The following is a 91,113-nucleotide window of genomic DNA, read 5'->3' on the forward strand; positions in this document are numbered from 1 at the left end:
TGCAGTCCCGCAATGATTCCGGGAGTTACCTTTGCTTTCTTTTTAAAGAAGTCCATTATTAATTTCGCAGCCTCATCTGATAAAAGAGGTGAGAGAAAATGACACCAACTGAAGTTCCATTTTGGATAACTCTAATCGGAAATTTTGGATTTCCTATAGCTTTAACCATTTATCTGTTTCTCAGGTTCGAAAAGAAACTTGAAAAATTAGCCGAAGTTATAATGCAGTTGGCCGAGGTCATTAACACTACAAAAAAGTAATGTTAATGGATGTTGGAAAATAGAAGGCTAACAAAAGCAGCTGCGCCATCAGGTTTTTAGGCTGCTACAATTCCGATATGAAGCGTTCATGTAACATTGGAATAAATTTTTTATTCTCAGAAGTTAGTTCAAAAAATAGCGAAATTCAACACCCTTTAGCTGTTAAAGCACGCAAACCACCCTTAAGGGTGGTTTTTTATCTTTAGATTAGATAGCTTCTTAAGATGAAAAAGCACATTATGCGTTGTTAACAACACACTTTATATGTTAGTATAAGTATACACAATAAAATTTCGGCATATACTAAAGAAAGAAGAAGAAAGTGAGTGTGAACTTTATGGATATTGAAAATAATTTTAAATCCTCTGTCTCCTTGAGTACTTTGGATTTTTTAAAAAGCAATGTTTATAATATTACGGACATTACGCGGAAGAATAAACTTACTGAAATTCTTGATAAATTTTCTAAAGAAACAACTGACGAAGTTTTTATAATCCAAAATTCTAAAAATAAAGATGCAAAAGGGGTCTTCCTGGATCTGGAGTTTTTTCAAGAGTTGCTTATGTATAAAGAGGTACTTGATCAAGCTTTAGATAATGCAGTTATAAAAGAAGCATCTCTTCGTAAAGATGAAAAGGCAACATTATCCCTAACAGACGTTTTTGAAGATGATGATATTGATTTTGATCAGTTGCTAAAAGAGATCGGTGAGTAATATTGAAAGTGAAAAATTTAGAAGAACTTAGTCAGTATCTTTTGGAAAATTATAATGTTGAATTAAAATTTATACCCGAAGTTGTTCAAGACATCAAAGCCATTAATAAAGGACATCGAACAACTGTTTTAGCATTGATCGTAAAAAGAGCTAAACAGGGCCCTCTTTTTGTTCCGGATGGTGTGGCGGAAACATTACATGGTAACCTTCATGGATTTGCGAAAATCAAATCAAATTCTTTAAAAATAAGAATAATTTATAGGCCTGTTGAAGATAATGTCATTCGAATGGAAATTGTAGCAATAGGTCCCAGGGATAAAGATAAAGCATATAGATTAGCTGCCAAACGCTTAGAAAGATTCTTCCGTTATATGGATGAAAAAAGTTAATCGGAAAACTCCATCTTTATAAATTATATCCTGACTTTTGCAATTGAAATGAATAAAAACAGCCAAAAACCCAGCAGTCATGAGGGTTTTTGGCTGTTTTTATTTGTCAGAAAGTGTAGGGTAATTCAACCTTTAAACGCAATGAGGTTTCACTTTATAAATTACGGGTCAATTCATTTGATTTAAACAGCAATTAGAAAAGTTAATCTTTTTGTTTTTGTTTCATGATGTTTTCGAGTGTATCCTCCGCATTGCTTTTTATATACCTATACACATCTTGTGGTAAGTCTGCTCGCATATGTCTAAGTGCATCAAGCATAGCCCGCATTGTCTTCACAAGAAAACAGCTTTTAATCCCAAGATCCTGCTTTATTCAAACATATCGCACCGGCAATGGCTAAATCGAACGCTTCAGTTTTCGAATATAGCCCATTCGGATGAACAGGAAGTAAATGACCTGGATGACAAAAAAGCTGCCTAATACAAGCATCGATTCTTTTACAAGGGAAAAATCAAACATATGCTGCAGTGCCGTCAGTGCAACGGCTCCATGAATCACAGCAACAAGTATGGGAGCGAAGAACAAAATACCAAGCTGAATGGTAACGATGTTGGAAAGCTCCTTGTCTGTCAGACCGAGTTTCCCAATCGCCGCAAACTTGCGTTTTTCATCGTCCAAATCCGTATAAATGCGGAAATATAAAAAGCTTCCGGCAGCAACGAAAAACACCGCCCCAATAAATAAGCCAATAAATAACGTCGCGCCAAACGCCTGATTCAAAAAATTCCACGTAGCGGGAAGTGAAAAGAATTGATATTGTCCGGCAATTGCTTCGGGTTCAATGGCACTGGTAAGCTTTTTACTTGGCCCAATCGTTTTCTTCCAATCTTTTACATAAAACGCATAATAATCACGTTGCTTTTCGAATTGCGTTAACTGTTCAAACATTCCGTCATCTACGACAATATAATCGACAAAATTCGGGAATATGTTGGCTGCAAGCGAACTTCTTTGTTCCAAATTCACTTGATTTTCCTTCAAGACAATGGTCTTATTGCGTTCCTGTTCAATATTCCTCTTCCCGCTATTCACTGTGCTTTCAGGATAAACAACCATCGCTTCGTTCCCGTTAAGATCTGCCTTTGCAAACTCAAATTCACCGCTTTGAATAAGATCGTTATAATCCGATTCCTTGACAATATGGATGGACTGATCATCACTGTCCCCTTTGGCAAGCAGTTCTTTCACCATTACTTTCGTTTCTTTAAAAGGAATCCCTTCCTTATCCAGTTCATTGCGGATAAGGGAAACATGGTCCATTTCATTATTGTTTCCTTCCTCTGACACATATTCAAACGCGAAGGGATTTTCAGCTGCCAACGAAGTAAATATCATCGACCGAAAGCCTACCAGTGAGCCGATGGCGGTAAAAGCGACTGTTGAAACAATGGCAACAAAAAAGAAAGTGCGTGCATTATCCTTCATGCGGTAGGCAAGGTCGGAAAAAAGCACCAGATTTGTTTTTTTCCAAAAGAAAGATTGCCGTTTCTTTAAAGCACGGATAAGAAAGACACTGAGCTGTGTAAACAAAAAATACGTCCCGATGATGACGGCCGTCGTTACAGGGATCATCGCTGCTGCTACACCCACACCTTTCACAAGCAATGCGACGACATAACCGCCTGCTAGCAAAACTGCAGCCAAAAACGAAAGCAGCAGCGATGCTTTTGGTTCAGCCTTCGGTACTGCATTTCCTTTCATTAGATCAACCAGCTTGCTCCCTTTCAAAATCACAACTGTTGCAAAAGAAATCATCACAAACAGGAACAAAAAAGCGACAAACGTTAAAACGAGCGCTTTTACAGGAAAGTAGAAATATAATGTTTCCTCCAATTCCAGGATATTTTCTGCTGCCATGAGCAATATCTTCGCAAAAATGAGCCCGAGGCTGATCCCCAAAATCGTTGAAAAAAAACCGATTAAAACATTTTCGAGAAACACCATTTTGCGGAGCTGCATATTGGTCATGCCATGCATCACGAGTAAACCGAACTCTTTCTTTCGCGTTTTTAAAAAAGAGCTCATTGAAAATAGCACAAAAATGAACGAAAAGACATAAATGATCGATTCCGCAAAATGCAACCCAAGCGAAACACTTGAATGAATCGTTTCTTGATGAAAAGCGGGGTGAAAGGCAAACATGGCATAAACGAAAAACACCATCACCGCAAACGTACTGCTGAGAAAATAGGCGGCATACGTCCGCTTGTTTCGCATGACATTGTTAAACGCGAACTGTGGAAAGGTCATGCGAATCCCCTCCTAACAGTGATAACACATCAATGATTTTTTGGAAAAAAGCCTGGCGGTTGTCACCGCGGTGAATTTCATTAAAAAGTTTGCCGTCTTTTATAAAAATCACACGATGACAATAACTTGCAGCAATAGGATCATGTGTGACCATCATCATCGTTGTTTGATCGTTTTCATTAATCTCTTCCAACGTTTCCATTACATCTTTTGACGATTTTGAATCAAGATTTCCTGTTGGTTCATCCGCCAGCAGCATATCCGGCGAATGAATGATCGCACGCGCAATGGCCGTCCGTTGGGCCTGGCCGCCCGAAATCTCATAGATGCGCTTTTTTAACAATTCGCTGATCCCAAGCTTATCAGCGACAATTTCCAGTTTTTCCTTCATGAGTTTTACTTTTTTACCGTCAAGTGTCAGCGGCAGCACAATATTTTCTTCAACGGTTAATGTATGGAGCAAATTAAAATCTTGAAAAACAAACCCAAGCTGCCTGCGGCGAAAAAGAGCCAGCTTTTCGTTTGTCAGCAGAAATGGATTGTTTCCATTCATCAAAATTTCTCCTGTTGTCGGCTGATCAATCGTGGCAACCATGTTCAGCAACGTCGTTTTTCCGCTTCCCGATGGTCCCATAATGCCGACAAATTCACCTTTATCAATGGATAAATGAATATTGTCAAGTGCTTTGTAAGGCACTTTTCCATCATATATCTTGCTGAGCTGCTTTACGTTTAACATTTCCATGTAAATAACCCCTTTCTTAACCATCTACACATACAAGCTTAATCGTTAAGCGGGGCCTTTATCTATCGGTTCACCTTTCATTTTCCTTACAATGATGTAAGGTTGTCGAAAACGTAATGTGTACGGTTGTCCCAACCCCAACTTCTGACTGAATATCAATATGATGGCCAAGGCGTTCACACACTTCCTTGACCAGGTATAAACCCATTCCTGTTGATTCCCGGTAAATCCGTCCATTTTCTCCCGTATAAAAAGGATGAAACACACGTTTTATATCCGTTTTCGGGATGCCGATTCCTTGGTCGCGTATTTCAAGGAAAACTCCCCTGCCGCGGTAAAAAGCGGCCATCGTTACTTTTTTATTTTTTCCCCCTGAATATTTCACGGCGTTGGTAATCAGCTGATTCAGTATGAATGTCATCCATTTTTCATCCGACTCAACTACTACATCATCATCCATTTTCACCTCGGGGTAAACATGGCTGTTGATAAAAAGCCGTTTATTTTCATGAATGGCTTGTAAGGCCAGTTTTTTTAATGAAACACGTTCCACTTTGAAGTCATGTTCAAATGTTTCAAGCCGGGCTGCATATAACACCATTTCAAGCCCTTTTCCAAGTTTGTCTGCCTCTTCGCGAATGCTGGAAAAATGCGGATTTTCTTCTTCCTGAACCGTTAATTCAATAACGGACAGCGGTGTTTTCATCTGATGAACCCATTGATTGATAAAGGTTGCGTGCATATTTCGCTGCTCCTCATAGCTGTTCAGCCGGTTGATGTAATAAATATATTGGGATTTCAACAGATGTCCAAGAGCAGCCGCAAGAGGAGCATCTCCGTATGTTTGATTGGCTTCTTCCAAATATTGAAACCTGGAAGATAATCGTTCATAAAAAGCCCTATGGCTGATAAAGCGATAACATAAATAACAAACGAAAATAAACAGCCCGATAAACAACGCATATAAGGCTACCGAAAAATGGCGGTAACCATCAAGCCAAAAAATGAACAAAACAGCCAAAAGCTGAACAATGACTGTAACCATTATAGGGGTGTGATCCCGAATAAAAAGTTTCATTTACGCATCTCCCTCTCCCCAGGCTGGAACGATCCGGTAGCCTTCTCCCCGTATGGTCTCTATCGCATTGTTAATCCCAAGCTCATGAAGTTTTTTTCGCACGCGGGTGATATTCACATTTAACGTATTATCGTCTACAAAAGATTGATCATCCCACAGCTTTTCCAATAACATTTCCCGGCTGACGACGCGCGGACACCGCTTGAGGAGCATTTCCAGTAAAACGGCTTCTTTTTTCGTGACAGAGACGATAGAATCGTTAAAATGAATTTCCAGCCTTTCGATGTAGAGGGAGAGTCCCTTTTTCTTGACGATTCGTTCTTCTATTTTCGGGGCATATTCTCCATATGCCCTGCGCAGGCTGCTGCGAATTTTTGCTGTTACGACATCATAATGGAACGGCTTCGTGATGTAATCATCCGCACCATTTTCCAATGCCATTACTTGATCCATCTCACCCGAGCGTGCTGATATGAATAAAATCGGGCATGTTGATACATTGCGAATTTGCCTGCACCAATAAAAGCCGTCAAAGTTTGGTAAATTCACATCGAGCAGAACCAGATCAGGTTCTTCTTCCATAAAGCTTTTCAAAATTTCATCGAAATGGCTGATCAATACAACAGCATAACCATATTTTTCAAGATGTGCGCGCAGAAGATCAGCAAGTTTCGGATCGTCCTCGACAATCATGATTTTTGACATCGTCCATCTTCCTTTGTTTTTTCTTTCTCCCATTCATTGTAATGCATTGCTTTCCATTATAAATATTAAATTTTATAATCGGCGGCCGGAACATAAAATATGACTTTCAAATCATCTGATTGCAAGAAATTTCTTGCACAACCTGGTATTTTCTGACAGGCTCATAATTAACCCTTTTACGAAAAAACTTATAATACAAGAACTTGCTCTTCTTTTGAAATATTCTTACAAATGCTCATTCCTTGAATTGGCTTGCCATCATTGTTAAGGTAAAACATGTTGAAAGCAGTCCGAAGCATCTCCATAAAAGGAAGGAGAGAAACAGTTTTGTGGAGTAAATTTTCTGGTGTATTCTGGATATCGGCTGCCATACTATTGGTTGCAGTTCTTTTTGGGGTAGTTGCCCCCAGTCAATTTGAAGCAGCTACCTCTCATATAGAATCAACGATCACCTCTAGTTTTGGCTGGTATTATTTAATCTTGGTTACTGTCATTGTCGCGTTTTGTCTTTTTCTCATTTTTAGCCCCGTAGGTGCCATTAAGCTGGGAAAAGAGGGAGAAAAGCCCGAATACTCCAAGCCAACATGGTTTGCCATGCTTTTTTCCGCAGGAATGGGAATCGGCCTCGTTTTTTGGGGAACTGCCGAACCAATATCCCACTACGCAATTGCCCCGCCGATGTCTGAGCCCGGAACAGACGCCGCCATTAAGGAATCGATGAGATTTACCTTCTTTCATTGGGGAATTCATGCATGGTCCGTATACGCCTTGGTCGGCCTTTGCCTTGCCTATTTTAATTTTCGCAAAGGAAGGCCCGGCTTAATTAGTGCAACGCTCAGTCCCATTTTGGGGAAATATTCCCAAGGGCGTCTTGCCATGTTGATAGACATTATTGCCGTAACGGCTACCGTTGTGGGAGTTGCGACGACACTCGGTTTTGGTGCTGCACAAATAAATGGAGGACTTGCATACCTGCTGGGCATTCCAAACAACTTTTTCATACAGCTGATCATTATTGTCATCGTAACCGCATTATTTTTAATGTCTGCCTGGTCCGGTTTAAGCAAAGGGATCAAGTATTTAAGCAATACGAACATGATACTGGCAGCTGTGTTGTTAGCTCTCATATTTATCCTTGGGCCGAGCCTGTTTATTTTAAACATGTTTACGGATACGGTCGGAACGTATATCCAAAACATTATTCAAATGAGTTTGAGAATTGCTCCGCTTGATACCGGTCATCGCGAGTGGATTAACAGCTGGACCATTTTTTATTGGGCATGGTGGATATCGTGGTCACCATTCGTCGGCATTTTTATTGCCCGCGTATCAAAGGGCCGAACAATCCGGGAGTTCATGATTGGCGTGTTGATTCTTCCTGTGATTGTCAGCTTTATTTGGTTCGCGGTCTTCGGGTCGACCGCTATTGATCTGCAGCAGTCAGGTGCTGTTGACTTAACGGAATTTGCCACGGAGGAAGTTTTGTTTGCCGTGTTCAATCAAATGCCTTTTTCTACCATCCTATCAATCGTCGGTGTCATTTTGATCGCAATCTTTTTCATCACATCTGCAGATTCGGCGACTTTCGTACTTGGAATGCAGGCATCCTATGGTTCTTTAACGCCGCCAAACCGCATAAAGGTTGTATGGGGAATCATCCTTGCGGCCATGGCTGCCATTCTCCTGTACAGCGGCGGCCTGCAGGCGCTGCAAAATTCTCTTATCATTGCGGCTTTTCCTTTTTCAGTGATCATGATTTTAATGATGTACTCCATTTACAAAGCACTGCGGAAAGAACGTGCCCAGTTGGGCTTAACCCGAAGACGAAAAATACACCAATCGTAGTCCGCTGCATGAATTTAAGATTAGAGAGTATCCGCTAAAAAGCAAGAAAAGACATTCAAAAAGCTGATTTCCATTCAAAGGGAAATCAGCTTTTGAATTTCATTTTTTATTTAACGATTAATACCGGTGCCTTCACTCTTTTGGCAACTTTATGGCTGACGCTGCCAAGCACCATCTCTTGGAGCGCATTGAGTCCCCGGCTGCCGACGATCACCATGTCACAGGAACTTTTATTGGCATATTCAACAATTGCGGGACCTGGATCACCGTTAAGCATGGTTAGTTTATGAGGAATGCTCGCTTTGGCAAAAACCTCTTCAACGGGAATCAATCGTTTTCTGCGCTCTGCCTCCAACGTTTCAAGATTCTGGCTCTGAAGCACTTCACTTTTCGATTTTGAAAAGTCCATCACATAAATGATTTCTACTTCAGCACCTTCGGACAGCTGCCCGAGTCTTGCCGCTTCCTTCGCTGCTCGAATTGAATTTTCGGAACCATCAGCAGCAACTAGTAATCTTTTTAACATGTAGATCTCCTGCCTTTTTTGTACATGGCTATCCTTCTGTTTTTCCATGAACAGCCATACGATTTACCGGGTTGGAGCTCGGTGTTGTTCAGACCACCCAACCTTAATAATTACCATTTTCTTCAATATTAGTATAACTTAATGAATTCATGCAAGTCATCCCAGTGGATTTGGGAAAATTTTCATTCTGATTTTTTCTTCAATGTTAACAATCATAACATACAGAGTCGCTTTTCCTTTAGTCACCAAAGCGAGTTTCGTTATTTGTTCACATATTTTCAAAAAAAAAACGCAAGAGCCGGGCAGCAATCAAATTTTCAATCTATCATGCAAAGGCTTGCCCAGTTTCGTATTTATCATCTTCCAATACGAGGATTCCTTTCTTTTCGGGAGCATTTGGAAGACCCAGCTCACGCGCAGAGCAAATCATCCCGCTGGATGCAATTCCTCTCAGTTCCGCATCCTTGATGACCATGCCGTTCGGCATGACAGCTCCTGCTTTGGCGACGACAACCTTTTGGCCTGCTTGCACGTTGGGAGCACCGCATACGATTTGCAGCTCTTCCGAACCGATATCAACCTGACAGACACTCAGCTTATCTGCATTGGGATGCTTTTCTTTATGTTTAACGAATCCGACAACAAACTTCGGTGAGAGATCCGCTTCTAATTTCTCTTCTATTCCGTTTTCAGCAAGCGCACGCCCAATTTTTTCCACCAACTGGCCGGACAGCTCCACATTTCCTTTTGCATCAATGGCTATATATTTGGAGGCGTGAAAAAGATTGAAGCCGCCTGTTGTATTCGTTTCTTTATCAAAGATCCGGACTGCATCCCCTTTTCGTTCAAACGTAAGGTTCTCCCTGTCCAATTCTTTCAACACGATGATCAATGTATCGCCGATTCCTTCACGATTATAAAATACATTCATGTTTTTTTCCCCTTTCCATCGTCCATTCTCTTATTTTTCCCCATGATAAATATCGGCTCAAGCTTGCCATTTTCATACATAAAAGAGAGTGCCGTGATCGGCACAAGGCCATTTGTAAAAAAGCTCATTGTCATTTGGGCCAGTACATCGTAGCCGACTTCATTCCGCAAATCGGCAATGATGAGAACGTCTTGATGGGGTACAGCCACAGCCATATCCCCTTTTATATTCTTTGACGTTTCCTCTAGAAATTTTTCGTTTAATATCCGGCTCGCGTCGTATCCGTCATTCGTATTCAGGAAGTAAAAATCGTTTCCAGCCACCTCGTCTTTTTTCATGGACGTCGGAAGTGAACGAACATTAAAACGTGCCATTTCCCTAATCTCGCCCGGATCAAGGCCCTCTTTTTGAATAAACTGCTCATCAATCAGACGATATGTTTTTCCGAGATCAAGCGCATAATATATTCTTGTCTCGGCAGTATGCTCATCAGTCAAGAATTTGTTTCCGTCTTCGGATTCCACTGGAAACGAAGTCGATCGAATAACTGGAAAAATATTTTTTTCACTTCCGGCAACAGATTGTTCCCGATTCATGACCACCAATGCTTCTTCCGCATAATAAACGACTTCATCTATCGCTTTGTCTTTTTGGTCATGCCATTTGGCAACGATCCCGGGCAAAGAAATATCGATTCCCTTTCCACTTGCCGTATTTTCTATGCGCAGCACTTCCTTGTTTCGATCATATGTAAATGTTCGGCCTTCTTTTTTCAGCCGCTTCTCAAGCTCGTCTTTCAGCTTCCGTTCATTCATTTTCATCTCAGAATCCTCCTCGGCAATATGGCTACACCCCATATTACACGAAAACGCCAATTGCCAAAAGGAAGAGGCTTATCCGTCAAATGACAGAAAGCCTCCTCGACACTCTACCTGCTTATAGATTCCTTTAATTGTATTACCTCATCCAAACTTAATTTGGTCAGCTTTGCCACCTGTTCATTTGCAAAGTTCTCCTTAAGGAGTTCAATGGCCAATCTCTTTCTTTCCGACACTCTGCCTTCTTCTCTACCTTCTTCTCTGCCTTCTTCTCTGCCTTCTTCCCTGCCTTGTTTCCTGCCCTCCTCAAGCCCTTCCTTTTTCCACTTCTCCCAAGTCTCGGCCAAAGTTGGCAGTTTCATGAATTCTTCTGAACGCAACATCTGTGCCGCCTCCTTCGTAATGATTGGTTGGATGTCATCCCTGAGCTTTTGTTCGAACTCTTTTGGAAGATGAAGGATCAACTCAATGAAATAAAACAAAGCCGATATATATTGAGATTTTTCTTCCGCTTGTCCCTCCTCCTTTTTCAGGATATTTCTTAAAAGTTCCCGTTTAAAGCGATAACGTTTTTGATCATCATTCTTCGTCTCATTTGCATAAATGCCGGCCAGCACCGCCATGGCAAAAGGGTTTTCGGAACGCACAAGGGCCTTTGTATCCTGATTTGCCAGTGCATATACATTGTACTTATACTGCAATTCCGTCCCAAAAAAGGAATAATAGAATGTGCCTGCTGGCTGGCTTGTTATATCTGAAGTAATGAAGGCGATGGCGCAAACTTCCCTATCATATTTATCATAGATGCGATAGAAGTATTGGAACATTCTTCGCTGAAAATCTTTCAAGCCGTCCCCCTGAACTTCAACATGTATCAATATCCATTGTTCTTCCCCGTCTTTTAAAAATACCTTGACAATCTGGTCTGCAACGCGTTTTCCTTTCTTTTCACGAATCACTCTCTTAAACAGCTCTTGCTGCAAAAACTCAGGCTCCTTCGAAAAATCAATGGCTTCATATAATTGGGGGGTGACAAATAAAATGAATTCCTCAAACAATTGGGTAATCAGTTTTTTCCAAAGTCCGTCATAATCAGGTGATGCAGCATCATACCTTTCCACTGGTTCACATACTGCGGCATTCAACATTATTTTACCACACCCTTTCACGGCAATTGAATCTGAATATTACATTAAATATACCACGAGCGAACATATGTTTCAATAAAAAGCACAAAAAGAAAAGAATGGAGTCGAATTTTCTCCATTCTCATTCTTCTTTATCAGTTTGGTAGGCTGTTGATAAAATCTTCAATCTCCTCCAGCGTCTTGCGGTCTTTGCTGACGAATCTTCCCGCCTCTTTGCCATCATGGAAAGCGACAAAGCTTGGAATGCCAAAGATATCCAGCTCTTGGCAAAGTTCAAGAAATTCATCGCGGTCCACGTGAATAAAATGATATTCCGGATAATCTGCTTCTAACCTCGGCAATACGGGCTCAAGCACCTTGCAGTCCGGGCACCAGTCCGCAGAAAACATAAAGATTGTCCGCTCTTCATTCTTCCATTGTTCAAACTGTTCTTTTGACTGTAATTTTTCCATATTAACCTCCAGTATTGATGAGCATTTGGCCGGATTTGATCCAGCCGCGTTTTCTCATATATTCCGATATAATTAAGCTTATCACAGCCGGACCGATAAAATGGAGTACAATGACTTGGATGAGAACACTAACTGAAAACCCCATCGTCGTAAATGTCATGATTTGCCCGACAAGCCCGCTTGTTCCCATACCTGCTCCTGCTGCATTGCTCGTCATTCTCCAGACGGTTGCTCCAATTGGAGCCAGAAGGATGCCTGCAGCCGTTGGAGGAATTAATATGAGCGGATACCTGATAATGTTTGGCACCTGGAGCATGGATGTTCCTAGCCCAATGGCGAGCAATCCGCCCACTTTATTTTCCCTGTAGCTTGCCACAGCAAAGCCGATCATTTGGGCACTGCAGCCAATCGTGGCGACACCGGCTGCAAGTCCATTCAAATCAAGCATTAAAGCGATCGCCGCACTTGAAATCGGGGCCGTAAGAGCAAGCCCCATTAATGTTGCCACAACAATTCCCATGATGATCGGACGCTGGTCGGTTGCCCACATGATCCAGCCGCCGAAAACCGTCATAAATTTTGAAATAGGTGCGCCAACAAACTTTGCTACAGCAAACCCGGTAAAAATGGTTACAAATGGAGTGACAATAATATCAACTTTTGTCTCCTTGCTCACCATTTTGCCAATTTCCGTTGAAATCAATGCAGCCACGTAACTGCCTGCAGGACCGCCAAATGCAGCACCGGCTGCCCCCGTTGCCACTGCTGCAAAGATGACCAAAGGCGGTGCGCCAAGCCCAAAAGCGATGGCTGCCCCAATCGCCGGTCCCATCAGCCCCATGGCCATATCGCCCATTTCAACCAAAAATGGCCAGACGAGTTGTTCACCAGCCGTTTTGATAATCAATCCTATAATCAATGAAGAAAAAAGGCCGAGCGCCATATAGCTTAAAGCATCAATTAAATAGGCTTTTGCCGTTAAATGGACACCTTTCCTATTGAGAAATTGTTTCACGAAAAATCCCCCTGTAAAAGATAAATATCAGTCCACTTAACTAGTGTAAAGACAACTGTATGTTTTGTCTATTATTTATTTTATATTTTTCCCTTAACGAATGAAAACACCCCCATAAAACTGGAGGTGCCAATACAAGATTCTTATTCAACGAGATTGATAAACAGCTTCTCCGCAGGAGAAGCTTCTTCAATATAATTTGTATCTTCAAGCCAGCGGATGACTTCTTCCCATAGTTCTTCCGACTGGCTTCCAAATGGTTCTTTTTCAGCTTCCATTTTCGGAAGCAAAATGTTCAGGCTTGCCTTTTCTACTTCTTCGCTCAGCGGAAAGTTTTCTTTATCCTGATTATCCAATAGAATTCCCAATGCTTCTTCCGGGTTTTCCTTCATAAACTCATACCCTTTGGCAGCTGCCCGCCAAAAAGCACGGATTGAATCTTCTTTTTCGTTCCACGTACCATCATTAGTAACAAACACCAGCTCATAATAACTTGGAACGCCGAAATCTACAGGGTTAAAATGTTCCGTTTCTATCCCCTGCTGCTGCAGCATAGGGACTTCATGGTTAATAAAAGCACCGCTTACCGCATCAACCCGCTTTGTCGCAATCGCCGCATTCAGTTCAAAGCCGATATCGGTCATCTTTACTTTGCTCATGTCTCCGCCGTCGGACTCTACGATCGTCTGTACGAGCGGTTCATTGAGCGGGATACCCGGCCAGCCGACTGTTTTTCCTTCCAAATCTTTCGGCCTCTTTATATCACTGTCTTTCAAATAAATTATATGATTGAGCGGGCTTCTGACAATCGCCGCAACAGATTTTACCGGTACCCCGTCTGCCCTGGCCGTGATTACATCTGACTGATAGGTGATGCCGAGTTCAATATCCCCCGTTGCAGCCAGGTTAATAGGATCCGTTGGATTGGCCGGGAAACGAATATTGACATCCAGGCCTTCCTCTTCAAAATAACCTTTCTCCTTTGCAGCATACAAATAACTATGTACGGCGTTGGGATACCAGTCCAGCATGATGTCAAAAGATTCTTTGTCCGTTTTATTTTTTTTATCTGCATTCGCAGCCGTTTCCTTGTTTTCTCCTCCACAGCCAGCTAGCAGCAAACTTGAAGATAGCACACTGGCCAATGCCCATTTCTTTATCATTTTACATTTCTCCATTTCAACGTTATTTTTTCCAGCCAACCCACAAGTAAAAACAGTGTAATTCCCAAAACCGACAGAATGACGATCGGCGCAAACACCCCGGCTCCATCAAACTGTGTCATCATTCTTCTACTAAAGTATCCCAGCCCCTTGTCAGCACCCAGCCATTCCCCGATTGCCGCGCCGATGACACTCAGCGTAACGGCTACTTTTAATCCCGAATAGAATTGGGGCAATGCGGACGGAAGTTCCACCTTAAAGAAAATCTGGCGTTTCGTGGCCCTCATCGTTTGAAGCGTTTCTTTTAAATGAGGATCTGCGGACCGCAGCCCGTCAAACGTATTGACCGTAATCGGAAAGAAAGTGATCAGTACTGTCACGACGACTTTGCTCCAGATGGAATAGCCAAACCAAAGGACGAATATCGGAGCAAGCGCAATGATGGGTATCGTTTGCGAAGCAATGAGCAATGGAAAAAACGCCTTCCTTACAATATCGCTCTTATGCATCCAGATGGACAAGCCGACACCACATATAAGCGACAACAAAAGTCCGATAAGCATAATCAGCGTCGTTGGCAGCAAATGTCCGATAAAAAGGACTGCCCTGAGCTCCCAAAGCCTTTCTGCAATTTGTATAGGTGATGGCAGTATAAAGGGTTTTCCATACAGGCGGGCGCCGCTCTCCCATCCAATTAAAAGCAGCAACAGGAGCAAAATTGATAATCCGTATTTTTTCAATAAGGTCATAATGTCACCAATTTTCTTAAATCAAGCAATATCTTCTCTTTTAATTCTGTAAAAGCAGGATCTTTTAAGTTCTCCACCGTCCGCGGTCTGCCGAGCGGCACCGGAATTTCTTCGAGACGGGACACCGGCTTTTGGCTGAACAACAGTACCCGATCGGATAGGAACAGCGCCTCCTCTACATCGTGAGTAATAAAGAGGATTGTTCTACCCGAATCAGCCCATTGTTCAAGCAGCCATTCATGCATGACTGTTTTCGTAACGGCATCCAGTGCGCTGAACGGCTCATCCAGGAGCAATAAGCAACTACCGCCCAACAAGGCACGCAAAAACGAAACACGCTGACGCATCCCTCCGGATAATTCATGGGGATAGCGGTGTTCAACATCTTTTAAACCAAATACTTCCAGCTTATCAATGACTTCGGGCCATACATCTTTTTTGTTTAACCTTTTTAACATGAGCGGCAAGGCGGCATTATCGACGACCGAAAGCCAAGGCAGCAGTCCGTCCTTTTGGGACATATATCCAACATGTCCCTGCCTGTTGGAAGGCTCCTCACCATTCACAAAAATACAGCCGCTGTTTTGCTTTTCAAGCCCTGAAATAAGTCGGAACAATGTACTTTTCCCGGAACCGCTTGGGCCGACAACGCTCACAAACTCGCCTTTTTTTACTGAAAAACTTAAATCTTGCAGTACAGGATCCTGTACATCCGAGTCATAAGCAAAAGATACGTGCTGAAAAACCAGAGCTTCATTCATCATAAGGCCCCCTTTCCTGAAATGGATTGCTCGTTTGTCCCCCTTTCTGTGGTGAGAAATGCTAAGGCACCATACATGAAAAAAGAGCACTTCCCAAAAAGAAGTGGCTCTGACCCATTTAACAGAATGCATGCGTATACAGATTATATGAATACGCGTTCTTTCCACTTCCCTGCGCTAGCATTATCTAGATCAGGTTAAAAGGGTTGAGGAAGTCCTCTCTCAGCTTTTGGCACCCCTAGTGTTTCCCATATTTTATTAACAATCCTTCCCTTTAATATATATATCATTTAACCTAAAAAATCAAATAGAGTTTGAAATTCCTTTCAAGGGGAAAATAGGTGCGGTTGATGGTATGATGAATGTATATGCAAAGGAGGAGGTAATATCGTGAGATTAACCGTATACTTGGCAGGAGAAATCCACAGCAGTTGGCGTGAGGAAATTAAAGAAAAAGCACAGGCACTCAAACTTCCGGTCGATTTTGTCGGGCCAATGGAAGACCATGACCGCTCCGACGCCATCGGCGAAGAAATCCTTGGCGAGCAGCCGAATGCCATTTACAGGGACGCGGCAGCTTCCAGCTTTAACAACTTGAGAACACAAGTCCTCATGCAAAAATCAGACCTTGTTATTGCGTTGTTTGGAGAGAAGTACAGGCAATGGAATACAGCCATGGATGCAAGTGCGGCCGTTACATCGGGAAAACCGCTCATCTTAATCCGCCCGGAAGAACTGCATCATCCCTTGAAAGAGTTGTCCCGGAAAGCAAACGCAACGGTGGAAACAGTGAATCAGGCCATAAAAGCGCTCTCATATATTTTAGAATAGGCCCTTATTAAAATAAAAAGCACAGAAAGCTGTTTGTGAACTGCTTTCTGTGCTTTTTAATAATTATCCCCGTCTTTTCTTTTCCCTCTGTCCGATCAGCAGTGTTACGATATGGCCGAACATTTCGGAACGGTCAATGCGTCCATTGGTGAAAACGCCAATGGCTCCTTCTTCGGAACTGATTCCGGTCCTTTGACAGTAATCATCCATGACCGGTCCAAGTTCTTCACCTGACCGAAGGCTGCCGGCGATTTCCTCCGGCAGCAGAATACGCGCACCGCCTGCCAGCACCGTCTTTCTCCCCCTTTCGGCCAATGCTCCCCAATTGCACAAAAAGAGGCCAAAAGGCGTTTCCGCAACGCCGCCTTCCAAGCCGATCGCCAACTTCGCTTTACTGTGATCCAAGCAATATTCAGCCCGATGGATGGCGCCATGTATCGTTTCCTCATCGGAGAAAGGCATGGCACTTACATTTGATGGGGCATCTATCGGGACAATCTCAGTCTCCATGCCCAAACCAAGAAGGGTATTTTGCACAGCTTTTAACTTTGCTCTGTTTTTTGAACCAACGGCAATAATCATAATGCCACTCCCATCCAGCAAACACTCATTTTATCTTTACCCAATTTCAATCCTGCTTATTGATTTCGAATAGACTTTACTGTAGACCAGTCGCTGGCTTTTACCAGCCTGGTTAACAGCTCTTTTGCCGCCGCATAGTCATCGACATGGACGATTGAAGCATGTGTATGGATATAGCGTGCGCAAATTCCAATCACCGCACTTGGCACCCCTTCGTTGGCAGTATGTACACGGCCTGCATCCGTTCCTCCCGGAGAAACAAAGTATTGGTAAGGAATATCATGTGTTTTTGCCATGTCCAGAATAAATTCGCGCATCCCTTTATGCGTGACCATCGTTCTGTCAAAGATTCTAAGCAAAGCCCCTTTTCCGATATGGCCGAATTCTTTCTCGTCTCCGGTCATGTCGTTGGCTGGGCTGGCATCAAGTGCAAAGAAGAGGTCGGGCTGGATCATATTGGCACTTGATGCCGCTCCCCGCAGCCCCACTTCTTCCTGTACGGTGGCGCCGGAATAGACGATGTTTGGCAGTTTTTCATTTTGTATTTCTTTTAGCAGCTCAATTGCAAGCCCGCATCCGTAACGGTTATCCCATGCCTTGGCCATAATTTTTTTCGGATTGGCCAATGGCGTAAACGGACAGACCGGAACAACTTGCTGTCCCGGTTTAATTCCTGCCTTCACGGCATCCCCTCGGTCATCTGCCCCGATGTCAATCATCATATTTTTGATTTCCATCGGCTTTTTTCTTTGTTCCTCCGTAAGCAGATGCGGCGGAATCGAGCCGATGACTCCTGTTACAGGCCCGGTGTCAGTGATGATCTGGACCCGCTGTGCAAGCATCACCTGATTCCACCAGCCGCCCAAAGGCTGAAAGCGGATCATCCCGTTTTTCGTAATTTGGGTGACCATAAACCCGACTTCATCCATGTGGCCTGCCACCATGATTTTAGGACCTGAAGGGTCACCTGATTTTACGCCAAAAATACTGCCCAATCTATCCTGTATTACCTGATCTGCATATTTTTCAAGCTGTTCGCGCATAAACTCTCTAACTTGGTGCTCATTTCCCGGAGCGCCCGGAAGCTCCGTCAGCGTTTGAAAAAGAACAAGCGTATCTTTGTCCAAATCCTCAACCCCTCTTCAGTGTATTTATTTGTATTTTAACATGAAACTGTTTTTGTCAAAAATAGGAATCCTTATATTCAAGGTCGAACTGCTTGCCTTCTTCCTGTATACTTAACTTATGTTATATTTTGGAGGTGCTCAATTGTGAACTGGAAAACATTTCTACTGGGAGCAGGCGCCGGCCTCATTACCGGCTATTTCGCAAGTGAAGCCATAAGAAAAAATTGTCTCATATCAGAAGAAAAAGTATTGGCGGATGTGAAAAACGCTTTTAAACAAACGGGTGAAGTTGACGGATCCTGGATTAAATTCAAACCCGAAGAGTTTGAAAAACACGGAGTTAAAACAAAAGTGTACCGCGGCGGCATTTCCCGCAAGCAAGACGGGGAATCCCAGCAATATGAGTTTATTGCCGATGCGTACACCGGAAGCGTTTTAGACGTATTTCCGGTATCACAGTAAAAAAACTACATAATTGGGATATGATAAGGATGGATTAGCAAAATGAAATTTTGTTAATCCATCCTTTTTATTTAGGTAAATATGTAAAACATTAACTTGGAAAAAGGGTGAATGAAAAAATGAAAAAAGATCAAAGCGGGGCCGCCCCTTTAGAGTATTCCCCGCAAAATATATGGGCTGGTTTCCTCTTTGGAGTAGGACTGATTACTTTTACCGACGAATTTGTATTCCATCAACTTTTGCAATGGCACCATTTTTACGATAATTCAACTACAAAGATCGGGATTGTTTCTGACGGTTTTTTTCATGCTTTTAGCTGGTTTGCCACAATCGGCGGGCTGTTTATGTTTGCAGATCTGCGCAGGCGGCATGCTCTCCGGCGAAAAAAATGGTGGGGAGGAGTGCTTCTTGGTGCGGGAGCCTTTCAATTGTATGACGGCATTGTTCAACATAAGCTCATGCGCATTCATCAAATCAGATATGTGGACAGCTTATTCGGCTACGATTTCGTTTGGAATGCCGCGGCTGTTGTCCTTCTTATAGGAGGAGCTTCACTTGTTTTTCGGGCCCGAAAGGAATCATCGGAAAAGAGGCGGGATTCCAGATGAACAGCGGGATACTGCTGTACGCACTTTTTTTAGCGGCTCTTTTTCTCTATTTATTTGCTGCCTTAAAGTCCAACACCCGAAAACATTTGAAACAATGGCCTGTAAAGCGATCTATTTTTTGGGCTTTGGGTATTATCAGTGTTTTATCAGCGGTTGCAGGCCCGCTTGCTGAAAGAGCCCATTCCGATTTTACCTTTCATATGATCGGCCATTTATTGCTTGGAATGCTGGGCCCGCTCCTTATGGTGCTGGCAGCCCCAATGACTCTTTTACTCAGAACACTCCCCGTTCAGGCAGCACGGCAACTGGCAAAGCTCCTTAAGAGCCGATACGCCGGATTCATCACTCATCCCATAACGGCTTCCCTGCTCAATATCGGGGGGTTATGGGTGCTTTATGCAACCGATTTGTATCATCTAATGCTTCATAACCATACCGTGCATACTCTTGTACACTTGCATGTTTTTCTTGCCGGATATGTTTTTACCGCCGCTTTTATTTATATCGATCCTGTTGTCCATCGCTTTGGGTATTTATACCGGTCTGCCGTATTTATCATTGCCTTGGCCGGACATGCCATCTTGTCCAAATACATTTACGTCCACCCCCCTGCAGGCATCCCGCCCGGCCAGGCAAAGATGGCCGGCATGATCATGTATTACGGCGGCGATGTGATTGATGCCATCATTATTTTCATTCTTTGCAAGCAGTGGTACAAGGCCCGGAGACCGAGATTTACTCCAGGTGAACCATCATATTCCGTTCATCGTTTTTCAGAATAATGGGCGGCTTCTTCCGGTTATTTGGAAGCAGCCGCCTTTTTCTTCTCTGTAATTGAAATGTACTGAAGCAGCAATTTTGGGGAGAAAACGGGTAAAACATGAATAACTCGCACTATATGTAGTTGCATCAAAATAATTACTTTTCTAAAATAATTTATTTTTTATCATTTACATAATCTTCGTTATAATCATTGTGTGGTAATTTTAAATTGCTATTTTAATAAAACAATGGAGGGTATAGGATGTCTACGATTGATAAGCAGGATATTGTATCAAGTGTTCCTCAAAAGGGTTTTTTCGGACACCCTAAAGGACTCTTTACTCTATTCTTTACGGAATTTTGGGAGCGCTTTTCTTATTATGGGATGAGGGCCATCCTTGTTTATTATATGTACTATGAGGTATCAAAAGGCGGGCTGGGCATTGATGAACAAACAGCCCTTGCGATCATGTCCATTTATGGCGCGCTCGTATATATGTCGGGAGTCATAGGTGGATGGCTGGCCGATCGAATATTCGGCACTTCCCAAGCCGTCTTTTATGGTGGAGTATTGATAATGTTCGGCCATATTGCCCTGGCGATACCCGGAAATTTAACGATGTTTTTCATTTCCATGGCCCTCATTGTCATCGGTACCGGATTGCTCAAGCCGAATGTATCCGCAATGGTCGGTGATATTTATAGTGAAAAGGATGATCGCCGTGATGCCGGATTCAGTATTTTTTACATGGGGATTAACCTGGGAGGATTCCTGTCGCCACTTATTGTCGGTTCTGTGATGGACTATAGTTTTCACCTTGGATTTGGATTCGCTGCCATCGGAATGTTTATTGGACTCGTAATGTTTATGTTGACGAAAAAAACAAACCTGGGGCTTGCAGGTACGTACATTGCTAACCCGTTAGCGCCTGCTGAGAAGAGAAAAGTCTATATGGTCATTGGAGGGGCTGCAGTTCTATTGGGGATTGTGTTAGCGGTTACGATCCCAACAGGCTTGCTGACGATTAAATCATTTATTGCTCTCGTTGGTATTTTAGGATTTCTCATTCCAACCATCTACTTTGTCGTCATGTATCGCAGCCCAAAAACAACCGAAGTAGAACGTTCGCGCGTTCTGGCTTATATCCCGTTATTTCTTGCTTCTGTCATGTTTTGGTCCATTCAAGAACAAGGATCAACCATTCTTGCCAACTTTGCTGATAAACGGACACAATTGGACGTTGCGGGGATCCATCTATCCCCTGCATGGTTTCAGTCATTGAATCCATTATTCATCATCGTGTTGGCGCCGGTATTCGCCTGGCTATGGGTAAAATTAGGAAAACGCCAGCCTTCCATTCCACAAAAGTTCTCTTTGGGATTATTGTTTGCGGGTCTTTCTTTCCTTGTCATTCTGCTGCCGGCACAATTCGGCGGTGAAGATTCATTGGTTCATCCCATCTGGCTCGTCCTCAGTTACTTGATCGTTGTAATCGGTGAATTGTGCTTATCACCTGTTGGCTTGTCGGCTACAACAAAATTGGCGCCCGCTGCATTCTCAGCCCAAACAATGAGCTTATGGTTCCTTTCCAATGCGGCCGCCCAAGGACTGAACGCACAGATTGTAAAATTCTACCGGCCCGAAACCGAAATGTTGTATTTTGGATCCATTGGCGGAATCGCGATCCTGCTAGGTATTATTCTATTGATCGTTACTCCTTTGATTCAAAAATATATGAAAGGTGTACGTTAATTTACGGGAAATTAGATTTTTCAAAATTTAATCCGGAGTCATGTATCGAAATACTGTACTCTAAAACCTTTTAACAAATTTTATTCAGTGTAGTTTTTATGGCACGAGGTACAACTGCCCGTCGCATACAGCTAGGGGCTGTCCAAAAAAGGATGTTGCTATATCAACATTCCTGAATAGAAAAAGGGGCGTCCAAAAGTCGAAAGACCGGCTTTTCGGACAGCCCTTTTCTTATTGTTAAAGTATAAGTTTTTTTATGAAAATCAGGCGAAAAAACATCTGCTTTGTCCGGCTTCAGCGCCTCCTCCTGCAATAAGTCAGCATCGGCGTACAAGTTGCCGTATGTCCTCTATCCCTTCGGAGTCAATCCAGTTTGTACGGCGATAAACAGGTGCTCGCGCTTTTCTTGGCTCCAACAAATCCCTGCAATTATTTTGAAACGGCAGCGGTGCGGTTTCTTTTAACCGAATCGATGATGTTGCCATCTTCATCCCATTTTAGTGCACGGTAATGGGCATCGTGGTAAAAAGTGAACCAGCTTCCCGAGTGGATCGCTTCCGGAATCCATTTTTGCTTCGCATAAATAGAGTCCATTGGATAATCATCATAGGCCAGGACCCATAATACATTCCGATGGGCGTGAGTCGGCATAATGTCGGCCATGTGGACAGCCCTCTCATCGCCGCTTTCAATCGTCACAATGCTGTGTCCGGCGCTGTGGCCTCCGGTATGGAACATTTTGATAGCGCCTTCAATCCCAATTTCTTTTGAAAACGTTTGAACTTGTTCTTGAATTGGTTCCCAGTTTTCTTTCCAGTATGTATTCCGGGAACGAATATTCGGATTCCGCATTTCATCCCATTCAATATCGGATGTGTAAATTACTGCATCCGGAAAAACGGAGGCGTATCCATCCCCGTCCTTTTTTGTCAATCCGCTTGCATGGTCGAAATGCATGTGAGTCATGCAAACAATATCAACGTCAGAAGGTGTCAGGCCCAATTTGGCAAGCGATTCATCTATTTTAGACTGCTCTGTAACACCATAATTCCTTATTTGCTTCTCGGTCATTTTACCGCGTCCAAGCCCGGATTCAATGAGTATGTTTTTTCCGTTCACTTGCAAAAAGATGGGGTCGGACCTTAATTCAACTTGATTTTTTTCGTTTACCGGATATTTTTTTTCCCATAACGGCTTTGGTACAACACCGAACATGGCTCCTCCGTCAAGGTACGTATCCCCGCCATTCAGCCATGTTAACGTCAATTCCCCAAGTTTCAACGTTTCCATTTTCTCAACCTCCCGAACTTTTCGAAATCATTGTACCATATTTCTGGAATATTCAGCCATCCCCAAGCCGTAAAGCAAAAAAATCCGCCACCTTCAATGAGGGGAAACTCTCGTAGCGGCCGGCCAATCCGACGGTTCAAACCTCATTTGCCCGTGGGCAATTCGACAAAGCCATGTATTAATCATATGTTTCAGCCTCATCCGATTTGGTAAAATCAATTGCCTGCCAGGAAAGCCCGATTGGTTCAACTAACAATCAGTGGGGGATAGAGGGCCACATTGTGTGGCAACGCCTGTATGACCCACACCTGTGGCCTAAATCCCCACTGACTGAAGTTTACTTTATCTGGATGGATTTGACTGATGGACGAATACCGTTAGATAAACTGCTCCAAATAACCCATCGAGGAATCCATTTCTTGGATGCGGTTTTTATTTTTATGCCTACCTGCGGAAAGAATCGTATGGGCAATCACATACCACTTCATTCTAAGCAGCAGGTTGTCTGTCATCTGGATTCCATATTGTTCCAGCCAATTCTCCCAATCAGGTCGCGGAATATAAAAATGTAAAAGAGGGCCAATGTCAAAAGCGGGATCTGCGATGGCAGCTTCATCCCAATCTATTAAGTAGAGTTCTCCTTCGTCAGAAAGAAGCCAGTTATTGTGATTTACATCGCCGTGGCAAACCGTCCATGTTTTGCACTGGACGTTGGCTATTTCCGATTCCAGAAATTGAAGGGACGTTTGAACGATCTTTCTCGATAGTAAATCCCCGTCCATTACGGCATCCACATCTGACAGCATCATTTCCGGTTTGTAAGGCGTTTTCCCGAGACGCGAAAGCATCGTTAACAGCGGGCGGGATTCATGTATTTTCTTCAACAGCTTTGCAACGCGGGATTGAGTCATATCTTGGGGTTTGAATTCCCTGCCGATTAAACATTCCTGGGCCGTAATGACATCGCCGTTTTCCATTCTTTTTGTCCAAATCAATTTCGGAACGATGCCCTCTGCAGATAAAACGGCAAGAAATGGAGAGGAATTGCGTTTCAGGAAAAGTTTTTCACGTTCATTTGATGCGAAAAAAGCTTCCCCTGTCGCCCCGCCAGCAGGAATGATTTCCCAATTATGCTCGAATAAATGTTTCACTGTCATTCACCTTCAATATTCACGGAAAGGGACATTCCTCTCCATTTATCTTCAGAAAGAAAAAAGACAGCTATTGGAGTAAAAAAATACAATAGCCATCTTTCTATAAATTTTAACGCGAAATAACAATTTTCGTCAAGTACGCAATCCTGTCAATGGATGTTACTTTTGTCGTGAACGGGGGTTCGATCTGTTTTCCGGGATCGTTGGAAACTTGAGGGAAAAAACAGCTTCATTTCGTTCTTTTAATGGAACGCGTTAAGGAGCTTTCCAGCAAAGCCTTCGCTCCCCGCATTTGCATGCTTTTCACAGGTGACCGCAGTTTCGCTAAGTTGCGACGCCAGCTTTCATAATTCCGCTTATCGATGAAAAGGATGTCGTGCGGTCCATTAGGATAATCCATGTAACTATTTTCTGCAATAACGGCCCGTTGGATCGGCAATTCCACCCCATTTTCACGAAAAATCCGGCTCACTACTTTGAAAATGCGATTGGCTGAAATCAATGGATTTAATACTTTGTCGCCCGTATCGGCGGCATTCATCCAAAAATGTGCGGACGATCCAAAATAAACCGCCCCCTCTGCCCCGTTTAAAAAAGCGAGGCAGAAAATCGTAGAAGGAGTCAGGAGCAGTGCCTCCAATTCCACCTCTGTTTTTTCAAACCGCAGAACCGGCTTATACATGACAAAAAAAGAATCCGGAAACCGCTGCAAGAGATCCCGCAAACGTTTATCCGTGTAATAGGTTGACTGGACGAACGATCTCTCTGTAATGGTCGTACTTGCCCATTGAATTTGGGATAAATATAACTTATCCAGAAATGACTGTTTCAAGCCGGTTTCAGCCTTGGCCAATCCGGTGTTTGTTCCTACCCTCTGCCCCATAGAATTTACGATAGCCTGCCATCTCCGTTTTTTGAGGCGGACAAACTTGGAAGAGTATTCCGAAAGGTCCTTTTCATAGCGGGATACATAATCTTGCAATTTGATCAGTTGCGCCATTCGTTTGTAAAACTACCTTTCATATCAATTTAAACGACTCCATCATTTCATATTTGGGAATATGATCCAATCGGGTGCGGTAAAGCACCACCTCCGTTGCCTCATAGGCAGCCCCCGGCAAACCGGGTAATCCTGTATAAATAAGGTCCCGAAGCTTTTGCGGCGAGAATGAATCCTCGCCCGCCCATTTGCGGGCAATGGTAATATGCGGCTTGAACGGCCTCGTTTCAAGCTCAAAACCTGCCTGATGGCACGCTGAATACACGTTTTTCCTTAATGCGGCCAATTGGTCCGTGCCTGTTGTGCCGATCCATAATATCCGCGGGCTTTTTGTTTGTCCGAACGTTCCCGCTTGATCGGGACGAAGCGATATGCGCTCCGTCCCCCGAACGGAATCTGCAACGAATTCAGCTGATTGGGCCAATCTATCTTTTTCAGCCTTCCCGAGAAAAGTAAGCGTAATATGGTAATCTTCTGGATGTACCCAGTTTTTAAAAGGGAATCTTCCCTTGATCCGCTCGCTGATTGAATGTAAATACGATTTCATTTCATCGGGCAGTGCAAGGGCAAAGAAATAGTGGTCAGAATGCATCAATGACTCCCCCTGATTGACTTATTTACTCATTTCTTCTTGAAAAAGCGCCTGAAGCCTGCGGGTTACAGATCCCGGCTTTCCGTCGCCAACCTGGATTCCATCCACTTTAACGACCGGCATAATCTCGGATGTTGTGCTCGTGATGAATATCTCATCTGCCTGGAGCAACTCTTCCACACGGTATTCTTCTTCTGCAAACAAAATGTTGTTTTCGGCACACAGCTTCAGTACGACCTGCCTCGTAATGCCGTTTAAAATCAAATTGGTTGCAGGATGAGTGATCACTTTTTCATCCTTTACAATATAAACGTTTGATGAGGATCCTTCCGTGACCGTTCCGGACCGGTGCAAAATAGCCTCATAGCATCCTTGATCGGCCGCTTCCTGCTTTGCCAGCACGTTCGGCAGCAGATTCAAGCTTTTGATATCGCAGCGGAGCCATCTGATATCATCTGCGGTAATCGCAGCAACACCATTCTCAAGCGCTTTTTCCGGCCGCGGCACTTCCGTTGAATAGGCGGTGAAAACCCCTTTTGTTCTGCTTGGATCCGGGAAGATGTGGCTTCTGGAAGCTGTTCCCCTCGTTACTTGCATATATACAGACCCAAGCTTTACACCGTTTTCCCTTATCAATTCACGGGTAAGAGAAAGGACTTCCTCCCTGGAAAAAGGAATTTCCAATTTTATTTTCCCCGCACTTGCAAAAAGCCGTTCAACATGTTCTTCCCCTGTGAAAAGCTTGCCGTCATAAACGCGGATGACTTCGTAAACGCCATCTCCAAACTGATATCCCCGATCTTCCAGATCGACCACCGCTTCGGATCTTTCCAAAATTTCGCCGTTAAAAATAACTTTTTCCATTTGTTATCATTCTCCTCTTCTCATCGTTATGAACGTGCCAATTCATAAAATGCCTGGGCATAAATCGCTGTCGCCTTGATGAGGTCATCGATTACCATGTATTCATCCTTTTGGTGGGCAACGTCATCCCGTCCCGGAAACAGTGCACCAAATGCCACTCCGGCCGTTAATGACCGGGCATACGTCCCGCCGCTGATCGATAACAGCTCCGCTTTTTCGTTTGTCTGCTCCTCATACACTTTCATCAGTTTTTGAATCAACACATGATCCTTCGGAACGTAATGGGGGTGTAAATTTCTCAGTTTAATCAAATCAAAATTGGCCCCTGAAGCAACATTTGCCAATTCCTTTATGCCTTTATCAAAAGGGAAAGTGGCAGGATACCGCATATTCAGCCCGAAACGTCCGCCATCTTCTTCATTATACGTCATGATTCCGACGTTGATCGTCAGTTCACCTGTAACCTCATCCTTATGCCGGACACCCAATGCTCTTCCTCGTGAATCACCGAAAAAGAAACGGACGGCCGCTTTTACAAACTCCATTCCTTTACGGTCAAGTTTTAATGTGGACAAAAAGCTTGCCAAAAGCAGCCCGGCATTTTTTCCATTATCCGGTTCCATCCCGTGGGCTGAAATTCCTTCCAGCTCCATTACCAAATATCCGCTATCTATATAATAAGACCCTGATACATTTTCCGCCTTTTTAAAATGATTAAAATGCTGAAGGAGTTCCGTGTGGTCACATTGAATATCAAGCACAGCCCGCGCATGGTCCGGTACCATGTTATAACGGCGGCCCGCCGAAAATGAGATTAACGTGTTTTGGGCGCCATATTCCTTTTCGGAATGTTTGTTTTGCACCAAATCGAAATCACAAATGCCTTTTTCGGCATTAATAATCGGAAAATCGGCATCCGGGGCAAATCCCATATCCGGCATTTCTTCATGCTGGAAATAATGGTGTACACAGCGCCAATCACTTTCCTCATCTGTTCCAATGATCATCCGAATGCGCTTTTCAATAGGCAGTCCAAGCTCCTTTACAATCTTCATGCCATAATAGGCGGCCATCGTCGGCCCTTTATCATCAATGGCACCACGGGCAAAAATTTTGCCGTCTTTCACTTCGCCCCCATACGGGTCTTTCGTCCAGCCATCTCCTTCTGGGACGACATCCACATGGCATAATGCAGCAACAAGCCCGGTACCTGAGCCCATCTCCAAATGTCCGGCTACATTTCCGACGTTTTTGGCGGTAAAACCATCGTTCTCCCCAAGCTGAAGCATATAATCCAATGCTTTTCTTACTTCTTTTCCAAACGGGGCATCTTCTGTTTTTTCCTTTTCATTCAAGACACTCTTAATTTGCAGGAGTCCCTGTAAATCTCTTATCATCCCGGCTTTTCTTTTTTCCGCTTCAGCCATCCAATCGATATTTGCCATAGACATAGCTCCTTTGAAGTACTTGCTGCCTACTATTGTACAACTTTTCAGCCCTGCAAAAAAAGGGTTAAAACTTGTTGAATGTATGGCATGACAAAGAGGTAAACAAGGCACATCCCTGTATAAGGCACTGCGAGGACTGCAGTCACTGCCTTTTTGCCTTTAAAATACCCTTCTTTCCCCGAATATTGCTTTGTAAAAGGATGGCTGCCGACTACTTTATGCCACACGGACCCGCTCCACACAATGACAGCAAAAAAACCGCAAACAGCGATCCCCAGCTTCATCCAAAGCGGCGGAATCATGACCAATGCAGCCGCTGTTACCCCGAGAATTCTTATATAACCCAAAAAATGTTCTATATTTCTTGTCGCAGCTTTAATAAACAATTCCAAGTAACCGGCTGTTTCGGTCCGTTTTTGAAATATTCGGTTTGATTTGGCATACAGGCGCGGACTTTTTCGAAGCGGTCTTGGCTTCGGCAATTTTTCCATGTCCATGGACAGCCCCAACAGGAACTCGGTCTGCTTTCGTTTTTCCCGTTCATCAATAGCAAGATCCTGTTCAAAAGTATGTATGCTCGTAAAGCGGGGATAATTCAACACGATCGAGCAAACCGTATTAAGCAGGGAGATCAGTATAATGAATATAACATGTCCATGCTCAAATGCCTGAAAACTGACATACCATATGACTCCGGCCCCGAGCCAGAGCGGAATATTCCTCAATAAACTGCGCCAGCCGCGCAAATGAACGTCCAAACGGCCCGTTGCAGCCATGATGAGCCATTTCAATGTCATCCACAAGCTAAAAAAGGACAAGAGCTGGAGACCGTTAAGATCGTAGTATTGATACCAGAACGGAGCAATCAGCAATGCAAGGAGGCATGTCTTCGGAATTTCAAATATGTATGAAAGCAGTATGCCGCCTTTTTTTAAGCCGATAAAAAGATGTTCTTTTTTCAATAAAAAAATACTGTCCGCTGCCCTGACATACGTTTTGAAATAACCGCCCCATAACAGAAAAAAGGAAGCCAAAAACACGAAAGAAAAAGGAATGTAATGAATCCAGCCGGGCACTTCCACCCACCATGATCGGTAAATAAAAAAGCCAATGACAATGCCTGGAATAACGAGATAAACGATTACAGTCCAATCCATCACCGACCGCATCGATTTTATTTTATACTCCCCATTTTCCAACAACCTGTTCCAGAGCAGGCGCCTGCTATTCATCGTCTCCATCCTCCAATGAAATGCACGAATACAGGCTGCCATCTTCGGAGCCGCATTGATGCAGCACCTCATCGAGTGTTCCAGACGACTTGATCGTTCCTTTTTCCACAATAAGGAAAGAGTCGCAAATACGCTGTGCCGTATCCAAAATATGTGTACACATTAATATTCCGGTTCCACGTGCCCTCTCTTGATCAAGCATGTCGAGCAACAGCCTTGTGGAACTCGGGTCAAGCCCCATAAAAGGCTCATCAATGATGAGCAAATCAGGTTTTGTAAACATGGCAAGGGCAATCATCCCTTTTTGCTGCATTCCCTTTGAAAATGTTCCCGGGAACTCATGAATTTTGTCAGTCAAACGAAAGGCTTTTAAAAGCTCCTTGGCATATGCAAGATTCTCTTCCCTCAGCTGCTCTACAGCACATACAAACTCAAAATGCTCCCAAAGAGTCAATTCATCGTAATAAATCGGTCTTTCCGGAATATAAGAATAAGAAGTGCCTTCCTTCTTTTCAATTTCCCCTTCCACAAACGGCAATTCGCCAAGCACCGCCTTGATTGTCGTGCTCTTGCCGGCTCCGTTTGCACCGATCATTCCGGCCAGTTCCCCTTTATTGATGGAAAAATGGATATTGGAAATGATGGATTCATTCGGTTTGTATCCGGCCTGGCTTATGTTTGCTTTTAAAAGCGGCAAATTCCTCACCTCTTCTTAAGTTCGCTTATATTAAAATACGATTTCCCGCAAAAATAGTTTCATTGCAAAGATTAAATGTGACAAATTACGACCTTTTTCTGCCAATTCATATAAATCCCTTTTAAACCAGGCAAAATTGCGGTAAAATGGAACTATCTGATATTTTAGTTTTAATCAAAAGATGTTAATCAAAGAGAAAAGGAGTTGTCCGCAAGGAATTACGACGAAGACTGCACTTCTCATATGCAGATGTCCGCACCTTCTGCCAAGGAATTCAAGATGAGGGAGTGGTTTTTTGAAACCTTCTACGAACAGAATGCTCACCAGGATCAAGGATGTATATTTGTACATTAAAGAAAACGGAACCGTGACGACACGGGAACTGGCTGATGCATTCGGCAGTACACCTCGCACCATTCAAAGAGATTTGAATGTGTTAGAATACAATGACCTAATCAGCAGCCCGCGCCGCGGGAAGTGGACAACAACAGAGAAAAAAGTCAAATTAACATCTTAGATTAAGAAAAGCGCAAGTGCCTTTCACATTGACGTACAGACTTTAGGCTGTCTTATCAGGGAGATGGTCCCTAGGCGCTGGAGCTCGACAAAATTTCGGACCGAAATTTCAAAGAAAGGTTTTACTTTCTTTTTAAAACAAAAAGCCGCCTTCTTTTTAAAAGGGAGGCGTATTTTTTTTATGTATATCTTACCTTTTTTTATTTCTTCCGGCTCCTGCAGCCCGAACCAGCCAATAGAAAACCGCTGCCCGTCTTTCTTGCAGTAAGAAGCGAGAGGTTGGCCGGATAGATTTGGATCGTATGTCGGGGTTCCCCGATCGTATTTGGGCAATACTCGATCGTATTTCGAAGTTCCCCGATCGTATTTGTGTAAAACCGGATTGTATATTCTTAAAAATACCACAGTCCAATGACCATGGCAGACCCCCAAATTATGCTTTCTTTACTAACAGGGAAATCACCCATTCTGCCTAACAAGAAAAATATCATGGAAATAGGCCATCGTCTATACTTTTCTGGCATATGAACATAGGCTGATGGTGCAGGATACAAATGATGAGGAGTGTATACCATGTTTATAGATTATCGACAGCAAATGCCCGGAATGCAGCAAATGCCGATGGGCATGCAAGGATTTCCACCCATGGGTATGCCGATGGGCCAGCCCATGGAGATGCAGCAGCCCATGGAAATGCAGCAGCCCATGGAAATGCAGCAGCCGACAGGATTCCAGCCGCAGTTTGCGGAACAACAGAGTGCCCCGCAATTTTTTCCGGGCGGCGGGCAAGGCGGGGGCGGATTCGAAAGAAGGCTGGAGCGCATTGAAAGGCAAATTGAACGGATCAACAGGCAAGTTAACCGTCTTGACAACCGTGTCTTAAGAATCGAAAGGCAGCTCGGGTTCGGAAGACCCGAAGACCTTGAAGCGCATGACTATTCCGGAGGATATTACTAAAAGAGGCAACCGCAAGGATCCCTCTTGCCTTTATCACTTTATTCCGCATATACCGGCAGAAAAGATTCCCGCCCCATGAGATTAGGCGAGATATCCGATAGATTCAACTCCAATCAGCGGGGGATGAAAGCCCCCGCTGATTGGAGTTTATGATGAAATGTGAAGGCGCTGCTTCAGCCTTTGCAGCCGTGCGCCAAACAATCTGTCCGCCAGGCCGGATTTCAGACCCAAATAACCGTAGATGGCAGCACCAAGACCCGCACACAGCACGATGATCAAAATGGATTGAATGATCGATTCCGGGGAAAGAACAAGCAGCAATAAACGGTATAGCCCGTAGACGGGAACGGCCATTACGATATTGAATATAACGATTAAAAGCGACCTTCGGTAAACAAGTCTAATGGGATAAGCTGCAAATTTTTTGATGACAAACAAATTGATAACGATTGCTACACCATATCCCAGAGCTGTAGCGTATACGGCACCTTCTGTTGAATAAGCCTGGATGAACGGCATATTAAACGAAAGTTTTACAAGCAGCCCGGTGAGCAAACTGAGTATCGTAAACCGCTGTTCATCAATCCCCTGCAAAATGGCTGCCGTTACAGAGTATAACGCAAATAAAATAGCTACCGGAGCATATGTGCGGAGCACTTGCGCCCCGTATTGATCATACCCGAAAAACATTGTGTACATCGGGTCTGCCAAAAGGGCAAGCCCGATCGCAGCAGGAATTGTTATAAAAAGAAGGACCTGAAACGTTTGATCCAGCTGGCGGAACATTTGCTTTCGATTATCGTTCACAAATGATTCGGTTATTAGCGGAACAAGAGTCAATGCAAATGCCGTAGCCAGGGAAACGGGAATAATGACAAGCTTGTGGGTGGTCATATTCAAGATGCCGAGTGAATCCATTGCCTCTGCAGCCCGGCCCGCTTCCGCCATTGCCCTGTTAAATGTCAGTTGATCGATAAACTGAAAAAGCGGATTCGCAATTCCAACCATAACGAACGGAAAAGCATAAACGACAATTTCCTTATACATTTCCGGAAGCGATACTGCCAATGTTCCCCGATCATGCCGAAGCAGTTGGTCCAAACCGGGTTTTCTTTTTTTCCAATACCAAAACAGAACAATGAGGCTTGCAATCCCGCCAATAAAGGCAGCGAAAGTGGCTACACTAATGGCGGTGACAATATCTTTTTTGAGCACATACAGGACAAAAAAGGTACCGGCCAACAGAAAAATAATGCGCGCCAGCTGCTCTACAACCGTTGAAACAGCAGACGGACCCATGGATTGATGCCCTTGGAAGAAACCCCTGATTAAACTCATCACCGGGATAATCAAGAGCGCAAAACTGACAGCCCTTATCACCGTGGCCACATCGGCCGTTGTGTAGTTATGTTTTGTTTCCGCACCTTTTAAAACCAGTTCTGCCAGCTGCGGGGCAAGTCCATACATGGCCAAAAAGGATATTATACCTGTAGCCAGCATGACGAAAATGCCCGAGCGAAACAGCTTTCGGCCCACTGCATACTCTTCAAGCGCATTGTACTTTGCGATATATTTGGAAACAGCCAACGGCACGCCTGCCGTTGCAATACTGATGAAAATGGTATAAGGAACATAGCCAAACTGATACAAAGCGGAAGGCTCATTGCCGCCGATGATCCTATAGAAAGGAATTACATAAAGCAGTCCAAGCACTTTCGATAATATGGTCCCGAGCGTTAATATAAATGTACCCCGAATTAATTTAGAAGACATGCAATCTCGTACTCTCCATTGATTTATTTAAAAGGCAGCCTGATTTCTGTTTGTCTAGATTAGACGCAGCCAGGCGATTGAAATTATTTTTAACCGGCATCTACCGAGTTGGTCTGTTTCTACCACAGATGGGCCACCCGCCACACGGATGCCAACTTTCATTGTCTCCATGTCTTGATAAAAAATCATTATCATTCTCTACTGTTATAGTGTACAGTGATCGACGGCATTTGACAATGAACAGTATAGTGACATTTGCTTTTGCCATATTCGGCAGTTTACAATATAATAACCGAAAAATCGACAAGGTGTTGAAACAAAATGAATGCTGACGTGATTGTTATAGGCGGCGGCCCGTCTGGTCTGATGGCTGCCATCGCCGCTGCAGAACGAAAAGCGAAGGTTCTGTTGTTGGACAAAGGAAGCAAGCTTGGACGAAAGCTGGCTATTTCGGGCGGCGGCCGCTGCAATGTAACGAACAGGCTCCCGATCGATGAAATCATCCGCCATATACCCGGAAACGGCCGATTTCTGTACGGAGCTTTTTCCATCTTTAACAATGAGGATATTATCCGTTTCTTTGAAAATCTCGGTATTCGGTTAAAAGAAGAAGATCATGGCCGGATGTTTCCGGTTACCGATAAAGCCCAGTCAGTCGTTGATGCCTTATTATCCTATTTGAAAGATTTGGGTGTCTCGATTCGAACGAACACCCCTGTTAAAGATATTTTATACGGCAAGAATACAGTGGAAGGGGTGTTGCTGGAAAATGGCGAAGCATTATCCTGCCGGTCTGTTGTGGTAGCGGTCGGCGGAAAATCCGTTCCCCACACCGGCTCTACCGGGGACGGTTTCCCGTGGGCAGAAAAAGCGGGGCATACCATTGCCGAACTTTTTCCTACAGAAGTTCCCGTTACTTCAGATGAAGCTTTTATCAGAGACAAAACGCTGCAGGGCTTGTCACTCAGAGATGTGGGAGTCAGCGTCCTCAATCCGAAAGGAAAGCCGATCATCACACACCGAATGGACATGATCTTTACCCACTTCGGCATTTCCGGACCCGCCGTCCTCCGCTGCAGCCAATTTGTTGTAAAGGCAAAGAAAAAGTGGCATGCAGAAGAAGTGACGATGCGGATTGACGCTTTGCCCGAGAAACACCAGGAGGAATTATTTCAGGAAATTAAAAACATGTTGAAGGATGAACCGAAAAAAACGGTAAAAAACACGCTAAAAGGATTGCTTCCGGAACGTTACCTGCTTTTTTTGCTGGAAAAAAGCGGAATTGAACCGTCAATGCAAGGGGCAACCATATCAGCAGATAAAATCAGGGCATTTGCTGCTCATTGCAAGCATTTCGAGTTTACCGTAAATGGCACGCTCCCCTTGGAAAAAGCATTCGTTACGGGCGGAGGCGTCTCTGTCAAGGAAATTGATCCGAAATCGATGGAATCAAAGTTGATGAAAGGATTGTTTTTTTGCGGAGAAGTATTGGATATATACGGATATACCGGCGGCTACAATATTACGGCAGCGTTTGTCACAGGACGGCTCGCCGGGGAAAATGCGGCCAAACAATAAAAGAGGAATACCCTGCGGTGTGGATTTCCTCCCTCATTGCACATACATCACCATGGCACTGAAGCAATACACTTGTTCATCTCCTGCTTCACCGAGCATCGCAATGTTGTATTTAATGTCAACGACGTCTTTTCTGTCCAGTCCGCTTAAAAAGTCGTTTATTTCTTCTTCAAGATCCTCCTCGTGCTCGCAATCAAACAGCTTTACCTGAAGCACAGTCTCCACCTCTCCGTTTTTTTAAGCATTATTTCCAAAATAATCAGACTTCATGCTTGGAAATAAATAAATATTAACGCTTCGGCTTCAACTCTCCGGTCCACTTGAGCATGCCGCCGGCCATGTTGACTATATGTTCATATCCTTGGGCCCAAAGATATTTACAAACTTGTCCGCTTCGGCCTCCGGATCGGCAAATAATAATATATTCATGTTTCGGATCGAGTTTGTCGAGATAATCCGGAATATCGCCCATCCGGATATGAACCGCTTCCGGAATCATCCCTTCAGCCACTTCCTCATCTTCCCGGACGTCAATTAAATGCAGCGTTTCCCCTTTTTCAAGCCGTTCTTTTACCTCATCAGGCGTAATTGTTTTTATATTCATTTTGACACCTTCCCCTATAAGAAATCTTTATGCTTATAACAAGTAAGAAAAGCCTCGGGCAGTTGAGGCTTTTCTTCATCAATTCGCAACGATATTCACCAATTTGCCTGGCACTGCAATCACTTTCCTGATGGTCTTTCCTTCAATGAGCGATTTTATTTTCCCATCGTTTTTTGCCGCTTCTTCAAGCTCTTCCTTGCTTGCCTCACGGGAAACGACCAATTTGGACCTTACTTTCCCGTTAATTTGGACGACAATTTCCACTTCATCGGAAACAAGTTTCGCTTCGTCGTATTGAGGCCAAGGCTCATAGGAAATCGACTCTTCATGGCCGAGCTTTTGCCATAATTCCTCCGCAATATGCGGAGCAATTGGAGATAACAGCTTCACGAAGCCTTCGATATATTCTTTTGGAAGAGTTTCTGCTTTATATGCTTCATTAATGAACACCATCAATTGCGAAATGGCAGTGTTAAAATGCATCGCTTCAAAGTCTTCCGTCACTTTTTTGACCGTTTGATGATATACTTCCTCAAGCTGTCGGCCCGTTTGAACACTTACTTTATCCGTAAGCTTTCCATCTTCGGCAACGAGCAGGCGCCAAATTCGGTCCAAGAAACGGCGGGCTCCGTCGAGGCCGGTCGTTGACCATGCAGCCGACGCTTCAGGGGGCCCCATGAACATTTCATATAGTCGGAGAGTGTCTGCTCCGTGGCTTTCAATAATATCATCCGGGTTGACGACATTTCCTTTTGATTTACTCATTTTTTCATTGTTTTCCCCAAGAATCATCCCTTGGTTAAACAATTTTTGGAACGGCTCTTTTGTCGGGACAACACCAAGATCGTATAAGAATTTATGCCAAAAACGGGCGTACAGCAAATGGAGTACGGCATGCTCGGCTCCGCCGATATACACATCAACGGGCAGCCAGCTTTGCAACAACTTCTTATCAGCCAGCTCCTTGTCATTATTCGGGTCGATAAACCTCAAGTAATACCAGCAGCTTCCAGCCCATTGCGGCATCGTATTCGTTTCCCTGCGGCCCTTTTTCCCTGTCGCCGGGTCTTCCACGTGAAGCCAGTCAGTCATATTGGCAAGCGGGGACTCACCGGTTCCCGATGGTTTAATTTCATCTGTTTCAGGCAATAAAACCGGGAGCTGGTCTTCTGGAACGGCTGTCATCGTACCATCTTCCCAATGGATGATCGGGATCGGCTCTCCCCAGTAGCGCTGGCGGCTGAACAGCCAATCGCGCAAACGGTAAGTGACTTTTCTTTTGCCATGCCCTTCCTTTTCAAGCCAATTGATCATCTTTTCGATCGCTTCTTCAAGCCCCAAGCCGTCCAGGAATCCGGAATTTACGTGCGGGCCGTCGCCGACATACGCTTCTTCTTCAATATTGCCGCCGGAAACGACTTCTTTAATGTCCAACCCGAATTTTTGGGCAAATTCATAGTCTCTTTCATCGTGCGCGGGAACAGCCATAATGGCACCAGTGCCATAGGAAGCCAACACATAATCCGCTATCCAAATCGGCATTTTTTCGCGGTTTGCCGGGTTGATGGCATAAGCCCCTGTAAAAACACCTGTTTTTTCTTTGGAAAGATCGGTTCTTTCCAGGTCGCTTTTGGATTTAATGTTGTCAATATAAGCTTCCACTTCCGATTTTTGTTCAGCAGTCGTAATTTTGGCAACGAGTTCATGCTCGGGAGCAAGTACCGCGTATGTCGCTCCAAACAAAGTATCCGGCCGGGTTGTAAAAGCCGTAAATGTTTCGTTGTGGCCGTCGATGGAAAAAGTGATTTCCGCTCCTTCGGAACGGCCAATCCAGTTGCGCTGCATATCTTTAATGCTTTCCGGCCAATCGAGCTCATCCAAATCTTCAATCAGGCGGTCCGCATATTTTGTAATTCTTAGAATCCATTGTTTCATCGGACGGCGTTCAACAGGATGGCCGCCGCGTTCACTTTTTCCGTCAATCACTTCCTCATTGGCAAGTACGGTGCCGAGTGCCGGGCACCAGTTGACCGGCACTTCATCAACATAGGCAAGCCCGTGCTCAAACAGTTTCAGAAAAATCCACTGTGTCCACTTGTAATAGGCAGGATCCGTCGTGTTAATTTCCCGGTCCCAATCATAGGAAAAACCGAGCGACTTGATTTGTTTTCGAAACGTATTGATATTATGCTCGGTAAATTCGGCCGGGTCATTTCCCGTATCAATTGCGTATTGTTCGGCCGGAAGACCGAACGCATCCCACCCCATCGGGTGGAGGACGTTATACCCTTGCATCCGCTTCATGCGGGCAAGAATGTCCGATGCCGTATAGCCCTTCGGATGCCCGACATGAAGTCCTGCCCCTGAAGGATACGGAAACATATCAAGTGCATAAAATTTCTTTTTCCCTTCATTTTTAGTTGTTCTAAACGTTTTGTTTTCTTCCCAAAAGCGCTGCCATTTTTGCTCGATCTCTTTATGGTCGTAACTCATTAAGATGATGCCTCCTACCTTATACTAAATAGAAAAACCCCTCATCCCGGTAATAATCCTGGGACGAGAGGTGTGTTTTCTCCCGCGGTACCACCCATGTTAGCGTATAGCCCGCTCACTTCATAGATCCTTAACGCAGAGAACGGCAAGCATTACCGGAAAAGGCGGGATAAACCGTTTTCTTTCACACCTGCAACCCGAAAGGGGAGTTCCTGATGGTCCCGGTTGGCTTCCACCTGCCGCCAACTCTCTGAAAACAGGGTGACATCAATACTGGTCCTTCGTTACCGTTTTAAAATATTATATTATCTTTATACCCCATTGTAGACAATTTTAGACAGGTTTTCAAGCCCATCCCGATGCTAATGATGAATCATTTTATTTATGCTAATTTGAGCGGTGCCCCGACTCGCATTCTACAATGGGGGGCACCGCTCAAATCACTTCTTAATGCCACGTGCTGTATACTGTACGGTCATGGTTCAGGAGAATCATTTTGTTTTGCAGCTGCTGAATTTTCAGGCGGACCCTGTACAGCCGTTCGCGCTGACCGGGGTTGGCGCTTTCAGATATTTTTCGAAGCTGGACGAGCATGGCTTCAAGTTCCTGCAGCGCATCGCTGTATTCCACATCATGGTAATGCTCCTGTCTGCTTCCTTCATCATATTGCTCTTCCGCAAACATAATGGCCGATTCACAGCGGTTGATAAATTGTTCAATCGTCTGCCTCGTCGCCATTCCATAACCCTCCTCTTTTTTCGACGGGCTTTCAGGCTCGTCTTCCTGTAGTTTGTACTCAAATCTTGACGGTTATGTTACAATTTTGTATGAATTCTTGAGGAGGAGCTAAACCATGAATCTGGAAGGGGTACTTTCTTTTACAAGGACCGTCATGCAGAGGGTTGTGCGGCCCGGCGGTTTTGTTGTAGATGCAACTGTCGGAAATGGCCATGACACACTGTTTTTGGCACAGCTTGTCGGGGAAAAAGGCCAGGTGTTTGGATACGATATTCAACAAGAAGCGATTGCCCATACGAAAAAACAATTGCGGGAACGCGGACTGCTTGAACGCGTTACTTTATTTCAAACTGGCCATGAACATATTTCTGAAACGATTCCCGAACAAATTCACGGGAGTCTAAGCGGAGCCATGTTTAACCTTGGTTATTTGCCTGGCGGGGATAAATCTATTGTTACCAAGGCGGAAACGACAATCATGGCGGTCAATCAGTTGTTGAAAATGATGGCTTCAGGCGGCATTATCGTTCTCGTTGTATACCATGGCCACAAAGAGGGGGAGAAAGAACGTGACCAGCTTATCGAATTTTCCCGGAGCCTGGACCAAGATGTCGTACAAGTCCTCCAATATGCTTTCATCAACCAAAGAAACAATGCACCCTTCGTTCTTGCTTTTGAAAAAAAATAAATAGAAAAATTTTATCCAGTTGCAGCTGGTCCCTGGGAAACATGGCTGACATACTCACCCTTTAAAAGTACTCCAAATGTTCTCCATTCGGAGCAATTGCTTCATTGAACGGATCACCCCCTTTTCACAGGCATGAGGCCTGTCTTTTTTTCGCTTTTTTGTCTGCGTCTTTTCCTGTCGTATAATGTTTAGCTTTTCCCCTACAGGGTATTACCGTTATTGACACTTTTTGCAAACGGAAAGGGGATAGCAGATGATTAAAAGGGCACTATTTATATCCGATCATGGCGGATATAGCAAGCAGAAAATTCCAATGGGATTCATTAATAAAAGATGTGATGGGGATTTATAAGGAGGTCGTTAATGCCCATGGTGCACTTGTTGGCCACGGACTTGGATGGCACCCTGGTTGGCGACAGGACAGGGTTGAAAAAACTGCTCGCCTATTTGGATAGCAAACCTTATGAAGTCAAGCTGGTTTATGTTACAGGGAGACATCTTCATTCCGCCCTGACTCTAATCAGCAAGGAACAATTGCCGCACCCGGATGCTCTTATTACAGACATCGGCACTTCCATTTATACAGGGGCCGCTTTGATCATGGACGAAAGTTGGGATCTACAAATGAAGCTTCATTGGAAACCGGAAAAAATCAAAAAAATCGCGGGAACTTGTGAAGGCTTAATCCCCCAGCTTTTGCCGGATGACCGCCGGCTTTCATATGTTGTTTCCTCCGATGCCCCAGTGAAAGAGTTTCAGATCAAATTGAAGGAAGCAGACATTTCCCATAAATTTGTTTTTAGCGCCAACCGGTATATAGACATTCTTCCCAAAAAGAGCGGGAAAGGGAATGCTTTAAAATATGTGCTCAAACAGTATTTTTCTGATCAGGTCCGAGTGTTGATTGCCGGTGATACCGGAAATGACGAAGACATGCTGGCGCTCGGGCACCCGGCTGTCATTGTCGGCAATGGCCATAGCGAATTATACAGGCTTGAAGAATATCCTTTCATCTACCGGGCTGAACAGCATTATGCCGGAGGAATCCAGGAAGCTTGGGAATATTTTTATGCATCTGAGAACTTGGCAGCAAATTCTGAAGTGGAGCAATGAATAGCCTTCGAAGAGAAGGTTTTACCTTTTGCGGTCATGTCTTTCAGCTTTTCCTTGGACCAGGGGCATCGCCTTCGCTTCTATTTTTGACACTCCCCGCCAAGATGGCAAGAGGGGCTGTAAAAAAAAAGCGCCCCTTAGTCCCTTCCTGGGAATAGCGGAGTGAAGCAGGCAATGATACAGCCCCAATTGATGATGTACATCCACCAATCTTTTTTCGATGGGAAAATACATCAGCCCCCTCTTTATTTAACGGAAGAGGACAACTCTTTTGAAGTCCCCATCAGTATTCTTTGGACAGCCCTGTAGGCCCGTCCGTTCCAATAAAAAAAGTAGCTGATGAAGCCGCCCCGTTTCATGATTTTTCTAGCCATCGATTTAACGCTTTCCTGCTGATGAACTTTATGGTCGGACAAATAAATGCCGAGCAGGCCCCTGTTGATCAAACGATGGAATTTCCTGTCAGGCAGATTTTTCGTATGCTTGTCAGCTTCATCCAAAAAATGGATAAATCTGTTTAACATTTCTTCATTATTTTTATAGTAAAAGCAAAAATTCAAATCTCCGCCTTCTCTATCCTCATCCTGGTCGATGAAGTAATCGAGCAAAATATGCAGGCCCTGTATATAGGGAAAATACCCATCTCGAATCATGTGGGCATGTTCTTCCAGAAAATTGTACCTCATGGCGTAAGATACGAGACAGAAAATCCCCAAAGTGGAGCCCGAACAAGCGGAAAATTCATGCCATCCCATCTTTGGCAATCCCCGTTCATATTTGGCAAACCAATTTTTCAAACGGGCCTCCCGCTCTTCCGTTCGAACATGCTTATGTATTTGCAAATCACAATAATATGTGCACAGTTCAAATAAATGGGGTTTGATCGTTTCGTAATGGGGAACATTTTCAAGAACGGATTGGCACGTCTTCATTAAATCAGCCAGGTAGCCGCCATCATCCCGGTCCTCCCGATAACGGTAATAATCCCGCTGCGGTGCACCGATTGTCAACGCGTCTTCCATTGCTTCATGAAGCGCGGCGAAATCTTTCGGATCAAGAGAAGTGCTCCGGTCGCATAGATTATCCAGGTAGTCGCTGATCGTTTGATAGGCGACGATAAATTTGATCGCGTCCCTCTTTTTTTCCAGCGCGGCCAGCGCCATGATCGCTCCGCCCTCACAATGAAACATTTTTTGTTCAATGCTGGCCAAAGCCTGCTGTCTCAGTTCGTTGTTTGGTATTGCCTCCGCACGCTGTTTCCAGTAACCGAGTTCTGTATGAACAGCTGGCATAATTTTGCGGTATACTTTATTCATTAATGTAATCGGATGAGTTGGCAGCATATTGGACATCACCTCATTTAGTTACCATTATACTCTATCAGAAGCAGCTCGTTGTGAATAAAATTCTTTGCATATTCAAATATGAGCTCTCTTTCAGGCTCATTGAAAATTTCATGATAACACTTCGGCCATTCTTTATAAAGCTTTTCGGTGATCGTGAGCCGATTAAACCAATCGGCCACGTCCTCTTTGTCTACAATTTTATCATCTCCGCCCTGCATGACCAAAAGAGGAACATCCGGAAAGGTTGAAATGTTTGTGAAAGCTGCCTTCATCGCTTTTAAAAGTTCTCTGTACCAGCGGACAGATACTTTTGTAACAAATAAACTGTCGTTTAAAGCCCGGTCCTTTACATCCTCGTTCCTTGTAACCAAGTCAACATTTAAATTGCTTTTTACCTTGATCTCCGGAGCGATCCAGTTCAAGCCGACAGATAAGGCGTTGACCGGCAGCGGCGGATACTCCGCAAGCCCCAGGCAAGGAGATGAAAGAATGACGCCTGCAGGCTTTATTTTTCTTTCCTGAAGAAGCCTGATGACTGTCAGACCGCCCATGCTGTGGCCAAGAAGAAATACGGGCAGTGCATACTTTTCGGCTTCCTCAATCCAGTTTTCCACTTCGATAATGTATTCGTTAAAAGAGTCGATATGGCCCCTTTGCGAGCGGGTTGTCAGCCCCTGTCCCGGCAAATCTCCCGTTACAATATGAAAATGGTTCACACGCCACATTTCTATGAGCCATCCGTAACGCCGATGGTGTTCCATGGCACCGTGAACAAGGACGATAACCGCGCGGGCTTTCCCTTCAGCTTCCCATTTTCTCATGTTGAAAAACTCCTCGCCTAATATTTTTTAAGAACATCAATGAAATGATTGAGTCTCCTTCTTTTTATGATACGTATACATTCCCCTTTTTCTCCTTGAAGAATCTCGCAACACTTTTTCCACTATTTTCGTTAAGATAGAGATAGATCAATGGTTAGGAAAAACGCTGGTGCGTCTTTCCCAGACGCCGGAGGTCAGAAGCCGGATTGGTACCAATTTGCAAAAGAGCAAATTTATACAATCTTAACTTTCAAGAAAGGATGTTTCATTATGGCTATTTACCCTTACAACGGAAAAACACCGAAAATTGCACCATCCGTGTTTATTGCGGATTATGCGACCATCACCGGTGATGTCATCATCGGGGAGGATTCGAGCGTTTGGTTTAATTGTGCCATTCGCGGGGATGTTGCCCCAACAATCATCGGTAAAAAAGTAAACATTCAAGACAATTCTGTTCTGCACCAAAGCCCCGGGAACCCGCTTATTATCGAGGATGAAGTGACAGTGGGGCATCAAGTGATCCTCCATAGTTGTATTATAAGAGAAAAAGCCCTAATTGGCATGGGATCCATCATTTTGGATCAGGCGGAAATCGGGGAGGGTGCCTTCATAGGAGCCGGCAGCCTCATTCCCCAAGGAAAAGTGATCCCTGCAAACACGGTTGCCTTTGGCCGGCCGGCAAAAGTGATCCGCAAAGTGACAGATGCCGACAGGGCAGAAATGAAGAGAATTTCAAGAGAATACGCTGAAAAAGGCGCTTATTATAAATCATTGCAAAAATAGTGGAACGTTCACATAATTGTCAGTACATGAGCGTTAAAGCTTTCCTTATTTTTGCCGATTAAAACAATAAGCAGTAAATGATTTGTTATAAACCAGGTGATGATAATGGATGGAACGGCCCTGTACTATATGATGATCCCTTTACTCCTGCTCGTGTTGCTGTTTCTTTATTATAAGCGGGATTCATTGGGCTACACGATTGCTGTCTTGGTTTCAGGAGCAACTTTTATTTTTGTTTTATTTAACACTGTTTATTCCCCGAAAAACAATCATGCGGTTGCTTTCCAGGGAGCAGCAAGGAATGGGGATCTCGAAATCATCCCCATTAAAGATCAGGTATTACTGGACGCCCCGGTTATCAAACAGCTTCCTGAGCTGCCGCGGGGCTGCGAGGTGACGGCCCTCGCCATGCTTTTGGAAAGCGCGGGCGTCCATGCCGACAAAATGAAACTCGCAAAAGAAGTAAAGAAGGACCCCACTCCCCGCATCGTAAAAAACGGAAAAGTACATTTCGGAAATCCTCACGAAGGCTTTGTAGGGAATATGTATACGTTCAGCGAACCGGGGCTTGGCGTTTATCACGAACCGATCATGGAACTGGGGGAAAAATATTTGCCCGGACAGATGGTCAATTTGACAGGAGAGTCGTTCGAAGAATTAAAGATTCCCCTTTCGAGCGGCAGGCCGGTCTGGGTCATCATCAATGCCGAATACCGGGAACTGGATGACTCGTATTTTGAAACGTGGGAAACAACATCAGGCCCGATCAAAGTTACGATGAAGGAACATTCAGTGCTTATAACGGGCTATGATGGGCAATACGTCTATTTCAACGACCCTTTGACAGGAAAGAAAAACAAAAAAGCACCCATTCAGGATTTCGAAAAATCATGGGTGCAAATGGGCAGCCAGGCCCTTACTTACTCAGGAGATTAAGAGCCTGAAGCGGCTGCCTCGGGTTCTTTTTGAAAATCGTATTTTTCTTCCACAAAAACGGCATGCCATATCATGAAGACAAGCACCGTCCAAATTTTACGGCTGTGATCCAATTTTCCACGGCAATGTTCATCCAGCAAATCAAGTACATATTGCTTGTTGATGAATTGGCTCGTTTCACTTTGTTTAATGGTGTTAACCGCCCAATCATGCATTTCCGCCTTCAGCCAATGCCGGATCGGAACCGGGAATCCAAGCTTTTTCCGGTTAAGTACATGATCCGGAACAATTCCTTCCGCTGCTTTTCTCAAAATGTACTTGGTTGTACCGTTTGCCGTTTTCAACGATGTCGGAATTTTCGATGCGACTTCAAACACTTTTTTATCAAGGAACGGAACGCGCAATTCAAGCGAGTGGGCCATCGTCATCCGGTCCGCCTTGAGTAAAATATCCCCGCGCATCCACGTGTGGATGTCAATATACTGCATCCGGTCTACCGGGTCATACCCGGTTGTTTCGGCGTACAAAGGCCTTGTCACATCCCGGAAATCGACATTTCTGTTATATTTTCCAAGTAACGCCTGCTTTTCTTCCTCGGAGAACATTTTCGCATTTCCGATATATCTTTCCTCCATTGGCGTAACCCCGCGTTCAATGAAGCTTTTTCCCCTTACGCCTTCCGGCAGGGTACTGGCCAGAGACCTTAGCAAAGCTTTTCCGACATCGGGAATTTTATTGAACATCTCCAACGATTGCGGCTCCCTGTATATGTTGTAACCGCCGAACAGCTCATCGGCTCCTTCCCCTGATAAAACAACCGTTACATGTTTTCTCGCTTCGCGTGCCACAAAATATAAAGGAACGCAAGCAGGATCTGCAAGTGGGTCATCCATATGCCACATAATTTTTGGCAGTTCATTTATATATTCTTCCGGAGAAATGACATAGCTGATATTTTCCACTCCGAGGCGGTCAGCCGTTTCTTTTGCTACGTCAATTTCACTGAATCCCTCTCTCTCAAAACCGACGGAGAACGTTTTAATATTCGGATGAAATTGCTTGGCAATCGATACGATCAGTGACGAGTCAATTCCTCCGGACAGGAAAGATCCGACAGGCACATCGCTTCTCATATGAAGGTTAACCGAGTCAAACAGGACATCCCGGATCTCTTTTATAAAATCTTCCTCCGTGCGGTGGCCGGCGGGGGCAAAGCTTGCTTTCCAATAACGGGATATTTTCATCGGCTCTCCCGGTTTTTTTGTAAAATAATGGCCAGGCTCCAATTTTTTAATATCTTTCGTCATTGTGTCCGGTTCTGGAACGAACTGGAAAGTCATGTAATGCTGCAAGGAATCCGCATTTAACTCGCTGGCTTCCATCGCAAGCAAAATGCTCTTTTTCTCGGAAGCAAAAAAGGTTTCCCCCTCTCTTTCCAAATAGAAAAATGGCTTGATCCCAAACGGGTCACGCGCGCCAAACAGCTCCTGCTTTTCTTTGTCCCAGATGGCAAAAGCAAACATGCCGCGCAAATGCTCGACCGCTTTTTCCCTTAACTCGCTGAACAAGGCTAGGATAACTTCCGTATCAGATTCTGTTTCAAAGGACACCCCTTTTTTTACGAGTTCCTCACGCAATTCCACAAAATTGTATATTTCACCATTAAAGATGATCCAGTAACGTTCATTTTCAAATGAAAGGGGCTGGCCTCCACTTTCTATATCGATAATGCTCAACCGCCTGAATCCAAACCGGATATGGTCATCGGAATAATAACCTTCGTCATCCGGACCGCGGTGGATAATCAAGTCGTTCATCCGCTTTAATACTTGTTGCTCTGATTCGTTTTGTTCTTTTGCATGTTCATGGATGCAACCGATAAAACCGCACATTTTGTGTCACCTACTCCAATTAAATTCAAGCCATACCTTACTTATATTAACATTATTTTCTCTTTATTGGCAGAAAAAACATATCAAAATTTGTATCAAAAAGTCAAAAAGAAAGAGGATGACCAAATGCGGACCGCTCCAGCATAATTGCATTCGTCCGGTGTTTAGCCCATTTCAGTTCGAAAACGGTTTTGCAACAAGCCAGCTCTTCCTTTCTCATATTCTTTCAACAGTGTTTGCACAATTTCTTTCGTTGTTTCCATTTTCTTGACATTGGTGACCCCCTGGCCTGCGGACCAAATTTCACGCCATGCCTTTACATTAACCAAATGTGACAAATCCACTTCGTCTTTCGACGTTAACGATGCTGGGTCAATTCCTTCTTTGATCAGGCTGGGAATGAGAACATTCGCATGAACGCCGCTGAAAGCATCTGTATAAAGAATGTCTTCTATCGTGGATTGCAGTACCATGTTTTTATATTCATCATTCGCATTGCTTTCTTTCGCTGCCAAAAAACGTGTTCCCATGTAGGCATAGTCTGCCCCCATCACTTGTGCCGCCAACACATCTTTGCCTGTGGAAATCGATCCCGACAAAATAATCGTTCCGCCAAAAAATTCTTTTACCGCTGCGATGAACGCAAATGGGTTGAGTCTTCCCCCATGTCCCCCAGCCCCGGCACACACTAAAATCAAGCCATCGATTCCTGTTTTGGCTGCTTTTTTGGCATGGTCAATATTGGCTACATCCGAATAAATAAGTCCGCCGTATCCGTGCACAATATCCTTTACTTCTCCGGGATGTCCAAGGGATGTAATGACGATCGGCGGTTGATACGTCCGGATGAGTTCAATATCCTCATCATATCTTTTATTTGCTTTTCTGTGACAAATAAAATTCACTGCCCAAGGCATGCCTTCCAAATTTTTATGTACTTCTTCCAGCCATTGTGCACACACGTCAGCAGGACGGGCATTTAAAAGCGGAAAAGATCCAATGACGCCGGCTTTCCCTGCTTCAATAACCATTTTGGGTGTGGACACTAAAAACATCGGCGCCACGATGACAGGAAGTTTAAGCATCTTCCATCACCTCCGGAGTCCCGTTGCCCTCAGTTTCATAAAATAAACATTCCATCAATTCAGCGAAGATGTGTTCCCTTTTCATCCTGATTCCCCCTCGTAGAATTTTCCTATAAATCATTCTCCCACAACAAGAGCCAGCGTCAACCCATGCAGGTTTTTCCGGCTCCTTTTTGACTGCAAAAAACGAAGCCGCATATTCGCAGCTCCGCTATTTTTAAAACAATCCTTTTAATGAAGCGAAACGGGCAATCGCTTCAGCTTTATCTGTTCTTTCCCAAGGCAAATCGATATCCGTCCGTCCAAAGTGCCCGTAAGCAGCCGTTTGTCTGTAAATGGGACGGCGCAAATCAAGCATTTTAATAATGCCTGCGGGGCGGAGATCAAAGTTTTCCCGAATCGCTTTTACCAATATTTCTTCATCCACTTTTCCGGTTCCAAAGGTATCCACCGAAATCGAAACGGGCTGCGCAACACCAATTGCATACGCAAGCTGAACTTCACATTTATCGGCAACCCCTGAAGCCACAATATTTTTGGCAACATATCTTGCCGCGTACGCTGCAGAACGGTCTACCTTCGTCGGATCCTTCCCGGAAAAGGCGCCGCCTCCGTGACGGGCATATCCTCCATACGTATCGACGATAATCTTTCTTCCGGTTAATCCTGCATCCCCCTGTGGACCTCCAATGACAAATCGTCCTGTCGGGTTGATAAAATATTTTGTCTGATCATCAATCAATCCGGAAGGAACGACTGGCTGAATGACATGTTCTTTTATGTCATCCTGAATTTGTTCAAGTGTCACTTCGGGATGGTGCTGGGCCGAAATGACAATCGTGTCCACACGTACCGGCTTTCCGTCCTCATTGTATTCAATGGTTACTTGTGTTTTTCCGTCGGGACGCAAGTATGCTACCTCTTCATTCTTGCGAACTTCTGCCAGCCTCCTTGAAAGCTTGTGAGCCAATGAGATCGGAAGCGGCATCAGTTCTTTCGTCTCGTTGCATGCATAGCCGAACATGAGGCCTTGGTCCCCTGCTCCGATCGCTTCAATTTCTTCATCGCTCATCTCGCCTTCCCTTGCCTCAAGGGCAACGTTGACTCCCGCGGCAATATCGGGAGATTGCTCATCAATCGAAGTAATGACCGCACATGTTTCGGCATCAAAGCCGTATTTTGCCCGCGTATAACCAATGTCTTTCAAAGTATCGCGAACGATTTTTGGAATATCCACATAAGTAGATGTTGTAATTTCCCCTGCCACCAAAACAAGTCCGGTTGTTACGGACGTTTCACATGCCACACGGGCATTTGCATCCTCGGCAAGGATGGCATCCAATATGGCATCAGAAATCTGATCACAAATTTTATCCGGATGTCCCTCAGTAACGGACTCAGATGTAAATAATCGCCGGTTTTTGGACATCAAAGCTCCTCCTTTAAACAATAAATGATGAATTAAACTGAACATTCTCCTATCCATTTGAAACACTTTAATACGAACATGCCAAAAAAGCAAAAAACCTTTCCCGCAGCAAATGTTGAGGAAAGGTTTTTTTCGTATTCCGAGCCTTTCACTCTTATCGTCCAAGGCTTTTGGCCTTGCTACAGGTAAGCACCTTTCTATTCGCCAAGCACAGTTGCTTGCTCATAGCAGGTTGCCGGGCTTCAACGGACCTGTTTCCTCCACCATCTCAGGATAAGAGTATCCATTCATTATAAAATCATAACTTAAATGATAAAATGATGTCAACGGGGAACCCTTAATGATTATAGAAAGTTGCTGAAATGGACAGAAAGCACTTTATATATTTTTTTCATCCAAAAGCGCCCTTCATGGCTTTTTTGTAAAAAAGCTCAAGGCGCCTGTATCGGCAGAAAATATAAGGCAAATGGCCGAGGAAGACTTGACTTGAATTAGTGATTAGCCAACTGTCAATATTATCCACTAAAAAAGCAAAAATTTCATAAATAATAGACGCCCCGCCCCGCTATCAGGAGGGAAAGTCCTATCCACTGGGTCGTATGACCATCTAAGCGACCTGTTTTACAAAACCATCAAATTCGGGCTCTTTTTAACGCGTCTAAGTGACTGGATTGTCGATTTTAACTTTTTCGGGCTCCAGGAAACACTCCACGTGGCCGAAGCGACGGATTTTCAACCTTTACGGTCACTTAGAACCTCTCTACGTGACCCAAATGACGGACTTTCACCCTTTACGGTCACTTAGAAACTTTCTACGTGACCCAAATGACGGACTTTCAACCCTTACGGTCACTTAGAGCCATTCTACGTGACCCAAATGACGGACTTTCAACCCTTACGGTCACTTAGAGCCATTCTACGTGACCCAAATGATCGATTTTCACCCTTTACGGTCACTTAGAAACTTAATTTACAGGAAAAGCGCCTTGCTAAACGCAGACAAACAAGACGATTTCCAATAAGGCAGCTCGCAAGCGACGAATAAGGAAGCAGCTTGGGAAAACGAGGGGCTAGGTGCTGGCGCATTAAGTCGCCACGTCCTGTGACGCCGGCGGGACCAGGACGTCCTGTCCATCGAGCCAGACACAGAAAAGCTTCTTTTGAACCCAAAATTTTCTGAGCAAGTTATACTTTACTTATCAAAAAAGGGTATACAACAAGAAACGCCCCATCATGTTCATGAAATATTCAAAATTAGTATAGACTATTCATTTAAATGTGTTATACTAATTCTCAAGTGGCTAAAACTTAAAAATCATAAATAAAGGAAGGGTAAGGAATGAGTTCAATAGGCATCAAAAGCGAATTAACTCAATTAATAAATGGGCAAAACGTTCATTTGCAATTATCAGTGCCTCAACTGGTCGAAAAAGTATTGAACCGCAACGAGGGAATTCTTACTGCATCCGGTGCTGTCCGTGCTGAAACTGGAAAGTATACGGGCCGTTCCCCAAAAGATAAATTTATTGTCGAGGAGCCTTCTGTAAAGGACAAAATTGATTGGGGCACTGTCAACCAGCCCATTTCTTCTGATGTATTTGAAAAGCTCTATACAAAGGTAATCCAATATTTACAATCAAGAGATGAAATTTTTGTATTTAAAGGATTTGCCGGGGCTGATGAAAAATACCGTTTGCCGATTCAAGTCATAAATGAATATGCCTGGCACAACCTGTTTGCCCATCAGCTGTTTATACGCCCTTCCGCGGAAGAACTTGCAAAACATCAAACTGAATTTACTGTTGTTTCAGCTCCAGGCTTCAAAGCGAACCCTGAAGTTGACGGCACAAAATCAGAAACATTTATCATCGTGTCATTCGAACGCAAAATTGTTTTGATCGGCGGAACAGAATATGCAGGAGAAATGAAAAAATCCATCTTCTCTGTGATGAACTATGTTCTCCCGGAGGCGGACATTTTATCGATGCATTGCTCGGCCAACGTTGGGATCGAGGGCGATGTAGCGCTTTTCTTCGGACTTTCCGGAACAGGAAAAACGACGTTATCTGCGGATCCAAATCGCCGGCTCATCGGGGATGACGAGCACGGCTGGTCTCCAAACGGAGTCTTTAATGTGGAAGGCGGCTGCTATGCTAAAACGGCAGGTTTATCGGCAAAAAAAGAGCCGCAAATTTATAATGCCATTACATTTGGGTCGGTTTTGGAAAATGTAATCGTTGATCCGGATACCCGTGAACCGCAATATGCTGATACAACATTAACGGAAAACACAAGAGCGGCTTATCCCATCCAGGCAATCGACAACATCGTTGAACCAAGCATTGCCGGCCATCCTTCCGTTATCGTATTTTTAACTGCTGATGCTTTTGGCGTGCTGCCTCCAATCAGCAAATTAACGAAAGAGCAGGCCATGTACCATTTCTTGAGCGGGTACACGTCCAAGCTCGCCGGAACAGAAAGAGGCGTCACTTCCCCTGAAGCGACATTCTCAACATGTTTCGGGGCGCCGTTCCTGCCGCTCCCGGCTGCACGGTATGCTGAAATGCTCGGAAAGAAAATTGATGAGCACGGCGTGCAGGTCTACCTTGTCAATACAGGTTGGACCGGCGGAGAATACGGTGTCGGCAGCAGAATGAACTTAAGTTATACCCGTGCCATGGTTCAAGCTGCATTAAACGGAGAATTGGAAAACGTGGAAACCATTAAAGATGGAGTTTTTGGACTGTCCATTCCACTCCATGTGCCCGGTGTTCCGGATGAAGTACTGCAGCCGAACAAAACTTGGGCGAATGAGAGTGCTTATTTTGAAAAAGCAAAAGAGCTTGCTGCCAAGTTTAGTCAAAACTTCGCCAAGTTTTCACATATTGACAAATCCATCCAGCAATTGGGCGGGCCAATTGTAAAATAATGAAAAAAAGCTTGCAAAGAACATTCCTCTTTGCAAGCTTTTTTTATTTTTGGCAAGGATCAGGCAATCGCCTGTGCCTGATTGGCAAAAAGCACGCTCTACATTCAACCGCAGCGTGCTTTTATGGTGCGTTCGGCATGGGCGCGAGTCTATAGGGTGCAAGTCCCGCAGAAATAACAGTTCGCTTAACGCAAGGGGGTCCGCTATGACGCGGAATCTGAAGGAAGCGGACGGCAAACCTCCGGTCCGAGGAACACGAATTTCATATAAGGCTAAATATGGTTGGATGAATTTTCCAAACAAAACTAAATTTTTATAAAGAAATTATGCGATTAAACTATCATAAATGTACTTGCCGACTTTGCTAATTACCTGTCTGCCCGAATAGGAATCCTCAAGCTGGTCCATTAAAACGGCCACATACGCCGTTTTATTACCCCATTTGAAAACCGCACAATCATTCTCCACCTGCGGCAGGCTGCCGGTTTTGCCGGCGACAAAGATTGCTTCCGGGTCAATCATGGCCGAGAGCTTATCATGAAACTGCTGGGCGTGCATGATTTCCAGTGCCAGTTTTCGGCTTTCCTCCGTCAAAAAATCCCCCTGATCCAAGACTTTTAAACTAGTGATGATATCAGCGGGGCTTGTCAGATTATTGATGCCTCGCTCAATAGCCGCAAAGTCCATCATTTTTCGTTGAAGCACCGTCTTCTGCATTCCCATGCTTTCAATCGATGTATTGATTGCGTCCATTCCCAACAGATCAATCATCATGTTCGTCGCAGTATTATCTGACACGGTAATCATCAGTGTCATGAGATCTTTTACCGTCACGACAACTTGATCTGATAGGGCCTGCAGTACCCCGGATCCACCGACACGATGGCGGATTTGCACGCTTTCATTTATATTTATGCTGCCGCTCTCCGCCTGCCTCAGCGCTTCCATTAAAATCGGAACCTTGATGACACTTGCTGAGGGGAATACCTCCTCATAATTGAAATAAAAACAATCGTTGTCTATTTCAATCGCGAGCCCAGCCCTCCCTTTTAAATCTTCCAACACCTGTTTTAATTCTCCTGAAAAAGGTAACATGTCTACCTCGAAACGGCAGTCCCGGAGAAAGATTGACCGTTTGTTTTCTGATGATCATATAAATGACAGGCCACATAATGATGATGATGGACTTCCTGCCATTTCGGTTTTTCCAGCGCACAAACATCCATTGCCATTGGGCAGCGGGTTCTAAAGACACAGCCGCTCGGAGGATTAATCGGGCTGGGAAGCTCCCCCTCTAAAATAATCCGTTCCCGTTTGTCTTCCACATCCGGGTCGGGAATGGGAATCGCCGAAAGCAGGGCCCGGGTATATGGGTGCAGCGGATTCTTGTATAATTTGTCGCTCTCCGTCAATTCGGCCATATGACCTAAATACATGACGCCGATTTTATCGCTGATTTGTTTCACCATGGAAAGATCGTGGGCGATAAAAAGATAGGTCAACCCTTTTTCCTTTTGCAGCCGTTTCAACAAATTGACAACCTGTGCCTGAACGGACACATCCAAAGCCGAAATGGGTTCATCCGCGATAATAAATTCCGGATCAAGGGCCAGTGCTCTGGCAATGCCTATCCTTTGCCGCTGACCGCCGCTGAATTCGTGGGGATATCGATTGGCATGATCTTTGTGCAGGCCGACATCTTCCAATAATTGATACACACGTTTTAATTGTTCTTGTTTATTCGCAAACATTCCATGGACTTCCATCGGTTCCGAAATAATTTCGCTGACAGTTGACCTTGGATTTAACGATGCATACGGATCCTGGAAAATCATTTGCATTTGCCGATGAAAAGCGTATCGCTCTTTTTGATTCATGGTATGGACATTTTTACCTTTAAAAATGACCTCGCCTTCCGTCCGGTCATAAAGACCGATGATCGTTCTGCCGACGGTCGATTTCCCGCAGCCCGATTCACCGACAATTCCGAACGTCTCCCCTTTATTGATGTGAAAGGAAATTCCATCAACAGCCTTTAAAATTTCGCTCTTGCCGAGATAAAAATGTTTTTTCAAATTGTTTACTTGCAGTAATGCCTGCTTTCCCATTTTAAGCCTCCGTCTCCAGCCAATAGCGTCTCGCTGCACAAAGTTCTTTTTCATAGATTGTCCCTGCTAACGGAATGATTTCAATCGTTTTTCCGGTATTTGGCGAATGAAGCAATTTTCCATCGCCGTAATAAATACCAACATGGTGGATTTTTCCTTTCCCTTCTTCATAGGCAAAAAACACTAAATCCCCCGGTTGTAAATCGGAAGCAATATCAACCTCTTTTCCGGATTTCGCCTGGTCATGGGCATCCCGGGGAATGATATAACCATTGGCCTTGCACATCGAATAGCTGAAACCCGAGCAATCATAGCCATAACTGCTCATTCCGCCCCACAAATAGGGCAATCCGATAAATTGCTCACCGCAGGACACGATGTCCAGCCCTGTCCCTTTATGGCGGGAGTCCAAAGATTCACTGATCACAACATCTTTCCGATCCAATCTTCCTTGGCTGCCGTCCGGTGTTTTTATCATTACATTCTGACCGTCTTCTCCTGCAAGCGGCAGGATGGTTTGATAGGATAGCTCCATATCCACATTCGTATGCAGTGCCGCTTTCGGCTTCGCAACGACAGCCACCGGGCCATCGTGGATATTCCATTCATTAGGGCATTGGGTTAATTGGACCATCGGAATCCAGCCGGGATAGCCGAGAGGATTTTTGGAAGAAGGCTGTTCCGGGACAATCACATGGGCCCATCCCTTTGCCTCTTCGGTCACAATGACCTCCTGGCCATACAATACTTGACTTTGTACCAAATGATCATGACAGAGCCCCAGCCTTGTTTCATAGGTGAGGCGATGGAGCCATGCAGGAATATCCACAGGATTTGTTACCGCATCCCAATCTATTTCCCGCGGTGAATCGTGAGATGTCCAGACAGTTGCAACCGCCACATTGACAAGCCTTCTATCCATGCGGAATTCCCCCTTCAACATGCACCTTTTTTATTCCAAGCCCCGGTTCATCCGGGAGTGTAATATACCGCTTCCGATATTGAATGCCCCCATCGATGATGTTCTTCTCGAGCATGAGCGGGGCATCAAAGTCAAAACGGGTAATATTTTTCTTGCTGGCGGCAAAATGGGCCGCGGCGGTAATGCCAAGATGGGTTTCAATCATGCTGCCAACCATGCACTCAACACCGCAAGTTTCCGCCAGCTGATTGATGATTTGCGCCTGATAAATCCCGCCGGATTTCATGATCTTAATATTAATTAAATCGGCACTTCTTGTTTTCAAGACTTGAAATGCCTGCTTCGGTGTGAACACGGATTCGTCTGCCATAATCAGCGTGTCAACGTGATCGGTCACTTGTTTCAGGCCTTCCAAATCATCCGCCTTTACCGGCTGCTCCACCAGCTCAATATTTAATCCCCTGTCTTCCAGTTTGCGGATTGCTCTGATGGCATCCTTTGCCGTCCATGCCTGGTTGGCATCCAGCCGGATTTTAATCTTATTCCCGACACGCTTTCGAATTTCCCGAATCCGTTCCACGTCGGTTTCGACATCATCTTTGCCAACCTTGACCTTTAAAACATTGAACCCCTGGTTGATATAAGAAACCGCGTCATCGCCCATCTCCTCCGGTCCGTTGACACTCACGGTAAAATCAGTTTCCAGTTCCTTTTTATAGCCGCCGAGAAATTGGTATAACGGCAGCTTGCAATATTGCGCCAGACAATCATACAGTGCCATATCCACCGCAGCTTTGGCGCTGGAATTGCCAACCATTCCTGTTTTCAGTCCTTGAAAAATAAGTTCATAGTTCAACAGACTTTTATTTTTCAAAAAAGGCGCAATCTCCAGATGAACGGCGGATTCGATGCTCTGCAGGCTCTCGCCTGTTATGATAACAGTCGGCGGTGCTTCCCCCCAGCCGGTAATTCCGTTATCGCACGTTATTTTCACCAAAACAGATTCGGCCACCTTTACGGTTCTTAAGGCTGTTTTAAAAGGATTAAGAAGCGGGACCGCCACTTTATACGTTTCTATTTGCTCAATCTTCATCTTTACCATCCTTTACATGATGCCGGAATCTGCCGATAGCTTTTTCTCCGTTGTGTCAAGCGTCGCCTGAACGCCCAACGGTACCGCGATATGCGGATTGCAATGACCCATTTGGAAACCCTTGATGGCCGGTTTATTGGCCAGCTTTACGTAGTGGTCAATCACTTCATGAAGCGAAAGCGATAAATCACATTTCGGGATGCAGTCGGCAAAGTCGCCAATTACTATACCGCTCGCGTCATCGAGTTTTCCGGCCATGTAAAGCTGATTCAGCATTCGGTCGACAGCGCGCGGTTCCTCATTGACATCTTCAATCAATAAAAGTTTATCCTTTGTGTCGATTTCAAACTTTGTTCCAAGTGTACTTACCAGCAATGATAAGTTTCCGCCGACTAACGGCCCGTCCGCTTTCCCTTCCACTACCGCTTCAAGCGGCGAAATGTCTTCCGTATAGGCCCATTCCGCCGGCTGAAATAATTGCTGAAAGCATTTTTTCGATAATGGGTGTGTATCTTCCTTGCCTATATCCGACCCAAGCATTGGACCATGGAAGGTCACGAGGCCGGTCTCCTGCCTGATGGCTGTATGTAAAAAAGTAATATCGCTATAACCCCAGAAAATTTTCGGGTGGTGACGAATCATTTCATAATCGATCTTGGCGGCAATCCGGCCAGTGCCGTATCCGCCGCAGGCACAGATAACGCCCTTCACCTCAGGATCCAGAAATGCTTCATGTAAATCTTGCAGCCGTTCCTCATCTGTTCCTGCCAAATAACCGTTTATGTTGGTGAGGCTTTTTCCTCTTATCACGTTTAATCCAAGTCCTTGTAAGAACTCAATTCCCCGTTCAAGATTGTCAAGGTTCGGCGGACTTGCCGGTGCAACCACCGCAACGGCATCCCCTTCCTGCAAACGAAATGGTTTGATAAACGGCAACATCATGACCCCCTTTCTTCTACTTTATGATAGGCGGGCAAAAGGGATGCTCCAATCGAACACCCCTTTTAGAGGTTGTTCAAAAAGTCGCCAAATGATAAGCGGCGAATCTCTTCGTTGGCTCGTTTCTGCGCTGCTCATGTATTTAAAAGCATACATTCCGCTGCTCGAAACTTCGCCGCCTCGATCTTCTTGCTTCTGATTTGTCAACTTTTTGAACACGTACTTTTAGCAGATTATTTCTTATCAGCCCATTTTAATTCTAAATAGCCCACAGGGTGGCGGACAATGCCGGTAACATCTTTATTTTGTAAATAAGGCTGGTTGTAGAAATGAATGGGAACAATGGGTGCTTCATCCAGCAAGATTTTTTCCGCTTTATACATCATTTCATAACGTTTTTCTTCATTTTTTTCATGTTTGGCTGCTTTAATTATTTGATCAAATTCCTTATTGCTCCAGCCTGTACGGTTCATTGGGGAACCGGTAATAAAGTTCTCCAGGAAGTTGATGGGATCGGCATAGTCAGCAAGGAATGAACTGCGTGAAAATTGGAATTTCAGTGCTTTTTGATCTTCTACAAATACGCTGCTTTCCAAGTTGGCCAGCTTTACATCAACGTCCAGGTTCTCTTTAAACATTTGCTGCAAAGCCTCGGCAATCTTCTTATGATCGTCAAGTGTGTTATAAGTCAAAGTGACTTCCGGCAGCTTCGAATATCCTTCTTCTTTCATTCCTTTTTCCAATAATTCTTTTGCTTTTGCTGGATCGGTTTTAATCAGATCGCCATTCTTTTCACGGAAATCATTGCCTTGTGAATCTTTAAATCCATAGGAAACAAAGCCATAAGCAGGTTTCTCCTGGTTCTTCGTTACAAGTTCAACCATTTGCTTTTGGTCAACTGCTAACGCGAAGGCCTTACGGATATTTTTATTTTGGAATGGTTCTTTTGTTACATTAAAGCGGTAGAAATAGAGTCCTGCCTGATCCTCTATCTCGACATTCTCCTCTTTAAACAGCTTGTCGGCCAGTTCCGCCGGAATATCGGTTGTATCGAGTTCACCTGTCGTAAACATTTGATATTCCGTATTTGGATCATCGACCATTGCCCAATGAACTTTATCCAGTTTCACATTGTTGACATCCCAGTATTGGTCATTCTTTACCATTGTAAAATCACTGTCATGATTCCATTCAGCCAACTTGAACGGTCCATTGCTGACAAATGTGCCGGCCTCGTTAAACCAGTTTGGATTGTCTTTTGCGACTTTTTCATTGATTGGGAAAAAACAAGGGTTGGCAATGACACTTAGGAAATAAGCCTGCGGGCTCATCAGTGTTACTTCCAACGTTTTTTTGTCAATCGCTTTCACCTTGACATCGTCAGCAGAGCCTTTTCCATCGTTATACTCTTCGCCGCCTTCAATAAAGTAGCCTAAAAAAGCAGCAGCAGAACCGGTATTCGGATCCAACAGGCGTTTCCAGGCATAAACGAAATCATCGGCCGTTACATCATCACCGTTTGACCATTTGGCATTTTCACGAATATGGAATGTGTAGGTTTTACCGTCTTGGGAAATGTCCCATTTTTCTGCCGTTGCAGGCTGCGGCTCATGGCTTTCATCCAACCGCGTAAGCCCTTCCATAATATTGTTTAAAGCATTGTAAGACACGGCATCAAAGCCAATCGGCGGGTCAAATGATGTGGGCTCTTGTCCATTATTTAAATAAAGAACCTTTTCTCCCTTATCCGCGGTCTTTTCTTTCCCATTGTCTTTTGGTTCACTGCCGGCATCCTTGTTGGCTGTACATGCCGACAAAGAAATTAGAAGCATGATGGCAGCCAACATTATCATCAACTTTTTCATGTTCCTCCCCCTTATAAATTAGTATTATGTTAAAATGTTGAAACCAATTTTCTCGCCCGTTCATCCTGCAGCCAACAATCGACTTGATGCTGGTCGCTTACATGGTATTGAAACGGATAGACGCGGCTGCACACTTCCATCGCAAACGGACAGCGGGCACTAAAGGCACAGCCAACCGGCGGTGCAAATAAATCCGGTGGTGTTCCCGGAATCGGAATCAAGTCACCCTTGACCATATCCAAGCGCGGTACGGATTGAAGCAATCCCTTTGTATAGGGGTGCTGCGGCTGATAAAATATCTCCCGCCTTGACCCGAGTTCGACAATCTTGCCGGCGTACATGACAGCAATTCTATCGGCAACCTGTGCAACAACCCCCAAATCATGCGTGATTAAAATAATCGAAACACCGATTTTCTTTTGAATATCCCGGAATAGTTCGAGAATTTGTGCTTGAATGGTGACATCAAGTGCCGTTGTCGGTTCATCCGCTATCAGTACATCAGGTTCACAAACGAGTGCCATCGCAATCACAATCCTCTGGCGCATCCCGCCGCTAAACTGATGCGGATATTGTTTCAAGCGGATTTCCGGGTTAGGAATGCCGACGAGCGCCAGCATCTCAATCGCCTTCTGCTTGGCTTTATTCCGGGAAATGGGCTCATGCTCGCGAATTCCTTCCATAATTTGGTCACCGATTGTAATGGTCGGATTTAAAGCCGTCATCGGATCTTGAAATATCATTGAAATTTGAGCGCCGCGGATTTTTCTCAGTTCAGGCTCCTTCAGCTTGATTAAATCTTTATTTTTAAATAGTATCTCCCCGCCTGCAATCCTGCCTGGCGGTTCCGGGATCAGCCTCATAATACTCTGCGAGGTCACGCTTTTCCCGCAGCCGGATTCCCCGACGATCGCCAATGTTTCACCTTTATGCAAATCAAAGCTGACACCGCGTACGGCTTTGACTTCCCCGCCATAGGTTTTGAATGATACATGCAGATCTTTCACCTGCAGGATTTTTTCCATGATGCTACCTCCTTAGTTTCGGATCAAGGGCATCCTGTAACCCGTCGCCCAAAACATTAAATGCAAACATTGTTAATGAAATAAACAAAGTTGGGAAGAACAAGCGCCACCAGTAACCTGACAGAATCGTCGATAAACCGTCATTCGCCATTACTCCCCAGCTGGCATGCGGCGCCTGGATGCCAAGGCCGATAAAGCTTAAGAAAGCTTCCGCAAAAATCGCCGATGGAATCGTCAGCGTCATTTGCACGATGATCGGGCCCATCGTGTTTGGCAAAAGATGTTTGCGGATAATCCGCGAGGTTTTCGTCCCAAACGTTTGGGAGGCGAGCACAAATTCATAGTTTTTAATTTGCAGAACCTGCCCTCTGACAATCCGCGCCATTCCGACCCAGCCGGTAATCGAAAGAGCGAGAATAATCGTGGTTAGACCAGGGCCAATCACGACCATGACAAGAATGACAACCAGTAAATAAGGCAGGCCATACAAGATTTCAACAAACCGCATCATCCAATGATCAATCCGTCCGCCTTTATAACCGGCAATCCCCCCATAGGTGACCCCGATCAGAAAGTCAATGATGGCTGCCATAAACCCGACAAATAAGGAAATTCGCGCCCCATAGCATGTTCTGGTGAACACATCTCTGCCCAAGTCATCTGTTCCAAACCAATACTTGCTCGATGGAGGAAGATTTTGCTGCGTTAATTTTTGCGTTTCAACAGAATGGGGTGAAAACATCGGGCCGAAAATAGCCAGCAAAGCAAGAAGCAGGAGGAAAATCAAACCGGCCATGGCCAATTTGTTTTTCACCAGGCGATGCCATGAGTCCTTCCAATAAGATAAGCTCGGTCTTACGACTGCTTCTGCTTGCTTTTCATCACGGACTTTCGGCACAAACCATTCATCAGGTATTTCAGGCGAAATATTCCGCTCTTCCTGTCTGCGCAGTTCCATCATTTCGCCTCCTTTTTATGGAGCTTTATGCGGGGATCCAAGAACCCATAGGCTAAATCTACTAAAAACAACATGAAAATTAACAGGGCACTATAAAAAACAGTGGTACCCATAATGACCGGGTAATCCCGGTTATTGATGCTGTCGACAAAATATTTTCCCATGCCGGGAATCGCAAATATTTTTTCAATGACAAATGTTCCGGTTAAAATGCTTGCCGCCAAAGAACCAAGAACCGTCACGACCGGCAGGAGGGCATTTCGCAACGCATGTTTCATGACGATTTTCACTGGCGACAATCCCTTTGCTTTTGCCATTTTTATATAATCCTGGGTTAACACTTCGAGCATGCTTGTCCTCGTTAACCGTGCAATAATGGCCATGGGGCCGGTTGCCAGAGCCAAAATCGGCAACACCATATGTTTTGGGCTTGACCATGTCGCCACCGGAAATATCGGGATATTGACAGCCAATTGTTGAATGAGCGCCGTCGCCATGACAAAGTTCGGAATGGAGATTCCCAATACAGCCACGCTCATCGCCAGGTAATCAATCCAGCCGTTATGCCTTAAGGCGGCCACTACCCCTAAGACAATCCCGGAAATAGTCGCCACAATCAGCGTATACATTCCCAGTTCAAATGATACGGGAAACCCTCTGCCAAGCAGATCATTTACTGATTGGCCGGGTTTTTTAATAGATGGTCCGAGGTCACCCTGAACAAGTGATACTAAATAATTGCCGTACTGCACAATGAGCGGCTTATCCAATTGGTAATAAGATGCAAGGTTTTTTTGAATGGCTTCATTCGTTGTTCTCTCTTCGTTAAAAGGCGATCCCGGCACAGAATGCATTAAGAAAAATGTTCCGGTAATAATCAGCCATAACGTAATGATCATGGCCGCAAAACGTTTTATAAAATATGTATTCATGATGGCCACTTCCCTAACAGAATGTTGTTCGCATCGCAAGTTCCGTCATGACAAGCATCGCTTGGTAGGCTTCGAGAATATCCTTGGCTTGAAAACGGACAATCGTTGTTCCCGGCACCATCTCCGTCCCCGGCATTAAATTCGCCCACTCTGCTTCACCATAATTGGTAAATTCGATGCTTAACAGCGGTTTGTCAGGCGGGGTCAGCGGTTTCACGTGATGGCGGTTCTTAATCGCATGTGCCGTTTTTTCTTTCAGCAGCTCCCCTGCCTTGGCCGGTGTTAATGATTTGGCTGCAGAACGGGAAATGGCTTCCTTGACCACTGCGGTCGTCACATTTGGGATCAACTGTTCCGCTTCAAGTGCTGCCTGATCATCACCGGCAACCATAATCACCGGCACACCGTAATAACCGGCGACATAGGCATTGAACCCCAACTCGCCAACGGCCGCATCATTAATAAACATGTTGCGGACACCAAAAATCATCGAGTGGGTCATCACTCCAGGCTGGGCCGCGCGGGCATGGTAACCGGCAAAAATGGCACCGGCAAACGTCTCATCAAGTCCTTGAACCATTGAAAACGGTTTCACATCACCGGTAATGATATAAGCTTCCGGGTGAAGCCTTTCGATTAAAAGATTATTCATCTTTGAATGACTATCATTGACGACGACTTCCTTCGCCCCTTGGTTAAACGCGGCCGCAATCACATGATTGGCTTCATCCGTCATCATGATCCGGCTTCGTTCATAATTGTGCTTGTCCGCATCCACGTGGGTGTGATCGACGAGGCCAGTGATGCCTTCCATGTCGACAGAAATATAAAGTTTCATAGTCTCTCTCCCCATTCAAAATACTATTTTTAGTATAAAGTAAATAAACAAATTATTCAATCTATTATAAAATGAGCGGAAATTCGGATCTCACCCATAAACATCCATGCTTTTTTTCCGACAAGAGATATTTCCGAGATTTCGTTATGGATATAAAAAAATCCAGCCATTAGAGACAAAAAACTCTCTAACAGCTGGATTTCACTTGCGAAGAACAAATGAAGCAGCTAACCGGTAATAAGCTGATTATATTTAATAAGAGCATTTTTGAAAGCGACAATCAGCGCTTTTTGCGAGGAACCAAAGTACCTGCTTTCAATTTCCGAAATAATTTCCTCCTGCTCATGCATAAACCTGCCGATAAATAATGATTTTATAAACTTGGATGTAAGTGGAATGGTAGAAGAACATTCCGCTTCCAATATTTCATGATTCCTGGTGTCGACAACCAAACCAACGAAATATGCATTATATTGCTGCATAATAGGGTTGTTGGATGCAGTCTTACTGTCACCAATCACATAAATTGCTTCTTTAGGAAACACTTATGATCCTCCTGCCGTTCGGGTAAAGTGCGGGGCATTCACATGGGAAACATGCAAACGTCCGTCACTAAATCGAAGGTATAACTTATATTAATATAAACGCTTTCATTTTTCAAGGAAAATAGCAGAATCAATTTCATCATTCTAAGATTTTTTGATCATCTTATCTTTTTGTTTAGCAGAAAACAAGTGTTCTGTCCTGAAACTTTTGGCTTCGCCAAACTAAAATTCATCCCCCACTTATCGACTATCTCAGATTGAAGTGGGGGAATCGGCAGCACTCCCAAGTGATAATCGCCGTCACCCAAATCGGTGGCCCTGATTGCATCCGTAATCACAGCAATTTCCTGATTCCGCTTCGCCCGCAAGGCGAGCCTGATCATTGCCGGATGGACATGGATGCCATCGGCGATAAACTCGGTGCTGGCATCATCCGTTTCCAACGGCAAACACGATGGGGTCGGTTCGCGATGATGAATGGTGTTCATCGCATTGCACAAGTGGGTGATCTGTGCAATCCATATTATTTTGTGCATGACATACCAAACAGTGAGCCCACGCAGGGACTCTCTTTTTCAACAAATTCCAATGATTTCTTTCGAAACTTTGGTCATACATGCTATCATAACAAAAAAAGTAACCACCCATGACGCCTGGCCAGCATTTGGGTTGGTTACTTTTTTCTAACTCTTATGTGGGCTGCTCCCTTAAAGGGGGATTGCTTAGGACCCGAGGTGTAGGGGTTATGAAGGTATTTCAATGGCGCACGCGCTTGAAACGAAGTTTTCCCCAACAGTAAAGCCGTGTTCATCGGAATAATCAATCTGGGTGACCTCGTCCAAATTCCTCCGGGTAAAGCGGTCGAGCAAAATGCGAATGCCGTTATACTCGAGCACGGAGTCATTTTTTCTCGGTTCATCAAAAATAAGTTTGAATGAGACAGATATGCCGCAGCCTCCGGCTACATCACAGTCAATCCGGGGAAAATTTCCTTCTTCCCATTCCATTGTACTGAGCTTTTGAATGGCTGTGTCTGTTAAGGTAATAAGCAAAACCATTCATCTCCTTTATAAAGATTCTATGTGACCGAAAAGAAGGAAAAATCATCATTTGGGTCACGTACAGCGGCTCTATGTGACCGAAAGAACGTAAGAATCAACATTTCGGTCACTTAGAAAGGTTCTATGTGACCCTGCTAGAGGAAAAACCAGCCACTCGGTCACGTAGAATGGTCCTATGTGACCCTGGAAGGGGAAAACAACGAGTCGGTCACGTATAATAGTTTTAACATTAACCAGTTGGATCAGGGTGTCGGGACATGAAAATAGAATCTATATACCAAGAATTTAAAAGTTTACCACGCAATCATTTTAGACGATCGGTATTCATTATTATTAATTGTTCCGGCTCGCTATTGCTATTACCCGTGCAGGCGCTATTTTGGCGAGAACGGTCAAAGGAACGCAATCCCATTACCGCTCTTTTCGGGTATAGAATACTAATAATCAAAAAGGATGGGAGATACAATGACTAGACGCAATGGCTTTTTATCAGGTGTTAACGTTACATTCGAAAGTTCATTTTATATAGAAGGGCTGAACATCAAGCCCTTCTTAAACACGGTTTCCCCATAATTTTTTCTTTTAATTTTTCTCCCGTCGGGGTAGCGGCCAAACCTCCGAGTGCTGTTTCCTTTAAAGTACGGGGCATCCTTTTTCCGATATCATACATCGCTCCAATGACTTCATCACATGGAATTCTGCTCTGAATCCCGGCAAGAGCCATTTCCGCCGCTGTAAAAGCGATGGAAGTTCCGATGACGTTTCTTTTAATGCACGGCACTTCGACGAGCCCTGCCACCGGGTCGCACACAAGGCCGAGCAGTGATTTCAAACCCATTGCCGCCGCATGAACAGCCTGGTCGGGAGATCCCCCGTTCATTTCCACAATAGCAGCCGCTGCCATGGTAACAGCCGATCCCACCTCGGCCTGGCAGCCGCCTGCGGCTCCGGAAATAAATGCCCTGTTGGCGATTACATATCCGATGGCACTGGCGGTAAACAGGCCCATCACCAGTTCATCAAACGGAATATCTGTATTGTCCTTGAGGGCAAAAATACATCCCGGAAGGATTCCGGCAGAACCGGCGGTAGGAGTGGCCACGATGACCCCCATCCTGGCATTTGTTTCGGAAGTGGCAAACGCATACTTCATTGCGTCCACTGTTACGCTCCCCATCAGGTAATTGCCCTTCTCTTTATATTGCTGCATCAAGTAGGCATCGCCGCCCGAAATACCGCTTGGGGACGTTGATTTGTCTTCAATGCCGGCTTCAACGGCATCTTTCATCCTGAGCAGACGTTCTTTCATTTTATCGAAAATTTCTTTTCGGCTTCTGCCTGTCTTGCCTGCTTCCCATTCCAGCATGAGTTCACCGATCCCCAGGCTTTTTTCACGGCACTGCTTCAGCAGTTCTTCCATCGATGAAAAATCCAATCTGTTTCACCTTCTTTCTTATAAGTATGTTTCTTTGATCCATTCCATATCGATCTCGGCATTCAACAGCAAATCCACCAGATGTCCGTTAATGAGAAAAATTTTCGAAAGTCCCCCACCCAGGGATGCGCCTCCGATGTCCAAACGTTTGCTCCCTCTTCTGATTTTTGCCATAAGTGTATTTGGATGGTCGAAGTAAGGACATCGGTCTTCCATTTGGAAAGTAACGTGCATTTTTTCATCTTCAGCAAGGTCGAAAGCATAGCGAATCCCCGGATCATCGGTACCCATTCCGAGCAGGCCGCCCAAAATGGCCTTATCCGTTCCATGTCCCCGATATGTTTCCGCAAATGAATCGTAGAAAGTGATATGAACCGACTCGGGAATGTTCCCGAGAAGGTCATATGCAAATTTGCCAATCGACGCAACACCCGCCGTGTGGGAGCTGGAGGGGCCTAGCATAATGGGGCCGATAATATCAAAACAACTATTGTAAATCACTTTTTCCACCCCAATCTACCTCACCAGACATTTTTGATAAAGAGGATGCTCGTGACAAAGTTGTTGAATCCTATCTTTTACGCGTTTCGTAACGGCCGGTTCTCCCTTGCTTTTTAACATTTCAGCAATGGCCTCGCCGATGACTTCCATATCCTTCTCTCTCATCCCGCGCGTTGTAATGGCAGCGGTTCCAATCCGGATCCCGCTCGTTATAAAAGGACTTTCCGGATCATATGGAATGGTGTTTTTATTCACGGTAATGCCTGCCTCTTCCAGCAAGTGTTCTGCTTCTTTTCCGGTCAGCCCCCAAGTGCGGACATCCAGCAAAACAAGGTGGTTATCCGTTCCGCCTGAAACGAGCCGGGCCCCCGATTCCAGTAATGTTTCCGCAAGTCTTGATGCGTTTAATACCACTTGATGCACGTACGTCTTAAAGTCCGGCTGAAGCGCTTCCTTAAATGAAACAGCTTTTGCTGCAATCACGTGCATGAGCGGACCGCCTTGAATACCTGGAAATACAGCTTTATTGATCTTCTTTATTACTTCTTCATCATTTGTTAAAACAATCCCGCCGCGAGGGCCTCTCAATGTTTTATGCGTGGTGCTCGTCACAACATCCGCATATGGTACAGGGGAAGGATGGAGATCGCTTGCTACAAGCCCGGCAATATGGGCCATGTCTACCATCAAAATGGCACCTGTTTTATCAGCAATCTCTTTAAATTTGGAAAAATCAATGATCCTCGGATAAGCGCTTGCACCGGCAATGATCATTTTCGGGCGTTCTTTTAACGCAATGGCCTCCACCTCATCGTAATCAATCAAATGGGAATCTTCCCTTACGCCGTAAGAAACGACATCAAACCATTTTCCCGACATATTGACCGGACTGCCGTGAGTCAAATGCCCGCCGTGCGATAAATTCATCCCCATGATCTTGTCGCCCGGGTCCAGCATTGAGAAAAAAACAGCCGTATTCGCCTGGGCACCTGAATGGGGCTGTACATTGGCATAGTTGGCATCAAATAATGCCGTTAACCTTGCAATCGCCAATTTTTCAACGACATCCACATATTCGCATCCGCCGTAATAGCGTTTGTCCGGATACCCTTCTGCATACTTGTTCGTTAAAACAGACCCCATTGCCTCCATCACATCTTCACTGACAAAATTTTCAGAAGCGATCAGCTCCAACGATTCATCCTGGCGTTTTCTTTCTGCCTCAATGGCCCGATAAATTTCCGCATCTCCCTTTAACAAGCCCATTATGTTCCCTCCTCTTTCTCTATCTTCCCCTTGAAAATTTTTTCCGGAACATAAAAAAGGACAGGGGAAAGATAGCGATTATCATCTACCTTCCTCTGTCCTGTTACCTGAGAGTTTAACTTCATGGCGAAGTATTCCCCGTTGGTGGCCTTTTAAAGGCGCTCTCCAGAGATGCGTCCAAGCACGGTACTTTTACCTGAGAGATTGGATCCCAAGGATTTTTTTGGGACTTGCTCCTTCGGTGCCAAACACGATCGTTTAGTCTCTCCCGTGATTATCATTCGCAATTATGAAACTATTTAATAATATACTTAAGTTTTAAGGGAATGTCAATAGAGGAGTACCAGCAACATTCCGTCAAAATTTGTGCGCTAAACGAATTTCATAGGAAAAGAGCAAGGCGCCCAGCCATAGGCAAGCCGCATTGCGGGGAGGCAGCTTTTCAGCCACCACTGTAATTAGCAGCCGATGCCTTAGATCGCCGCATTTTGTGGCGTCGGCGGTACTTGGATGTCCTGTCCGTCCGAGTTGGACAAAAGAGATGCTTTTCTGCTCAAGCAGATGCTGCTCCCATTCCCCGCTGATCATTTTCATCGCAATCCCTGTCTTGCAACCGTCGAGTCTTACCTAAAATGGCAAAAACAGTTGAGGCTCTTGATAAAATTTCAGATTATCTGCAAAAGAATGGGTTTAACTTTCTGTAAGCATGCAACTATCATTTAAACATTCTGAAACAATAAAATAATGATATAATAGTTATCATTGAATATATACAAATTGGAGGGACTACATATGATTACTTTCTCAACATTAAGTATGTTTGTGGTGATTGTTATTGGCCTATTTTTAATACCCGGCCCTGCTGTTCTTCTTGTTGCTTCCCGTACTGTTCAAAGTGGACGTAAAGGCGGAATCATGGCGGGGCTCGGTATCGCAACCGGTGATTTGATTCATACCTTATTTGCAACGATTGGGCTCTCAGCAATCCTGATGACATCAGCATTAGCTTTCAATATTGTAAAATTTGCAGGGGTCGCTTATTTGTTTTACTTGGGGATCCGAGCGGTTATGGAAAAGCCTTCAGACCCAAAACTGCCAAACATCTCTCCCGCAACATCAACAAATTCTTATACCCAGGCAGTGTTAATTGAAATTTTAAATCCCAAAACAGCATTGTTTTTTCTGTCATTTTTGCCCCAATTTGTACATCCGGAGCAAGGTTCAACGTTTTTTCAGTTTCTGGTGCTTGGTTTAGTATTTGTTCTGCTTAGCGCAATCTATACGACGCTTATTGCAATGGGCGTACGATTACTGGCGGGAGTGGTCAAAAAAATTTCTTGGATCAGTCGCTTTAGCGGCAAGATTGTAGGAGCAATTTATATAGGGCTGGGATTGAAAGTAGCATTTCAGAGTCGATAATTACAAGCAGGCAGCAGTGGTTTGTGACCTCGCGGGGCTAGGCGCCGGCGGTACTAGGACGTCCTGTCCGTCGGCAGGCTCAGGCAGCGACGTCCTGTCACTTCGCCTGCACTAGCACATCCTGTGCGTCGGAGTTGGACACAGAAAAGCTTCTTTTGAAGAAAAATTTCTTGGCAAGTTATATCTTCAATACTTTAAGGAAAGCCGATAGAGGCCTTTTGAGACATTTAAACGATCACCTGCTAAAGTACAGGTGGTCGTTTAAGGAAATTATCCTGCAACATCTTACATCAAATATGGTAAGGTTCTACATACCCGAAGGCAGGATAATAACAAATGCATCCAACTTTTCCCTCCAATATGGTAAACTATCCTGCTTCACAGTCTTGTCTGATCAATTTTCTTGCCCTTATTGCAATCTCTCCATGCAGCATTTTATATTTGTACTTTTTCACCCATATTACGTGGGTACTTGATGTCATATACCGAATGACTGCCTTTTCTATATTCTTCCATACTTTCACCTCTTCTTAAGTATGGACAACCGTTTAAAGACGGTGGAGTTAGACCGCGCATTTGTAAATTAAATGCTTTGTCTCTGTTTTATTTTCTTAATACATAATTTAATGAATGCTGTATTTTATTGATAAAAATGGTCTTTCATCCACCTCCCCACCTCCGTCACGACCTCTCTGTTTAAAGCCGGCGGAAAATAGTGTGTGGCATCTTTAAAATACTTCGTTTCAACCTTCTTGCCCAGCTCCAAAAGTCTTTTTTCAAGCCGGCGGGCGTGTTCGGCGGATACGTGTTCGTCCCGCTCTCCATGAATGATCAGTACGGGGCATTGCAGGTGTTCAAGCTCATACAAAGGGGTGCGGTATGTATATTTTGCAGGTGCCGTTTTGGGCGATCCCCCGATGACACGCTTCATCATCCGGCGCAGATCTTTCCGCTCGACGTATGCCAGCGCCATGTCCGAGACTCCGCCCCATGTAACGAGAGAAGCGGCCTCTTTTTCAATGGCGGTCAACAATGCCATTACACCGCCGCGGGAAAAACCGAAAATATGGATGCGGTCCTTCATAACAGCCGGGTGATTTTTTAATATATCAAACGCCGCAAATGCATCCTCCCGGTCCTCTCCAGCAAAGTCCTCATTCCCCTCTCCCCCACGGTTTCCCCGGTAAAACGGAGCAAAAACAACGAAACCTTCCGAAGCAAATTGGCCAATTCGGGCAGGCCTTACCATGCCGACACTTTTGATGCCGCCACGCAAATATAAAAATCCGTCGTACATCCCTTCCGCAACCGGTTCGGCAAGCAGCCCTTTCACCCTGAGGCCCGCAGACAAATACTTTACTAAATACATGCGGATATGCGGATTCGGTGATGGAAATAACCATTTTCCAACGATTCGGGTTTCATTCATTCCGGCTCCTCCTGCTCTAAAAATAATTTCACACATTTTAACTCCCGTCATACGATATGTTAGCCCAAAGTCATGGCGTTTGACAAACATGGATAGGAGGTTCTTTCGTGAAAATATCGCTAAAAGTTGGAATGATCTTCATTGCGTCATTTTTATTGATTTTTAGCACAGCATGTTCCGGAAAAAAGGATGAAGTGAAAAAAGTCAGGCTTGCCGAAGTAACCCGCTCTGTTTTTTACACTCCGCAATATGTAGCGCTGGAAAAGGGCTTTTTTAAAGAAGAAGGGCTCGATGTTGAATTAAAAACGACCTGGGGCGGTGATAAAACCATGACGGCTCTCTTGTCGGATGCAGCCGATATTGCCCTTGTCGGTTCCGAAACATCGATCTATGTATACGCCCAAGGCGCGAGTGATCCGGTCATCAACTTTGCACAGCTCACCCAAACCGACGGAACTTTCCTTGTATCACGGAAAAAAGTCGACAACTTTGACTGGGAGATGCTGAAAGGCTCCACTTTTCTCGGCCAGCGAAAAGGGGGCATGCCGCAAATGGTTGGCGAATTTGTTTTAAAAAAGCACGGTATTGATCCCCACAATGATTTGAATTTAATCCAAAACATCGACTTTGGAAACATTGCCAATGCTTTTGCCTCCGGAACCGGGGATTACGTTCAGCTCTTTGAGCCGACTGCATCGGTCTTTGAAAAAGAAGGCAAAGGTTACATCGTCGCTTCATTCGGTGAAGAATCAGGTCACGTTCCTTACACCACTTTTATGTCCAAAGAAAGCTATCTTAAAGAAAATAACGAAACAGTGGAAAAATTTGTTAAGGCGCTTTATAAAGCCCAGAAATGGGTGGAAAAAAGCTCTGGAGAAGAAATAGCAAAGGTCGTGGAGCCTTATTTTGAAGACTCGGACCTTGAAACGTTGGCTGCCGCCATTGACCGGTATAAAAATCAGGGTTCGTTTGCTAAAAAAATGACGTTGACAGAGGAAGGCTGGGATAACTTGCAGGCCATTATGGAAGAAGCGGGCGAGCTTCCCGAAAGAGTGGATTACAACAAACTCGTCAATACAAAAATTGTTGAAAAGGTGATGGCTGAACAACCTTAATGAAAATGAAGGAGGTCAAACATCGTGAGCTTCCTTGTGGCAGAGCATATAGGACATCATTATTTTTCCCCGTCATCTGTAAAAACCGCCTTGGAAGATGTGTCTTTTACCGTAAAGGAAGGAGAGTTTATTACGCTGATCGGGCCATCCGGCTGCGGAAAAACGACGCTGCTTTCCATTCTTTCGGGACTGTTAAAGCCGACAAACGGAAATGTCATTATTGATGGAAAGCCCCCGGAAGATCAGAAAAGCAGCATCGGTTACATGCTTCAGCAAGATTATTTATTCCCTTGGAAAACAATTGAGGACAACACGTTAATCGGACTGAAACTGAACAGGAAGCTCAATCGTGAAACGAAAGAAAATGCCATTCGCTTTTTACGGCAGATCGGACTGGGCGGTGTTGAAAAGTCTTTCCCCCGCCAGCTTTCCGGGGGGATGCGCCAAAGGGCTGCATTGGCCCGAACAATGGCCGTCCAGCCCAAATTGCTGCTGCTGGATGAACCATTTTCCGCGCTTGACTACCAAACCAGGCTAAAGCTCGAAGATCTCGTATTTCAGATATTAAGAAGTTACAATAAAACGGCTATTTTGGTGACACATGATATCGGTGAAGCCATTTCAATGAGCGACAGAATACTGCTTTTTGCAACGAATCCGGGACGGCTTCATAAAGTGTTTCACGTGCCGGATGAACTGCGGAAGGCCACTCCTTTTGAATCCCGGACGAAAGAGGCTCACCATGAATTATTCGGCATCATATGGAAGGAGTTGGAATCCCTTGAAAAAGAAACCCGCTGATCCTTCCCTTCTTCACTCTCAATACAAACAGGAACTGGTGAAAGAGAAGCGCTGGATCTTGTTTTACCAATTTCTCATATTTGCCGCCTTTTTCATTGTTTGGGAAGTCGGAAGCCGCAATCAATGGATGGATCCGCTTATTTTTAGCTATCCTTCCAAAGTTTGGGCCTTGCTTACAGAAAAAATTGCCGATGGGTCTCTTTTTTCACATGTAGGGGTGACAGTGTTTGAGACGGTACTCGGCTTTATTTTGGGCACCCTGCTGGGAACGATATTGGCCGCCGTCCTTTGGTGGTCCCCATTTCTGTCAAAGGTGCTCGACCCGTATCTTGTTGTCTTAAACGCAATGCCGAAGGTGGCGCTGGGACCGATCCTGATCGTCGGTCTTGGGCCGGGATTTACATCAATTATTGCGATGGGTGCGGTCATATCGGTCATCATTACAACAATTGTCGTCTATACGGCATTTCGGGATGTTGACGAAAATTATTTAAAAGTGCTTTGGACATTTGGGGCAGGAAAAAGACAAATTTTTCAAGAGGCGGTCTTGCCCGCATCCTTTCCAACGATCATCTCGACGTTAAAAGTCAATGTCGGCCTTTCCTGGGTCGGTGTCATTGTAGGCGAGTTTCTCGTTTCGGCAAAAGGCCTCGGGTATATGATTATTTACGGGTTCCAGGTATTCAATTTTACCCTCGTCATGCTCGCCCTCGTGCTCATTGTCATTTTTGCCACCATCATGTACACCGTTGTAGAGTGGCTTGAGAAAAAATTGATAAAAGATAACCACTAAAGCTGTTCCTTGTGGGAGCAGCTTTGTTGGCTTATTTTTTTCAACGTTTCCTTCAGGACACGATCTTGCATAATAAAACTGAATTCGTCTCCATGTACTTTCGAAAGGAGGTCGCCCTTTATTAAAACGGGACCTTTTGTTTCATGGTAATGTTCCTTTTTTTCGAGCTTAAGTACTTTTGCCAAAACAATCGCTTTTACAAATGATGCGCCTTCGTTTTCTTCCACCAAATATTCTCCAACATATGATTGGATGTTTGCAGCAGCTCCTGTTTCCTCGAAAATTTCCCTGATGGCCGCATCTTTGACGGATTCCCCTTCTTCCAGTTTACCGCCGGGGAACTCCAAACCGCGTATCGAGTGATTTGTTAAAAGCCACTCGTCTTGATAGCGGCAAATCGCCAAAACGTGGCCTGGGCTTTGTTCAAAAGCATTTTTTTCAAAAGCGAGCGTTACCCGGTTTCCATTTTGATCAAAAAACTGTATGCTCATTTGCGATCATCCTTTAATGGGCTCTTGTCGAACCCATTATAAAGAAACATCGCCGGGTGTCAATCACTTTTAAAGCCATCAAGAATGCCGAGGTTTTGGATATGCTGCTTTGCTTCCTGATCCCCCAGCTCGTATATCATTGAATAGATTTTGTGCAAATTTTCATCATGAACGTCATTGGTCGGGTCATGAGAGTATTCAACAAATGGGACGTGGGCACGGAAAAAATCACCGATGCTGTTGTCCTGCATCGTTTGAAAAACTTCCCGCATCTCTGTAATTTCATCATCTGTTGCTTTTATTTTAAATTGCCACGGCGACGCTTTTGGGGTTCTCATGATTTCGCCGGTTCCAACAGAAATATAATATGTTTTCTTTGCCTCGTTCAATGCTACGACTCCTTCAACCAATTTTTATGCATATTTTGCCTTGCACAATCTTATTTTATTCTTAATAATGGTATTAACAATCATACTGGTTTTTCATTTCAGTTATGGGTATATATAAAAGAGAGCAATCAAGAATAACCTGAAAGGAGGCGGATGCAAAATGAAACTGATTGATGAGTTATTTGAAATGTACCGGGATAAATTAACCGGTGACGAAGAGGATTTGGACATGATTACCTTTGCTGTTTTGGAAGGGTATGACCACGAAGATTTATTGGATATCGTAAAAGAAATGGACGAATATGAATTGCAATATTTTATCAGGCTGTACTTGCTTGAAACTTTAAAAGGCAAATTCGCCCAATTGGAAGGGAGAAAAGAAGATTCTTCACCCTATTATAGGCCGCTGCATTAATACATACTTTACTAAGAAAAGCGCAACCGCATTGCTCATCGACGTACAGACTGGAGTGCCTCCGACGAGATAAAGGAAACAAGGCGAGGAACGCAGGCTCAGGCTGCGACGTCCTCGAAAAAGCTTCGCTTTTCCTTCGTGCGATGCTGATGCTGTCGAAGCTTTCCTTGTCCTGTCGCTTCGCCTGCACTAGCACGTCCTGTGCGTCGGCAGGCTCAGGCTTGCGACGTCCTGTCGCTTCGCCTGCACTAGCACGTCCTGTGCGTCGGAGCTGGACACAGACATACCCTTTCTAAGGGATAATCTGGTTAAACTTTATATTTTTTTTAACCTTTAAAAAAACAGGCACATGAATGAATCGATCATGTGCCTGTTATTCGCTTGAAAGAATCAACTCTTTTAGAACAGCTGCCTGGTTATGTTCTTCATCCTTTGCCGCAAACAATAAGGTAATATTCTCTTTTTTACAGTGCTCCTTTAGTTTTCGCAAACATTTTTGCTGTTCTTTGCCTTTTTCAATTTCACTTATATAACGCCGTTTAAATTCCTGGAATTTTTCCGGATTGTGCCCAAACCATTTCCGCAATTCATGACTCGGGGCAATCTCCTTCATCCATTCACCGAGCTTTGCTTTTTCCTTGGAAACACCACGCGGCCAAATGCGGTCAACAAGGACACGATAACCATCGTCCGCAGTCGCTTCAAAGTAAATTCTTTTTAAATAAACATCATTTGCCATGTAAGCCGCCCCGCTTTCTTTAAAAAGCTTACCTTAAACGGAAACGGAGGATCAACATGAAAGAATTCGTCAGTAATTGTGATTTATGTAAAAAGCCCATTTATTGCGTTGCCGGTTTTTATCAAGGCGTCATTTTGGAAAATGGGATATCGATTTGTTTGGAGTGTGAGGAAAAAAGAAGAAAAAACGAAAAATCAACTTAAAGGCGAAAAGGCCCTAAACGAAACCACCCCTGGCTTTTTGAAGGATGGTTTCGTTTCTGAGCCTTGCCAGCTTATTCTTTTTCAGTTCTTACAATGAGCACGTCACATTCAGCGTGGCGGGTAATGTGTTCGGATACACTGCCAAGGAACATTCTTTCCACCGCATTCATCCCTTTTGCTCCGCAAATGATTAGATCTGCACCAACTTTTTTGGCAGCATGCTTCGTGATAACCGCCTTTGGAGAACCCTCCTGTACGAGAGTTTCTACCTTTTCAATCCCTTTTTCCTTCGCTTCCTGTGCGTAGCCATCCAGAAGCTCTTCAGCACGCTTGATTGCCCTCTTAGTAAAATTTACATCATACAATTCAATACCGTGATATTGGCTTGTATCCACTACATGAACAAGGTTTAACGTTGCGTTATTTCTCTTCGCAATCTCGATCCCCTTCCGAAAAGCCCACTCCGCAGGCTCCGAACCATCCACTGCTACAAGGATGTGGCTATAAGACATATCCATATATACAACCCCTTTTTATTTAATCTCTTTCTATTAAACTATTTTATTCATTAAAAAGCCAGAAAAATTTGGTAAAATTGCAATTTTGATAAAAGGTCTAATTCCGTATGGTTGTTTTGACTATCTTATTCCCATTTTCTTTTCTGTCCGCGAATCCCCGGCTCGTTTTACTTTAACCAGCATAAGTTATATTAAAAAGATAAGGTGGTGATATGTATGGGATTCGGCTGTGGCGGATGCGGATTCGGCGGTTATGGATATGGCGGTTACGGCATGGGTAATGCTTTTGCGTTAATCGTCGTACTTTTCATCTTGTTAATTATCGTTGGAGCATGTTGGTACTAGGCCAAGTTTCGGCAGTTTTTGAGAAAAATACCTCATTAACTGCCTTTTCCTTCTCATCCGGAGAAAAGCGTTCGGACTGTCCGCTAATTGCCCTTGTTTAGTGATAGATGATTTCGGGTTTGCAATTTCCGGCCAAATCTGTGAAGGGAACAAGTCCGAGCCGGAAATACTCCAGGACATTCCTAAACGCCTGGTGAAGGGTGCATATGAATTGACAGACAGCCGCCCCATGATCAAAAGTGAAACCACCCTTAAGGGTGGTTTCTTTTCACCAATCTTGGCCTTCCCTCTTTATGAAGGACTATGTTATGCCGATCGGCAGGGTGTTCCGGCAGCCGCCCTATTATTTTAATCTAAATATGGCCGTTCTTGTTTTAGGGATAATACCGTAGAAGGAACCATGGAAAAATGGCAGCTTTGCAGTTTAAAGCACCATAAAGTTGCACCCTTAACAGCAACGATTCACCTTGCCGCTTTCATAGCGTTCCTTAAGCGCAAATACATAGTACTCTTTTTCAGTCATAAGAGGCTCATTCGGATGCTTTCTCTGGTGATGCTCGATGTATCTCTCATAATTAGGGAGTCCAAATATTGTTTTCACATGACAATTCATCCGTTTGAAGGCTGCAAAAATGACATTCAACTACATCACCTCGTTTTTTATAGATTGAACGAACGGCGTCTCGTGCAGCTTCATTTTTTTCTTTTTCACCAAAATATTATACCAAACACGAAATGAATCAAGTATCAGCAGGATCACTACAGCAATAAAGATCACCGTTATGACAGCATCTAGCCTGTCGTTAAACACAATCTGCCTCATGACGTCCATATCGGAAGCCGGCGGCAGCACCTCTCCCTTGTCAATGGCTTCCTGGAAAATTTTGGCGTGAGCCAGGAATCCGATGGAAGGAACGGATGAAAATAATTTCATGAACGCCGCTGTCAACGTCGTGACGCATAAAAAGACGAAAGGAATCATTGTTACCCAGGCGAAGCGGGCTTTTCCCATCTTTATGATGATGGTTGTACCTACTGCGAGTGCGATGGCGGCCAGCATTTGATTGGAGATGCCAAACAGTGCCCAAAGTGAATTAATACCGCCAAACGGGTCAATTGCCCCCTGATACGTAATGTATGCCCAAGCCAATGTGATCAATGCAGAAGCAATGACGTTAGGCAAAAACTTGTCTGTTTGGCCGAACGGCTTGTAAAAGTTCCCCACAAAATCCTGAATCATAAATCGGCCAATCCGCGTTCCGGCATCAATGGTCGTTAAAATAAAAACGGCTTCAAAAAGAATTGCGAAATGATACCAGAACGCTTTCGCTCCCATGAGGAAGCTGGAGAAAATTTCCGCCATTCCCACTGCCAGCGTAGGAGCTCCTCCCGTTCTGGACATGATCGATGCTTCTCCAATTTCTGCGGCAGCAGTTTTAATTTCTTCCGGGGTAACCTGAAATCCCCATGAGGAAATGGCAGCTGCAGCTTCAACTGCATCCGTTCCTATCACCGCAGCAGGAGAATTCATGGCGAAGTAAAGACCAGGATGAAGAGCGCAAGCTGCAATTAAAGCCATGATGGCTACGCCGGACTCCATGAGCATTCCTCCGTAGCCAATCATTCTTGCATGCGATTCCTTTTCGATCATTTTTGGCGTCGTCCCGGAAGCCACAAGGGAATGGAAGCCGGAAACTGCTCCGCAGGCGATGGTGATAAACAAAAATGGAAATAAATTTCCGGCAAAAACGGGTCCGGATCCATCGATAAACCGGCTAATTTTAGGCATCTGTAAATCCGGAAGTACAATTAATATCCCGGCAGCGAGCAGGAAGATGACGCCAATTTTTAAAAAAGAGCTTAAATAATCGCGCGGTGCAAGCAAAAGCCAGACAGGAAGAATGGAAGCGATAAATCCATATACCCCCATCATAACGGCAAGTTGACCGCCAGTAAAAGTAAACATTGCTGCCCATTCAGGATCAGCAGCTACATACTGGCCGCCCCATATCGAAAGCATTAATAAAACAAAACCGATTAATGATCCTTCCAGCACTTTGCCCGGACGAATAAAACGCATATAAATGCCCATAAGCAATGCAATTGGGATTGTAGCGGCAATCGCAAAGACTCCCCAAGGCGAGTCAGCAAGTGCTTTCACAACAACAAGCGCCAACACTGCAATCAGAATAATCATAATCGCAACAATCCCAATAGAGGCAATGAGACCCCCGATCGGCCCCACTTCTTCCTTTGCAATCTGGCCAAGCGATTTCCCGTTTCGGCGCATTGAAGCCATTAATATGACTGCATCTTGGACTGCCCCCGCCAACACGACCCCAATGATGATCCATAGGGTTCCGGGCAGATAGCCCATCTGGGCTGCAAGAATGGGTCCGACAAGCGGGCCGGCTCCGGCAATGGCAGCAAAATGGTGACCGAAAAGAACCCATTTATTTGTCGGTACATAGTCCTTTCCATCATCATTGATTTCCGCTGGTGTTGCCCGGTTGTCATCCAGCTTGAAAAGTCGATAGGCAATAAATTTACTATAAAAGCGATAGGCCACCGCATATGTACAAACGGCAGCAATTAAAAGCCATGCGGCAGAAATGGTTTCTCCGCTGGCAAGCCCCAATAGAGCAAAAGCTGCAGCTCCCAAAAGTGAAACAGCAGTCCAGATACCAATCGAAAGCACACTTTTCTTCAACTTTTTCTCCCCCTTAATTGAATGTAATTTCATGCTTCCCTAGCATCCGTTCTTCCTATCTCTATACCTCCCTTTACAAAATATTATGAATACGGCGGTTAAAAATATCGGGTTTTTATTGGATATCCGGAAAAACCCTTGTGAATAATTGGGAAAAAAGGGAAAAACTCCTTCTTAATATTTTATATTCGGCACACTTTTTCCAAATCCTTCTTATTCTATACAATAATCTTCTTACCGCCTGGAACATATATCTTTCATTATTCTAAAACACTGATGATTACAAATCGTTACAAACGCTTATGTTTCCAAAAGAAAACGCCCGGCGAATTGCCGGACGAATTCCATTATCTTCCTAGATAAGCTTTCAGCATCCAATTATGTTTTTCCAGGCTTTGATGAATGGCAAGGAGCATGTCTCCCGTTGTTTCATCGCCGCTCTCATCGGCCAAAGTCATTCCTTCTTTTACTTCTTCTGTCAATTTTGTAAAATCATCGACGATGTCTTGTACCATTTCTTCCGCGGATTTCCCGTATTCAGCTTCCTTAATGCAAGCCACTTCCAAGGATTCCTTCAAGGTTGCCACCGGCTTCCCCTCCAATGCAAGCAGCCTTTCAGCGAGTTCATCGATATGCACGGCAGCCTCATTATAGAGCTCTTCAAACTTTGCATGGAGAGTAAAGAAGTTTGAACCCGTTACATACCAATGGTAATTATGCAGCTTCGTGTACAGGACCGTCCAGTTAGCTACTTGTTTATTTACCAGATCAACCAATTGCCTATTGTTTTCAGTCATTTCATCAGTCCTCCCAGCTTTAATGTACCCTTATTAATCATGAATCAAACACTGCTATTTTATCACGAAAATTACAACTTGTGTTACAATAAGGGGTAAGGATAGGGGGAAAATAAAAGATGAAAATTGTCATGATCATCTCTATTATGATTTGCATCGTTGTCATTCTTGTAACAGCCCTTGTGACTTCAAAGGCTTATTCATTTAAACATACGATAGACCCTGCTCCGGTTGATGGAACGAAACGCCCCCAGCCCGGAGATGAAACTTCATAAAAGTTTGTTCGGAAAGAAGCGTTTATTTATGAAACCCATTTTTATTGCGTTCATCCGTTTTTACCAAAAAGTAATTTCTCCGTTAAAGCCGCCTACTTGCCGTTTTTACCCTACCTGTTCCCAATATGGGCTTGAAGCAATTCAAAGGTTTGGAGCGCTGCGGGGCGGCTGGCTGACAATCAAACGCCTTGTCAAATGCCATCCATTTCATCCGGGCGGCATTGATCCCGTCCCGGAAAAAAAACAATAATTTTTTCCACTTATAGTATCGCCCCGTTTCCCGATACTATTCATGTATCAACTAAAAGGAGTGATACAAGTGGCAGAAGATGTACTATGCGAAGTGCAAAATTGCCGCTATTGGGCAAAAGGCAACAAATGCGCGGCTGACAGGATCTATATTGTGAGCCATTCGGGGAAAATGGCAGATAATGAGAGAGAAACGGACTGCCAGACATTTGAACCGGAAAAATAACCATGGATGGAATCCGGATGATCTTTACGAAATCAAAATAAAGACGAATTCGGATATTATGGACAAAACGCTATGAAAAGCGAGAAGCCCCTTCTCGCTTTTTTTCATTTTGCATATTGAATAAGTTCCCGGCGGACGAGCTTGTTTGCGCCGTTTTTTGGCAGCTCTTGGATACGGATGAATTTTTTCGGCACTTTATATGACGCCAGTTTTTTTCGGCAAAAATCAATTAGTTCTTCTTCTGGGATGTCATCACATGCTACAAAGAAAGCATAGGGAACCTTCCCCCACTTTTCGTCCTCCACTCCAGTAACGCCAGCTTCCACGACAGATGGATGAGCAAGAAGCACTTCCTCAATTTCAGCAGGATAAATGTTTTCCCCGCCCGAAATGATCAGGTCCGAGCGTCGGTCAAGAACAAAAACATATCCTTCCTCATCAAGATAGCCAATGTCTCCCGTTGCAAACCAGCCATCATGAAAAGAGTCCCTGTTCGCGTCTTCCCTGTTTAAATAACCAGGGGTGATGTTTGGCCCTTTTACGAAAATTTCCCCTGCTTCCAAAGGATTTGTCTCCCGTCCATCAGCCATGATTTTCAGCTGAAACGGAAACAGCGGCTTTCCCGCCGAACCCAGTTTGTCCAGACTGTCTTCAGGTGACAAGGTCACGATCTGCGAAACCGTTTCAGTCATTCCGTACGTTTGATACACAGGGATGTTTTTCCTTTTGCATGTCTCCAACAATGGGCGCGGGGCCGGACCGCCTCCCAAAAGCATGCAGCGGAAATTTGGATGATATGTTCCATCACCCAATTCAGACAACATCCGGATCAGCATGGAACTGACCGCTGACATGATCGTCACTTTTCCCGAAGATAAAAGGTCATTGACTGACCGCTCATCAAATTTTTCCATTAAAAGAACCGGAATACCGTAAATTACACTGCGAAGCAGGATGGAAAAGCCGCTGATATGATATAACGGGACGGTGCATAGCCACATGTCATCTTCCTGCAGCCCGATGTTCAATGCTGAACTTGTTGCGCTCCACCAATGGTTTCCATACGTTTGCAGCACCCCTTTGGGCTTGCCTGTCGTTCCCGATGTGTACATAATCGAGCAGACATCCTCCAGCCCGAAAACTTCCTGTATCTTTGCCTCGATACGTTCTTCCGGCAAGTCGTCGATACAAACGGTTTTTACCGGCAGCTGTGAAACCGATTGTTCAAATCGATTTTCATATAAAAGAATATCGGCTTGGCAATCCGTCAATTGAAAGGCCCATTCATCAGGTGCCAGCCTGGTGTTTAAAAATACTGTTTCTGCCCCAATTTGCTGAAGTCCATGAATAATAAAAATCGTTTCGGGCCGATTTCCCATCAGAATGGCAACCCGGCTTCGTTCGCCAATTGACAAAGCAGCCAATTTTCCTGCTGTTTCTTTCACGATGATAAGCATTTCCTCAAAAGACCAGGACTTGTCCCCAAATATAAGAGCCGTTCGCCGAGGGGTAAGATCGGCCCTTTTTATAAGCCAATTCGGCATTGTATTGTTCATGTTAAAAAACTCCTTTTGGTATGTATAGGAAAGCGCTGGAGCCAGACAACAAAAGTCTTTGCCAAAAAATGTTAAACCTAAAAAATACTTTTTCTTTACTTACAAAAAAACCTGATGGATTTTACCATCAGGTCCCCGAATTCAATAACGTATTACGGAAAACGCGGAAACTGCCCGAAATCCGGTTTGCGTTTCTCTTTAAATGCATCCCGGCCTTCTTTCGCCTCGTCTGTTGTATAGTACAGCAGCGTCGCATCTCCCGCAAGCTGCTGCAACCCGGCAAGACCGTCTGTGTCTGCATTGAATGCCGCTTTCAGGAAGCGAAGGGCAGTCGGGCTTTTTTCAAGCATTTCTTCACACCATTTGATTGTTTCCTCTTCCAGTTGATCGAGTGGAACAACGGTATTGACCAGGCCCATTTCAAGCGCTTCTTGGGCGTTGTATTGGCGGCAGAGGAACCAGATTTCCTTTGCTTTTTTATGGCCGACAATGCGCGCCAGGTAGCCTGAACCGTAACCGGCATCAAAGCTGCCGACTTTGGGGCCGGTTTGCCCAAAAATGGCGTTTTCGGCTGCGATCGTCAAGTCGCAGACAACATGAAGCACATGCCCGCCTCCGATCGCGTATCCGGCAACCATTGCTACAACAGGTTTCGGAATAACACGAATGAGTCTTTGTAAATCAAGCACGTTCAAGCGCGGAATATTATCCGATCCCACATATCCTCCATGCCCTCTCACTTTCTGATCCCCGCCGGAGCAAAATGCTTTTTGCCCGGCACCTGTCAGGACAATCACCCCGATATCCGAGTCATCCCTGGCATAAGAAAAGGCGTCGATCATTTCCATGATCGTTTGGGGCCTGAAAGCATTATGTACTTCCGGTCTGTTAATCGTTATTTTGGCAATGCCGTTATACGTCTCATATAAAATATCTTCATATTCTCTCTCTTTCGTCCATTGAACAGCCATACTGAAACCTCCTCCTTTAAAATATCAAACGATTTCCATTAAAAACTCCTTTACTATTGTACCAAATTTCATCGGTTCTTCCACATGTAATGCATGTCCAGCACCTTCCAGGATTACAAGCCGGGAGTCCGGAATCCTTTTATCCATTTCTTTGGCAATCCTGCAAAATTTAACGTCAAGCTCACCGCATATAACCAATACCGGGACTTGAAGTTCCTGAAGCCGATCCCACCAGGAAGGCTGCCTTCCCGTCCCCATTCCAAGCAAGCTGTTGGCAAGTCCCTTTGCCCTGTTTTTTAATCTGCTTTGGCGAATGGCTCTTTGTTTTTCAACAGGCAAGGCTTTCTGGGTAGAAAAAAGCGGGATGTTTTCCCAATAATCGACAAAGCTTTCAATCCCATCTTTCAAGATTTTTTCGGCCAATTGTTGATCTGCCATTATTCTCTGTTCCCGTTCCACTTTTGTTCTTAACCCAGGCGAAGAGCTTTCAAGCATTAAGCTTTTGAACCGCTCGGGATAAAGTATCGACATACCCAATGCAAGCCTTCCTCCCATGGAATATCCAAGCAAATGGACATGATCTATCTTAAGCCTGTTCAGTAATTCTAAAAGATGGGCGGCGACTGCTTCCATCTCATATTTGGCCAAATCCGCCGGTGCATCCGTTTGGCCATGTCCGGGCAAGTCCACCGCAATGGTCCTGAAAGATCCGGACAAGATATTGATCGTCTCTTTCCAAGTACCGCCATTACCCGTAAACCCATGAAGAAGCATGACCGCTTCACCTGACCCTTGCACATCCACATGGTAGGAAATGCCATCTATTGATAAGCGCATTTATTCTTCACCCTGAAAAAAATGGTTTATTTCCTGGGAAACATGATGCCATAAAGATCGGTGATGTCGGAGATTTTTGTCACGATCTGTCGGAATTTCAATAATATTTATACCTTCGGTTTGAACTGCGTTGAGCATGGCAACACGCAGGTCTTCCCAACTAAACACTTTTGAATATTGAGCACCATATAAATGAGCAGCATATTCAAAATTCAGACCCGTTGGAGTGCCGAATAACAATTCAAAGTGAGTCCCTGCTTCCGCTTGCTGGAGATGGGAAAAAATACCTCCCCCATCGTTGTTGAGCAAAATGATATTGATATTGATTTTATGCAGCCTGGCTGTCAACAATCCATTCATGTCATGGAAAAAGGAAAGATCTCCAATCAATAAAAAAAGCGGCTGGCAATGAACAGCGCCACCGATGGCACTCGAAACGACGCCGTCTATCCCATTTGCACCACGGTTGCCCAATAAGCGGATGTTTTTTTGGTTTACATGAAAAAAAGTATCCATATCCCTGATCGGCATGCTGTTGCCAATAAAGACTGCACTTTCGGGCGGAAGCAATTCGCTGAACAAGGATACCGCTTTTCCTTCATCAAGCTCCTCTATCGTATCAACATAAGACCATATTGCATTTTTAGCGAGTGCATTCACCTGTTTCCATCTGTTGATCCAGGTTTCATTCTTTTCATATTTAAACCCGCTTAGCTTCTTGCAAAAAATCGTTTCGGAGCAATAGATCATTTCAGGGCTCAAATAATTTGGATCCCTCCATCCACCGTTTCCGTCCACAAAAATATGTTGAACGCGCGGCAATCCCTTAAGAAAAAGCGATAAAGACTTGGAAACAGGCATTCCGCCAAAATGGATCACCACATCCGGCTCCAATGCTGTTTTGGCTGCCTCGGCCCTAAGGATCGCATCATAGCTGTCCATTATCAGATCTGACGTATCTAACATGCTCCGCAGTTGTGACAGGGGATCGGCCAAAACGGGATATCCAAGTCTTTCGGCGAGTTTCACAACGGCTGCCGAAAATTCGCTATCATCCATGACTCCGCAAACGATCAGACCTTTTCTCGCCTTCTTACATAAATTGGAAACTGCATTGATCGTTTCCTCTGATACATGAAAATTTGTTTTGGGAACAACGGAATGACAGCGTTCGGACTGATCAAAAGGGACAGGCTCAAGCCTTGGAAGCAGCGGTTCCCTCAGGGGAAAATTCAAATGAACAGGCCCCGGCAAAACTCCGCTGGCAACTGATACGGCACGGGCTGCCTGGGAACGCACATATTTTTTGGCGCTATCCCCTTGTTCAGGCAAAGCCATTTCCCTGAACCATCGAACATGGTTGCCATACAAATTTATCTGATCAATTGCCTGGGGCGCCCCAACGTCTCTCAGCTCCGGGGGCCGGTCGGCGGTCAAAACGATCAACGGAACCCTGGATAAATTTGCTTCCACCACAGCGGGATAATAATTGGCCGCAGCGGTTCCGGAAGTGCATAAAACGGCAACAGGCTGCTTAGATGCCTTGGCCAACCCAAGGGCAAAAAACGCAGCCGACCTTTCATCAATATTCATATACACTTGAATGCTGGGGTGTTCAGCAAATAACATGGCCAACGGTGTTGAACGGGATCCGGGACTAATAACCACTTCATTCACCCCGGATTTGGCCAGGCCATCTATAAATGCAGCTATATATTCGGTTAAAGCGTCTTGCCAGCTCATGCATCCGTTCCCTCCATTGCCTGCAGCATCGGCTGAAATTTTATGCCTGTTTCCTTTAACTCGTCTTCCGGTTCCGAGTCCGCAACGAGTCCGCACCCGGCATACAAAAAAACTTCGTCCTGTTTCATCAATCCCGAGCGAATGGCGACGATGAACTCGCCATTTCCGCGAAAATCTGTCCAGCCAATTGGAGCAGCATAGAAACCCCTGTCCATCATTTCTTTCTCGCGAATGATTTCGAGTGCCTTTGAAGTTGGAACGCCTCCCAACGCCGGGGTAGGATGCAGCTTTTCCACGAGTTGAAAAATGGATGTGGATGTCTTTGCCTTCCCCCTGACAGGAGTGTACAGATGCTGAATATAAGGCGTCTTTAAAAGCACTGGTTCTTTTGGGACATCCATGTTTTCGCAATGCGGTTCAAGGGCCTTTTTAATCATTTCTACCACAAGCGCGTGTTCATGCAAGTTTTTTTCATCGTTCATCAAGGTTTGGCCGAGCTTTCGATCTTCCTCCGGATCTTTATTTCTGCCGATGGAGCCGGCAAGGCTTGTTGAAAAAATTACTTCGCCGGATTTTTTTACAAGCCTTTCAGGAGATGCACCAACAAAACAGCAATCTCCGGACTCGATGGAAAAAATAAAACTATTGGGCTGTTGCATATTCAACCTTGTTAATACATCCCCGGATGCGGGTGGATTGGAAAATACAAGCCTCATTTTTCTGGAAAGAACAACTTTTTTAACTGTCGTTTCTTTTATAAGATTTACAACATCGCCGACGGATGTTAACCATTCAGCTACTGAATTCTCTTCCTTATACATCAGGGTTGACAGAGTCTGCTTCTCACTGAAAGGCTGGTTGACAAGTTCGTCGATTCCCCTTTCCGCATAAAGAAGCGCCCCATCTTTATTTTCTTTATCGTCCAGCAAATTGACTGTCATGAAACAATCTCCGTTTAAACGGGTCAGCATAAACTCCGGCAAATAAAACAGGGCATCGCCAAAAGGCTGCCAAAGTTCTTCTTTCATGCTGTATGGATCAAAAGAAAAACCCCCAAACAAAAGCGGTCCTGTTCCCGGGGATTCAAACGGGTTATCAATTATCGCCGACCCAAGCTGTTTCATCCACTCTTTCTCAAGCTGGCCAAAACGCTCTTCGGCACTATTATTCACGAATGAGCGGGTGATCCCAAGTCCAACGAGTACCATCCCGTCATCCGGACTTTTCCAAAAAAAACTTTCCCCTTTGTAATCAGGACGATTGGACTTATAAAAAAAAATCGGGTCCATGTTTTTTATTTTTCTTGTAATGCTAAATAAAACCTTATTTGATTTATCTTCCTCTTGCTTCAATAATTGTTTGTCCCGAAAAGTTAAATTGATCAAAGCAACTCTCTCCCAAATCGTGGACTTTTCATTTTTCTTCTATTTATTTATTATATATGAATATAAGGACGAAATGTAATAAATTCGCTTTCGCCAAAGATTTCCGGATTCACGCTGAAAAAACATTGACACTTGTGCATACATTCTCTACACTTTAGTAGGTGAAATATGTTAAGGGAGAGAATTTTGAATGAACGTTCAAGCTCAATCTGCCTTTCCTGAAGAAAAAAGCTGGCGGATTTGGTGGCGATTGACCCGCCCGCATACATTAACGGCCGCTTTCGTTCCCGTTTTGCTTGGTACGGCGTTATCGGCAAATGAACAGCCTATTCACGGACTCCTCTTTGTCTCTATGCTGGTTGCAAGTTTGCTTATTCAGGCTGCAACGAATATGTTTAATGAGTATTATGATTTTGCCAGGGGCCTGGACAATCAGCATTCCGTCGGCATCGGCGGCGCAATTGTAAGACATGGTGTAAAACCTTCGACTGTACTTGGGCTCGGGTTTGCATTTCTCGGTGCAGCGATGCTTTTGGGAGTTTACATTTCCGCAAGCAGCAGTTGGTGGATCGCACTCGTCGGCCTCGTCAGTATGGCAGCCGGTTATTTTTACACCGGCGGGCCTTATCCGATTGCCTACACGCCTTTCGGGGAAATCACGTCAGGTTTTTTCATGGGGTTTGTCATTACCCAAATTGCCTACTTTATCCAAACAGGGAATATAAACATCATTAGCATGTTTGTCTCCGTTCCCATATCGATACTGATTGGCGCGATCATGCTGGCAAATAATATTCGGGATTTGGACGGCGATAAGAAAAGCGGAAGAAGAACAGTAGCCATCCTGCTTGGCCGGGAAAAAGCCATAAAACTGCTTGCCGGCATGTTTATTGTTTCTTATGTTTTTATTCTTGTTCTTATCATCATATTTTCTTTATCCCCTTGGCTTTTAACCACGTTTGTGAGTATTCCGAAAGCAGTCAGCGCCGTTAGAGGGTTTGTTGGAAAAACTGAACCGGTGCAAATGATGCCGGCAATGAAGGCAACAGCCCAAACTAATACCATTTTTGGTTTCTTGATGGCCATCAGTTTCTTTATCAGTTATGTGATCAGCTAAAAACATGTCCCATAATCCGGGGCATGTTTTTTCTATATATGCCGGTGTTTACGATTACTGAAAAATAGGGAAAAGGGCAGTAAGAAAGTAAATGATTTCAACAAATACGTTCATACTAATACAAACTTGATGAGGAAGTGATTTTATGCTGACCCATGAACAAACAGCCCGTTTAAAGGAAAAACTTTTAAATATCCAAAAGGAGCTCCGTGAAGATATCAGGGAAACCGGCGGAAATCTGGAAGAAAATAATTCGCGTGAAAGTACAGGTGAACTATCCTTATACGATAACCACCCTGCAGATATGGGGACAGAACTGTTTGAAAGGGAAAAAGACAGGGCACTCTCCGTCCATAGCAAAGATGAACTTGAGAAAGTAGAAAAAGCTTTGGCTTCAATTGAAAATGGGAATTACGGGCTTTGTGAACAGTGCGGAAAGAACATTCCTTTTGACAGGCTCGATGCCATTCCTTATGCAACAACCTGTGTTGAACACTCGCCGGACCAATTTACACCCGGGGACAGACCCGTGGAAGAAGAAATTTTAAATCCTGCGAGAAACGACACGTTTTCAAGCCGTGACCTCAGTGAAGCAGATGATTACGAAGACAGCTTCGAAGAAGTGGGATCGTTTGGCACATCGGAAACGCCCTCTGATTTTACAGGCGACTTTGACAGCTATAACGAACTGTACAGCGATGACGAACGCGAAGGCGCTCCTGAACAGTATGAAACTTTTGTGGGAACGAATATGGAAAACGATGATATTGAAATTTATTCATCAGAAAATGAACGGGAATATGTGGACACGCTTGATGAAGAGGGCGTAGAATCACCAATTGGCGACATACCGTATCGAGAAACAGACGGATACGTGGATGATAGTAAAGAAAAGCGCAAGGCGGCTGGCCTGCGACAAGAACAAGACGATTCCCGAAAAGGCAGATTTTAACCGCCACAGGGGAAGCGGCTTGATCCTTGCACCGATGGCGCCTGGCCGAAAAAGGTTGTCACGTCCTGTCTCTCGAAACTGGACAAAGCTGATATTTTTTTCGGCCTAATATTCATAAAGAGGAAAAATAGAAAATGCCACTCAGGCTGAGTGGCATTTCTAATTGGATGACCCCTACGGGATTCGAACCCGTGTTACCGCCGTGAAAGGGCGGTGTCTTAACCGCTTGACCAAGGGGCCCTGTCTTTTTTTATAATGGCGGAGAAGGAGGGATTTGAACCCTCGCGCCGCTTACGCGACCTACACCCTTAGCAGGGGCGCCTCTTCAGCCTCTTGAGTACTTCCCCAATTTATGAAACTGAATCATCAAATAATAAAAAAAGAACTCCGCAGGTAGGATTCGAACCTACGACCGATCGGTTAACAGCCGATAGCTCTACCACTGAGCTACTGCGGAATGGTGGGCCTAAGTGGACTTGAACCACCGACCTCACGCTTATCAGGCGTGCGCTCTAACCAACTGAGCTATAGGCCCTTCATATGGAGCGGGTGATGGGAATCGAACCCACGACAACAGCTTGGAAGGCTGTAGTTTTACCACTAAACTACACCCGCATAATTTAAAATGGGGCGACTAATGGGAATCGAACCCATGATGTCGGAGCCACAATCCGATGCGTTAACCACTTCGCCATAGCCGCCATGAAAATGGTGGCTCAGGACGGAATCGAACCGCCGACACAAGGATTTTCAGTCCTTTGCTCTACCGACTGAGCTACTGAGCCCTATATAATCCATGCTATGACGTTTTAAACCCTTGCATCATCAGCATCTATGTAAAACATGGGTGATAATGGCGGTCCCGACGGGAATCGAACCCGCGATCTCCTGCGTGACAGGCAGGCATGTTAACCGCTACACTACGGGACCTGAAATTGCGGGGGCAGGATTTGAACCTGCGACCTTCGGGTTATGAGCCCGACGAGCTGCCAGACTGCTCCACCCCGCGGCGATAAGAAAATGGCGGAGGAAGAGGGATTCGAACCCCCGCGCGGTTTGACCCGCCTGTCGGTTTTCAAGACCGATCCCTTCAGCCAGACTTGGGTATTCCTCCAAAGAAGATAAAAGAAAATGGTGGACCTTGTAGGACTCGAACCTACGACCGGACGGTTATGAGCCGTCTGCTCTAACCAACTGAGCTAAAGGTCCTATTTTGGTAGCGGCGGAGGGGATCGAACCCCCGACCTCACGGGTATGAACCGTACGCTCTAGCCAGCTGAGCTACGCCGCCCAAAGATATATGACCTTTGAAATATGGTGGAGCCTAGCGGGATCGAACCGCTGACCTCCTGCGTGCAAAGCAGGCGCTCTCCCAGCTGAGCTAAGGCCCCATTTGTAATGATCGGGAAGACAGGATTTGAACCTGCGGCCCCTTGGTCCCAAACCAAGTGCTCTACCAAGCTGAGCTACTTCCCGTGTTAGATATTAGATGTGGGATCTGAGAGGTTAGATATTTCAGCCTTGGAAGGGTCTCGCATAACTTCGAACTTCCAGCTTCTAAGATTAACGCGCCCGAAAGGAGTCGAACCCATAACCTTCTGATCCGTAGTCAGACGCTCTATCCAATTGAGCTACGGGCGCAATATATGCCGAGGACCGGAATCGAACCGGTACGGTAGTCACCTACCGCAGGATTTTAAGTCCTGTGCGTCTGCCTGTTCCGCCACCCCGGCAGATAAAAAGAGCGGAAGACGGGGTTCGAACCCGCGACCCCCACCTTGGCAAGGTGGTGTTCTACCACTGAACTACTTCCGCTTAATTAAAATGCGGGTGAAGGGAGTCGAACCCCCACGCCTTGCGGCACTAGATCCTAAGTCTAGCGTGTCTGCCAGTTCCACCACACCCGCGTTATGAGATGTTGGAAATTAGATACAAGAAAATTAAAGTGCAAGTTAATGCTTCGAAGTGATAACTAAAGGTCTAACTTCTATCTTTCAATTTTTCATTTCCAGAATGGTGAGCCATGCAGGATTCGAACCTGCGACCCTCTGATTAAAAGTCAGATGCTCTACCAACTGAGCTAATGGCTCTTATTGATTCATTTTGTCAAAATTGTAAATCGACAGAAAATGACAAGAATACAAAATGATGGTGCCGGCCAGAGGACTTGAACCCCCAACCTACTGATTACAAGTCAGTTGCTCTACCAATTGAGCTAGGCCGGCGTTTATGGTGGAGGATGACGGGTTCGAACCGCCGACCCCCTGCTTGTAAGGCAGGTGCTCTCCCAGCTGAGCTAATCCTCCGAAATACAAGATGTACGAGTGAATGCGTTGCGACAGGACGTCACATACTTAGCATGCATTCCTTTAATGTTCTGCCCGGCAACGTCCTGCTCTCGCAAGGGGAAACCCCTCACTACCATCGGCGCTGAAGAGCTTAACTTCCGTGTT

Annotated in this window: 92 protein-coding genes, 21 tRNA genes, 1 rRNA gene, 4 riboswitches and 1 other annotated feature; of the genes, 29 read left to right on the top strand and 85 right to left on the bottom strand. The window is 44.7% G+C overall.

Annotated elements, in window-relative coordinates; translation table 11 throughout:
- Window positions 1–98: 98 nt before the first annotated feature.
- From AB1L08_RS04590 to AB1L08_RS04600, 3 genes are all read left to right on the top strand, one after another.
- Window positions 99–260, top strand: coding sequence for a YvrJ family protein (locus AB1L08_RS04590; protein ID WP_413063506.1), 162 nt, complete (start codon window positions 99–101; stop codon window positions 258–260).
- A 337-nt stretch (window positions 261–597) separates the two neighbouring features.
- Window positions 598–975, top strand: coding sequence for a hypothetical protein (locus AB1L08_RS04595; protein WP_413063507.1), 378 nt, complete (start codon window positions 598–600; stop codon window positions 973–975).
- An 8-nt stretch (window positions 976–983) separates the two neighbouring features.
- Window positions 984–1,364, top strand: coding sequence for a type II toxin-antitoxin system RelE family toxin (locus AB1L08_RS04600; protein ID WP_413063592.1), 381 nt, complete (start codon window positions 984–986; stop codon window positions 1,362–1,364).
- 397 nt (window positions 1,365–1,761) lie between these two features.
- Here AB1L08_RS04600 and AB1L08_RS04605 read toward each other — a convergent pair whose 3' ends face one another.
- The 4 genes from AB1L08_RS04605 to AB1L08_RS04620 form a co-directional block, all read right to left on the bottom strand.
- Complete coding sequence (locus tag AB1L08_RS04605; RefSeq protein WP_413063508.1) at window positions 1,762–3,675, bottom strand: FtsX-like permease family protein; 1,914 nt, start codon at window positions 3,673–3,675, stop codon at window positions 1,762–1,764.
- Window positions 3,650–4,420 (bottom strand): ABC transporter ATP-binding protein, encoded by a 771-nt coding sequence (locus tag AB1L08_RS04610; protein WP_413063509.1) that lies wholly within the window; start codon window positions 4,418–4,420, stop codon window positions 3,650–3,652. The genes AB1L08_RS04605 and AB1L08_RS04610 overlap by 26 nt, the downstream gene beginning before the upstream one ends.
- Before the next feature lie 70 nt (window positions 4,421–4,490).
- Complete coding sequence (locus AB1L08_RS04615) at window positions 4,491–5,498, bottom strand: sensor histidine kinase (RefSeq protein ID WP_413063510.1); 1,008 nt, start codon at window positions 5,496–5,498, stop codon at window positions 4,491–4,493.
- Window positions 5,499–6,203 carry a response regulator transcription factor gene (locus AB1L08_RS04620; RefSeq protein ID WP_413063511.1) on the bottom strand — a complete coding sequence of 235 codons (705 nt, stop codon included), beginning with the start codon at window positions 6,201–6,203 and terminating at the stop codon, window positions 5,499–5,501.
- A gap of 327 nt (window positions 6,204–6,530) precedes the next feature.
- On the opposite strand from AB1L08_RS04620, the gene AB1L08_RS04625 reads away from it, so the two are divergent.
- Window positions 6,531–8,048 (top strand): glycine betaine uptake BCCT transporter, encoded by a 1,518-nt coding sequence (locus AB1L08_RS04625; protein WP_413063512.1) that lies wholly within the window; start codon window positions 6,531–6,533, stop codon window positions 8,046–8,048.
- A 106-nt stretch (window positions 8,049–8,154) separates the two neighbouring features.
- Here the strand turns inward: AB1L08_RS04625 and AB1L08_RS04630 are convergent, their stop codons facing one another.
- From AB1L08_RS04630 to AB1L08_RS04670, 9 genes are all read right to left on the bottom strand, one after another.
- The gene (locus AB1L08_RS04630; RefSeq protein ID WP_413063513.1) at window positions 8,155–8,574 is read right to left on the bottom strand and encodes a universal stress protein; all 420 of its coding nucleotides are present in this window, start codon (window positions 8,572–8,574) and stop codon (window positions 8,155–8,157) included.
- A 325-nt stretch (window positions 8,575–8,899) separates the two neighbouring features.
- A complete protein-coding gene (gene ytpR, locus AB1L08_RS04635; RefSeq protein ID WP_413063514.1) occupies window positions 8,900–9,505 on the bottom strand; it encodes a YtpR family tRNA-binding protein in 606 nt (201 codons plus the stop codon).
- Window positions 9,502–10,326 (bottom strand): DUF1444 domain-containing protein, encoded by an 825-nt coding sequence (locus AB1L08_RS04640; protein WP_413063515.1) that lies wholly within the window; start codon window positions 10,324–10,326, stop codon window positions 9,502–9,504. Before AB1L08_RS04640 ends, ytpR begins: the two co-directional genes overlap by 4 nt.
- A 107-nt stretch (window positions 10,327–10,433) precedes the next feature.
- Window positions 10,434–11,471, bottom strand: coding sequence for an RpnC/YadD family protein (locus AB1L08_RS04645; RefSeq protein ID WP_413063516.1), 1,038 nt, complete (start codon window positions 11,469–11,471; stop codon window positions 10,434–10,436).
- Window positions 11,472–11,605: 134 nt separating this feature from the next.
- The gene (locus tag AB1L08_RS04650) at window positions 11,606–11,923 is read right to left on the bottom strand and encodes a thioredoxin family protein (RefSeq protein WP_413063517.1); all 318 of its coding nucleotides are present in this window, start codon (window positions 11,921–11,923) and stop codon (window positions 11,606–11,608) included.
- 1 nt (window position 11,924) lies between these two features.
- Window positions 11,925–12,938: a PTS sugar transporter subunit IIC gene (locus AB1L08_RS04655; RefSeq protein ID WP_413063518.1), complete on the bottom strand. Its 1,014-nt coding sequence runs from the start codon at window positions 12,936–12,938 to the stop codon at window positions 11,925–11,927.
- 143 nt (window positions 12,939–13,081) lie between these two features.
- Window positions 13,082–14,101 carry an ABC transporter substrate-binding protein gene (locus AB1L08_RS04660; RefSeq protein ID WP_413063519.1) on the bottom strand — a complete coding sequence of 340 codons (1,020 nt, stop codon included), beginning with the start codon at window positions 14,099–14,101 and terminating at the stop codon, window positions 13,082–13,084.
- Complete coding sequence (locus AB1L08_RS04665) at window positions 14,098–14,850, bottom strand: ABC transporter permease (RefSeq protein WP_413063520.1); 753 nt, start codon at window positions 14,848–14,850, stop codon at window positions 14,098–14,100. The genes AB1L08_RS04660 and AB1L08_RS04665 overlap by 4 nt, the downstream gene beginning before the upstream one ends.
- Window positions 14,847–15,611 (bottom strand): ABC transporter ATP-binding protein, encoded by a 765-nt coding sequence (locus tag AB1L08_RS04670; RefSeq protein ID WP_413063521.1) that lies wholly within the window; start codon window positions 15,609–15,611, stop codon window positions 14,847–14,849. The genes AB1L08_RS04665 and AB1L08_RS04670 overlap by 4 nt, the downstream gene beginning before the upstream one ends.
- 152 nt (window positions 15,612–15,763) lie before the next feature.
- Window positions 15,764–15,861: riboswitch (TPP riboswitch) on the bottom strand.
- A gap of 140 nt (window positions 15,862–16,001) precedes the next feature.
- On the opposite strand from AB1L08_RS04670, the gene AB1L08_RS04675 reads away from it, so the two are divergent.
- Window positions 16,002–16,442 (top strand): YtoQ family protein, encoded by a 441-nt coding sequence (locus AB1L08_RS04675; RefSeq protein ID WP_413063522.1) that lies wholly within the window; start codon window positions 16,002–16,004, stop codon window positions 16,440–16,442.
- Between the two features lie 63 nt (window positions 16,443–16,505).
- Here AB1L08_RS04675 and AB1L08_RS04680 read toward each other — a convergent pair whose 3' ends face one another.
- Together AB1L08_RS04680 and AB1L08_RS04685 are read right to left on the bottom strand one after the other, a co-directional pair.
- Window positions 16,506–17,024 carry a DUF84 family protein gene (locus AB1L08_RS04680; RefSeq protein ID WP_413063523.1) on the bottom strand — a complete coding sequence of 173 codons (519 nt, stop codon included), beginning with the start codon at window positions 17,022–17,024 and terminating at the stop codon, window positions 16,506–16,508.
- Between the two features lie 56 nt (window positions 17,025–17,080).
- Window positions 17,081–18,151: a M42 family metallopeptidase gene (locus tag AB1L08_RS04685; protein WP_413063524.1), complete on the bottom strand. Its 1,071-nt coding sequence runs from the start codon at window positions 18,149–18,151 to the stop codon at window positions 17,081–17,083.
- 144 nt (window positions 18,152–18,295) lie between these two features.
- Here AB1L08_RS04685 and AB1L08_RS04690 point away from each other — a divergent pair, with 144 nt between their 5' ends.
- The 4 genes from AB1L08_RS04690 (at window position 18,296) to AB1L08_RS04705 (ending at window position 21,736) form a co-directional block, all read left to right on the top strand.
- Window positions 18,296–18,613, top strand: a complete 318-nt coding sequence (locus AB1L08_RS04690) for a PepSY domain-containing protein (RefSeq protein ID WP_413063525.1) — start codon at window positions 18,296–18,298, stop codon at window positions 18,611–18,613.
- A gap of 119 nt (window positions 18,614–18,732) precedes the next feature.
- Window positions 18,733–19,221, top strand: coding sequence for a DUF2243 domain-containing protein (locus tag AB1L08_RS04695; RefSeq protein WP_413063526.1), 489 nt, complete (start codon window positions 18,733–18,735; stop codon window positions 19,219–19,221).
- Window positions 19,218–20,003 (top strand): cytochrome c oxidase assembly protein, encoded by a 786-nt coding sequence (locus AB1L08_RS04700; RefSeq protein WP_413063527.1) that lies wholly within the window; start codon window positions 19,218–19,220, stop codon window positions 20,001–20,003. The genes AB1L08_RS04695 and AB1L08_RS04700 overlap by 4 nt, the downstream gene beginning before the upstream one ends.
- A gap of 242 nt (window positions 20,004–20,245) precedes the next feature.
- Window positions 20,246–21,736, top strand: coding sequence for a peptide MFS transporter (locus AB1L08_RS04705; RefSeq protein ID WP_413063528.1), 1,491 nt, complete (start codon window positions 20,246–20,248; stop codon window positions 21,734–21,736).
- Between the two features lie 429 nt (window positions 21,737–22,165).
- Here the strand turns inward: AB1L08_RS04705 and AB1L08_RS04710 are convergent, their stop codons facing one another.
- From AB1L08_RS04710 to AB1L08_RS04745, 8 genes are all read right to left on the bottom strand, one after another.
- Window positions 22,166–23,026, bottom strand: coding sequence for a YtnP family quorum-quenching lactonase (locus tag AB1L08_RS04710; protein ID WP_413063529.1), 861 nt, complete (start codon window positions 23,024–23,026; stop codon window positions 22,166–22,168).
- Window positions 23,027–23,403: 377 nt separating this feature from the next.
- Entirely contained in the window at window positions 23,404–24,177 is a 774-nt protein-coding gene (locus AB1L08_RS04715) for a phosphotransferase (RefSeq protein WP_413063530.1), read from the bottom strand.
- Between the two features lie 232 nt (window positions 24,178–24,409).
- The gene (locus AB1L08_RS04720; protein WP_413063531.1) at window positions 24,410–25,180 is read right to left on the bottom strand and encodes a nuclease-related domain-containing protein; all 771 of its coding nucleotides are present in this window, start codon (window positions 25,178–25,180) and stop codon (window positions 24,410–24,412) included.
- Window positions 25,181–25,199: 19 nt separating this feature from the next.
- The gene (thpR, locus tag AB1L08_RS04725) at window positions 25,200–25,772 is read right to left on the bottom strand and encodes an RNA 2',3'-cyclic phosphodiesterase (RefSeq protein ID WP_413063532.1); all 573 of its coding nucleotides are present in this window, start codon (window positions 25,770–25,772) and stop codon (window positions 25,200–25,202) included.
- Window positions 25,773–25,793: 21 nt separating this feature from the next.
- Window positions 25,794–26,636, bottom strand: a complete 843-nt coding sequence (dat, locus tag AB1L08_RS04730) for a D-amino-acid transaminase (RefSeq protein ID WP_413063533.1) — start codon at window positions 26,634–26,636, stop codon at window positions 25,794–25,796.
- Between the two features lie 26 nt (window positions 26,637–26,662).
- Window positions 26,663–28,081: a dipeptidase PepV gene (gene pepV, locus AB1L08_RS04735; RefSeq protein ID WP_413063534.1), complete on the bottom strand. Its 1,419-nt coding sequence runs from the start codon at window positions 28,079–28,081 to the stop codon at window positions 26,663–26,665.
- Between the two features lie 47 nt (window positions 28,082–28,128).
- Window positions 28,129–29,316: an ABC transporter permease gene (locus AB1L08_RS04740; protein ID WP_413063535.1), complete on the bottom strand. Its 1,188-nt coding sequence runs from the start codon at window positions 29,314–29,316 to the stop codon at window positions 28,129–28,131.
- Window positions 29,309–30,022: an ABC transporter ATP-binding protein gene (locus tag AB1L08_RS04745; RefSeq protein ID WP_413063536.1), complete on the bottom strand. Its 714-nt coding sequence runs from the start codon at window positions 30,020–30,022 to the stop codon at window positions 29,309–29,311. The genes AB1L08_RS04740 and AB1L08_RS04745 overlap by 8 nt, the downstream gene beginning before the upstream one ends.
- A 286-nt stretch (window positions 30,023–30,308) precedes the next feature.
- Between AB1L08_RS04745 and AB1L08_RS04750 the strand changes: the two genes are divergently transcribed.
- Together AB1L08_RS04750 and AB1L08_RS04755 are read left to right on the top strand one after the other, a co-directional pair.
- Window positions 30,309–30,530 (top strand): DeoR family transcriptional regulator, encoded by a 222-nt coding sequence (locus AB1L08_RS04750; RefSeq protein ID WP_077111916.1) that lies wholly within the window; start codon window positions 30,309–30,311, stop codon window positions 30,528–30,530.
- A 572-nt stretch (window positions 30,531–31,102) separates the two neighbouring features.
- Entirely contained in the window at window positions 31,103–31,486 is a 384-nt protein-coding gene (locus tag AB1L08_RS04755; protein WP_413063537.1) for a hypothetical protein, read from the top strand.
- A gap of 147 nt (window positions 31,487–31,633) precedes the next feature.
- Here AB1L08_RS04755 and AB1L08_RS04760 read toward each other — a convergent pair whose 3' ends face one another.
- Entirely contained in the window at window positions 31,634–33,259 is a 1,626-nt protein-coding gene (locus AB1L08_RS04760; RefSeq protein WP_413063538.1) for a putative polysaccharide biosynthesis protein, read from the bottom strand.
- Window positions 33,260–33,580: 321 nt separating this feature from the next.
- On the opposite strand from AB1L08_RS04760, the gene AB1L08_RS04765 reads away from it, so the two are divergent.
- Window positions 33,581–34,837 (top strand): BaiN/RdsA family NAD(P)/FAD-dependent oxidoreductase, encoded by a 1,257-nt coding sequence (locus AB1L08_RS04765; RefSeq protein ID WP_413063539.1) that lies wholly within the window; start codon window positions 33,581–33,583, stop codon window positions 34,835–34,837.
- 33 nt (window positions 34,838–34,870) lie between these two features.
- Here the strand turns inward: AB1L08_RS04765 and AB1L08_RS04770 are convergent, their stop codons facing one another.
- From AB1L08_RS04770 to AB1L08_RS04785, 4 genes are all read right to left on the bottom strand, one after another.
- A complete protein-coding gene (locus AB1L08_RS04770) occupies window positions 34,871–35,053 on the bottom strand; it encodes a sporulation protein Cse60 (protein ID WP_413063540.1) in 183 nt (60 codons plus the stop codon).
- 73 nt (window positions 35,054–35,126) lie between these two features.
- A complete protein-coding gene (locus tag AB1L08_RS04775; RefSeq protein ID WP_413063541.1) occupies window positions 35,127–35,441 on the bottom strand; it encodes a rhodanese-like domain-containing protein in 315 nt (104 codons plus the stop codon).
- Between the two features lie 78 nt (window positions 35,442–35,519).
- The gene (gene leuS, locus AB1L08_RS04780) at window positions 35,520–37,934 is read right to left on the bottom strand and encodes a leucine--tRNA ligase (RefSeq protein ID WP_413063542.1); all 2,415 of its coding nucleotides are present in this window, start codon (window positions 37,932–37,934) and stop codon (window positions 35,520–35,522) included.
- Between the two features lie 56 nt (window positions 37,935–37,990).
- Window positions 37,991–38,231: a binding site (T-box leader), on the bottom strand.
- A 150-nt stretch (window positions 38,232–38,381) separates the two neighbouring features.
- The gene (locus AB1L08_RS04785; RefSeq protein ID WP_413063543.1) at window positions 38,382–38,672 is read right to left on the bottom strand and encodes a YtzC family protein; all 291 of its coding nucleotides are present in this window, start codon (window positions 38,670–38,672) and stop codon (window positions 38,382–38,384) included.
- Between the two features lie 115 nt (window positions 38,673–38,787).
- Between AB1L08_RS04785 and mnmM the strand changes: the two genes are divergently transcribed.
- On the top strand, window positions 38,788–39,360 hold the full coding sequence (gene mnmM, locus AB1L08_RS04790) for a tRNA 5-(aminomethyl)-2-thiouridylate-methyltransferase MnmM (protein WP_413063544.1): 573 nt from the start codon (window positions 38,788–38,790) through the stop codon (window positions 39,358–39,360).
- Between the two features lie 363 nt (window positions 39,361–39,723).
- Window positions 39,724–40,473 carry an HAD-IIB family hydrolase gene (locus AB1L08_RS04795; protein ID WP_413063545.1) on the top strand — a complete coding sequence of 250 codons (750 nt, stop codon included), beginning with the start codon at window positions 39,724–39,726 and terminating at the stop codon, window positions 40,471–40,473.
- 245 nt (window positions 40,474–40,718) lie between these two features.
- Here AB1L08_RS04795 and AB1L08_RS04800 read toward each other — a convergent pair whose 3' ends face one another.
- Window positions 40,719–41,816 carry a tetraprenyl-beta-curcumene synthase family protein gene (locus AB1L08_RS04800; protein ID WP_413063546.1) on the bottom strand — a complete coding sequence of 366 codons (1,098 nt, stop codon included), beginning with the start codon at window positions 41,814–41,816 and terminating at the stop codon, window positions 40,719–40,721.
- 17 nt (window positions 41,817–41,833) lie between these two features.
- The gene (locus tag AB1L08_RS04805) at window positions 41,834–42,640 is read right to left on the bottom strand and encodes an alpha/beta hydrolase (protein ID WP_413063547.1); all 807 of its coding nucleotides are present in this window, start codon (window positions 42,638–42,640) and stop codon (window positions 41,834–41,836) included.
- A 270-nt stretch (window positions 42,641–42,910) separates the two neighbouring features.
- Here AB1L08_RS04805 and AB1L08_RS04810 point away from each other — a divergent pair, with 270 nt between their 5' ends.
- Together AB1L08_RS04810 and AB1L08_RS04815 are read left to right on the top strand one after the other, a co-directional pair.
- Window positions 42,911–43,426: a gamma carbonic anhydrase gene (locus AB1L08_RS04810; protein ID WP_413063548.1), complete on the top strand. Its 516-nt coding sequence runs from the start codon at window positions 42,911–42,913 to the stop codon at window positions 43,424–43,426.
- A gap of 105 nt (window positions 43,427–43,531) precedes the next feature.
- Window positions 43,532–44,362, top strand: coding sequence for a C39 family peptidase (locus AB1L08_RS04815; RefSeq protein WP_413063549.1), 831 nt, complete (start codon window positions 43,532–43,534; stop codon window positions 44,360–44,362).
- Here the strand turns inward: AB1L08_RS04815 and asnB are convergent.
- From asnB to metK, 3 genes are all read right to left on the bottom strand, one after another.
- The gene (gene asnB / locus AB1L08_RS04820; protein WP_413063550.1) at window positions 44,359–46,254 is read right to left on the bottom strand and encodes an asparagine synthase (glutamine-hydrolyzing); all 1,896 of its coding nucleotides are present in this window, start codon (window positions 46,252–46,254) and stop codon (window positions 44,359–44,361) included. The two genes, AB1L08_RS04815 and asnB, sit on opposite strands and share 4 nt — an antisense overlap.
- Window positions 46,255–46,418: 164 nt before the next feature.
- On the bottom strand, window positions 46,419–47,339 hold the full coding sequence (locus AB1L08_RS04825) for an NAD(P)H-dependent flavin oxidoreductase (protein ID WP_413063551.1): 921 nt from the start codon (window positions 47,337–47,339) through the stop codon (window positions 46,419–46,421).
- A gap of 217 nt (window positions 47,340–47,556) precedes the next feature.
- Window positions 47,557–48,768 (bottom strand): methionine adenosyltransferase, encoded by a 1,212-nt coding sequence (metK, locus tag AB1L08_RS04830; RefSeq protein ID WP_413063552.1) that lies wholly within the window; start codon window positions 48,766–48,768, stop codon window positions 47,557–47,559.
- Between the two features lie 151 nt (window positions 48,769–48,919).
- Window positions 48,920–49,048, bottom strand: a riboswitch (SAM riboswitch).
- 1,059 nt (window positions 49,049–50,107) lie between these two features.
- On the opposite strand from metK, the gene pckA reads away from it, so the two are divergent.
- Window positions 50,108–51,697, top strand: a complete 1,590-nt coding sequence (pckA, locus tag AB1L08_RS04835; RefSeq protein WP_413063553.1) for a phosphoenolpyruvate carboxykinase (ATP) — start codon at window positions 50,108–50,110, stop codon at window positions 51,695–51,697.
- A 324-nt stretch (window positions 51,698–52,021) separates the two neighbouring features.
- Here the strand turns inward: pckA and AB1L08_RS04840 are convergent, their stop codons facing one another.
- The 17 genes from AB1L08_RS04840 to AB1L08_RS04920 all read right to left on the bottom strand — a co-directional run bounded on the left by AB1L08_RS04840 (window position 52,022) and on the right by AB1L08_RS04920 (window position 67,779).
- A complete protein-coding gene (locus tag AB1L08_RS04840) occupies window positions 52,022–52,762 on the bottom strand; it encodes a serine hydrolase (RefSeq protein WP_413063554.1) in 741 nt (246 codons plus the stop codon).
- 32 nt (window positions 52,763–52,794) lie between these two features.
- Complete coding sequence (locus AB1L08_RS04845; RefSeq protein WP_413063593.1) at window positions 52,795–53,805, bottom strand: ABC transporter ATP-binding protein; 1,011 nt, start codon at window positions 53,803–53,805, stop codon at window positions 52,795–52,797.
- A 1-nt stretch (window position 53,806) separates the two neighbouring features.
- Window positions 53,807–54,727, bottom strand: a complete 921-nt coding sequence (locus AB1L08_RS04850; protein WP_413063555.1) for a C40 family peptidase — start codon at window positions 54,725–54,727, stop codon at window positions 53,807–53,809.
- Window positions 54,720–55,820 (bottom strand): mandelate racemase/muconate lactonizing enzyme family protein, encoded by a 1,101-nt coding sequence (locus tag AB1L08_RS04855; protein ID WP_413063556.1) that lies wholly within the window; start codon window positions 55,818–55,820, stop codon window positions 54,720–54,722. The genes AB1L08_RS04850 and AB1L08_RS04855 overlap by 8 nt, the downstream gene beginning before the upstream one ends.
- Before the next feature lie 12 nt (window positions 55,821–55,832).
- On the bottom strand, window positions 55,833–56,762 hold the full coding sequence (locus AB1L08_RS04860) for a S66 peptidase family protein (RefSeq protein WP_413063557.1): 930 nt from the start codon (window positions 56,760–56,762) through the stop codon (window positions 55,833–55,835).
- 230 nt (window positions 56,763–56,992) lie between these two features.
- Window positions 56,993–58,624 carry a peptide ABC transporter substrate-binding protein gene (locus AB1L08_RS04865; RefSeq protein ID WP_413063558.1) on the bottom strand — a complete coding sequence of 544 codons (1,632 nt, stop codon included), beginning with the start codon at window positions 58,622–58,624 and terminating at the stop codon, window positions 56,993–56,995.
- A 29-nt stretch (window positions 58,625–58,653) separates the two neighbouring features.
- Entirely contained in the window at window positions 58,654–59,649 is a 996-nt protein-coding gene (locus AB1L08_RS04870) for an ABC transporter ATP-binding protein (protein ID WP_413063559.1), read from the bottom strand.
- A 4-nt stretch (window positions 59,650–59,653) separates the two neighbouring features.
- Entirely contained in the window at window positions 59,654–60,607 is a 954-nt protein-coding gene (locus AB1L08_RS04875; protein WP_413063560.1) for an ABC transporter permease, read from the bottom strand.
- A complete protein-coding gene (locus tag AB1L08_RS04880) occupies window positions 60,607–61,539 on the bottom strand; it encodes an ABC transporter permease (protein WP_413063561.1) in 933 nt (310 codons plus the stop codon). Before AB1L08_RS04880 ends, AB1L08_RS04875 begins: the two co-directional genes overlap by 1 nt.
- Window positions 61,540–61,552: 13 nt before the next feature.
- A complete protein-coding gene (locus AB1L08_RS04885) occupies window positions 61,553–62,377 on the bottom strand; it encodes a M55 family metallopeptidase (RefSeq protein WP_413063562.1) in 825 nt (274 codons plus the stop codon).
- 227 nt (window positions 62,378–62,604) lie between these two features.
- Window positions 62,605–62,922 (bottom strand): DUF3870 domain-containing protein, encoded by a 318-nt coding sequence (locus AB1L08_RS04890; protein WP_413063563.1) that lies wholly within the window; start codon window positions 62,920–62,922, stop codon window positions 62,605–62,607.
- 158 nt (window positions 62,923–63,080) lie between these two features.
- Window positions 63,081–63,458: an amidohydrolase family protein gene (locus AB1L08_RS04895; protein WP_413063564.1), complete on the bottom strand. Its 378-nt coding sequence runs from the start codon at window positions 63,456–63,458 to the stop codon at window positions 63,081–63,083.
- 207 nt (window positions 63,459–63,665) lie between these two features.
- Complete coding sequence (locus tag AB1L08_RS04900) at window positions 63,666–63,974, bottom strand: iron-sulfur cluster biosynthesis family protein (RefSeq protein ID WP_413063565.1); 309 nt, start codon at window positions 63,972–63,974, stop codon at window positions 63,666–63,668.
- Between the two features lie 550 nt (window positions 63,975–64,524).
- On the bottom strand, window positions 64,525–65,403 hold the full coding sequence (gene sdaAA / locus AB1L08_RS04905) for an L-serine ammonia-lyase, iron-sulfur-dependent, subunit alpha (protein ID WP_413063594.1): 879 nt from the start codon (window positions 65,401–65,403) through the stop codon (window positions 64,525–64,527).
- 33 nt (window positions 65,404–65,436) lie between these two features.
- Window positions 65,437–65,928, bottom strand: a complete 492-nt coding sequence (locus AB1L08_RS04910) for a serine dehydratase beta chain (RefSeq protein ID WP_413063566.1) — start codon at window positions 65,926–65,928, stop codon at window positions 65,437–65,439.
- A 6-nt stretch (window positions 65,929–65,934) separates the two neighbouring features.
- Complete coding sequence (glyA, locus tag AB1L08_RS04915; RefSeq protein WP_413063567.1) at window positions 65,935–67,185, bottom strand: serine hydroxymethyltransferase; 1,251 nt, start codon at window positions 67,183–67,185, stop codon at window positions 65,935–65,937.
- A 93-nt stretch (window positions 67,186–67,278) separates the two neighbouring features.
- Window positions 67,279–67,356, bottom strand: a riboswitch (glycine riboswitch).
- A gap of 3 nt (window positions 67,357–67,359) precedes the next feature.
- Window positions 67,360–67,466: riboswitch (glycine riboswitch) on the bottom strand.
- 76 nt (window positions 67,467–67,542) lie between these two features.
- Window positions 67,543–67,779, bottom strand: coding sequence for a hypothetical protein (locus AB1L08_RS04920; RefSeq protein ID WP_413063568.1), 237 nt, complete (start codon window positions 67,777–67,779; stop codon window positions 67,543–67,545).
- A 198-nt stretch (window positions 67,780–67,977) separates the two neighbouring features.
- Between AB1L08_RS04920 and AB1L08_RS04925 the strand changes: the two genes are divergently transcribed.
- Window positions 67,978–68,604 (top strand): LysE family translocator, encoded by a 627-nt coding sequence (locus AB1L08_RS04925; RefSeq protein WP_413063569.1) that lies wholly within the window; start codon window positions 67,978–67,980, stop codon window positions 68,602–68,604.
- Between the two features lie 640 nt (window positions 68,605–69,244).
- Here AB1L08_RS04925 and AB1L08_RS04930 read toward each other — a convergent pair.
- Entirely contained in the window at window positions 69,245–70,033 is a 789-nt protein-coding gene (locus tag AB1L08_RS04930; RefSeq protein WP_413063570.1) for an alpha/beta hydrolase family protein, read from the bottom strand.
- Window positions 70,034–70,164: 131 nt separating this feature from the next.
- On the opposite strand from AB1L08_RS04930, the gene AB1L08_RS04935 reads away from it, so the two are divergent.
- Genes AB1L08_RS04935 through AB1L08_RS04945 form a run of 3 tightly spaced genes read left to right on the top strand, consistent with a single transcriptional unit; the run spans window position 70,165 to window position 72,742 of the window.
- Window positions 70,165–71,148: an ABC transporter substrate-binding protein gene (locus AB1L08_RS04935; protein WP_413063595.1), complete on the top strand. Its 984-nt coding sequence runs from the start codon at window positions 70,165–70,167 to the stop codon at window positions 71,146–71,148.
- Window positions 71,149–71,172: 24 nt separating this feature from the next.
- On the top strand, window positions 71,173–71,949 hold the full coding sequence (locus AB1L08_RS04940) for an ABC transporter ATP-binding protein (protein WP_413063571.1): 777 nt from the start codon (window positions 71,173–71,175) through the stop codon (window positions 71,947–71,949).
- Entirely contained in the window at window positions 71,930–72,742 is an 813-nt protein-coding gene (locus AB1L08_RS04945; RefSeq protein WP_413063572.1) for an ABC transporter permease, read from the top strand. Before AB1L08_RS04940 ends, AB1L08_RS04945 begins: the two co-directional genes overlap by 20 nt.
- Here AB1L08_RS04945 and ytkD read toward each other — a convergent pair.
- Both ytkD and AB1L08_RS04955 read right to left on the bottom strand, forming a co-directional pair.
- Window positions 72,739–73,233: an RNA deprotection pyrophosphohydrolase gene (ytkD, locus tag AB1L08_RS04950; protein WP_413063573.1), complete on the bottom strand. Its 495-nt coding sequence runs from the start codon at window positions 73,231–73,233 to the stop codon at window positions 72,739–72,741. The two genes, AB1L08_RS04945 and ytkD, sit on opposite strands and share 4 nt — an antisense overlap.
- A 59-nt stretch (window positions 73,234–73,292) precedes the next feature.
- Window positions 73,293–73,622: a hydrolase gene (locus AB1L08_RS04955; RefSeq protein ID WP_413063574.1), complete on the bottom strand. Its 330-nt coding sequence runs from the start codon at window positions 73,620–73,622 to the stop codon at window positions 73,293–73,295.
- Window positions 73,623–73,782: 160 nt separating this feature from the next.
- On the opposite strand from AB1L08_RS04955, the gene AB1L08_RS04960 reads away from it, so the two are divergent.
- Complete coding sequence (locus tag AB1L08_RS04960) at window positions 73,783–74,037, top strand: DUF6154 family protein (RefSeq protein WP_413063575.1); 255 nt, start codon at window positions 73,783–73,785, stop codon at window positions 74,035–74,037.
- Between the two features lie 373 nt (window positions 74,038–74,410).
- Here AB1L08_RS04960 and AB1L08_RS04965 read toward each other — a convergent pair whose 3' ends face one another.
- Window positions 74,411–74,776 carry a DUF488 domain-containing protein gene (locus tag AB1L08_RS04965; protein ID WP_413063576.1) on the bottom strand — a complete coding sequence of 122 codons (366 nt, stop codon included), beginning with the start codon at window positions 74,774–74,776 and terminating at the stop codon, window positions 74,411–74,413.
- Window positions 74,777–74,832: 56 nt separating this feature from the next.
- Between AB1L08_RS04965 and AB1L08_RS04970 the strand changes: the two genes are divergently transcribed.
- Window positions 74,833–74,979 carry a hypothetical protein gene (locus AB1L08_RS04970; protein WP_413063577.1) on the top strand — a complete coding sequence of 49 codons (147 nt, stop codon included), beginning with the start codon at window positions 74,833–74,835 and terminating at the stop codon, window positions 74,977–74,979.
- Window positions 74,980–75,050: 71 nt separating this feature from the next.
- Here AB1L08_RS04970 and AB1L08_RS04975 read toward each other — a convergent pair whose 3' ends face one another.
- Window positions 75,051–75,497 (bottom strand): universal stress protein, encoded by a 447-nt coding sequence (locus AB1L08_RS04975; protein WP_413063578.1) that lies wholly within the window; start codon window positions 75,495–75,497, stop codon window positions 75,051–75,053.
- A 216-nt stretch (window positions 75,498–75,713) separates the two neighbouring features.
- Between AB1L08_RS04975 and AB1L08_RS04980 the strand changes: the two genes are divergently transcribed.
- Window positions 75,714–75,842 carry a YjcZ family sporulation protein gene (locus tag AB1L08_RS04980; RefSeq protein WP_413063579.1) on the top strand — a complete coding sequence of 43 codons (129 nt, stop codon included), beginning with the start codon at window positions 75,714–75,716 and terminating at the stop codon, window positions 75,840–75,842.
- A 448-nt stretch (window positions 75,843–76,290) separates the two neighbouring features.
- On the opposite strand, the gene AB1L08_RS04985 is transcribed toward AB1L08_RS04980, so the two are convergent.
- The 3 genes from AB1L08_RS04985 to AB1L08_RS04995 form a co-directional block, all read right to left on the bottom strand.
- Window positions 76,291–76,455 carry a CstA-like transporter-associated (seleno)protein gene (locus AB1L08_RS04985; RefSeq protein WP_413063596.1) on the bottom strand — a complete coding sequence of 55 codons (165 nt, stop codon included), beginning with the start codon at window positions 76,453–76,455 and terminating at the stop codon, window positions 76,291–76,293.
- 30 nt (window positions 76,456–76,485) lie between these two features.
- A complete protein-coding gene (locus AB1L08_RS04990) occupies window positions 76,486–78,552 on the bottom strand; it encodes a carbon starvation CstA family protein (protein WP_413063580.1) in 2,067 nt (688 codons plus the stop codon).
- 347 nt (window positions 78,553–78,899) lie between these two features.
- A complete protein-coding gene (locus AB1L08_RS04995) occupies window positions 78,900–79,349 on the bottom strand; it encodes a Dps family protein (protein ID WP_413063581.1) in 450 nt (149 codons plus the stop codon).
- A gap of 119 nt (window positions 79,350–79,468) precedes the next feature.
- On the opposite strand from AB1L08_RS04995, the gene ytzI reads away from it, so the two are divergent.
- The 3 genes from ytzI (at window position 79,469) to AB1L08_RS05010 (ending at window position 80,099) form a co-directional block, all read left to right on the top strand.
- Window positions 79,469–79,624: a YtzI protein gene (ytzI, locus tag AB1L08_RS05000; RefSeq protein WP_413063582.1), complete on the top strand. Its 156-nt coding sequence runs from the start codon at window positions 79,469–79,471 to the stop codon at window positions 79,622–79,624.
- Between the two features lie 28 nt (window positions 79,625–79,652).
- Entirely contained in the window at window positions 79,653–79,874 is a 222-nt protein-coding gene (gene yidD / locus AB1L08_RS05005) for a membrane protein insertion efficiency factor YidD (protein WP_413063583.1), read from the top strand.
- Window positions 79,875–79,943: 69 nt separating this feature from the next.
- Window positions 79,944–80,099 (top strand): DUF1540 domain-containing protein, encoded by a 156-nt coding sequence (locus tag AB1L08_RS05010; protein WP_413063584.1) that lies wholly within the window; start codon window positions 79,944–79,946, stop codon window positions 80,097–80,099.
- A gap of 104 nt (window positions 80,100–80,203) precedes the next feature.
- Here AB1L08_RS05010 and AB1L08_RS05015 read toward each other — a convergent pair whose 3' ends face one another.
- The 5 genes from AB1L08_RS05015 to AB1L08_RS05035 all read right to left on the bottom strand — a co-directional run bounded on the left by AB1L08_RS05015 (window position 80,204) and on the right by AB1L08_RS05035 (window position 86,591).
- Complete coding sequence (locus tag AB1L08_RS05015; protein ID WP_413063585.1) at window positions 80,204–81,655, bottom strand: o-succinylbenzoate--CoA ligase; 1,452 nt, start codon at window positions 81,653–81,655, stop codon at window positions 80,204–80,206.
- A 152-nt stretch (window positions 81,656–81,807) separates the two neighbouring features.
- A complete protein-coding gene (gene menB, locus AB1L08_RS05020; RefSeq protein ID WP_413063586.1) occupies window positions 81,808–82,626 on the bottom strand; it encodes a 1,4-dihydroxy-2-naphthoyl-CoA synthase in 819 nt (272 codons plus the stop codon).
- Window positions 82,627–82,650: 24 nt separating this feature from the next.
- Window positions 82,651–83,463: a 2-succinyl-6-hydroxy-2,4-cyclohexadiene-1-carboxylate synthase gene (gene menH, locus AB1L08_RS05025; protein ID WP_413063587.1), complete on the bottom strand. Its 813-nt coding sequence runs from the start codon at window positions 83,461–83,463 to the stop codon at window positions 82,651–82,653.
- Window positions 83,464–85,206, bottom strand: a complete 1,743-nt coding sequence (menD, locus tag AB1L08_RS05030) for a 2-succinyl-5-enolpyruvyl-6-hydroxy-3-cyclohexene-1-carboxylic-acid synthase (RefSeq protein WP_413063588.1) — start codon at window positions 85,204–85,206, stop codon at window positions 83,464–83,466.
- Window positions 85,203–86,591 carry an isochorismate synthase gene (locus tag AB1L08_RS05035; RefSeq protein WP_413063589.1) on the bottom strand — a complete coding sequence of 463 codons (1,389 nt, stop codon included), beginning with the start codon at window positions 86,589–86,591 and terminating at the stop codon, window positions 85,203–85,205. Before AB1L08_RS05035 ends, menD begins: the two co-directional genes overlap by 4 nt.
- A 190-nt stretch (window positions 86,592–86,781) precedes the next feature.
- Between AB1L08_RS05035 and AB1L08_RS05040 the strand changes: the two genes are divergently transcribed.
- On the top strand, window positions 86,782–87,708 hold the full coding sequence (locus tag AB1L08_RS05040; protein ID WP_413063590.1) for a 1,4-dihydroxy-2-naphthoate polyprenyltransferase: 927 nt from the start codon (window positions 86,782–86,784) through the stop codon (window positions 87,706–87,708).
- A gap of 145 nt (window positions 87,709–87,853) precedes the next feature.
- A complete protein-coding gene (locus tag AB1L08_RS05045) occupies window positions 87,854–88,660 on the top strand; it encodes a TraR/DksA C4-type zinc finger protein (RefSeq protein WP_413063591.1) in 807 nt (268 codons plus the stop codon).
- Window positions 88,661–88,828: 168 nt separating this feature from the next.
- Here the strand turns inward: AB1L08_RS05045 and AB1L08_RS05050 are convergent.
- The 22 genes from AB1L08_RS05050 to rrf all read right to left on the bottom strand — a co-directional run.
- Window positions 88,829–88,900: transfer RNA gene (locus AB1L08_RS05050), tRNA-Glu, on the bottom strand.
- 16 nt (window positions 88,901–88,916) lie between these two features.
- Window positions 88,917–89,007 (bottom strand) — tRNA-Ser (locus tag AB1L08_RS05055).
- A gap of 38 nt (window positions 89,008–89,045) precedes the next feature.
- Window positions 89,046–89,117 (bottom strand) — tRNA-Asn (locus AB1L08_RS05060).
- Window position 89,118: 1 nt separating this feature from the next.
- Window positions 89,119–89,195 (bottom strand) — tRNA-Ile (locus tag AB1L08_RS05065).
- 6 nt (window positions 89,196–89,201) lie between these two features.
- Window positions 89,202–89,275 (bottom strand) — tRNA-Gly (locus tag AB1L08_RS05070).
- Between the two features lie 11 nt (window positions 89,276–89,286).
- Window positions 89,287–89,361 (bottom strand) — tRNA-His (locus tag AB1L08_RS05075).
- Between the two features lie 8 nt (window positions 89,362–89,369).
- A tRNA-Phe gene (locus tag AB1L08_RS05080) sits at window positions 89,370–89,445 on the bottom strand.
- Window positions 89,446–89,514: 69 nt separating this feature from the next.
- Window positions 89,515–89,590: transfer RNA gene (locus AB1L08_RS05085), tRNA-Asp, on the bottom strand.
- A gap of 5 nt (window positions 89,591–89,595) precedes the next feature.
- Window positions 89,596–89,669, bottom strand: a tRNA-Met gene (locus AB1L08_RS05090).
- 12 nt (window positions 89,670–89,681) lie between these two features.
- Window positions 89,682–89,774: transfer RNA gene (locus AB1L08_RS05095), tRNA-Ser, on the bottom strand.
- 18 nt (window positions 89,775–89,792) lie between these two features.
- Window positions 89,793–89,869: transfer RNA gene (locus AB1L08_RS05100), tRNA-Ile, on the bottom strand.
- 5 nt (window positions 89,870–89,874) lie between these two features.
- Window positions 89,875–89,951, bottom strand: a tRNA-Met gene (locus AB1L08_RS05105).
- A gap of 24 nt (window positions 89,952–89,975) precedes the next feature.
- Window positions 89,976–90,051: transfer RNA gene (locus AB1L08_RS05110), tRNA-Ala, on the bottom strand.
- 11 nt (window positions 90,052–90,062) lie between these two features.
- Window positions 90,063–90,136: transfer RNA gene (locus AB1L08_RS05115), tRNA-Pro, on the bottom strand.
- Window positions 90,137–90,227: 91 nt separating this feature from the next.
- Window positions 90,228–90,301 (bottom strand) — tRNA-Arg (locus AB1L08_RS05120).
- Between the two features lie 6 nt (window positions 90,302–90,307).
- Window positions 90,308–90,393, bottom strand: a tRNA-Leu gene (locus tag AB1L08_RS05125).
- Between the two features lie 10 nt (window positions 90,394–90,403).
- Window positions 90,404–90,475, bottom strand: a tRNA-Gly gene (locus AB1L08_RS05130).
- A 10-nt stretch (window positions 90,476–90,485) separates the two neighbouring features.
- Window positions 90,486–90,567: transfer RNA gene (locus AB1L08_RS05135), tRNA-Leu, on the bottom strand.
- A 107-nt stretch (window positions 90,568–90,674) separates the two neighbouring features.
- A tRNA-Lys gene (locus AB1L08_RS05140) sits at window positions 90,675–90,750 on the bottom strand.
- A gap of 59 nt (window positions 90,751–90,809) precedes the next feature.
- A tRNA-Thr gene (locus tag AB1L08_RS05145) sits at window positions 90,810–90,885 on the bottom strand.
- Between the two features lie 5 nt (window positions 90,886–90,890).
- A tRNA-Val gene (locus tag AB1L08_RS05150) sits at window positions 90,891–90,966 on the bottom strand.
- A gap of 73 nt (window positions 90,967–91,039) precedes the next feature.
- Window positions 91,040–91,113, bottom strand: a 5S ribosomal RNA gene (gene rrf, locus AB1L08_RS22555); the annotation flags it as partial.

Source organism: Siminovitchia jepli, from assembly GCF_047228825.1.
Taxonomy (GTDB): Bacteria; Bacillota; Bacilli; order Bacillales; family Bacillaceae_C; genus Siminovitchia.

Bases quoted from the DNA above. Each gene is read 5' to 3' on its own strand.
- AB1L08_RS04590 (WP_413063506.1), top strand. From the start codon at position 99: ATGACACCAACTGAAGTTCCATTTTGGATAACTCTAATCGGAAATTTT.
- AB1L08_RS04595 (WP_413063507.1), top strand. From the start codon at position 598: ATGGATATTGAAAATAATTTTAAATCCTCTGTCTCCTTGAGTACTTTG.
- AB1L08_RS04605 (WP_413063508.1), bottom strand. From the start codon at position 3,675: ATGACCTTTCCACAGTTCGCGTTTAACAATGTCATGCGAAACAAGCGG.
- AB1L08_RS04610 (WP_413063509.1), bottom strand. From the start codon at position 4,420: ATGGAAATGTTAAACGTAAAGCAGCTCAGCAAGATATATGATGGAAAA.
- AB1L08_RS04615 (WP_413063510.1), bottom strand. From the start codon at position 5,498: ATGAAACTTTTTATTCGGGATCACACCCCTATAATGGTTACAGTCATT.
- AB1L08_RS04620 (WP_413063511.1), bottom strand. From the start codon at position 6,203: ATGTCAAAAATCATGATTGTCGAGGACGATCCGAAACTTGCTGATCTT.
- AB1L08_RS04630 (WP_413063513.1), bottom strand. From the start codon at position 8,574: ATGTTAAAAAGATTACTAGTTGCTGCTGATGGTTCCGAAAATTCAATT.
- ytpR (WP_413063514.1), bottom strand. From the start codon at position 9,505: ATGAATGTATTTTATAATCGTGAAGGAATCGGCGATACATTGATCATC.
- AB1L08_RS04640 (WP_413063515.1), bottom strand. From the start codon at position 10,326: ATGAAAATGAATGAACGGAAGCTGAAAGACGAGCTTGAGAAGCGGCTG.
- AB1L08_RS04645 (WP_413063516.1), bottom strand. From the start codon at position 11,471: ATGTTGAATGCCGCAGTATGTGAACCAGTGGAAAGGTATGATGCTGCA.
- AB1L08_RS04650 (WP_413063517.1), bottom strand. From the start codon at position 11,923: ATGGAAAAATTACAGTCAAAAGAACAGTTTGAACAATGGAAGAATGAA.
- AB1L08_RS04660 (WP_413063519.1), bottom strand. From the start codon at position 14,101: ATGATAAAGAAATGGGCATTGGCCAGTGTGCTATCTTCAAGTTTGCTG.
- AB1L08_RS04665 (WP_413063520.1), bottom strand. From the start codon at position 14,850: ATGACCTTATTGAAAAAATACGGATTATCAATTTTGCTCCTGTTGCTG.
- AB1L08_RS04670 (WP_413063521.1), bottom strand. From the start codon at position 15,611: ATGAATGAAGCTCTGGTTTTTCAGCACGTATCTTTTGCTTATGACTCG.
- AB1L08_RS04680 (WP_413063523.1), bottom strand. From the start codon at position 17,024: ATGATTATTGCCGTTGGTTCAAAAAACAGAGCAAAGTTAAAAGCTGTG.
- AB1L08_RS04695 (WP_413063526.1), top strand. From the start codon at position 18,733: ATGAAAAAAGATCAAAGCGGGGCCGCCCCTTTAGAGTATTCCCCGCAA.
- AB1L08_RS04700 (WP_413063527.1), top strand. From the start codon at position 19,218: ATGAACAGCGGGATACTGCTGTACGCACTTTTTTTAGCGGCTCTTTTT.
- AB1L08_RS04705 (WP_413063528.1), top strand. From the start codon at position 20,246: ATGTCTACGATTGATAAGCAGGATATTGTATCAAGTGTTCCTCAAAAG.
- AB1L08_RS04710 (WP_413063529.1), bottom strand. From the start codon at position 23,026: ATGGAAACGTTGAAACTTGGGGAATTGACGTTAACATGGCTGAATGGC.
- AB1L08_RS04720 (WP_413063531.1), bottom strand. From the start codon at position 25,180: ATGGCGCAACTGATCAAATTGCAAGATTATGTATCCCGCTATGAAAAG.
- thpR (WP_413063532.1), bottom strand. From the start codon at position 25,772: ATGCATTCTGACCACTATTTCTTTGCCCTTGCACTGCCCGATGAAATG.
- dat (WP_413063533.1), bottom strand. From the start codon at position 26,636: ATGGAAAAAGTTATTTTTAACGGCGAAATTTTGGAAAGATCCGAAGCG.
- pepV (WP_413063534.1), bottom strand. From the start codon at position 28,081: ATGGCAAATATCGATTGGATGGCTGAAGCGGAAAAAAGAAAAGCCGGG.
- AB1L08_RS04740 (WP_413063535.1), bottom strand. From the start codon at position 29,316: ATGAATAGCAGGCGCCTGCTCTGGAACAGGTTGTTGGAAAATGGGGAG.
- AB1L08_RS04755 (WP_413063537.1), top strand. From the start codon at position 31,103: ATGTTTATAGATTATCGACAGCAAATGCCCGGAATGCAGCAAATGCCG.
- AB1L08_RS04760 (WP_413063538.1), bottom strand. From the start codon at position 33,259: ATGTCTTCTAAATTAATTCGGGGTACATTTATATTAACGCTCGGGACC.
- AB1L08_RS04765 (WP_413063539.1), top strand. From the start codon at position 33,581: ATGAATGCTGACGTGATTGTTATAGGCGGCGGCCCGTCTGGTCTGATG.
- AB1L08_RS04775 (WP_413063541.1), bottom strand. From the start codon at position 35,441: ATGAATATAAAAACAATTACGCCTGATGAGGTAAAAGAACGGCTTGAA.
- leuS (WP_413063542.1), bottom strand. From the start codon at position 37,934: ATGAGTTACGACCATAAAGAGATCGAGCAAAAATGGCAGCGCTTTTGG.
- AB1L08_RS04785 (WP_413063543.1), bottom strand. From the start codon at position 38,672: ATGGCGACGAGGCAGACGATTGAACAATTTATCAACCGCTGTGAATCG.
- mnmM (WP_413063544.1), top strand. From the start codon at position 38,788: ATGAATCTGGAAGGGGTACTTTCTTTTACAAGGACCGTCATGCAGAGG.
- AB1L08_RS04795 (WP_413063545.1), top strand. From the start codon at position 39,724: ATGCCCATGGTGCACTTGTTGGCCACGGACTTGGATGGCACCCTGGTT.
- AB1L08_RS04800 (WP_413063546.1), bottom strand. From the start codon at position 41,816: ATGCTGCCAACTCATCCGATTACATTAATGAATAAAGTATACCGCAAA.
- AB1L08_RS04805 (WP_413063547.1), bottom strand. From the start codon at position 42,640: ATGAGAAAATGGGAAGCTGAAGGGAAAGCCCGCGCGGTTATCGTCCTT.
- AB1L08_RS04810 (WP_413063548.1), top strand. From the start codon at position 42,911: ATGGCTATTTACCCTTACAACGGAAAAACACCGAAAATTGCACCATCC.
- AB1L08_RS04815 (WP_413063549.1), top strand. From the start codon at position 43,532: ATGGATGGAACGGCCCTGTACTATATGATGATCCCTTTACTCCTGCTC.
- asnB (WP_413063550.1), bottom strand. From the start codon at position 46,254: ATGTGCGGTTTTATCGGTTGCATCCATGAACATGCAAAAGAACAAAAC.
- AB1L08_RS04825 (WP_413063551.1), bottom strand. From the start codon at position 47,339: ATGCTTAAACTTCCTGTCATCGTGGCGCCGATGTTTTTAGTGTCCACA.
- metK (WP_413063552.1), bottom strand. From the start codon at position 48,768: ATGTCCAAAAACCGGCGATTATTTACATCTGAGTCCGTTACTGAGGGA.
- pckA (WP_413063553.1), top strand. From the start codon at position 50,108: ATGAGTTCAATAGGCATCAAAAGCGAATTAACTCAATTAATAAATGGG.
- AB1L08_RS04845 (WP_413063593.1), bottom strand. From the start codon at position 53,805: ATGGGAAAGCAGGCATTACTGCAAGTAAACAATTTGAAAAAACATTTT.
- AB1L08_RS04850 (WP_413063555.1), bottom strand. From the start codon at position 54,727: ATGGATAGAAGGCTTGTCAATGTGGCGGTTGCAACTGTCTGGACATCT.
- AB1L08_RS04855 (WP_413063556.1), bottom strand. From the start codon at position 55,820: ATGAAGATTGAGCAAATAGAAACGTATAAAGTGGCGGTCCCGCTTCTT.
- AB1L08_RS04860 (WP_413063557.1), bottom strand. From the start codon at position 56,762: ATGATGTTGCCGTTTATCAAACCATTTCGTTTGCAGGAAGGGGATGCC.
- AB1L08_RS04865 (WP_413063558.1), bottom strand. From the start codon at position 58,624: ATGAAAAAGTTGATGATAATGTTGGCTGCCATCATGCTTCTAATTTCT.
- AB1L08_RS04870 (WP_413063559.1), bottom strand. From the start codon at position 59,649: ATGGAAAAAATCCTGCAGGTGAAAGATCTGCATGTATCATTCAAAACC.
- AB1L08_RS04875 (WP_413063560.1), bottom strand. From the start codon at position 60,607: ATGGAACTGCGCAGACAGGAAGAGCGGAATATTTCGCCTGAAATACCT.
- AB1L08_RS04880 (WP_413063561.1), bottom strand. From the start codon at position 61,539: ATGAATACATATTTTATAAAACGTTTTGCGGCCATGATCATTACGTTA.
- AB1L08_RS04885 (WP_413063562.1), bottom strand. From the start codon at position 62,377: ATGAAACTTTATATTTCTGTCGACATGGAAGGCATCACTGGCCTCGTC.
- AB1L08_RS04895 (WP_413063564.1), bottom strand. From the start codon at position 63,458: ATGCACAAAATAATATGGATTGCACAGATCACCCACTTGTGCAATGCG.
- sdaAA (WP_413063594.1), bottom strand. From the start codon at position 65,403: ATGGAAGAACTGCTGAAGCAGTGCCGTGAAAAAAGCCTGGGGATCGGT.
- glyA (WP_413063567.1), bottom strand. From the start codon at position 67,185: ATGGGCTTGTTAAAGGGAGATGCGGAAATTTATCGGGCCATTGAGGCA.
- AB1L08_RS04920 (WP_413063568.1), bottom strand. From the start codon at position 67,779: ATGAAAATGATCAGCGGGGAATGGGAGCAGCATCTGCTTGAGCAGAAA.
- AB1L08_RS04925 (WP_413063569.1), top strand. From the start codon at position 67,978: ATGATTACTTTCTCAACATTAAGTATGTTTGTGGTGATTGTTATTGGC.
- AB1L08_RS04930 (WP_413063570.1), bottom strand. From the start codon at position 70,033: ATGAATGAAACCCGAATCGTTGGAAAATGGTTATTTCCATCACCGAAT.
- AB1L08_RS04935 (WP_413063595.1), top strand. From the start codon at position 70,165: ATGATCTTCATTGCGTCATTTTTATTGATTTTTAGCACAGCATGTTCC.
- ytkD (WP_413063573.1), bottom strand. From the start codon at position 73,233: ATGAGCATACAGTTTTTTGATCAAAATGGAAACCGGGTAACGCTCGCT.
- AB1L08_RS04960 (WP_413063575.1), top strand. From the start codon at position 73,783: ATGAAACTGATTGATGAGTTATTTGAAATGTACCGGGATAAATTAACC.
- AB1L08_RS04965 (WP_413063576.1), bottom strand. From the start codon at position 74,776: ATGGCAAATGATGTTTATTTAAAAAGAATTTACTTTGAAGCGACTGCG.
- AB1L08_RS04970 (WP_413063577.1), top strand. From the start codon at position 74,833: ATGAAAGAATTCGTCAGTAATTGTGATTTATGTAAAAAGCCCATTTAT.
- AB1L08_RS04975 (WP_413063578.1), bottom strand. From the start codon at position 75,497: ATGGATATGTCTTATAGCCACATCCTTGTAGCAGTGGATGGTTCGGAG.
- AB1L08_RS04980 (WP_413063579.1), top strand. From the start codon at position 75,714: ATGGGATTCGGCTGTGGCGGATGCGGATTCGGCGGTTATGGATATGGC.
- AB1L08_RS04985 (WP_413063596.1), bottom strand. From the start codon at position 76,455: ATGAATTGTCATGTGAAAACAATATTTGGACTCCCTAATTATGAGAGA.
- AB1L08_RS04995 (WP_413063581.1), bottom strand. From the start codon at position 79,349: ATGACTGAAAACAATAGGCAATTGGTTGATCTGGTAAATAAACAAGTA.
- ytzI (WP_413063582.1), top strand. From the start codon at position 79,469: ATGAAAATTGTCATGATCATCTCTATTATGATTTGCATCGTTGTCATT.
- yidD (WP_413063583.1), top strand. From the start codon at position 79,653: ATGAAACCCATTTTTATTGCGTTCATCCGTTTTTACCAAAAAGTAATT.
- AB1L08_RS05015 (WP_413063585.1), bottom strand. From the start codon at position 81,655: ATGAACAATACAATGCCGAATTGGCTTATAAAAAGGGCCGATCTTACC.
- menB (WP_413063586.1), bottom strand. From the start codon at position 82,626: ATGGCTGTTCAATGGACGAAAGAGAGAGAATATGAAGATATTTTATAT.
- menH (WP_413063587.1), bottom strand. From the start codon at position 83,463: ATGCGCTTATCAATAGATGGCATTTCCTACCATGTGGATGTGCAAGGG.
- menD (WP_413063588.1), bottom strand. From the start codon at position 85,206: ATGAGCTGGCAAGACGCTTTAACCGAATATATAGCTGCATTTATAGAT.
- AB1L08_RS05040 (WP_413063590.1), top strand. From the start codon at position 86,782: ATGAACGTTCAAGCTCAATCTGCCTTTCCTGAAGAAAAAAGCTGGCGG.
- AB1L08_RS05045 (WP_413063591.1), top strand. From the start codon at position 87,854: ATGCTGACCCATGAACAAACAGCCCGTTTAAAGGAAAAACTTTTAAAT.